Genomic DNA, 109313 nt, shown 5'->3' on the forward strand with positions numbered 1-109313 from the left:
ACGGCAAGGCTGACATCAACCACTTCCAGGCGGCGGGCGGCATGTCGTTCCTGATCCGCGAACTGCTCGAAGCCGGTCTGCTGCACGAAGACGTCAACACCGTGCTCGGCCACGGCTTGAGCCAGTACACCAAGGAGCCGTTCCTCGATAACGGCAAGCTGGTGTGGCGCGAAGGCCCGACCGACAGCCTCGACGAAAACATCCTGCGCCCGGTGGCCCGTGCATTCTCGGCAGAGGGCGGCTTGCGTGTGATGGAAGGCAACCTCGGTCGCGGCGTGATGAAGGTGTCTGCCGTGGCGCTGGAAAACCAGATCGTCGAAGCACCGGCCATGGTGTTCCAGGATCAGCAGGATCTGGCCGACGCTTTCAAGGCCGGTCTGCTGGAGAAGGATTTCGTCGCGGTGATGCGCTTCCAGGGCCCGCGCTCCAACGGCATGCCGGAGCTGCACAAAATGACGCCGTTCCTCGGTGTGCTGCAGGATCGCGGCTTCAAGGTGGCGTTGGTGACGGACGGACGTATGTCCGGCGCATCCGGGAAAATTCCGGCGGCGATTCACGTCAGCCCCGAGGCTTATGTCGGCGGCGCTTTGGCGCGCGTGCAAGAGGGCGATATCATCCGCGTCGATGGCGTCAAAGGCACTTTGGAACTCAAGGTGGACGCCGCCGAATTCGCAGCGCGCGAACCCGCCAAAGGCCTGTTGGGCAACAACATCGGCAGCGGTCGCGAACTGTTTGGCTTCATGCGTTTGGCCTTCAGCTCGGCGGAGCAGGGCGCCAGCGCCTTCACTTCTGCCCTGGAGACGCTTAATTGAAACTGGCTTTGGTCGGTGACATCGGAGGCACCAACGCGCGGTTTGCGTTGTGGAAAGATCAGCAGCTCGAATCGGTTCAGGTGCTGGCCACGGCCGACCATGCCAGCCCGGAAGAGGCGATCGGCCTATACCTGAGCGGGCTCGGTCTGGCGCCGGGCGCCATCGGTTCGGTTTGCCTGTCGGTGGCGGGGCCGGTGAGCGGCGATGAATTCAAATTCACCAACAACCACTGGCGCCTGAGCCGCAAGGCGTTCTGCCAGACCTTGCAGGTCGAGCAGCTGTTGCTGATCAACGACTTCTCGGCGATGGCGCTGGGCATGACCCGTTTGCAGCCCGGCGAATTCCGCGTGGTCTGCGAAGGCACGCCGGAACCATTGCGCCCGGCAGTGGTGATCGGCCCGGGCACTGGCCTGGGCGTCGGCACCTTGCTCGATCTGGGGGAAGGTCGGTTTGCCGCGTTGCCGGGAGAGGGCGGTCACGTCGATCTGCCGCTGAGCAGCCCGCGTGAAACCCAGCTCTGGCAACACATCCACAACGAGATCGGCCACGTCAGCGCGGAAACCGCATTGAGCGGCGGCGGCTTGCCTCGGGTGTACCGGGCGATCTGCGCGGTGGATGGTCATGAACCGAAACTCGACACACCTGAGGCAATTACTGCGGCAGGTCTTGCAGGCGACCCGATTGCCCTGGAAGTGCTGGAGCAGTTCTGTTGCTGGCTCGGTCGCGTGGCCGGCAACAACGTGTTGACCACCGGCGGCCGTGGCGGGGTGTACATCGTGGGCGGCGTGATTCCGCGCTTTGCCGATTTCTTCCTCGAAAGCGGTTTCGCCCGCAGCTTCGCCGACAAGGGCTGCATGAGCGATTACTTCAAGGGAATTCCGGTGTGGTTGGTGACGGCGCCGTACTCGGGGCTCGTCGGTGCAGGAGTGGCGCTCGAACAATCCGGTAAATGATCATTCCCACGCCGAGCGTGGGAACAATCAACACATCAGGCATAATCCGCCCAATTCCAACAACAAGGATGCCTTCGAAGTGAGCTCAGTCAACAAGTCGATTTTGTTGGTCGATGACGACCAGGAGATACGCGAGTTGCTGGAAACCTACCTGACCCGCGCGGGTTTTCAGGTACGGGCCACGGCGGATGGCGCCGGTTTCCGTCAGGCGCTGAACGACGCGCCGAGCGATCTGGTGATCCTCGATGTGATGCTGCCCGATGAAGACGGCTTCAGCCTGTGCCGCTGGGTGCGCCAGCATCCGCGTCAGGCCCAGGTGCCGATCATCATGCTCACCGCCAGTTCCGACGAAGCCGACCGGGTCATCGGCCTGGAGCTCGGCGCCGACGATTACCTCGGCAAGCCTTTCAGCCCCCGCGAACTGCAAGCCCGAATCAAGGCCCTGCTGCGTCGCGCCCAATTCGGCCAGGAACGTGGCGGCAGTGAAGTGCTGGCGTTCGATGAATGGCGGCTGGACATGGTCAGCCATCGGCTGTTTCACGCCGACGGCGAGGAGGTGATTCTGTCCGGCGCCGACTTCGCCCTGTTGAAACTGTTTCTTGATCATCCCCAGGAAATCCTCGACCGCGACACCATCGGCAACGCCACCCGTGGCCGCGACCTGATGCCCCTCGACCGCATCGTCGACATGGCCGTCAGCCGTCTGCGCCAGCGTCTGCGCGACACCGAAAAACCGCCGCGCCTGATCCGTACCGTGCGCGGCAGCGGCTACCAACTGGCAGCCAATGTGGTTGCCGGCAATGGTCATTGAGTTCCTGCGCACCACCGCGCGCAAAGTGCCGATGCCGCGTTCGCTGCTTGGGCGAATGCTACTGCTGACGCTGCTCGCGGTGTTGTTCGCCCAGACCCTGTCCAGCGTGATCTGGGTGTCCCAATTGCGTGCGACCCAGCTCGAAGGGCTGGTCACCAGCGCCCGCAGCCTCGCCCATTCGATGACCGCCAGCGTCAGTTATTTCCGCTCGTTGCCGGTGGCCTATCGGCCTCTGGTGCTCGACCAATTGCGCAGCATGGGCGGCACGCGTTTTGTGGTGACGCTCAATGACAAACCGCTGGGCATGGAAGTGCTGCCGGTGACGCCGCGCAAGGCCGCGGTGTTGAAAGCGGTGGATGAAGTGCTGCGTCAGTCGCTGGGCCAGGACACCGACATTCTGGTGACCTTCGTCAGCCCCGATGACCTACGGATCTTCAACGCCGGGTTGAAGCTCGATGAGTTGCCGCGTTCCTGGGCGCATTACGCGCTTACGCTTGAGCCGGTGAATCCGCCGGTGCTGGTGACTCAGATTCAGTTGGCGCCGGGTGAGTGGCTGTACATCGCCTCGCTGTTGCCCGAGCCCTACACCAGTCTCGAAGAGCAAGGCCTGCCGACCCAGCAGGTGTGGTTCATCGTCTTCACAAGCGGTTTTCTGTTGCTGTTCATCGGCCTGCTGGTGCACTGGCAGAGCCGGCCGCTCAAGCGTCTGGCACGGGCCGCGCGGGATTTGTCGCTGGGCGCCGATGTCGAGCCGGTGGCCGAGGGCGGCGGCAGCGAAGTGGTCGAAGTGGGCCGCGCCTTCAACACCATGCGCGAGCGGATCAGCCGTTACCTGACCGAGCGCAGCCAGTTGTTCAGCGCGATTTCCCATGACCTGCGTACACCGATTACGCGACTGCGCCTGCGGGTCGAACTGCTGGAAGACGAGAAGCTGCAAACCAAGTTCGGCCGCGATCTGGACGAACTGGAGCTGCTGGTCAAAGGCGCGCTGCAATGCGTGAAGGACACCGACATCCACGAAAACATCGAGCCGGTGGACCTGAACCATGTGCTCGACTGCCTGGTGGAACCCTATCTGGCGCCGGCCGGCAATGGTCGCGTGACGCAGCAGGGGCGGGCGTTGGCGGCGTATCCGGGCAAGCCGCTGGCGCTCAAGCGTTGCATCGGCAACCTGATCGACAACGCGTTGAAGTACGGGCAGAACGCCCACCTGCACATCGATGACGATGATCGTGCGTTTGTGCTGCATGTCGACGATGAAGGGCCGGGCGTGCCGGAGCAGCGGCTGGAGCAGGTGTTCGAGCCGCACTTCCGCTTGGCGGGACAGCAGCAGGGTTACGGTCTCGGTTTGGGGATCGCCCGCAACATTGCCCATAGCCATGGCGGTGAAGTGACGCTGCAGAACCTGCGTGAAGGCGGCTTACGTGTGACCCTGCAATTGCCGCGTTCGGCGGATTAAGTCAAAAGCTTGCCCTCACCCTAACCCTCTCCCGGAGGGAGAGGGGACCGACCGAGGTGTCTGGCGTCATACATCGACCTGAAAGACCTTATCGATTATGGATTCAAAGCGAATCGTTCAGGTCGGCGTACCTCTGCAATATCCCTCGGTCGGCCCCCTCTCCCTCCGGGAGAGGGCTGGGGTGAGGGCTGGCTCTTTGTCACGACTCGGTGACAAAACCCGCCCCCTTCGTTACAAGCCCCTCCCGGCCCGTTGTTTAGACTGCCCGCAGTCATAACAACAAAAAAGGCCACCCATGGATCATTTCAATCCGGGCTTCAGCAGTTGGCTGAACGCCCCTGCCCACCAGCAATGGCTCGCCGATGAAGGCCTGCGCCTGCTGGCATTTGCCAAGGCTTCACGGCTGCCCGAAGGGTTTGGCAATCTCGATGAGCGCGGCCAGCTCCAGGCCGGCGCGCAAGCCGAAACCATGAACACCGCACGCATGACCCACAGCTTCGCCATGGCCCACATTCAGGGTCTGCCGGGGTTCGCCGAGCTGGTCGATCACGGCATTACAGCCCTGCGCGGTCCGTTGCGCGATGCGCTGCACGGCGGCTGGTTCGCCGTCGCCGAACACCGTGACGGCAACACCGGCAAGAACGCTTATCTGCATGCTTTCGTCGCTCTGGCGGCGAGTTCCGCAGTGGTCGCACAACGTCCGGGCGCGCAGGCGTTGCTGGATGACGCCATCGACATCATCGACACGTATTTCTGGAGCGAGGAAGAGGGCGCCATGCGCGAGTTCTTCAACCGCGACTGGCGCGAAGAAGAGGCCTATCGCGGCGCCAACAGCAACATGCACGCCACCGAAGCCTTCCTTGCCTTGGCCGATGTCACCGAAGACCCGCGCTGGCTGGTGCGTGCGCAACGCATCGTCGAGCGGGTGATTCACGGGCACGCCGCCGCCAACGATTACCTGGTGATCGAGCATTTCGACCGCAACTGGCAACCGCTGCGCGACTACAACCATGACAATCCCGCCGACGGTTTCCGTCCCTACGGGACCACGCCGGGCCATGGTTTCGAGTGGGCGCGGCTGTTGCTGCACCTCGAAGCCGCGCGGGTTCAGGCCGGCATGCTCACGCCCGGCTGGCTGGCCACCGATGCGCAAAAGCTGTTCGAACAAAACTGCCGCCATGGCTGGGATGTCGATGGTGCGCCGGGCATCGTCTATACCCTCGACTGGAACAACAAAGCGGTGGTGCGTCATCGCCTGCACTGGACCCACGCCGAGGCCAGCGCTGCCGCCAGTGCCTTGCTCAAACGCACCGGCGATGCGCAGTACGAAACCTGGTATCGCCTGTTCTGGGAATTTTGCGAAACGTATTTCATCGACCGCTGCGACGGCAGCTGGCATCACGAACTCGACCCGCAAAACCGTCCAAGTGCCGATATCTGGGCGGGCAAACCGGATCTGTACCACGCCTGGCAGGCTGTTCTGATTCCGCGTCTGCCGCTGGCACCGAGCATGGCCAGTGCTCTGGCACACCTGTCTCGAAGCGTTCCTGTGTAACCATGTGGTGACATTCGCGCGTCCCTTCGTTACCTGCGGGGGGAAACGCTCTGTTTAAACTCGTGTGCAGCGCAAGCACCAGACTTGCATGCATAACAACAAGAAAGGTACATCTCAGATGAATGCGATTTCTCGCCTCGCTACTGTCATTTCTGTCGCCTCCCTGTTCCCGCTCGCTGTGCTGCCCCTGAGTGTTTCCGCTGCCGAATCCAAAGGTTCGGTGGAAGTCGTGCATTGGTGGACGTCCGGTGGCGAAAAAGCTGCCGTCGATGTGCTCAAGGCACAAGTCGAGAAAGACGGTTTCACCTGGAAAGACGGCGCTGTCGCCGGCGGTGGCGGTGCAACTGCCATGACCGTGCTGAAAAGCCGCGCAGTAGCCGGCAACCCGCCAGGCGTTGCCCAGATCAAGGGCCCGGACATCCAGGAATGGGCGTCGACCGGTCTGCTCGACACTGACGTGCTGAAGGACGTTTCCAAGTCCGAGAAGTGGGACAGCCTGCTCGACAAAAAAGTCTCCGACACGGTGAAGTTCGAAGGTGATTACGTGGCCGTACCGGTGAACATTCACCGCGTGAACTGGCTGTGGATCAACCCGGAAGTCTTCAAGAAAGCCGGTATCGAAAAAGCCCCGACCACCCTCGAAGAATTCTACGCCGCCGGCGACAAGCTGAAAGCGGCGGGCTTCATCCCGCTGGCTCACGGCGGTCAGCCTTGGCAGGACAGCACCGTGTTCGAAGCGGTCGTGCTGTCGGTGATGGGCGTTGATGGTTACAAGAAAGCCTTGGTCGACCTGGACAACGCTGCCCTGACCGGCCCGGAAATGGTCAAGGCCCTGACCGAGCTGAAGAAAGTCGCGACCTACATGGACCAGGACGGCAAAGGCCAGGACTGGAACCTGGAAGCGGCCAAGGTCATCAACGGCAAGGCCGGCATGCAGATCATGGGTGACTGGGCCAAGTCCGAATGGACCGCCGCCAAGAAAGTCGCCGGCAAGGACTACGAGTGCGTAGCGTTCCCGGGCACCGACAATGCGTTCACCTACAACATCGACTCACTGGCCGTGTTCAAGCAGAAGGACGCGGGCACCGCGGCCGGTCAGCAGGACATCGCCAAAGTCGTGCTGGGTGAAAACTTCCAGAAAGTCTTCAGCATCAACAAGGGCTCGATCCCGGTGCGTAACGACATGCTCGCCGACATGGGCAAGTACGGTTTCGACTCCTGCGCCCAGACCGCTGCCAAGGACTTCCTGGCAGACGCCAAGAACGGCGGCCTGCAACCGAGCATGGCGCACAACATGGCGACCACGCTGGCCGTGCAGGGTGCGTTCTTTGATGTCGTGACCAACTACATCAACGACCCGAAAGCCGACCCGGCCGACGCTGCCAAGAAACTCGGCACTGCCATCAAGGCTGCCAAGTAATGCTTGGCCTGTAGGAGCGAGCCTGCTCGCGATAGCGGACCGTCAGCCACCGAAAGTGTGAACTGACACAACGCAATCGCCAGCAGGCTGGCTCCCACAGGGATCGCATCCGTAATTCTTAATCCTTCTACTGGATCTTCCCATGAGTTCTGTTGCTGTGTTCAGCAAGGCCTCGCCGTTCGACGCATTGCAGCGCTGGCTACCGAAACTGGTGCTGGCGCCGAGCATGTTCATCGTTCTGGTGGGCTTCTATGGCTATATCCTCTGGACGTTTGTCCTGTCGTTCACCACGTCGACCTTCCTGCCTAACTACAAGTGGGCAGGGCTGGCGCAATACGAGCGCCTGTTCGACAACGACCGCTGGTGGGTGGCGAGCAAGAACCTGGCCGTGTTCGGCGGCATGTTCATCGGCATCACCCTCGTAATCGGCGTGACACTGGCGATTTTCCTCGACCAGAAAATCCGTCGCGAAGGCTTTATCCGCACCATTTACCTGTACCCGATGGCGCTCTCGATGATCGTGACCGGTACTGCGTGGAAATGGCTGCTCAACCCGGGCATGGGCCTGGACAAATTGCTGCGGGACTGGGGCTGGGAAGGCTTCCGTCTCGACTGGCTGATCGACCCGGATCGCGTGGTGTATTGCCTGGTGATCGCGGCGGTCTGGCAAGCCTCGGGCTTCATCATGGCGATGTTCCTCGCCGGTCTGCGTGGCGTCGATCAATCGATCATCCGTGCCGCCCAGATCGACGGCGCGAGCATGCCGCGCATCTACTGGAAAGTGGTGCTGCCCAGCCTGCGTCCGGTGTTCTTCAGTGCAGTGATGATTCTGGCGCACATCGCGATCAAGAGCTTCGACCTGGTGGCGGCCATGACGGCCGGCGGCCCGGGTTATTCCTCCGATTTGCCGGCGATGTTCATGTACTCGTTCACGTTCAGCCGTGGACAGATGGGCATGGGCTCGGCCAGTGCAATCCTGATGCTCGGTGCGATCCTCGCGATCATCGTGCCTTACCTGTACTCCGAGCTGAGGACCAAGCGTCATGACTAGTCTCGCCTCCAAACCGGCCATCAGCCTGAGTCGCATCGCGATCTACGCGGTGCTGATCCTCGCGGTCCTGCTGTATCTGGTACCGCTGGTGGTCATGCTGCTGACCAGCTTCAAGACCCCGGAAGACATCTCCACCGGCAACCTGCTGAGCTGGCCGACCGTGGTCAGCGGCATCGGCTGGGTGAAAGCCTGGGCCACCGTTGACGGCTACTTCTGGAACTCGATCAAGATCACCGTTCCGGCCGTGATCATCTCCACCGCCATCGGTGCGTTGAACGGTTATGTGCTGTCGTTCTGGCGCTTTCGCGGTTCGCAGCTGTTCTTCGGCCTGTTGCTGTTCGGCTGCTTCCTGCCGTTCCAGACCGTGCTGCTGCCGGCCTCGTTCACCCTCGGCAAAATGGGCCTGGCGAGTACCACCACCGGCCTGGTGTTCATCCATGTGGTCTACGGTCTGGCGTTCACCACGCTGTTTTTCCGTAACTACTACGTGAGCATTCCGGATGCGCTGATCAAAGCGGCGCGCCTCGATGGCGCGGGCTTCTTCACGATCTTCCGCCAGATCATCCTGCCGATGTCGACGCCGATCATCATGGTCTGCCTGATCTGGCAGTTCACCCAGATCTGGAACGACTTCCTGTTCGGCGTGGTGTTCTCCAGTGGTGATTCGCAACCGATCACGGTGGCGCTGAACAACCTGGTCAACACCAGCACCGGGGCCAAGGAATACAACGTGGACATGGCGGCGGCGATGATCGCCGGGCTGCCGACCCTGCTGGTCTATGTGGTCGCAGGCAAGTATTTCGTGCGCGGGCTGACGGCCGGCGCAGTCAAGGGGTAATCATGGCTACGCTCGAACTTCGCAATGTAAACAAGACCTACGGTGCCGGCCTGCCGGACACCCTGAAGAACATCGAACTGTCGATCAAGGACGGTGAGTTTCTGATCCTCGTCGGGCCTTCAGGCTGCGGCAAGTCGACCCTGATGAACTGCATCGCCGGCCTGGAAACCATCACCGGCGGCGCAATCATGATCGGTGACCAGGACGTCAGCGGCATGAGCCCGAAAGATCGCGACATCGCCATGGTATTCCAGTCCTACGCGCTGTACCCGACCATGAGCGTGCGCGAGAACATCGAGTTCGGTCTGAAGATCCGCAAGATGAGCCAGTCGGCGATCGACGAAGAAGTCGCCCGCGTGGCCAAGCTGTTGCAGATCGAGCACCTGCTCAATCGCAAGCCGGGCCAGCTCTCCGGCGGTCAGCAACAGCGCGTGGCGATGGGCCGTGCCTTGGCGCGTCGACCGAAGATCTACCTGTTCGACGAACCGCTGTCCAACCTCGACGCTAAGCTGCGCGTCGAGATGCGTACCGAAATGAAACTGATGCACCAGCGCCTGAAAACCACCACGGTCTACGTGACCCACGACCAGATCGAAGCGATGACCCTGGGCGACAAAGTGGCGGTGATGAAGGACGGCATCATCCAGCAGTTCGGTACGCCGAAAGAGATCTACAACGACCCGGCCAACCTGTTCGTGGCGAGCTTCATCGGTTCGCCGCCGATGAACTTCATTCCACTGCGCCTGCAACGCAAGGACGGCCGTCTGGTGGCGCTGCTCGACAGCGGCCAGGCCCGTTGCGAATTGCCGATGGCGATGCAGGACGCCGGTCTCGAAGACCGCGAAGTGATCCTCGGCCTGCGCCCGGAGCAGATCGCGCTGGCGAACGGCGAGGGCAATGGCCTGCCGAGCATCAAGGCTGAAGTGCAGGTCACCGAGCCGACCGGCCCGGACACCCTGGTGTTCGTCAACCTCAACGACACCAAGGTCTGCTGCCGTCTGGCGCCGGATGTGGCACCGCAGGTGGGCGAAACCCTGACCCTGCAGTTCGATCCGTCGAAAGTGCTGCTGTTCGACGCCCAGTCCGGCGAACGCCTGGGGATTGCGGGCCTGCCGAAAGCCGAACCGCACAGCGCTAACGTGGCCCAGTTCAAGGGTCGCTGATGAACACAGGCGGGAGCGGGCAGGCCCGTTCCCGCAGGGAGCACGCGGTGCGTGGCCTGTCGCGCGCCGCATCAGATGTAAACCGCGTTAAATAAGAAGAACAGTTAATAACAATAAAACGAGGATGTAGGGATGAAGAAGAACAACAACGCTCAGCGAATCGGCCAGTTGTCAGCAGTTGCGGCAATGATGCTGGCCGGCAGCGTCCACGCGGCTGACGCGTTCAGCTCCGATTCGGAGTGGATGACCGGGGACTGGGGTGGCGAGCGGACCAAGCTGATCGAGCAGGGCATCGACATCAAGATGGACTACGTCGGTGAGGTGGGCGGCAACCTTCACGGCGGCTACAACAACGACAAGACGGCGCGTTACTCCGACCAGTTCGGTCTGGGCGTGGCGCTGGACCTGCAAAAACTGTGGGGCTGGGACAACACCCAGGCCAAGATCCAGCTGACCAACCGTAATGGCGAAAACATTTCCAACGATCGTGTTGGCGATCCGCGTGCCGGCACACTCAGCTCCTCGCAGGAAGTCTACGGTCGTGGCCACATGGTGCGTCTGACCCAGTTGTGGATCAAACACCAGTTCTTCGACAACAAACTCGACGTCAAGGCCGGTTACTTCGGTGAAGGCGAAGACTTCAACACCTTCCCGTGCGAGTTCCAGAACCTGGCGTTCTGCGGTTCGCAAGTGGGTAACTGGGCGACCAACATCTGGTACAACTGGCCGGTCAGCCAGGCGGCCATTCGCGTCAAATACAACATCAACGACGAGCTCTACGCGCAGATCGGTGCGTACAACCAGAACCCGTCGCAGCTGGAACATGGCAACGGCTTCAAGTTGAGCGGCAGCGGCACCAAAGGCACCGTATTGCCAGTGGAACTGGTCTGGTTGCCTAACCCGAACAGCCTGCCGGGCGAATACCGTGTCGGTTACTACAAGAGCACGGCCGATGCCGACGACGTTCGCGAGGACGTCAACGGTTTCGACGCGGCGACCACCGGTGATGCCTACCGCACTCACAGCAGCAAGCACGGTTACTGGTTTGTTGCGCAACAGCAACTCACCAGCCACAACGGTGACAAGAGCCGTGGTCTGAGCATCGCTGCCAACGCCACGTTCCACGACAAGGACACCAACTTCATCGACAACTATCAGTCCGTGATGTTTGTGTACAAAGGTCTGTTCGATGCGCGTCCGAAGGATGACTTCGGTATCGGTGCTGCGCGTATTCACGTCAACGATGACGTGAAGAAAAACGCCGAACTGCTTAACGTCTCCAACGGTGTTTCGGATTACGACAATCCGGTGTTCTCGCCGATTCGTGAAACCGAATACAACTACGAGATCAACTACGGCTTCCACGTGACCAACTGGCTGACCGTGCGCCCGAACCTGCAATACATCACTCATCCGGGCGGTGTGGATGAAGTGGATAACGCTTTGGTCGCTGGCCTGAAAATTCAGTCTACGTTCTGACGCGTCTGCGATAAGCTCCTCTCTATGTGCGCATATTTGCGGACAGGGGTGTCGCAGCCCATGAAAGTTGAATCTGGAACCGTGGCCCATGCATGAGCATCCGCTGCAACGCTTCTTCAAATCCTTGCGTGAACGACCGGTGTTCGCCTGGGAGCGCTATCAGATGCGCGATGTGCTGGTGATCGATCATCCGCTGTGTCAGGCGGTGTTCAGTCGCCAGGGTGCGCAATTGCTGCACTTTCAACCGCGCGGGCAGAAACCTTGGCTGTGGTGCGCGGCGAAGTGGCCGCATGTCGGCGCGATTCGCGGTGGCGTGCCGGTGTGCTGGCCGTGGTATGGCCGTCACCCGAGCGAAAACGCGTGGCCGTCCCATGGCTGGGCGCGATTGCTGGACTGGAAACTGCTCGACAGCAGCAGCGCCGAGGACGGCGTGCGCCTGCATTGGCAATTGCAGCTGTGCGACTGGCAGGTGGACCTGCACGCACACCTGGGCGAACGCATGGAATTGCGCCTGAGTACCGAGCATCAGGACGATATGCCGTGCCAGTTGAGCCAGGCTTTGCACGCTTACTGGCGTATTGGTGACGTGAGTGAGATAGCGCTGTCTGGGCTCGAAGGGGCGCAGGGTTATGACCAGTTGAACCGTGAGGCTTGCCAGCAGGAAGGCGAGTTGCGGGTTGATGGCGGCTGTCAGCGAGTGTTCCAGCACGACGGTGAATTACAGCTCAAGGATCACGCCTGGCAGCGCGAATTGTGTATCGACACTGGCGACAGCGCGGACACGGTGGTGTGGCATCCGGGGGCGCGGCCGTTGCTGGGCGTAACCTGGGATGAGATCTCGGAGTTTGTCTGTGTTGAAGCGGCGGCGGGTGGCACCGACAGCCTGCATCTGGCGCCGGGGGAGAAGGCGCATTTGAGTTTGCAGGCGTGGGCGGGGGCTTGAGTGTGTCAGTTCGACCGCTGCCCCTCACCCTAACCCTCTCCCGGGGGGAGAGGGGACTGACCGAGTTGGATTGGCTATTTACACCGACTTGCGACTACAGCGGTGATCTTGGCTTGGCCAAGCCAGAGGAAACGTTGATCGTTCAGGTCGATGTAACTTTTGAGGGCAACACCGTCGGCCCCCTCTCCCTCCCGGAGAGGGCTGGGCGGGCGGCGTTCCGATGAGGGTTGGCTTTTAAGCTTTTAACGCCTTAGTTGAACTCATCTCCAACCGGATACCGGCTCGCATTCAAGCTCTCTTTGATCTTGCGCAGATGCGGCTGGAAATCCACCCCGCGACGCAAGGTCATCCCCGTCGCCAGTACATCCAGCACGGTCAACTGAATGATCCGCGAAGTCATCGGCATATAGATGTCGGTGTCTTCCGGCAGCGGAATGTTCAGGCTCAGCGTACTGGCCTTGGCCAGCGGTGAGTTCTCGGCCGTCAGGCCCAGCACCGAAGCGCCGTTCTCCCGTGCGATGCGCGCCACTTCCACCAGTTCGCGGGTGCGGCCGGTGTAGGAAATGATCACGAACAGCTCGCCGGTGTGCGCCACCGAGGCAATCATCCGTTGCATCAGCACATCGGCGTGGGCGGTGACCGCCAGATTGAAGCGGAAGAACTTGTGCTGTGCATCCAAAGCCACTGGAGCCGAAGCACCCAGGCCGAAGAAGTGGATCTGCCGGGCCTGGATCAACAGGTCGACGGCGCGGCTGATAAGGTTCGGGTCCAGTGCCTGGCACGCGCTGTCCAGCGAGGCGATCGCACTGCCGAAAATCTTCTGCGTATAGGCCTCGGGATTGTCGTCAGCTTCCACTGCGCGGCTGACATAGGCCGCGCCGCTGGCCAGGCTCTGCGCCAGTTGCAACTTGAGTTCGGGGTAGCCGCTGACGCCGAACGAACGGCAGAAACGGTTGACCGTCGGTTCACTGACCGACGCCGCTTGGGCGAGGGCGGCGATGCTGAAGCGGGTGGCCTGCTGTGGGTTGAGCAGGATCACTTCAGCGACTTTGCGTTCGGCCTTGTTCAGCTCTTCAAGGCGACTCTGGATCTGTTCCAGTAAATTTCGCACGCGGTCCATAAGAATTCCTAGATTCACCGGCGCCGATAAGCGCGCGGCTATGCAAATTGGGCCTTTGATGTGGCCCGTGACGGTGGCCTATCCTACTGATGGCTCCGACCGACCACCACTCGGAATCTGTATTTTGCGAAAATGTTGTGGTTATTACTACATTTTCCCTTGAGTGATGCCTTGAAAAAAGGTATTTGTAGCTTAACTTGATAAAAGAACAAACATCATGCCTTCGATTACGGTTGAACCGTGCACCTTCGCCTTGTTCGGCGCCTTGGGCGATCTGGCCCTGCGCAAGCTGTTTCCTGCCCTTTATCACCTTGATGGCGCCGGCCTGCTGCACGAGGACACGCGCATTATTGCACTGGCCCGTGAGGCGGGCACCGAGCAGCAGCACCTGGCGTTCATCGCCGCCGAGCTGCGCCGTTACGTGGGCAAGGAGCTGGACGAGGCCGTGGCCGAGCGCTTTCTGGCACGCCTGACCTACCTGCACGTCGACTTCCTCAAGGCTGAAGATTATGTGGCGCTGGCCGAACTGGCCGGCAGCACGCAACGCATGATTGCCTACTTCGCCACCCCGGCGGCGGTGTACGGCGCGATCTGCGAGAACCTGGCGAAAGTGGGTCTGGCGGAAAACACCCGCGTAGTGCTGGAAAAACCGATCGGCTCCGACCTGGAATCCTCACGCAAGGTCAACGACGCCGTGGCGCAGTTCTTCCCGGAGAACCGCACCTACCGCATCGACCACTACCTGGGCAAAGAAACCGTTCAGAACCTGATCGCCCTGCGTTTCGCCAACAGCCTGTTCGAAACCCAGTGGAACCAGAACTACATCTCCCACGTGGAAATCACCGTTGCCGAAAAGGTCGGCATCGAAGGCCGTTGGGGTTACTTCGACAAGGCCGGCCAGCTGCGGGACATGATCCAGAACCACCTGCTGCAACTGCTCTGCCTGATCGCCATGGACCCGCCGGCCGACCTGTCCGCCGATAGCATCCGCGACGAGAAGGTCAAGGTGCTCAAGGCCCTGGCGCCGATCAGTCCGGAAGGCCTGACCACGCAGGTGGTGCGCGGCCAGTACATCGCCGGGCACAGTGAAGGCAAGTCCGTGCCGGGCTACCTCGAAGAGCCGAATTCCAACGCCCAGAGCGACACCGAAACCTTTGTCGCGCTGCGTGCCGACATCCGCAACTGGCGCTGGGCCGGCGTGCCGTTCTACCTGCGCACCGGCAAGCGCATGCCGCAGAAACTGTCGCAGATCGTCATCCACTTCAAGGAACCGTCGCACTACATCTTCGCCCCCGAACAGCGCCTGCAGATCAGCAACAAACTGATCATCCGCCTGCAACCGGACGAAGGCATTTCCTTGCGGGTGATGACCAAGGAGCAAGGCCTGGACAAAGGCATGCAACTGCGCAGCGGCCCGCTGCAACTGAATTTTTCCGACACCTGGCGCAGCGCTCGGATCCCCGATGCCTACGAGCGGTTGTTGCTGGAAGTGATGAACGGCAATCAGAACCTGTTTGTCCGTAAAGATGAAATCGAAGCCGCGTGGAAATGGTGTGACCAGCTGATCGCCGGGTGGAAAAAATCCGGTGACGCGCCCAAGCCGTATGCGGCCGGGTCGTGGGGGCCGATGAGCTCCATTGCATTGATCACGCGGGACGGGAGGTCGTGGTATGGCGATATCTGATGTGAAACTGCCCGAGGGCGTGAATGCCCGCGAATTCAAGAGCCCGGTGCTGCTCGCCGAAGGCCTGGCGCTGAATGTCGCCAAGCAGTTGAGCGAAGCGCTGGCGGCACGTGGCAACGCCGTGCTGGTGGTGTCCGGCGGCCGTAGCCCGGTGGCGTTTTTTCAGCACCTGGCCAAGCAGGAACTGGACTGGTCGAAGGTCGTCGTGACCCTGGCCGACGAACGCTGGGTACCGGTCGAACATGCCGACAGCAACGCCGGTCTGCTCAAGCAATATCTGCTCAAGGGCCCGGCGGCCAAGGCGCAGTTCCTCAGCCTCTACAGCGCGGCGGCCAACGTCGAGCAGGCTGCGGAGCAGGCTGATCGTTTGCTCGCCGAATTGCCGCCCATTGACGTGCTGGTGCTGGGCATGGGTGATGACGGTCACACCGCGTCGCTGTTCCCGGACAGCCCGAACCTGGCCGAAGCCCTGCAAGCCGACGGCACCCGTCGTTGCTGGCCGATGCTCGCACCAAGCGTGCCACGCCAGCGCCTGACCATGAGCCGGGCGCTGCTGGCCTCGGCGCGGTACAAGATTCTGTCGATTTCCGGTCAGTCGAAACTGACCACCCTGAATGCCGCACTGGCATCCAACGACGTCGCCGCCATGCCGGTTCGCGCGTTTCTGCAACCTACGTTAGAGATTTACTGGTGCCCATGAGCCAAGGAACAGCCGCTATGACAATTCCATCCCCGACCGTTTCCATGGCGGACAAAGTTGCCCTGATCGACAGCCTCTGCGCCAAGGCGCGGATCCTGCCGGTGATCACCATCGCCCGCGAACAGGACGTGCTGCCATTGGCCGACGCCTTGGCCGCCGGTGGTCTGACCGCGCTGGAAGTGACCCTGCGTTCGCAGTTCGGCCTCAAGGCGATCCAGATCCTGCGCGAACAGCGCCCGGAACTGGTGACCGGTGCCGGCACCGTGCTCGACCGCAACATGCTGGCCGCGGCCGAAGCCGCCGGTTCGCAATTCATCGTCACCCCGGGCATCACCCGTGACCTGCTGGAAGCCAGTGTCGAAAGCTCGATCCCGCTGCTGCCGGGCATCAGCAATGCCTCCGGCATCATGGAAGGTTATGGCCTGGGTTATCGCCGCTTCAAGCTGTTCCCGGCTGAAGTCAGCGGTGGCGTAGCGGCAATCAAGGCCCTCGGCGGCCCGTTTGGCGAAGTGAAATTCTGCCCGACCGGCGGCGTCGGCCCGGCCAACATCAAGAGCTACATGGCGCTGAAAAACGTCATGTGCGTGGGCGGTAGCTGGATGCTCGATCCGGAGTGGATCAAGAACGGCGACTGGGCCCGCATTCAGGAATGCACTGCCGAGGCGTTGGCGCTGCTGGACTGATACTTTTCAATTAGTTGCAACCCTACACTTCGTTGTGTGTTCTACGGCTTTAACGGTGCGCTTGGTCGGTGCGCCGTTTTTTTTTGCCCGAAAAATCCTTCGTTATCTCGAGATACATAGTTACCGCACCCGGCCTCGCGTGTGGCGCTAACCTGCGTTCATCTTATGGAAGAGAGAATGCGTCATGGACAACCAGTCTTCAGCTCCATCGGTTTATCAACTGGCCCCCGAGCAAGTCGCGGGGCCTTATTTTCGCAATCCCAAACTGCTGCGCCGCAACATCAGCGAAGGCGCCGAGGGCCTGCCGTTGCTGCTGCGCCTGACCATTGTCGATGCCATGACCGCCGAGCCGGTCAGTGGTGCGCTGGTGGATATCTGGCACTGCAACGCACGCGGCGCGTATTCCGGCTGGAGTCGGGTCAACCCGGATCTGGAAGTCGACGTCGAGGATATCGGCTCGATCCCGCGAACCGACGATGACACCTACCTGCGCGGCGGTCAGTTCAGCGACCACAAGGGCAGGGTGCGCTTCACCACGATCTATCCGGGTTTCTACGCCGGGCGAGCCCTGCACATTCACGTGGCGGTGCGCATCGTTGCCGGCAATGAATATCTGGAGGAGCGCAATGTAGCCTGGGTCGGCCAACTGTATTTCCCGGAGGTGGTCTCCCGCGGCGTGCTCAACAACAAGGCCTATCGCGGGCGAGGCTCGGCGCCGGTGTGTAACGCCGACGATGCCTACTACACCACTATGGGCGGAGAAGCATCGACCCTGACCGTCTGGCCGATCGGCCGCGACTCGCACGAGGACGGCTACTTTGGCCACCTCACGATCGGCATCGACACCTTTGCGGTGTCGTCGCAGATCAAGCCCGAGGACTTCGACAAGTACACGGTTTAACGCAGTTCGTTCAGCGCCTGAACCAGCAGCTGGATTTCCGTCGCCGTGGTGGTCAGCGACGGCGTGATACGGATGCATGGCCCACAGGCCGCGCCGTTGCGCACCACGGTGAACAGGTTGTAGTCGTTGAGCAGGCGTTCGACCATCGCCTGCTGGTCGGCATGACGGGTAAAGCGTAGCGAGGTGATGCCGCAATACAGACGCGGATCGTCCGGGGTCGTGACTTCGATGCCCGGCAGATTGCGCACGGCGCTCACCCACAGGTTGCGCAAGTAATTCATCCGCGCGCCTTTGGCGGCCGCGCCACCCAGTGCGCGGTGTTCCTCGAACACCAGTGGCAAGGTCATCAACGCCGGAATGTTCGGCGTGCTGTAAGGCGTGCGCGAACGGATGTCGTCAGCCGAAAAATGCATCTCGCCCATGTCCGGGTCGATGTCGGCCAGGCGCTGCGGTGCAATGTAGATAAAGCCGAGGGTCAGCGGCGAGCCGATCCACTTGTGCAGGTTGTACCCGGCGAAGGCGATGCCCAGCGCTTCGAGGTCGAACTCGATCTGCCCGAGAGCATGGGCGCCATCAAGGATGATATCGACGCCATGCTCCTTGGCCAGCGAGGCAATGGCCTGCACCGGCATTACCAGCCCGGTGCGGTGGGTGACGTGAGTCAAAGCCATCAATTTGAGCTTCGGATAGCGGGTAAAGGCTTCGCGGTAAGTCGCCAGCAGGCTGTCGAAGCTGGCCGGGTGGGCGTGCTCGATCTCGATCACTTCGACCCCGCGATGCTGCGCCAGCCAGCGCATGGCGCCCTTGACCGTGTCGTACTCCAGATCGCAGATCAGCACCTGGTCGCCTGGCTGCAGGCGGTTGTAGTTGCGGATCAGCGATTGCAGGCCGGCAGTGGCGTTGTGGGTAAACGCCACGCTTTGCGCGCGGACGCCGATCAGCTCGGCCAGTTGCGCGCGTATGTCGAGGAGGTCGTGCTGTTCGAAACGTTGGCGCACGTAGATCGAGTTGCTGTTGTTGATCAGCTCGACGTTGCGCTGATACTCCTCGATCACGGTGCGCGACATCCGTCCGAAGTAGCCGTTCTCCAGGTTCACGGGGCCGGGGTGGCGATCGTAACGGTCGGCGAAGGTTTGCCAGAAGGCTTCGTCTCGGGCGCGGCGGGTGTTATCGGGCATGGTCGACTCGACTCGGATCAGGATGACGCCTCAGTGGCGCGGGGCAGGCTTGCCATGTTTGGCGCGCAGCGGTTCGAGCAGTTCCGACAGGCCGTTGTGATCGATTTCCTGCATCAATGCCAGCAGCCCGCCCAGTTCTCCATGGGGAAAACCTTCCCGGGCGAACCAGTTCAGGTACGGGCCCGGCAGGTCGGCAATGATCCGGCCCTTGTACTTGCCGAAGGGCATTTCGCGGGTGATCAGCAGTTCGAGCTTTTCAGGGTTCATCGTTGGAATCGTCTGGGTTTGAAAACACGTTGGAAAATACAGGCATTCTGCATGCAGGCCAAATGACAGATCATGCAAATAACAGGCATACAGATTTTCGTTTTATTTTTAAGTTATTGAAAATTAACGATTAATTTCTTTTCGAGAAGCTGGCACGACCACTGCAACACTCCTTGCATCTTTCACCACGCAAGGAATTGAAAAATGACTGACATGAATAAAGAAGCCATCTCCGTCCTCAACGACCTGATCGAAACCAGCAAGGACGGTCAGGAAGGCTTCAAGACCTGCGCTGAAGACATCAAGCACCCAGAACTGAAAGCCCTGTTCACCCAGCGCTCTGCCGATTGCGCCACGGCGGCGGCCGAGTTGCAGGCGGCCGTGCGTTCGATGGGCGGCGATCCGGAAACCTCGACCAGCGTCAGCGGTGATCTGCACCGTCGCTGGGTCGACGTCAAAGCGATGTTCACCGGCAAGGACGAAGAGGCTGTGCTCAACGAAGCCGAGCGCGGTGAGGACCACGCCCTGAAGGCTTACCGTGAAGCGATCGAGAAGATCAACAAGCACAACCTGGTCGGTATCCGTGACCTGGTGGAGCGCCAGTACCACGGCGTGCAACGCAATCACGATCAGGTGAAGGCGCTGCGTAACCAGGCTCGGGCACGCTCGTAAGCGTTCGAAGCCCACAAAAAACGCCAGCTGGTCTGGCGTTTTTTTGTGTCCGGATTTAACCGGGGGACCATCAGCCGATGCTGATGGCCGGCAAGGTCGGCAGGGTAACGGTTTGCTGTTTACGCGGGGCCAGGATCTCGGCTTCGCCATCCACAACCAGCTCATCGCGCTGGTTGAATACGCGCGTGGCAATACGCACGCGGAATTTCGGCAGTTTCTCCAGAATCTCCAGACGTACTGTCAGGGTGTCGCCGATCTTCACCGGCTTCTGGAAGCTCATCTGCTGGCCAATATAAATGGTGCCCGGTCCAGGCAGCTCGCAAGCCACGGCTGCACTGATCAGCGCACCGCTGAACATGCCGTGGGCGATGCGTTCCTTGAACATGCTGGCGGCGGCGAACTCGGCGTCCAGGTGCACCGGGTTGTGGTCACCGGACATCGCGGCGAACAGCTGAATGTCGCGTTCCTCGACAGTCTTGCTGTAGCTCGCGGTCTGGCCCACTTCGAGGGCTTCGTAAGGGATGTTGGTAACCTGGGTCATGGGTCTGAATTCCTGTGACGGATGAAATGAATCCACAAAAAATTATTCGCTGCGGTGCGGCCGGCGATGGCTCAGGGCCTGGTCGATCCAGGCCAGCACATCGGCGGTCACTTCGTCGCGGTTGCTCTCGTTGAACAATTCGTGCCGCGCCTGCGGGTAGATCGTGAGTTGCAGGTTCTGGCTGCCGGCCGCGCGCAAGGCGTTGGCCAGATCAGTCAGACGCTTGCCTTCGCTCACCGGATCACATTCGCCGCCGATCACCAGCAGCGGCAGGCCCGGATCAATCTGGGCGAGATTGGACGCTTTGCTGATTTGCTGCAACCCGCCGAGCAAGTCGATCCACAACTGATTGGTGCAGCGAAAGCCGCACAGCGGGTCGGTGGCGTACTTGTCGACCTCGACCGGGTCGCGACTCAGCCAGTCAAATGCGGTGCGCGCCGGTTTGAATTTATTGTTGAACGAGCCGAACGACAGCCATTCGATCAGCGCGCTGCGACCCTTGGCGCCCTGGCGCAGCTTTTCAAACCGGGCGATCTGCCGGGCCGCGCGGTACAGCGCAACCGGCTGGAAATTCGAGCCGCTGAGAATCGCGCCATGCAGGCTGGCGCTGTGATGCAGCAGATAAGCCTGGGCAATGTAACTGCCCATGCTGTGCCCGAGCAGCACGATCGGCACGCCCGAATGACGTTGGCCGAGGAACTGGTTGAGGCTCGCGAGATCTCCAACCACCTTGCACCAGCCGTCGTCGTCAGCGAAGTGCCCGAGCGTCCCATGATCGGCCGTTTTGCCATGGCCGCGCTGATCGGGTGCGTACACACCGTAGCCTTCGGCGCAGAACGCCTCTGCCAGCCGAGCGTAGCGGGCGCTGTGTTCCGCCATGCCGTGGGCCAGCAGAATCACCGCTTTCAGCGGCGCGTTCGGCAGCCACAGGTTGACGAAGAGGCGGCTGCGGTCACTCGCGTCCAGCCAGAAGGTGTCGTGGATCATGGCGATTCCTTTTGCGGCCTGTTTTTGCTCAAGCGTCTTGCAGAGCTTGCATTGTATAGCGCGTCCGATCAGCTCACGCCACGGCAGGAAGATTCACACGATCAATGACGACCTTGCCCATATTTGCCTGATTGACCATAGCTGCTAGTGTCCGTGAAGCCCCGCTTTTTGCTCTCGGCTTTTTCAGGGACCGAAAGAAATGACAGCGAAGCGGCCCCGGATCGGCTCAGGTAAAGAGGACAAGAACAATGCAACCTGATTTCTGGAATGACAAACGCCCGGCGGGCGTACCCCTGGACATCGACGCGGGTGAATTCAAGTCGGTGATCGAGGTGTTCGAGCGTTCCTGCAAGAAATTCGCTGATCGCCCGGCGTTCAGCAACATGGGCGTGACCCTGACCTACGCCGAGCTGGAGCGCCAGAGCGCCGCGTTCGCCGGTTATCTGCAAGCCCACACCGATCTGGCGCCGGGAGATCGCATCGCGGTGCAGATGCCCAACGTCCTGCATTATCCGATTGCCGTGTTCGGCGCGTTGCGCGCCGGGCTGATCGTGGTCAACACCAACCCGCTGTACACCGCGCGGGAGATGCGTCACCAGTTCAAGGACTCCGGCGCCCGGGCGCTGGTGTACCTGAACATGTTCGGCCAGAAGGTCCAGGAAGTGCTGCCGGACACCGACATCCAGTATCTGATCGAAGCGAAGATGGGCGACCTGATGCCCACCGCCAAGGGCTGGCTGGTCAACACTGTGGTCAGCAAAGTGAAGAAGATGGTGCCGGCGTATTCGCTGCCCCAGGCGATTTCCTTCAAGAGCGCGTTGCGCATGGGTCGGGGCCTGGGCATCAAGCCGTTGAAGGTCGGCCTGGATGACATCGCCGTCCTGCAATACACCGGCGGCACCACCGGCCTGGCCAAGGGCGCGATGCTCACCCACGGCAATCTGGTGGCGAACATGCAGCAGGTGCGCGCCTGCCTTGGTCAGTTCGGCAGCGACGGCCAGCCGCTGTTGCGCGAAGGGCAGGAGGTGATGATTGCGCCGCTGCCGCTTTACCACATCTATGCGTTCACCGCGAATTGCATGTGCATGATGGTGTCGGGCAACCACAACGTACTGATCACCAACCCGCGTGACATCGGCGGCTTCATCAAGGAGCTGAAGAACTGGAAGTTCTCGGCGCTGCTGGGGCTCAACACGCTGTTTGTCGCGCTGATGGATCATCCGGACTTCAAGACTCTGAATTTCTCCACCCTCAAGCTCACCAACTCCGGCGGCACCGCGCTGGTCAAGGCCACCGCCGAGCGTTGGGAGCAGATCACCGGTTGCCGGATTACCGAAGGTTACGGCCTGACCGAAACCTCGCCGGTGGCCTGCACCAACCCGTACGGCGAGCTGTCGCGGATCGGCACGGTCGGTCTGCCGGTGCCGGGCACTTTGTTGAAAGTCATCAACGACGACGGCGTCGAGCAGCCGCTGGGCGAGCGCGGCGAGTTGTGCATCAAGGGCCCGCAGATCATGAAGGGCTACTGGAACAAGCCCGAGGCCACCGCCGAAGTGCTGGATGCCGAGGGCTGGTTCAAGTCCGGCGACATTGCAGTCATCGACCCGGACGGTTTCGTGCGCATCGTCGACCGCAAGAAAGACATGATCATCGTCTCCGGTTTCAACGTGTACCCGAACGAAATCGAAGACGTGGTGATGGCCCACCCGAAAGTTGCCAACTGCGCAGTGATCGGCGTGCCGGACGAGCGTTCCGGCGAGGCGGTGAAGCTGTTTGTGGTGGCGCGGGAAACCGGAGTCAGCCTGGAAGAGCTGAAGGCCTACTGCAAAGAAAATTTCACCGCTTACAAGGTGCCAAAACACATCGTGCTGCGTGAGTCGTTGCCGATGACGCCTGTCGGGAAAATTCTGCGCAGAGAGTTACGCGATATCGCATAAAAGAATTGCGCTTCACTCTATCGCGAGCGGGCTCGCTCCCACAGGATCATCAGTGAACCTGTGGAAGCGAGCCCGCTCGCGATTTTTTTGTTTCAAGCCCCCGAAAACCGGGACTTTCAAGGTTTTATAGGATTTTTGCTCTAAAATGACTGCAAATAGTTCTTGAGTCATGAAAATGACTGTGGGGGCCGCTTTTGGCTCTAGTCGACCCTTGGCAAAGCTGCTACTCTCGGCGCGCTTTGTGACTTCTCGGCCTTGTAAAAAGCCAGACTCACCAATAAACAAACACCAATAATAATCGCATCAAATGCGGTGCTGAATTCGCGTTGCTGAGGAGTGGGCTTCCATGATCGAAGACTTTTGGAAGGATAAGTACCCCGCTGGAATTGCTGCCGACATCAATCCAGACGAGTACCCGAATATTCAGGCAGTGTTGAAGCAATCCTGCCAACGCTTCGCCGACAAACCGGCGTTCAGCAACCTGGGCAAGACCATCACCTACGGTGAACTGTACGAATTGTCCGGTGCGTTTGCCGCTTATCTGCAACAGCATACCGATTTGCAGCCCGGTGATCGAATCGCCGTGCAACTGCCCAACGTGTTGCAGTACCCGGTCGCCGTCTTCGGTGCCATCCGTGCCGGGCTGATCGTGGTCAACACCAACCCGCTGTACACCGCGCGGGAAATGGAACACCAATTCAACGACTCCGGTGCCAAGGCGCTGGTGTGCCTGGCGAACATGGCGCACCTGGCCGAAGCCGTGGTGCCGAAAACCGGCGTCAAACACGTCATCGTCACCGAAGTCGCCGACCTGCTGCCGCCGATCAAGCGCCTGCTGATCAACAGCGTCATCAAGTACGTGAAGAAAATGGTTCCAGCCTATCACCTGCCAAAAGTCGTCAAGTTCAACGACGTGCTGAGCAAGGGCCAGGGCCAGCCGGTGGCAGAAGCCAACCCGGACAGCGGCGACGTCGCGGTGCTGCAATACACCGGCGGCACCACCGGCGTGGCCAAGGGCGCGATGCTCACTCATCGCAACCTCGTCGCCAACATGCTGCAGTGCAAGGCGCTGATGGGCTCCAACCTCAATGAAGGTTGCGAGATCCTGATCACGCCACTGCCGCTGTACCACATCTATGCGTTCACCTTTCATTGCATGGCGATGATGCTGATCGGCAACCACAACATCCTGATCAGCAACCCGCGCGACCTGCCGGCGATGGTCAAGGAACTCTCGAAGTGGAAGTTCAGCGGCTTCGTCGGCCTCAACACGCTGTTCGTGGCCCTGTGCAACAACGAAGGTTTCCGCAAGCTGGATTTCTCGGCGCTGAAAGTCACCCTGTCCGGCGGCATGGCCCTGCAACTGGCCGCAGCCGAGCGCTGGAAAGCGGTCACCGGTTGCCCGATCTGCGAAGGTTACGGCATGACCGAAACCAGCCCGGTGGCCACGGTCAACCCGATCCAGAACATCCAGATCGGCACCATCGGCATTCCGGTGCCGTCGACCCTGTGCAAAGTCATCGACGATGCAGGTGTCGAGCAGCCGCTGGGCGAAATCGGCGAGCTGTGCGTCAAGGGCCCGCAAGTGATGAAGGGCTACTGGCAGCGCCAGGAAGCCACCGATGAAATGCTCGACAGCGAAGGCTGGCTGAAGACCGGTGACATCGCGCTGATCCAGCCGGACGGCTATATGCGCATCGTCGATCGCAAGAAAGACATGATTCTGGTGTCCGGTTTCAACGTGTATCCGAACGAACTGGAAGACGTGCTGGCGGCCCTGCCGGGCGTGTTGCAGTGCGCAGCCATCGGCGTTCCGGACGAAAAATCCGGCGAGGCGATCAAGATCTTCATCGTCGCCAAACCGGGTGTCACCCTGACCAAGGAACAGGTGATGGAGCACATGCGCGCCAACGTCACCGGCTACAAGGTGCCGCGTTCCGTGGAGTTCCGCGATGCGTTGCCGACCACCAACGTCGGCAAAATCCTGCGTCGCGAGTTGCGCGACGAAGAGCTGAAGAAGATCAAGGCGAAGAGCGCCGCATAAAACAGAAAGCCCCGCAGATGCGGGGCTTTCTGTTGGTGCAGAGCAGGGCCTGGATTATGCGGTGAACCTGCCCCTCACCCCAGCCCTCTCCCGAGGGAGAGGGAGCCGATCGGGGGGGCTGTTCAAAACCCGAGTTCGGCTCGATATCTCAGGTCGACGTACCTTGTCCAATCACCTCGGTCGGTCCCCTCTCCCTCTGGGAGAGGGCTAGGATGAGGGGGGAGGGGCCCCCGAAATCTTACTGGCGGAACGGCGCAAAGTTCACGTTGGTTCCCGCCGGGCGCATGTCCTGCAGGTACGAGTCCTTGTCGGCACTCAGTTCCAGGCTCAGGGCTGCCTTGCGCTTGCCTTCATTGCGGACCACCAGGCCTTCGAGTTTCTCGCGCAGGAACACGGTCGGCACTTTCAGGTGCAGCAGTTCGTCGGTGGCCGGGGTGTGCATCAACAGGTGGATCCACTCGTACTGACCGATCGCCAGGCGCGACACCGGCAGGTCGAACCACCAGATGTTGCGGTTACGGTTCAGTTCGGCGAAGTGGCAGTTGTTGGTGCCGAGCACGGCACCGCCCAATTCCTGGTTGCGACGGGCGATGGCCTGCTTTTTATCGAGTTTCATAACATTCCTGCGGGGTCGGTTCTGTGGCGCCTGGCGCCCTTTTGATGGGCATTCTCGGGGGTACGCTCGTAAACATAAAGCCCAACCTGCACACCGCGACGAAATGAAGCCCTGAAAATAAATGAAACTTGGCGCAAACCGGGTCAGTCAATCATTACGTACTGACTTTCCCCGTTAATGTTCCAAGGAGAATCACCATGGGTAGCACGAGCGATAAAGTGAAAGGCATGGCCAACGAAGCGGTCGGCAACGTCAAGCAAGGTGTCGGTAAAGCCACCGATAACACCAAACTGCAGGCCGAAGGCAAAGAGCAAGAGAAGAAAGGCGAGGCCCAGCAAGCGGTGGGCAAAGCCAAGGATGCGGTCAAGAAAGGCGTCGACAAGGCCTGATCAGGCCTTGAACGAAACAGCGAAGCGGCCATCCAAGGATGGCCGTTTTCGTATCCCGCTCACATGCGGTCAAGGAACACAGTGTTTCAAAGTCGCCAAGTAAGCTACTTTGATGAGAGAAAAACGGCCCCTGAGTCGCCACGACTTCAACCTGTTTTGCGGCGAAAGGAGACGCGAATGATTTTCCCCGACATGAAAGGTCTGCCCCTGCACCGGGTGATGGTGCGCACGGTCACCGAATTCGTCGACGACGAGATGTCGACCTATGCCTCGGCACTGGCCTACCAGATGCTGTTCTCGCTGTTCCCGTTCATTCTGTTTCTGATTGCCCTGATCGGTTTCCTGCACCTGCCGGACTTCTTCTCCTGGCTGCGCCTGCAATCGGAGCTGGTGTTGCCGCCCCAGGCGCTGGAGCAGGTCAACCCGGTGATCGATCAACTGCAGCAATCCAAGGGTGGCCTGCTTTCGGTGGGTATCGTCATCGCCCTGTACACCGCGTCTGCCGGCGTGCGCCTGATGATGAGTGCGATGAACGCCGCCTACGACGTGGTCGAGGGCCGGCCCCTGTGGAAGCGGTTTCCGCTGTCGATCATCTACACCGTCGGCATTGCCGGCATGTTGCTGGTGGCCGCAGCGCTGATGGTGCTCGGCCCGCAGGTGATGGGCTGGATCGCCGCGCAGGTCGGGCTCGAAGAAGTCATCGTTACTCTGTGGACCATTGCCCGCTGGCCGGTGATCGTGATCCTGATGATGGTGGCCGTGGCGCTGATCTACTACGTGATGCCCGACGTCAAACAGGAATTCCGTTTCATCACCCCCGGCTCGGTGCTGGCGGTGGTGGTGTGGATCATCGCGTCCCTGGGCTTCGCGTTCTACGTCAAGACATTCGCCAACTACAACGCCATGTATGGCAGCATCGGTGCGATCATCGTGCTGTTGCTGTATTTCTACATTTCCGCCGCCGTGTTGTTGCTCGGTGCGGAGATGAATGCGGTGATCGAACACATGTCCAGCGAGGGCAAGGATTCGGGCGAGAAAGTCCCCGGCGAACTCGATGAACATCCCAAACAACACGTTTCCGGCCTCGGGCGCGATCACTCGCTCAAGCCGAACACTGACGAAGCCTGATCATGATCCGTGAAATCCTGAAGATGGGCGACGAACGCCTGCTGCGCATCGCGCCGCCGGTGCCCGCCGAAATGCTCGACAGTCCCGAGCTGTGGCAATTGATCGACGACATGTTCCAGACCATGGAAAGCGTCGGCGGCGTCGGTCTCGCCGCGCCGCAGATCGGTGTCGATCTGCAACTGGTGATCTTCGGTTTCGAGCACAGCGAGCGTTATCCGGACGCCGAAGCAGTGCCGCAGACGATCCTGATCAACCCGCTGATCACGCCGCTCAGTCCGCTGATGGAAGAGGGCTTCGAAGGCTGCCTGTCGGTGCCGGGCCTGCGGGGCGCGGTGGATCGATACCAGCGGATCCGTTACGAAGGCGTCGACCCCAAGGGTGAGCCGATCTCGCGGGTGGCCTCAGGGTTCCATGCGCGGGTGGTACAGCATGAATGCGATCACCTGATCGGGCGCCTGTACCCGTCGCGCATTACCGATTTCAGCAAGTTCGGTTTTACCGAAGTGATGTTTCCGGATCTCGATCCCAACGCTGACGACTGACTAGCCCGCGCGCGGTGCCAGTTCCATGGCAATCATCGGCTTGCTCCGCGCATAACGACTCAAGCGCTCGGCCATGGCCTGGGGCAGGGCAGGATCGAAAGTGAAGCCGCGCCGCTCGTAGAATCCGCGCAAGTCCGGGTGGCAGAACAGCCACACCGGCCCCTCGACGTCCTTCACCGCTTCGGCAATCAGCTGCGCGGCAATGCCTTGCTCACGGCAGGCCGGATCAACAAACAGTCCGGTCAGCCAATGCCCGCCGAACACCGGCCGCAGGCACAGCGCCGCCACGATTTCCTCCCGCCGCGCCACCCACAATTGCGCCTCGCGCACGGCTTTCATCGACGATTGATGCTGGCGGTAGAACTTGTTCATCAGGGGCCAGGACAGGTCATCGAGCTGGCTGTAACGGATGTCGGTCATGAATCGGACTGCCGGTGCAAAAGCCGCGGATTATAAAACAACGTGCCCGCCGGGATAGGTGTATACCTGATCTCACATCCCCTCTGAGTGGAGTACGCATCATGTCCAAAGGTATGGATTCGAAAAAAGCCGCGAAGAAGAAACCGGCCAAGACCGCCATCGAAAAACGCCACGAGAAGAGGGCGAAAAAAGTCGACATCTTTGGCCATTGATCACGCCGTTCGGGAGCCCGGATCCGGGCTCCTGTCTTGCCCTTGAAAACAGCCCGCAAAAATAATCTGCAAGATTTCCCGTTGGTGTTGCACAGAACGATCAGACCCTCGTTCCGAGCCACGCCATGCCCCACTATTTCGACGATGCCCATCGCCTACAGATCGAAACCCTGCGCCAGCGCTTCACCGCCCGCACCGAGTGGCCGACCTGGCTGCTGCTGATTGGCGTATATGGTGGCTGGTTCGCGATTGTGCTGGGCAGCGAATGGCTCGGCGTCTGGTGGAGCACGCTGCTGCTGATTCCGTTGCTGGTGCTGTGGCTGTCGGTGCAGCACGAATTGCTTCACGGTCATCCGACGCGCTGGACCTTCGTCAACAAAATCCTCGGCTATGCGCCGTTTGCGGTGTGGTATCCCTACACGCTCTATCGCGACAGTCATTTGCAGCACCATCGCGATGAAGACCTGACGATTCCCGGCGTCGATCCCGAAAGCCGTTACTTGAGTGCCGAGCGCTGGCAGGGCCGTTCGTTGTTCGAACGCAGCCTGCACTGGCTGAACAAAACCGTATTGGGCCGATTCATTCTTGGCGCACCGCTGGCGTTGCTGGCGCTGGCCGGTGAAGAACTGCAACGTCTGAAAAGCGGCGAGCGCCAGGCCTGGCTGATGTGGTTGACCCACGGCGCCCTGACCGTGCTGATGCTTTTTTTCATCGCCCGCTACAGCGTGTTGCCGGTGTGGCATTACCTGTTTTTGATCAGCGTCCCGGCGCTGTCGATCGCGATGGTTCGCTCCTACTATGAACACCGACCGCACACGCAACCGGAGCAGCGCACGGTGCTCAACGAAGCCGGATGGCCGTGGCGCTGGCTGTTCCTGAACCTGAATTTCCATCTGGTACACCACGATTTGCCGAAGCTTTCGTGGTACGACTTGCCCAAGGCCTACCGCATGCGCCGGGAACAGTGGGTGGCGCGCAGCGGCGGGTTTCTGGTGCAAGGTTATGGGCAACTGTGGCGCCGGCACGGCATCAAGCCGATCGACAGCCCACAGCATCCTTTTATTTGAGGCCAGCATGACGTCAGGTTACGCAGAACTGTTGATGTACATCGCACCCGAGCCGATTCGCGCGGCGAACGAGCAGTGGCTGGCGCGGATTCTCGAACACCTGGGCCGTTCGCGGCTCGATGCCGAAGGCCTGTCGCTGCTTGAACTCTGGCGCTCGCCTGAGTTGCTATTGACCCAGACCTGCGGCTATCCGCTGATGACCGCGCTGCGTGGGCAGGTCAGGATTGTCGGTCGTCCGCGTTACGAATTGCCTGACGCCACTGCCGGCAATCATTGCAGCCTGATCCTCACCCGTGCCGATGATCCGCGCCGCAATCTGGCGGAGTTCTTCGACAGTCGCGGGGTGATCAACAGCGATGACTCCAACAGCGGCATGAACCTGTTGCGTCAGCGTTTGGCGCCGCTGCATCGGGACGGTCAGTTTTTCGCCTCTGTGGGCATCAGTGGCGGGCATCGCGAAAGCCTGCGCTGGTTGCGCGAAGACCGCGCCGATCTGGCGGCCATCGACAGCGTGACCTTTGCGTATCTGGCGCAATACGCCGCCGCAGAGGTCAGCGGCTTGCGGGTGGTAGCGCGCAGCGCGTTCAGCCCGACCTTGCCCTTCATCACCGCTGCCAGCACGACGGACGAGCAGATCGAACACCTGCGCCGGGCCATGAACCGCAGTCTTCAGGACTTGCCCGACGTAGCCCGCATCCTCGGTTTGCCCGAGGTCCTGCCCGCCAGCGAAAGCGATTACCTCGTCCTGCTGGATTATCAGCGCGAGGTCGAAGAACTGGGTTATGGCCGATTGCATTAGCGTTCTCGGTTAATTCGATAATGGAATATAAAAATTCTTTTTAAGTATTTTTAACGCATAAGGCACCTTGCTAGGATCGCGCCACCGGACGACCGGACATTCAGCGACCCTTGACCAAGGAGCCCCCATGTCCGGCGCCGACTCATCCCATCGCAATCATGTGCACACGTTGTTTGGCGACCATTACCAGTGGTTGTGCACACGTCTGCGTCGGCAATCGAATGATGCGGCCACCGCCGAAGACATCGCCGCCGAAACCTTCGCGCAACTGCTCGAAGCGCCGGGCCTGACCGCCATCCGTGAACCCCGCGCCTTGCTCACCACCATCGCCCAACGCCTGCTGTACGAGCGCTGGCGGCGGCGTGATCTGGAGCGTCGGCATTTGCACCAGCTTCATCAGGGTGACTTCGATCACCCGCCGTCTCCCGAAGAACTCGCCGACCTGTCGCAGAGCCTCAAGCACCTGGACCGGACGCTCCAGCGCCTGCCGGGCAAGGTGCGTTCGACCTTCCTGCTGGCGCGAATCGACGGCCTGACCTACCCGCAAATCGCCGCCGAACTGGGTATCTCCCAACGTTCGGTGAGCCTGTACATGACCCGCTCCCAGGCCTTGTGCAACCGCCACAGCGCCAACCAAACCCTGATTTCCTCCCAGAACAAGAGGTCCGCATGAGATCGCTCAAAACCCTGCTTGGCAGTTCGCTGCTGGCCCTGACCCTGACCGCCGGCCACGCCGTGGCAGCGGAAAAAACCGCGCCGATCCACTTCGGTGACATCACCTGGGAAAGCGGCAGTTTCATCACCGAAGTGCTGCGCCTGATCGTCGAGAAAGGCTACGGCTACCCGACCGACACCCTGCCGGGCAGCACCGTCAGCCTGGAGGCGGCGCTGGCGAAAAACGACATTCAGGTGATCGGCGAAGAGTGGGCAGGGCGTAGTCCCGCGTGGGTCAAGGCTGCCGCCGAGGGCAAGGTGTTTGGCCTCGGCGACACGGTGAAGGGCGCCACCGAAGGCTGGTGGGTGCCGGAATACGTGATCAAGGGTGACCCCGAGCGCGGGATCAAACCGCTGGCGCCGGAACTGAAATCCGTGGCCGATCTGCCGCGCTACAAGGATGTGTTCAAGGACCCGGAAGACCCGAGCCGCGGGCGCTTCCTCAACAGCCCGACCGGCTGGACCTCTGAAATCGTCAACAGCCAGAAACTCAAGGCGTATGCGTTGAACGACAGTTACGTCAACTTCCGCACCGGCTCCGGCGCGGCGCTGGATGCCGAGGTGGCGTCGTCGATCAAGCGGGGCAAACCGGTGCTGTTCTACTACTGGTCGCCGACGCCGCTGCTCGGTCGCTTCAAACTGGTGAAGCTGGAAGAGCCACCGTTCGACGCCGAAGCCTGGAAAACCCTGGCCGATGCCAACAACCCCAATCCGAGAGGCACCCGTTCGATGCCGGCGAGCCTGGCGATTGGCGTGTCGGCGCCGTTCAAGGCGCAGTATCCGGAGCTGGTGACGTTCTTTGAAAAGGTCGACTTGCCGATTGATCTGCTGAACCAGACTCTGGCCGGGATGAGCGAAAAGCGCCAGCAGCCACGGCAGGTGGCCGAGGCGTTCCTGCGCGATCAACCGCAAGTGTGGAAGCCTTGGGTGCCGGGTGATGTGGCGAACAAGGTGAGTGGGAGTCTGTAGTTCTTTTCTGATATTTCTGTAGTGCTGCACCGACGCCATCGCGGGCAAGCCCGCTCCCACAGGGTTGTGCGCAATGTTAAAGCCAGCGTGGTACCTGTGGGAGCGCGGCTTGCCCGCGATGGCGTCCGACCGGCAAAAACGTTTTTGCGCTGAACCGTTTCTCGTCCGCTTCCTGTCCGAACTCCCGCATTACTGGCCGACTAGTGGCCTTGCGCAAGGCCTTGCGCTGTCTATGCTCATTCATAACTAACTATGTCGACCGCCATTCAAAGCGCTCCGACGGCAATCGGTTAGCCATGAACAAAGCTGCCAGAGTGCGCAATCCAAGGCACCGACACTTGACCGACAAGGAGCTGTTTTTTAAATGGAAGTTCTTCTGCATGTTAGGAATGGCCCGCCTGCGGGCTATCAAGAAAAGGATGTCTTGATTAGAGCGTCGCTGCATGGACTCTTTGATTAATCATCGTTTATCACCTGACAACTTCCTCCCGTGGAGGAAGGCGTGTGCCTGTTCTGTGGAACGTAGTGGTGGATTCTGAAAGACCTGAACTTTCATCAAATCAAAAGAACGCGCGGAAGGTGATAGAGACATGTTCAACCTACATCACAAGGCTGATCTGCAGGAAATCGAACGTTTCAGCTGTGCCCTGACCGAAGCCAACGCCAAGCTGGCGGCGATCAGCCGTTCGATGGCAATGATCGAATTCACCCCCGAGGGCATCGTTCTGGATGCCAATGACAACTTCTGCAAGACCATGGGCTACAGCGCCGAGGAAGTGTGCGGCAAACACCACCGGATCTTTTGTGAAGAAGCGTTCTATCGCAGCGAGGAATACGCCAGGTTGTGGCGTGACCTGGCCCGTGGCGAACCCATCAGCGGCACTTTCCTGCGCTTGAACAAGAGTGGGCGGGAGATCTGGCTCGAAGCCAGTTACATGCCGGTGTATGGCCCGGACAAACAAGTCCGCAGTGTGATCAAAGTGGCGGCGGATATCACCGCGCGAGTGAACAAGGAGAAGGAAGAGGAGAGCATGCTGGCCGCCATCGGTCGCTCTATGGCGGTGATCGAGTTCACCCCGGAAGGCAATGTGATCACGGCCAACGACAACTTCCTCAAGACCATGCAGTACTCGCTCAACGAAATCGTCGGCCATCACCACAGCCTGTTCTGTCACCGGGTCGAAGCCGAATCCGCGCAATACAAGGCGTTCTGGGCTTCGCTCAATCGCGGCGAATATCACTCGCACCGCTTCGAGCGCAAGAACAAGTCCGGGCAGACCGTTTACCTCGAAGCTTCTTACAACCCGCTGTTCGACGCCAAGGGCCGGTTGTACAAAGTGGTGAAGTTCGCCAGCGACATCACCCACCAGATGACTACCTTACAGACTGCTGCGGAATCGGCTCACAGCACCTCGGTACAAAACGACGCCTGCGCGCAAAAAGGCTCACAGGTCGTGCAGCAAACGGTGCAGATCATTCAGGACATTTCCCGCGACCTCAACGAAGCGGCGCTGAGCATCGATGCGGTCAGCAAACAGTCGGACATCATCGGCACCATCGTTCAGACCATTCGCGGCATTGCCGATCAGACCAACCTGCTGGCGCTCAACGCCGCCATTGAAGCGGCGCGGGCGGGTGAACACGGGCGGGGTTTTGCCGTGGTGGCGGACGAGGTGCGCAGCCTCGCGGCGCGGACCAGTCAGGCGACCCTGGAGATCGTCGATGTGGTGCGCAAAAACCATGAGCTGTCGTTAAGCGCGGTGTCGAGTATGCAGTCGAGCCTGAGCCGCACCGGGCTCGGGGTGGAACTGGCGAACGAGGCGGGGGATGCGATTCGGGAGATTCAGCAGGGCTCGCGGCATGTGGTGGATGCGATCAGTCAGTTCAATGAGACGTTGCAGTTGAACTGACTGATCGCAACATCCGAAAAACCTGTGGGAGCGGGCAAGCCCGCTCCCACAGGTGTCAGTGTTTAATCCGATTCAACCGGCAGCAGTCAGAGCGAAGCGAGGAGCTTGTCAGCCGACTCGTCGCTGATCTTCGCCGAGTTGGCGTCTTGCTTGTTCTGCTTCTCGGCTTCGGCCAGCTTCATCTTGTCCTGCAGTCGCTCGGCGATTTCTTTGCCGATGGCCAGTTGTTTCTCCGGCGGCATGGCTTTGATGTCGTCCTCGGTCAGGCCCATTTCCTGGAGGATACTGTCGCGCAGACGCTGTTCCGGCGTTTTGCTCATGTAGTCCTTGAACTCATCCATAGCCGATGAGCCCGTGGATTTGGTCTGCGAAGAATCGGAGGTTTGCAGAGCGACACGGGTCTTGGCGAACGCCTCGTCGACGTTGTCGCTGATGCGCGTGGCTTCGCTGACTTGCTGGGTCGCCAGTTGCGTGGCCGATTCCTGCACCTTGGCGGTGGCTTCGGCGGTTTGCGCCTGGGCCTGGTTTTGCAGGGTTTGCAGCATCGCGCCGTGCAGGCCGCCTTGCAGTCCGGCTGCGGCGGTGGCGGTTGCATCGTCATTCAGCTGCTTGGGTAGATGAATGATTTGTTGTTGTTTTGCACTGACCAACATGATGAATGAACCTGTAGGTAATGACTGTCAGCCCTAGGCAGCAATTACCGTGCCTGTTGAATAAATTCATATTTATCAATGGCTTGTGGTTTTTCGTGAACAGGCAAAGCGGTCATCCCTTGCCGGTGGGCGGCAGGGGATGACCGTTGTCCGTCAGCGATGGGCAATGTTTTCCAGCGCCAGGTTTCGGGTGCGGGGGCCGAAATAGCCGATGGTCAGCATCACGATCAACATGCTGGCGACGATGAACGCCAACACGCCCGGTGTGCCGAAGTGGTCGAGGAACAGACCGATCAACAGGCTGCTGAACACCGTCGACAAGCGACTGAACGAGTAACAGAAGCCCACCGCCCGGGCGCGGATGTTGGTGGGGAACAGCTCGCTCTGATAGGAGTGATAACTGAAGCTCAGCCAGGCGTTGCAGAAGGTGATCATCACACCGCAGAAGATCAGGCCAAAGGCGCTGGTCTGCAGGGCGAACAAGGTGCCGAAGGTCATGGCGCCGAGGGCCGAGCCGACGATCTGCCACTTGTTCTCGAAACGGTTGGCGAATTTGACGAACAGCAGCGGGCCGAGGGGGTAGGCGAGGGTGATGATGAACGCGTACATCAGGCTGTGAGTGACGCTGACGCCCTGACCGGAAAGCAACGCCGGCAGCCAGTTGCCGAAGCCGAAGAAACCGATGGCCTGGAAAATGTGAAAGACGATCAGCATCAACGCGCGGCGGCGATAGGGCGGTTGCCAGATATCGGCGAAACGGCCCTTGCCTTCGACATCGACGGCTACCGCTTCCGGTGCGTCCAGTGGCTTGCGGTGATCCTTCTCGCAGCGCGCCTCGATGTTATCGAGAATCCGGTTCGCCTCATCGAAGCGGCCATGCTGCGCCAGCCAGCGCGGCGACTCCGGCAGACGTTTGCGCAGCCACCAGATGAACAGTGCAAACACCGCGCTCGCCAACACCACCCAACGCCAGCCGGACACCCCGAACGGCGCTTGCGGCACCAGCCACCAGGACATCAACGCCACTGCCGGCACCGACAGGAACTGCACGAAAAATGCGAAGGCAAATGCCGAACTGCGCATGCGCTTGGGCACCAGTTCCGAGAGGTAGGCGTCGATGGTCACCAGTTCGATGCCGAGGCCGATGCCCACCAGAAAACGCATGCAGATGATCCCCAACGCCGAACTCTGCACGCCCATCAGTACCGTGGCCACGGTGTACCAGACCAGCGCGAAGGTGAAGATCGCTCGCCGACCGAACCGATCGGCCATCGGGCTCAGCAGACTGGCGCCGAGAAACAAACCGAGGAACGTCGCTGAGGCGAACGCAGCCTGATCGGAGAAACCGAACACGCCCTGATTGCCGGTGGCGAAGATGCCATCGCGGATCAGGCCGGGGCTGATGTAGGCGGTCTGGAACAGGTCGTAGAGTTCGAAAAAACCACCGATCGACAGCAGCGCCACCAGCCGCCAGAGGGTGGCGACTGCCGGGAGGCGGTCGATGCGGGCGGAGATCTCGGCGGCGCGTATCGGGTCGATGCCGTCGCATTGCGCGGCGGGGGCGTTTGCAGTCATGGGCTGATCCATTTTTTATTGATGGAAAAGCTTAGCCTGCTATCGGAAATCAAGGATTGTTTATATCGGCGGTTGGCACGGGAAAACCGCCGATTTCTTGCAATATTCGCTTACCAATTAACGATTTATGTCGCGGGCTGCGGATCCGGCAATGCCGAGGCCGGAAGGCCGAACACCTTATCGAACAGCCAGTTGAACGCGAAGGTGTAGCAAGGGATGAACACGATCAGCGCCAGATCCAGCAAAAAGGCCTGCACCAGACTGATGTTCATCCACCAGGCGATCAGCGGAATCAGGAACACGATCAGCGTCAGCTGGAAGCCGACGGCGTGGGCGATGCGCCGTTTCACCGTGCGGGTGCGCGACACCTGACGGCTTTCCCAGCGCTCGAACAGCGAGGTGTAGATGAAGTTCCAGGTCACGGCGATGGTGGTGATGATCACCGCCAGCGGGCCGGTACTGCCGGGCGAAGTGCCGGACAACAAGGCCAGACCGAGGGCCGAGAAGGTCATGCCGATCACTTCATAGAGCGACACGTAGACCAGTTTGCGTTTGACGCCTTGCATGGGGAATTGCCTCTTTCTTGCGACTTGTGGCCAGTGGGACTGGCGAAGGCGACGAAAGATAGCTTCAATAGAGGTGACAGAAAAAGTCAGTAGCTTTCAGTTTTATTGACAGGTGTGAGACGTGAATTTCAACAGTGAAAGCATCGAGCTGTTTCTTGCCGTGATCGAGCGCGGCTCGTTTTCCGCCGCGGCCAGGGCATTGGGCAAAGTCCCGTCGGCGGTGAGCATGGCCATCGGCAATCTGGAGGCCGAACTCGGTTACTCGCTGTTTGATCGCAGCCATCGCGAACCGCAACCCACGGCAATGGCGCTGTCGCTGGTGCCCCATGCGCGGCTGATCGCCGATCAGCTCAAGCAATTGCAGGTGCATGCGGTGCAGTTGTCGCTGGGGCTGGAGAGCAAATTGTCGATCGGCGTGGCGGCGGATATCGACCGCCGACGGTTGCTGATGGCGATCAAGGACCTCAGCGAGCGTCATCCGCTGCTCGACATCGAAGTACTGACCGCGCCGCAGGACGATGTGCTGGCAATGCTTCACAGTGGCCGGGTCAGCGTGTGTCTGGCGTTCGCCGGGTTGAGCGTGAATGTGCTGGAACGGTTTCAGTTTGTCGGCAGCGAACGAATGATCGCCACGCTGGCGGCGGATAGCCCGCTGTTGCAGGGACAGGATCTGTTTCTCGAGGATCTGGTGCATGTGCGGCAGATCGTCGTCGGCAGTCGTGATTTGCCGATCAGCGAAACCCGGCCGCTGGTGGCCGAGTCCCACTGGCGCACCGATAACCTGGAGACGGCACTGGAGATGGTCGAGGCAGGGTTGGGCTGGGGCAATTTTCCGCTGTCGGTGGTGCAGCCCTGGCTCGATAGCGGACGGCTGAAACGCCTGAATTTCCGCAACATCGAAAACGGCCTGGTGCTGCCGGTGCACGCGGTGTGGCTCAAGAGCCAGCCGCTGCAGAAGGGTGCGCTGGCTCTGGTGAAGTTGCTGGGCGGTTGAGTCAGGTGCTCTCGCGAATCTTCAGCTCGAAGCCCATGTCCTCGACCGGACGCGCCACGCTGTTGCCGGCCATCAGCGTCAGCATCTGCTCCGCCGCACGTTTGCCGATCGCTTCGCGGGGCGTGTTGATGCTGCTCAGGCGCGGCACCATGTGTTCCGACATCGGCAGGTCGTTGAAGCCGAGGATCGCCACTTGTTCGGGGATCCTGATCCCGTTGCGCAGCGCTTCGAGCAGGGCGCCCTGAGCCAGGTCGTCATTGCCGAAGAAGATCGCATCGACATCCGGATGCGCCGCCAGCAATTGCAGGAACAACTCGCCGCCCAGGCCCACGGACGATGAACGCGGGGTCAGCACTTCCAGATCCGGGTCGTAGCGACCGGCCTTCTGCAACGCCTTGCGAAAGCCTTCACCGCGCAGCAGGGTGCGCTGATCGAGCTGCGCACCGATGTACGCCAGGCGCTTGCGGCCACGGGACAGCAAATGTTCGGCAGCCGTTTCGCCGGCGCTGAGCTGCGAGAAGCCGACGCAGTTCACCCCGGCGGCGCTGTCCAGTTCCATCATGTACACGCAGGGAATGTTGCTGGCCTCGATCATCCGCCGCGAACTTTCGGTACGGTCGAAGCCGGTCAGCAGCAAACCGCGTGGCTGATAGGCCATGTAGTTGCGCAGCAGGTTTTCTTCTTCATCGCGCGAATAGTGGAAGTTGCCGATCAGCACTTCGAAGCCTTTGGGCGTCAGTACCCGATGAATGGCTTCCAGGGTGTCGATGAATAAAAGGTTGGACAGCGAAGGCACCAGAACCACCACCGAATGGCTCTGGGCCGAGGCCAGGGCGCGGGCGGCGGGGTTGACCACATAGTTGAGTTCCAGCGCGGCTTTCTGGACTTTTTCCACCAGTTCGGTGGCAACCGTGCTGACCCCACGCAGGGCGCGGGAGGCGGTAATCGGGCTGACGCCGGCCAGACGGGCGACTTCATTAAGGGTGGGACGGCCGGTGGTGCGGGTGTTTTTATCGTTTTTAGGGGTGGTCATCGGGCAGCTTGCCAAACAAAAATCAAGGCACTAAGGTAGCGCTGTCCTTATGCAGCTGCAAATGCGTAAGCGAGGTCCTGCCTGATCTTCGCTTTTTGGCGTACGGACAAAACCTGCTGCAACCCAAAAAAACGACAAGAAGGCGTCGGCAACTTCTGCCTGTGCACTAGAGTCATAGCTAGCAAAGGTAGCGCTGTCTGCGCGCTGAGGTGTTACATGAATCATCCCATCACCGCCCTGGTCATCATGGGCGTTGCCGGTTGCGGCAAGACGTGCGTCAGCGAGGCCCTGTGCCAATTGAGCGGCGCCACTGCCATTGAAGGCGATACTTTCCATCCGGCCGCGAACATCGAAAAGATGAGCGCGGGGATCCCCCTGAACGACGAAGACCGTGCCGGCTGGCTCGACAGCCTGTGCGATGAGCTCCGTCGCGTCGATGCCTTGGGCGAACGCCCGGTGCTGACTTGCTCGGCCCTCAAACACAGTTATCGCGAAGTGCTGCGCAGCGCCTTGCCGGGCCTGGGTTTCGTGTTCCTCGAATTGACGCCTGAAGTCGCCGCCGAACGTGTGTCCCACCGTCCGGGCCACTTCATGCCGGCCACCTTGATCGAAAGCCAGTTCGCCACCCTCGAATCGCCCAAGGGCGAGCCGTTGACCCTGGCCCTGAATGCTTCGATCCACAGCGTTGAAGAGCTCGCATCGCAAGCCCACGTCTGGTGGCAGGCCCATGGCCTGAAACAGGCGGTATGAGTGTGATTGCGAAGATAGCGCTGTCCATGCGACTTCTGATTAACCCGCTTTAATAACAACAACAAACCAGGAGACACCCCCTCATGTTTGGCATGTCCCATGACGCCTACCTGCTGCTCGATGCAGTGGTTACGGTGATCGGACTCATCGTCCTGATCACCAAATTCAAGATTCACCCCTTCATTGCCCTGACCATCGCCGCCGCGTTCCTCGGCCTGACCTCCGGCATGCCGATCGGCACCATCATCAAGGCGTTCCAGGACGGCTTTGGTGGCGTGCTCGGTTTCGTCGGCATCATCCTCGCGCTGGGTACGATGCTCGGCAAGATGATGGCCGAATCCGGCGGTGCCGATCAGATCGCCCAGACCCTGATCCGCGCCTTCGGCAAGGACAAGGTTCAGTGGGCGATGATGTTCGCCGCGTTCCTGGTGGGCATTCCGCTGTTCTTCGAAATCGGCTTCGTGCTGCTGATTCCGCTGGTGTTCATCGTGGCTCGCCGCACCGGTGTGTCGATCATCAAGATCGGTATCCCGCTGCTCGCCGGCCTGTCCGCCGTGCACGGTCTGGTGCCGCCGCACCCGGGCCCGCTGCTGGCCATCGGCGTGTTCGGTGCCGACATCGGCAAGACCATTCTTTACGGTCTGATCGTCGCACTGCCGACCGCCATCATCGCCGGTCCGATCTTCGGTACGTTCATCGCCAAGCACATTCCGGGTCATCCGAACCAGGAACTGGTCGATCAACTGGCCCGTGAAAACGATTCGGCCAATCTGCCGAGCTTCAGCATCACCCTGGTCACCGTGCTGCTGCCGGTGTTCCTGATGCTGCTGAAAACCTTCGCTGACGTGGCGCTGCCGGACGGTCATTTCTTCCGCACCTGGATGGACATGATCGGTCACCCGATCTCGGCGCTGCTGCTGGCATTGCTGCTGTCGCTGTACACCTTCGGTCACAAGCAGGGCATCGGTTCTCAGCAGATGCTCAAATGGCTCGACGCGAGCCTGGCGCCGACCGCCGCGATCATCCTGATCATCGGTGCCGGCGGCGGATTCAAGCAGATGCTGGTGACCAGCGGCGTGGGCGACGTGATCGGCCACATGGCGGTCAGCGCGCAGATCTCGCCGATCCTGCTGGCATGGCTGGTGGCCGCGGTGATCCGCATCGCGACCGGTTCGGCCACCGTGGCGACCATCACGGGCGCGGGCATTGTGGTGCCGGTGGTGGGGATGATTCCGGGCGTGAACCGTGAGTTGCTGGTGCTGGCCACCGGTGCCGGTTCGCTGATCCTGTCCCACGTCAACGACGCCGGTTTCTGGCTGGTGAAGCAGTACTTCAACATGACCGTCGCCGAGACCTTCAAGACCTGGACGGCGATGGAAACCATCCTGTCGGTGGTGGGTTTGGGCTTTATTCTGTTGCTGTCGCTGTTCGTCTAAGGGCGAATCGCAGGCACAAAAAAACCGCAGCGATGCGGTTTTTTTGTGTCCGGATTGATCGTTCCCACGCGGACGGTTCGACGCCTCGACGTGGGAACGACCAGGTCGCGGGGAGCGGGGGAGTTACTTGGTGACCAAGCCATCCGCCCGGAACATCCCGCGAATCCCGCGTACCGCCTGGCGAATCCGGTCCTGGTTTTCGATCAATGCGAAGCGCACGTGATCGTCGCCGTACTCACCAAAACCGACACCCGGCGAGACGCAGACCTTGGCCTCGGCCAGCAGCTTCTTGGCGAACTCCAGCGAACCGAGGTGCGCGTAGGCTTCGGGAATCTTCGCCCAGACGTACATCGAAGCTTTCGGGTTCTCGACCATCCAGCCCAGTTCATGCAGGCCTTTGACCAGCACATTGCGGCGCTGGCGATATTGCTCGGCGATATCGCGCACGCATTGCTGATCGCCTTCCAGCGCAGCAATCGCGGCCACCTGCAGCGGGGTGAAGGTGCCGTAGTCGTGGTAGCTCTTGATCCGCGCCAGGGCGCTGACCAGTTCCGGGTTGCCGACCATGAAACCGATGCGCCAGCCCGCCATGTTGTAGCTCTTGGACAGGGTGAAAAACTCCACCGCAATGTCCTTGGCGCCCGGCACCTGCATGATCGACGGGGCTTTCCAGCCGTCGTAGACGATGTCGGCGTAGGCCAGGTCGTGCACCACCAGCACGTCGTACTGTTTGGCGAGGGCGATCACCCGTTCGAAGAAGTCCAGCTCCACGCACTGCGCGGTCGGGTTCGACGGGAAGCCGAGGATCATCATCTTCGGTTTCGGGATCGAGCCGCGAATCGCCCGCTCCAGCTCGGCGAAGAAGTCCACGCCCGGCACCAGCGGCACCGACCGCACCTGGGCGCCGGCAATCACGGCACCGTAGATGTGAATCGGGTAGCTCGGATTTGGCACCAGCACGGTGTCGCCCTGGTCGAGGGTCGCCAGCATCAGGTGCGCCAGGCCTTCCTTGGAACCGATGGTGACGATGGCTTCGCTTTCCGGGTCGATCTCGACCGCGTAGCGCTCCTTGTACCAGTTGGAAATCGCCCGGCGCAGGCGCGGAATGCCCTTGGACGTGGAGTAACCGTGGGTGTCTTCGCGTTGCGCAACCTGCACCAGTTTTTCAACGATGTGCGGCGGCGTGGCGCCGTCGGGGTTGCCCATGCTCAAGTCGATGATGTCTTCGCCACGACGTCGGGCGGCCATCTTCAGCTCGGCGGTGATGTTGAAAACGTAAGGGGGGAGTCGATCAATGCGCGCAAAGCGGCGCGGCGAACCTTGTTCAGCCATTGTTGCCTCGGATAACGTAAGCGCCCGGAACCGTCCGAGCGACGCTGGTCACTGCGGTGACCTGTGGCGGACGATAAGGTCAGCGATGGCATACTGTCCAGAGCCTTTGTAAACAAATTTTTCTCAAGGAAAACCGGTTGATGGAATTTACCAGCGGCTTCTTGCTGAGCCTTTCGCTGTGCCTGGATATCGGCGTGGCCAACATCGCGATGATCACGCTGGCGATGCAGCGCGGCTATTTTCAAGGCTTCGCACTGGGCCTCGGCACCTGCGTCGGTGACCTGGTCTACGCGGTGCTGGCGCTGGCCGGAATGACCGTTCTGCTGCAATACGAAACCGTGCGCTGGGTGCTGTGGATCGGTGGTTCGGCGCTCTTGATCTACTTCGCGGCGAAGATGATCTATTCGGCGATCCACCACGAGGCGCAATTGGCGGCGACCGCCGAGGTCGGCCAGAACTCCCATAGCAAGGAGTTCTTCCGTGGGATTTTTCTGGCCATGTCGTCGCCGAGCGCCATCCTCTGGTTTGCGGCGGTGGGCGGTACGTTGATCGCCCGTTCCGGTGGCGGCGGTCCACTCAGCTCTGCGCTGTTTCTCGGTGGTTTCCTGTGCGCCGGGCTGCTGTGGTCGGCGGGACTGTGTTTCGCCGCGAGCCATGGCGGCAAGTTGCTGGGCGACAAACTGCTGCGCTATTCGTACATGGCATCTGCCGCGATCTTCTGCTATTTCGCGGTCTACGTGATCGTATCCGGTTATAACGAGTTTGTCGGCTCCGGGGCCGCCGAGGCCCTGCATACGCTGTAAATGTGCGAATCGGGTTTGGCTTCTATACTCCCAGCCGAACCCACTTTTTTCGTTCAAGGAGTCGAGTCATGGATGAGCAAAAACGCGTCGAAGTGGCTGAACCTCGCTTCGAACATGGACACTTCCTGCTGATTGCAGGTTTTCGCGATCGATTTACCAAAGAGACCGTTCAGGACATCCCTGCGCTGTGGGAAAAATTGATCCCGCACATCGGACATATTCCGGGGCAGAAGGGCGAAGTGACCTACGGTGTCTGCAGCAATTTCGACGGCAACGGCGGTTTTGACTACATGGCCGGGGTCGAGATCAGCAAGCTCGATGAGTTTCCACAGGAAAAGTATCCGTGGATCGAAGTCCTGCCGCGCCAGTACGCGGTGTTCGAACACAAGGGTTCGCTGGATCAGCTGCCGCAGACCATTGATTACATCTACAACACCTGGCTGCCGGCGTCCGAGTACAAAGGGCTCAACGCCCCGGAGCTGGAACGCTACAGCGCCGATTTCAATCCCAAACTCAATACCGGCAAGCTGGAAATCTGCGTCCCGGTGGAAAAGAAAACCTGATTGCTGACCGGCAGCGCGAACCCGCTTCGCGCTGCCGGTCGAGCCCTATTTGCCCTTGATCCGTCGTGCCCGCAACAGGTCGATGCCCAGGGTAATGAAGCCGAAGAAGCTGATGCCCAACACCATCAACAAACCGATTTCCACGCTGCTCATAAACGGTTCCCCCCTTGGGTGATCAGAGACAAGCGTCAGAAATAGACCGTCTCGATTCCGAAGAAAAGTGCTTATACGCAGGCTTTACGCCCCCTGCGCGGATCGATATGAACACCTTATTCCTTTATCCTTGGCGGCCTTGTTTCCACTGATTTCGAGCTGCCATGAACACCGTCATCCGCCACGTCACCGCCGCCGACCTGGATCGCTGCTACGCCATCGAAACCCTCGCCTACGAGGGCGACGAAGCCGCGACCCGCGAGAAGATCGCCACGCGCATCGCCACCTGGCCGGACGGTTTCATCGTCGCCGAGGTGGACGGGCAGGTTGCCGGCTTCATCAACTCCGGTGCGGCATTTGACGTGCAGATGTCCGACGAGGCGTTCAAGGAACTGATCGGCCACGACCCGGCCGGTCCGAACGTGGTGATCATGTCCGTGGTGGTGCACCCGGATTATCAGGGCCTGGGCCTGGCCAAGCGTCTGCTGGGTGAATTCATCGAGCGCATGCGCGAGCAGGGCAAGGCGACGATTCACCTGATGTGCAAGGAATGGCACATCCCGCTGTACGCCGGGTTCGGTTTTGCCTACATCAAACCGTCCGAATCCGACCACGGTGGAATGGCGTGGCACGAGATGATCCTGACTCTCTGAAGAACACTGCAAATCCCCTGTGGGAGCGGGCTTGCTCGCGAAGGCGTCGTGTCAGTCGATATTTAGTTTGACTGACCCACCGCCTTCGCGAGCAAGCCCGCTCCCACAAGGGAAAATGGTGTTTGCAAGTTTTGGTCAGTACAGCGTGTCGAGCACTCGCTTCGGGGCCTCGCGGTCGTAAGCCTCGGCATCAAACTGCCCATCATTCAGACGCTTGTGAAACGCGCCCGCCGTCGGCAGCGCCGAGCGCGGCAAGTGGGTTTCAGGGTTCCACGCATCCGAACGCACGAATGCCTTGGAGCAATGAAAAAACGCCGCTTCCACCCTCACCAGCAACACCGTACGCGCCGGTTTGCCGTTCACCGCGAAGCTATCCAGCAACTGCGGATCAGCGCTGATGGTCGCCGTACCGTTGACCCGCAACGTTTCGCCAATCCCCGGAATGATGAACAGCAGCGACACCCGTGGATCTTGCAACACGTTGCGCAAGGTATCGATGCGGTTGTTGCCCGGACGATCCGGCAAAGCCAGAGTGCGCTCGTCAATGATCCGCACAAACCCCGGCGCATCGCCGCGCGGGGAGCCGTCGATGCCGTCGGCACCCACCGAGCTGACAATCACCAACGGCGAAACCCGGACCATCGCCTGATAGTCCTCGTTGAGAAAACCGATCTGCTTGCGCAGCGCCCGTTCGTGGGGCAAGCCGTAGATGGCTTCCAGCGCTTCGATTGAATCGATCATCGTTGCTCCCCCGACGATTAGAAAAACAGGCCCATGCGCCGCTCGTAACCGATGCGGCCCTTGTACGCTTCGCCGCTGTCAACGAAACCGTACTTGGCGTACAGCGCAATCGCAGCGTCGTTGTCGGCGTCCACTGACAGCTCCAGCCCTTTGATTTCCGGCCAGGCCTGACGTGCAACCTCCGGCAACGCCAGCAGGCAAGCCTTGCCATAGCCCTTGCCCTGTGCGCGGTGATCGACCTGCAACGCATGCAGGGTGGCGCTGTGTTCATCGGCCCATTCCGGCAGAACCGGCGGGCGCTTGAGCAGCAGGAACGCCACTGGCTTATCTTCTGCCAGCAGGGCAAAACCCTTCACGCCAGGGCCGGGTTTCGACAGCAGCGTGTGCAGGGCGCCGTGGATGTCGCCGGAGAACTTGATCTGCTCGGCGTGGATTTCAATCGCTTCGACCTGCTGGCGCTGCAAGGCGTTAAGGCTCTCGTACGGCACGAGTTTGGCTGACAAGGGAATTTCCTTTTTCCTACAAAGATGAGCCTCGGATTCTAGCGACTTTGCGTTCGCTGGAATTTTTTTGTTTCAGCTGTCGATCCGGCAAATCGCCGAACGACTAAGGGTGTCTTCACAACAAAAACCACGGAGAACACCATGAGCGCACAAAGCGATATCCAGACCCTGATCAACACCTACCGCGAAGCCGTCATGACCAAGGACGTCGAGAAAGTCATGGCGCTGTACGCCGACGACATCCTCTCGTTCGATGCGATCAAGGCCCTGCAATTCAAGGGCAAACCGGCCTACCGCGCGCACTGGGTGGATTGCATGGAAATGTGCCCCGGCCCGCACATCTTCGAGTTCCACGAAATCGCGATCGAAACAGGCGACAACATCGCCTTCGCCCACTGGGTTGCCAACTGCGGCGGCACCAATGAACAGGGCGAAACCCAGAGTTGCTGGATGCGCGCCACCGCCTGTTATCGGCTGGTCGGCGGGGCCTGGAAAATTGCCCACGAACACTGGTCGGCACCGTTCGATCCGATGACCGGCGCGACCCTGTTCGATGCGAAACCCTGATCTTCAGCCATAGTTGATTCGTCCGATTCAGGAGAACGCCATGAAGTATTTATGCCTGGTCTACAGCGATGAGCGCCTGCTGCATTCGTCGCCCGACAGCCCGGAAGATGCCGAATGCTGGGCCTACGCCGAGTCGATCCAGGGCAGCGGCCGAATGGTCGCCGCCGAAGCGCTGGAGTCGGTGCAGACCGCCACCACGGTGCGCATGCGTAACGGCAAGCTGTCGATCACCGACGGGCCGTTCGCCGAGACCAAGGAGCAGTTGGCCGGCTTCTACCTGATCGACGCGCGTGACCTCAACGAAGCGATTCAGGTCGCCGGCAACATTCCGGCGGCCCGGGTCGGCAGCGTCGAAGTGCGTCCCGTGCGCCAGTTGAATGTCTGAAGTCAGGGCGCGGGTCGAGCAGGTCTATCGCGAAGACTCGCGGCGGATCCTCGCGACCCTGATCCGCCTGCTCGGCGATTTCGACCTCGCCGAAGAAGCCTTGCACGAGGCGTTCTTCGTCGCGGTCGAACGCTGGCAGCGCGACGGCGTTCCGGACAATCCGCGGACCTGGCTGGTATCCACCGGGCGCTTCAAGGCCATCGACGTGTTGCGCCGGCGCGCACGGTTCAAGGCCTCGCAGCCGTTGTTGCTGGCGCAACTGGAAGAACTGGAACAGTCCGAATGGGACGCTGAAGACGTGGAAGACGATCGCCTGCGCCTGATCTTCACCTGCTGCCACCCGGCGCTGGCGGCGGACGCGCAGGTGCCGCTGACCCTGCGTGAAGTCTGCGACCTCACCACCGAGGAAATCGCCCGGGCATTCCTCTCGGCCCCGGCGGCGATTGCCCAGCGCATCGTGCGGGCCAAGGCGAAGATTCGCGACGCGAAAATCCCTTATCAAGTACCGAGCCTGAGTGAATTGCCCGAACGCCTCGACAGCGTGTTGCGGGTGATTTATCTGGTGTTCAACGAAGGCTACTCGGCATCCGGTGGCGCCCAGGTGACCCGCGAAGACCTGACCCGTGAGGCGATCCGCCTCGGGCGGTTGCTGCTGGAGTTGTTGCCGGACCCGGAAGTCATGGGACTGCTGGCGTTGATGCTGCTGCATGAATCGCGGCGCTCGGCGCGGTCGACGCCGGATGGAGAACTGATTCTGCTGGATGATCAGGATCGCGGATTGTGGAATGCCGAGCTGATCGCCGAAGGCTGTGATCTGGTGGAAAAGGCGCTGACCACGGGACGCTTCGGGCCGTACTGCCTGCAGGCAGCGATTGCGGCGGTGCATGCCGAGGCGCCGACGGCGGGGGAGACCGACTGGGAACAGATCGTCGGGCTGTATGACGTGTTGCTGAGGGCGGTGCCGTCGCCGGTGATCGAGTTGAACCGGGCGGTGGCGGTGGCCAAGCGTGATGGGGCGCTGGCGGGGTTGACGCTGATTGAAGGGATTCTGGGGCGTGGGGAGTTGCAGGATTACCACTTGGCGCATTCGGCGCGGGCGGAGTTTTGCCGGCAGTTGGGGCGGGTTGAAGAGGCGCGGGCGGCTTACCGGCGAGCCTTGGAATTGACTCGGCAAGAGCCGGAGCGGCGGTTTATCGAGGGGCGGCTTTCGGCTTTGGATCGCTTGCCCTCACCCTAGCCCTCTCCCAGAGGTAGAGGGGACCGATCCGGGGATATTGGGGATATACGCCGACCTGAACGGTTCGCTGTGAATCCATAATCGACCAGATCTTTCAGGTCTGACTCTCACGTAAGTCACCTCGACGCCGACGTGAACTAATTCGCCGTGAATCCATAATCGACTCGATTTTTCAGGTCGATGTATTACGTCAGACGCCTCGGTCGGCTCCCTCTCCCTCCGGGAGAGGGCTGGGGTGAGGGCGCTTTTGATTTTGCCTTTCGCCTTTCGCTTTTAGGCCTGCTGCCGAGTCGCAGCCATCACAATCTCGCGAATACAAACCCCCTGCGGCTGCCCATACGCATAAGCAATCGCCGTCGCCACATCCTCGGCGCTCAGCACCGTGCCGCCCATGTCCTGTTTCCACGCCTGATACCCGGTCTTGATCGCCTCATCCGTGGTGTGGCTCAGCAACTCGGTCTCTACCGCACCCGGCGCAATCGTGGTCACCCGCACATTATGCGGCGACAACTCTTCACGCAGGTTTTCCGACAATCCATGCACCGCAAACTTGGTGCCGACATAGGCCACATGGTTGGGGAAGGTCTTGCGCCCGGCCACCGAGCTGACGTTGATGATGGTGCCATGCTTGCGCTCGATCATCCCGGCCACCACCGCGTGCACGCCGTTGAGCAGACCCTTCACGTTGAGGTCGAGCATCTGGTCCCACTGCGCCGGATCCTGCTTGCTCATCTCGCCCAGCAGCATCACCCCGGCGTTGTTGATCAGCGCATCGGCCGGGCCAAATTGCGCTTCTGCCTCGGCAACGGCGGCCAGCAAAGCGCCGCGGTCGGTGATGTCGACGCGGCGGCTGAGGGTGTTCGGCAGTGCCAGAGCTTCAAGGCGTTCGATGCGCCGCGCCAGCAACAACAGTGGATGGCCGGCCGCGCTCAAGCGGCGGGCGGTGGCTTCGCCGATGCCCGAGCTGGCGCCGGTGATGATGATCAAGGGCTTGCTCATGGTTGAACTCCTGAGATAAGAAAAACAAATAACCAGATTCGGGACGCAGTATATTTAGCCCGCTGGAGGCTGAAAAATGCCTTATTCCTCTGTCTGCTATCGGAATCTCCTATGGATCTCCGCCATCTCAAAGCCTTCCTCGCGGTGTTCGAAGAACGCAACATCACCGCTGCCGCGCAACGGCTGTTCATCAGTCAGCCCACGTTGTCGGTGACCATCAAACAGCTGGAAGAAGAACTCGGCGCGACGCTGTTCGTGCGTCAGCCCCGTGGTGTGGACGTCAGCGACGAAGCGCGACTGCTGTACCCGCAGGCACGCCGGATGGTGGCCGAATCCGAGGCGCTGAGCCGGATGTTTCGCGGCCGCGAAAATCGCGTACCGCTGACCCTCGGCATCGAGGGCGACATCGCCGCCAGTCACGTCGAAGCCTTTGTGCGCATGGCCCATCAGGCGTTGCCCAATCTGCTGCTGACCCTGGAAGAGGGCTGTCACGGCGATGGTCGATTGGCGGTCGAGGACATGTGCTGCGAGGACGAACTGTTCCTGCCGCTGTGGGAAGAGTCGTATGTGATGGCGCTGCCTCTCGACCATCCGATGGCCAACGCGCAGGCAGGCTGGGCGCCGATCGAAGACTGGATCACCTGTCCGCAACATCCTTCGCATCAACGGTTGATGGCGCTGTACGGACGCTCGCCGGAAGCGGTGGCGGGGCATGCCGGTTCACTGCAACAGGCGTTGCACATGGTGGCGGCGGGCGTCGGCGTGGCGATGTTGCCGCAGTCGCTGGTCAGCGGGCACGAGCGCATCGTCGTGCGAGCGCTGCACCTGCCGGCGCCGACCCGGCGGGTGGGATTGTGCTACGCGGCGCAGGCGCTGGAGTTGCCGACGATGCGCGGGTTGCACGAGTACTTTCAGGTGAACCGCCCGGCAGCGATCGAGGCGGCCTGAGCTATTCCAGCATCTTGCTCAGCAACCAGCTCCCCGCCGGCCCCGGCGGGTACAGCCGCGACCACAGGGCATCGACGAACACCGGTTTCGGCCAGCCACGCACCTTCAGTTCCACCAGCAAGTCATTGCCGAAACGCTCCACCAGCCAGCGCGGCAGCGGGGCCCAGCCGAAGCCTTTCTCGGCCATTTCCAGCAACATCAGATAACTCGGCGCCGACCACACCCGACCTTTGCTGCGACTGTCATAGGGATTGACGATGGTGGCCAGGCGCAGCTCGCGATGCTGTTCAAGGACCGTTTGATCGATGGATTCCTGTGTCGCCAACGGATGACCACGCCCCACGAACAAAGCGATTTCCGTACGCTCGGCGACGGTCGCGCTCGCCAGATCCGGTGGGTAGTTGTCCTGCATTTCGGCGAACGCCAGATGCGCTCGACCGCGCTGCACCAGTTCGACCAGGTCATCGCACTCGGCGATCAGGCATTCCAGCTCCAGATCCGGATAACGCTGCTCGAACCCCACCAGTGCCGCTTCGAAACGGTCGGACTGATAAGTGTCGGAAATCGCCACCGTCAGTTTCGGCTCGACGCCCTGAGCCAATTGCCGGGCGGTCATTTCCAGGCGGCTGGTGGCCGCCAGAATCGCCTCGGCCCGTTGCAGCATCACGTGCCCGGCCGGGGTCAGCGTCGGCTTGCGGCTGCTGCGGTCGAACAGGATCAAATCCAGATCAATCTCAAGACTGGCCACCGCCGCACTCACCGTCGACTGACTGCGCCCGAGTTTGCGCGCTGCCGCCGAAAAAGAGCCTTGAGTCGCCGCCTGGACAAACGCGAGCAACACTTCCTGAGACGCCATGAACTATCGCCTTGATCGATGGTTATTGGTTATGAAGTATCGGTGTGGTGCTGGATCATGGCAACCATCTTCACAGAGGACTTCGGCCATGACTGCCAACAAATCCATCACTGAGCGTATCTTCCAGGCCATCGGTTTCGAACTGTTGGCGATCCTGATCTGTACCCCGTTGCTGGCGTGGATCATGGGTAAACCGCTGGTCGAAATGGGCGCCGTCACCATCGCAATCGCGTTGCTGGCCCTGGGCTGGAACGTGGTGTTCAACGGCTTCTTCGACCGCATGCTCAAGCGCTGGAACATCGCCCACAATGCCTGGGTGCGAGTGGCGCACGCGCTGCTGTTCGAGGGCGGGTTGATCGTGATGGGCGTGCCGCTGATTGCCTGGTGGCTGTCGGTCAGCCTGTGGCAGGCGTTCCTGCTCGACATCGGCGTGCTGCTGTTCTTCCTGCCGTACACCTACATCTACCACTGGGGTTATGACGTGGTGCGCGAGCGACTGGTGATGCGGAGCGTCTGCCAGAGCTGAAAACAAAAAATCGCAGCCTGTGAGGGCTGCGATTTTTTTGTCCGGACTTTGTACAGGTTTAGAGAAACATCCCGCCCGACGCTTCAATCCGCTGACCGTTGATCCACTGCGCCCCCGGCGACAGCAACAGCGCCAGCGCACCGCCGATGTCATCCGGCTGCCCGGCACGGCCCAGGGCGGTGTTGCTGGCGACCATCGCATTCAAAGCCGAATTGTCGCGCACCGCGCCGCCGCCGAAGTCGGTTTCGATGGCGCCCGGTGCCAGGATATTCACGGCGATCTGCCGCGCCCCCAGCTCCTTGGCCTGATAACGGGTCAACACTTCCATCGCGCCTTTCATCGCCGCGTAAGCCGCGTAACCCGGCAGGGTGAAACGCGCCAGACCGCTGGAGATGTTGATGATCCGCCCGCCATCGTTGATCAGCGGCAGCAATTGCTGAGTCAGGAAGAACGGCCCTTTCAACTGCACGTTCATCAGCAGGTCGAACTGCTCCGGCGTGGTGTCGGCGAAGGAGGCATGCACGCCAATTCCGGCGTTGTTGATCAGGAAATCGAAGCGCGGACGCTCGAGCTGTTGCAGCGCCTGCTCGACTCGCACAGCGAAATCGGCAAAGCCTTCGCTGCGGCCGACATCCAGTTGCAGCATCACGGCTTTGGCGCCGAGTGTTTGCAGTTCCTGCACCAGCGCCTGGGCTTCATCGGCGCGGCTGTTGTAGGTGCCGATGATGTCCACGCCTTGCGCGGCGAGGTGCAGGGCGGCGTTCTTGCCGAGGCCACGGCTGGCACCGGTGATCAATGCGATTTTGCGGTTCATGGGTCTTCCTCGATGGCGGTGACGGTTGATGGGGGCAAAGTTTATTTATCCGCCATGAGGTGATAAACAGACTGAAACCGGAATCACTGGTCGAACTGTCCGAACAATCAATGGGTGGCCCATGAACAAACTGGAACTGCTGCGCACCTTCGTCCGGGTCAGCGAATTGTCGAGTTTCACGATGGCGGGGGAGAGTCTCGGGCTGCCGCGCTCGACGGTGTCCGAGCAGGTGCAGGCGCTGGAAACCCTGCTCGGCACGCGCCTGCTGCAACGCACCACGCGCAAGGTCCAGGCGACTCAGGACGGCCTTGCGCTGTACGAGCGAAGCAAGGATCTGCTGTCGCACATGGACGAAATCGAGAACCTGTTCCGCCAGGACGAAGCGTCGCTGACCGGGCGGATCCGGGTCGATATGCCGAACATTCTGGCGCGGCGGCTGATCATGCCGAAGTTGCCGGAATTCATGGCCCGTCATCCGAACCTGGAACTGGAAATCAGCAGCACCGATCGCCGGGTCGACCTGCTCGCCGAAGGTTTCGATTGCGTGCTGCGCATCGGCGCGCAGCCCGATCAATCGGTGGTGGCGCGGCACCTGGGGGATTTCAGCATGATCAACTGCGCCAGCCCCGCGTACCTGGAGCGCTACGGCGTGCCGCAGACCCTTGAGGATCTGGCGCAGCATCGGTTGGTGCACTACGTCGGTGTGCTGGGTTCGCGTTCCGAAGGGTTTGTTTACGAGCAGGACGGGCAAGTGCACCGCGTACCGATGGCCGGCAGCGTGACGGTCAACAGCACCGATGCCTACGAGTCGGCATGCCTTGGCGGGTTTGGTCTGATTCAGGTGCCGCGTACCGGGATGAATACCTATCTGGACAGTGGCGATATCGTCACCGTGTTGCCGCAATACACCGCGCCGGCGATGGGCATTTCACTGTTGTACGCGAGGCAGCGGCAGCTGCCGTTGCGGGTGCGGGTGTTCATGGACTGGCTGGGGGATTTGATTCGCTCGACGCTTTGATTCATGCCGCAAATCCCTGTGGGAGCAACGGCTCTCACAGGGATTCGGCTGGATCAGAAAATCTGGGTAAACAGCCAATACAGGCTGCCCGACAACAGAATCGCCGCCGGCAAGGTCAGCACCCACGCCATCAGCAGATTGCGGATGGTCTTCATCTGCAAACCGCCACCGTTGGCGACCATGGTCCCGGCCACGCCCGAGGACAGCACATGAGTGGTCGACACCGGCAGACCAAACATGTCGGCGGCGCCGATGGTCAGCATCGCCACGGTTTCCGCCGAGGCACCCTGGGCGTAGGTCAGGTGGGTCTTGCCGATCTTCTCGCCGACCGTGACCACGATCCGCTTCCAGCCGACCATGGTGCCCAGCCCCAACGCAATCGCCACCGCGATCTTCACCCACAGCGGAATGAACCGGGTGGCGTTGTCGATCTGTTGCTTGAACAGTTGCAGCTTGCCGCTGGTGTCGGCGTCGAAGGTGCCGACCTTGTTCTTGTCCATCAGGCGAATGGTTTCGCTGGCCAGGTACATGTCGTTACGCACGTTGCCCATGGCCTCGGCCGGGACTTTCGCCAGCGAGCCGTAGCCTTTGACTTCTTCACCGATGTGCCCGGTCAGGACGGCGAGGGCCGGGATCAGTTGTGGCGTGGCTTCCTTGCTGCGCACGTAGTCGGAGAGCACGGCGCGCGGATCGGCCGGTGCCGGCAGTGGTGCACTTTTCGCCAGCGCTTGCTGGGTCACTTGGGCGACGGCGGCGAATTGCAGCGACTGTTCTTCCGGCATGGTGCGGTTCAGTGCATAAGCCATCGGCAGGGTGCCGACCAGAATCAGCATGATCAGGCCCATGCCTTTCTGACCGTCGTTGGAACCGTGAGCGAACGACACGCCGGTGCAGGTCAAAATCAGCAAGCCACGAATCCACCACGGCGGCGGGGTATTGCCTTCCGGCGCCTTGTACAGCGAACGGTTTTTCACGAACGCGCGCAACGCCAGCAGCAACAGCGCTGCACAACCGAAACCCACCAGCGGCGACAGCAGCAGCGCGTAGCCGATCTTGGTTGCCTGGGCCCAGTCCACACCGCTGGTGCCGTCGCGGCCATGCATCAGCGCGTTGGCCACGCCGACGCCGATGATCGAACCGATCAACGTGTGCGATGACGAGGCCGGCAGGCCCAGCCACCAGGTGCCGAGGTTCCACAGGATCGCCGCGATCAGCAGGGCGAAGATCATCGCGAAACCGGCGGACGAGCCGACTTGCAGAATTAACTCTACTGGCAGCAGCGCAATGATGCCGAACGCGACTGCACCGCTGGACAGCAGCACGCCGAGGAAGTTGAAGAATCCCGACCACACCACGGCCACATTCGGCGGCAGAGAGTGGGTGTAGATCACCGTGGCCACGGCGTTGGCGGTGTCGTGGAAGCCGTTGACGAACTCGAAGCCCAGCGCAATCAATAGGGCTACGCCGAGCAGCAGGAACGGGGTCCAGGTGGTGACCACCGTGCCGAGTTCGTGCATGTCGTGCATCAGGCTGTAGGCGGTGAACAGCATTCCCATGGCCAGCACGGCGAAGAACACCACGTAAGTGAAGGGGCCGGTTTTTTTGTCGAGGGCCGGCCTGCCGCTGGCAGCGGAGGCCGGGCTGACGGTCAGGGAGGGAGTAGCCATGGGCGGACAATCCTGAGCGGGGGAAGGAGTGTCGCCCATGATCGTTGCTAAATATTACAGAGAGACTGCGACAGATCAGTGTTTGGCGGATTGGCCGCGCCGCCGGTCTTAATAATCCCGGCGTTTGCGAAACGCCCAGCGCCCGGCGATCACGGTAAACGTTGCCACCAGCGCCACCAGAATCCAGAACCCTTCCGGATCGGTGGCCAGCGGCACGCCGCCAACGTTCATGCCGAAGAAACCGGCGATGATGTTGATCGGCAGCGCCAGCACCGTGACCACGGTCAGAGTGAACAGCGTGCGGTTGCTCTGTTCGTTGAGGTTGGCGGCGATCTCTTCCTGCAACAGCTTGATTCGCTCGCCCAGAGCCGTGAGGTCGTTGATGATCAGCGCGAACTCCTCGGTGGACTTGCGCAGCTCCTTCACGTCTTCCTTCTGCAACCACGGCGGCGGTCGGTTGAGCAGGCGCAGCAGCGAACCCGGTTCCAGCGCCAGCAGCCGTTGCAGGCGCACCAGCACCCGCCGGTTGGCGCCGAGTTCGGCGCGGTTGGTCGACAGCCGCGAGGAGAGCAATTCGTCCTCGACCTGATCGACGCTCATGCTGGTCTTGCGCACGATCTGCGTCAGCACTTCGCCCTGATCGCGCAGCAGGTGCACCAGCAGTTCCAGCGGCGAACGAAAGCACTCGCCGGACTTCACCGACGAACGCAGCTTGTCCACCGAGTGCAGCGGTTGCAGACGCGCACTGACGATCAGTTTGCTGCGCACGCAGACCCACAACGTCGACACGTCCGACGACACCATGCTGCTGAGGTTGAACACCACATCGTTGACCACCGCCAGCAGTGCCGAATCGACATGCTCGATGCGGGTCGAACGCGAACCTTCGTGCAGCGCTTCGAAAAATTCTTCGGGCAATTGCAGATGGCTTTTCATCCAGCGCTCGCACGCAGCGTGGGCCAGGTTCAGGTGCAGCCAGAGAAATTCATCGCTGTCGCTATCGTCTTGCAGGCAGCGCAGGGCGGTGGCCGAATCCACCTCGCGCCCGCGTTCGCCGGGGCGAAAGCGAAAGCCGTAAAGCAGGCCGAACAGGTCAGGATCACGATGACTGATATCGAGGCTGTGGTTCATGAAGGCTCGCTGCGAGGAGGCGTCTGTCGCGGGATTTGCAGATTCACCTGAGCCGCATCATCGCAATGTCACATGACGCTTGTGTGACAGCAAAATGACGTCAAATCAACGCGTTACCGGCCGTCGGAAATGACTCAAGAAGGCCTCTGGCACGCCGATCACGCATGAGTTAGGTTGCGCGCCTTCGGCCAAGAGCCAAGGTCCGCCGACACGGATGTCCGGCTAAAAAATCACGTCTTACCGGACGTGCCTCATCCCTGTCCCGAGTACCTGCAATGCTGCAAAAATCCCTGAGAGCGCAAATTCTCGCCCTGCTGAGCGGCAGCCTGCTGGCGATGCTGTTGATCGCGCTGGCCTGCTTTCACTTCCTGTCCAACGGCGTGCAGAGTTACAGCCAGTTGATCGCCGGCCCCTTGCACACTTCGCAACTGATCGACGAAGCCAATCTGCAATTCAAGGTGCAGGTCCAGGAGTGGAAAAACGTCCTGCTGCGCGGCAAGCAACCGGCGGACCTGGCCAAGTACTGGGGCCAGTTCGAAGACCGTCAGCGCGATGTGCAGGGCATCCTCGGTGAGCTGGCCAACCAGAAAGGCCTCGAGCCTGCGCTGAAAACCCGCATCGAACGCCTGCGCGAAGAACATCGTCTGCTCGGCGCTGCGTACCAGAAGGGTCGTGATGCCTACGTCGCCGCCGGTGCCGATCCGACTGCTGGCGATGCCGCCGTCAAAGGCGTTGACCGTGCCGCCAGCGATCAGATGAGCGAACTGGTCGCCGAGTTGCGCAAGCAGGGCACCGAGCAATCGGCGCAGATCAGCGCCAGTGCTGATCGCACTGTGTGGCTGGGGCTGCTGGTGATGCTCGCGTCGGGTTTGCTGATTGGTTTGCTGAGCCTGTGGCTGGTCAACCGCAACCTGGTCGAGCCGATCCGCAAGCTCATCGACTACGTCACCCAGTTGAGCAGGGGCCGTCTGGTCGAGCGCGTGGTCAGCGACCGTCAGGACGAACTGGGCAACCTGGCGGCTGCCGCCAACACCCTGCGCGATTTTCTCGCCGAAACCTTCAATCATCTGCAGCGCAGCGCCAAGGATCTGGACAGTGCCAGCGGCGAGTTGAACGCCATCGCCACCGTCATGGCCGGCGGCACCAATGAGCAGTTCAGCCGCACCGATCAGGTGGCCACGGCGATGAACGAAATGTCCGCCACTGCCCAGGAAGTCGCCCGTCATGCGGCCGACGCCGCTCGTGCTGCCGACGATGCCGATCAGTCCGCGCAACAGGGCGAGAAGGTCATGCAGAGCACCATCCACAGCATCACCCAGATGCGCGGCGAAATCGCCAACACCGCCACGGTGATCCGTCGTCTGGAAGCCGACAGCGGCCGCATCGGCAAGGTGCTGGAAGTGATTCGCGGGATCGCTGAGCAGACCAACCTGCTGGCGCTCAACGCTGCCATCGAAGCGGCCCGGGCCGGTGAAGCCGGGCGTGGTTTTGCGGTGGTCGCCGACGAGGTTCGCAACCTCGCGCAGCGTACGGCGGAGTCGATCATCGAGATCAACCAGATCATCCACAGCGTGCAGACCGGCGCGGTGGATGCGGCCCACGCCATCGACAGCGGCCAGACCCGCAGCGATGAAAGCGTCGAGCAAGTGACCCAGGCCGGTGCCATGCTCGAGCGCATCACCCACGCGGTGGAAGCAATCCGCGACATGAACCGCCAGATCGCCACGGCAGCCGAAGAGCAGACCTCGGTCGCCGAAGACATCTCGCGCAACCTGACTGAGATCACCTCGATTGCCAGCACCAACCTCGACAACGTGCAGCGCACCGAAAGCGCCAGCCAGAACCTGCATGGCCTGTCCGGCCAACTGAACGACGTCACCGCTCGCCTGAGCGTCTGACCGGCCAGTGACTGTGTACCGGTTCGGATACCGAGTCGGTACACAGTCGATCTCAATTCGTGCAGACCGCCGCCGATGCCCGGTTATCTATCACCGGCATTGGAGATTTCCCATGGTCAGCATCACGTCTGTTTCGATCAATCAGACCGTCACTACGTCTACCAGCAAAACCTCGATTGCCGACACGGGCGACGACACCTCGACCACTGCGGCGGCCAGCACTGGCGTGAAGGCAGACACCAGCAAAGTCGCAGCAGGCGGCGGTGCGGCGCCGGCGGGGGACAGCAGTTCCAGCAGCGATGAATCGGATACCGTGAAAGAACTGCGCAAGCAGATTGCCGAGCTGCAGAAGCAGTTGCAGGAAGAGCAGCAGGCGTTGCAAGCGGCTCAGGCCAAGCAGGAAAGTCAGGACGCCAAGGCTGCGGATGTGGCGGCTGCACAATCGCAGATCGCGACGACATCGGCTTCGTTGCAGACGGCGACGGCGGCGTTGTTGGCGGCATTGCAGGATTCGGACAACAGCACTTCCGGCTCGTTGGTCAGTACGACCGCGTGAAGCCTTTCCCCCTCACCCTAGCCCTCTCCCAAAGGGAGAGGGGACTGACGGAGTTGAATGTTCGAGTTACGCCGACCTGACAGTTCTGAGTCGAACTCAGGTTTGAACAGCATGAAGATCGGCTCCCTTCCCCCTCGCCCCCTTGGGGGCGGTCCGACGTTTCGGGAGGGCTGGGGTGAGGGGATGGTTCTCACAGGCGAAACCGGAGTTTCGTCAAACGCCAGACACAAAAAAGCCGCACAACCCAAAAGTCGTGCGGCTTTGTTTTATCAGCCAATCAAGTGTCTTGCTTGTTACTCAGCACCTTGCCGGTGGTCGCATCGAAGTCCACATCGAACTCCTTGCCATCAGCAGCACGCAGTTCAACTTCATACTCATAACCATTGAAGTGGTTATCCAGATCCGTGTCGGTAATGGTCGCACCCGGATGCAGTTTCAGCGCTTCTGCGTTCATCGACTCCAGCGACTTGATCTTGCCTTCCTTGACCAGTTGCGGGATCTGGTCAACGCGAACGTCAGCCTGGGCCAGGCCAGCGGTGAGGGTCAGGGCGGCAGCGGTAAACAGGGCAGTCAAAGTTTTCATCGGTTATTCCTTTGGGTGATTCGTTTAAGTGAGTTCAGGTTAATCACCGCAACTTAATTCACCCTTAAAACGCAGCGAGCAGGCCGGACTCCCCGAGGGAGCGAGCCTGCTCGCGATACTGACGCCCGAATTTGCAGATCAGAAGCCGTTGTTCTTCAACACCTGATCCACACTGGCGGCGGCCGGGCGTTTGTAGAATTTCAGCAGTTCGCTGGCGCGGTTGGTGAAGATGCCGTCAACGCCGGCGGCCATGACTTTCTCGAAGTCCACCGGCTCATCCACGGTGTAGACGTGCACCAGCAGGCCCTGATCGTGGGTGTACTGGTTCATCCAGGGCTGCACCAGATCCGAATAGCTCTGATCGCCGCCGTGGGTCAGCTTCGCCGAAGGGCCGGTGCCGATCGCGCCCTGAGCCTTGGCGTAGTCGATCCACTGCTTGAACTCGGCTTCGGATTTCGGCTCCTGCTTACCGTAGAAAGCGTTCTTGTCCTTCTCGCCGGATTCGGCAAAGGTCACTTTGGATTTCGGCTCGATGCTGCCTTCGCCCACCCACAGCAACAGGATTTTCGGCACCTGTGGCATTTCCTTCTGCAGCATTTCCAGGCTGCTCTTCTCGAACGTTTGCAGGATCACCTTGCCTTTGCCCTGACCGACACCGAGGGCGCTTTTCGCCAGTTTCGAACCGGCCGGGCTCAACCAGCCGCGATCCTGGAGTTTTTCCTTCAGGTCATGCTCGATCCCCGGGAACAGCTTCGGCTCCTTGGTTTCGATGTACAGGCCGGGTTTGTGCTTTGGGTTGGCCTGGGTGATGTCGATGATTTCGTCGAGGGTCAGAATCTTCAGACCGACGTAGGACGGGCGGGCGCGATCCGGGTACTTGGCGTTGTACCAGCTGCCGGCGTCGAGGGTTTTCAGTTCGGCCATGGTGAAGGCATTGGCCGGGCTGTCCTTGCGCTCCGGGAATTTGGTGGCGACATCGGTGGTGCGTTGCAGGTTGTCGTCGTGCAGGGCGAACAGCACGCCGTCCTTGCTGCGCTGCAAATCCATTTCCAGGTAATCGGCGCCCAGGTCGCGGGCCAGTTTGTAGGACGCAGCGGTGGATTCCGGGGCATCGAAGGAGGCGCCACGGTGGGCGATCACCGCCGGGTGCGGAATGCCTTGAGTGGCGGCCAGTGCGACGGGGCTCGACTGGTTGGCGGCGTGGGCCTGACCGAGGCCGAGCATCAGGCTCAGCAGCAGTGCGCTTTTGGTGAAAGTGGCGGGCATTATCGAGTTCCTTTCGCAGGCATTTTCAAAGATGTACCTTTTAGCAACTCAAACGAAAACCTGCTATCGCGAGACCGACATAAACGTACTGAAAGCGAAAATTTGCGCACTTTTGTGCGTTCGTTTGCAGTACGCTTGGCCACGGCAACCGCCCCGGCAGAGGGCGCGCCACCCATTGCCCTGCGTGTAAACCTTCGATCACTTTTGTGAGGTTTACCATGCGCATCACATCGCAACTCATCTGCCAGGCCGCCGACGACCTCAAGGGCTTTGTCGGCCTCAACCGCAAGACCGGCCAGTACATCGTGCGCTTCAGTGAGGACTCGTTCGGCATGGACGTGGCCGATGACGGCATCATTCCGTGCAGCGAATTCGTCTGGGCACCGGCCACCGAACAGACCATGACCCTCAAGCGCGAACTGATCCAGTTGCTGCTGGACCAGAACATCGATGACCGGATCAACATCACCGAGCCGTTGCGCGTTTACATGAACAAGCGCGAGGTGCCGGAGATTGAGGCGGTGCGTAGTCTGGTGAAGGGCTGAGATTCTGCTGCGACTGTTCTGGCCCCTTCGTCGGAACGCCGCCCGGAGCAAGCCCGCTCCCACAGGTACAGTGTGATCTTGAGAGCAGCGCACTACCTGTGGGAGCGGGCTTGCCCGCGAAAGGGCCAGTGAGTACACCTTAATACTCACCTCCCGAACCGATACTCCCGCTCCACCCGACACACCCGCGTATGAAACGCCGAATACCACTCGGCCCGTCCACGCGCCTGAATCACCCGGTGCTCCGGATGCTCGCGCCACGCCAGAATTGCCGCCTCACTCTCCCAGTACGAAACCGTAATCCCCACCCCGTCCGCGCCCCGGATCGAATCGATGCCGAGAAAACCCGGTTGCTCGGCAACCAATTGCATCATGCGCTCGGAGGCCTCGGCATAGCCGTTATCGCCCTCGGTGCGGGTCGAAGTGAAGATCACGGCGAAACACGCAGTGTTCGGATTCATCGACAGTGCTCCGAGCAGGCTTCGACAAACGCCCGCACCAGCGGTGGCAAGTTCCCCTTGAGCGCTGCGCGTTCCGGCTGGAACAGTGTGGCGACAAAGAACACATGGTTTTGCAGTTCGATGGCACGCAGATCGCCTGCCGAATCGTGACCCACGGCGTGTAGTTCATGGGTCAGCAACTCCCGTTCGAACTGCGGATTCACACCGTAGCGGCAGCGATAGCCTTCGCGGATTTCCGACGTTTCGTACGCCCTGGCGATCAACGAACCGGGCACCAGATGAATACTGTCCACTGCTTCCACCAACGAACACGTCAGCGGCGAGAGCACTGAGCGGCTGGCGTCGGGCGAAGTTTCGCCATGCTCGGCGTCGGCCCAGCCCAGCACGTTGCGGGAAAACTCCAGCACCGCATGCTGAAAACCGCCGCAGGTGCCTAGGAAAGGGCGCTGCTGCTCGCGGGCAAAGCGGATGGCCCGCAGGGCGCCGTCTTCACTTTTATAGGGGCTGGCCGGCACACACCAGAAGCCGTCGAAATGTTCCAGCGGTGTCTCGGGCAGGATTCGGTCGGTGGCCAACCATTCGAAATCGATCGGACGGCGATGGTGTTCCGCCGCCAGTCCAAGGGCGACCGGGATGGCTTGGTGGGCGGTGACTTGCGGGTCGAAATCACCGATCAGGGCGATGCGCAGGGCTCTGGATTCCATGAGGACTCGCTGTGCTTGTTGAGGGACGAAGCTCACTATAGATTGGCGTTCACGCACTCGAAATTGGCGTTTGCCCAAGTGATCAATGCAGCCACGCAATACCAACTGGATTTCCCGGATCTGGCCCTGATTCTCGCCTTAGTGCGCGGCGGCTCTCTGGCCCGGGCCGCGCAGTTGTTGAAGGTCGATGTGTCGACGGTGTTTCGCGCCGTGCGCCGACTGGAAACGTCCCTCGGCCAGCAACTGTTCGAAAAAAGCCGCGCCGGTTATCTGCCCACCAGCCTCGCGCAGACCTTGGCCGAGCAGGCCGAACGTGCCGAGCAAGCACTGGAAGCGGCGCGTATCGGTGTGGAGCAGGGCGGCGAAGTGGTCAGCGGTACGGTGCGCCTGACCTGTACCGATTCGGTGTTGCAAGGTCTGCTGCTGCCGGCGCTGGCGCAGTTCATGCCGAACTATCCGGCGCTGACCATCGAGCTGAGCACCTCCAACGATTTCGCCAACCTCAGCCGCCGCGATGCCGACATCGCCCTGCGCCTGACGCGTACACCGCCGGAGCATCTGGTCGGACGAGAGCTGGTGAAGATTTCCTACCGGGTCTGCGCCAGTCAGCGTTATCTACAAAAGGTTGAAGCGACCGATCTGGCGGCACTGACCTGGATCGCCCCGGACGACTTTCTGCCCGATCACCCGACCGTCGCCTGGCGCCGCCAGCAGTTGCCGGGTGTGACGCCAAGCTATCGCTGCAACAGCATGTTGTCCGTGACGGAACTGGTCCGCGCCGGACTGGGCGTAGCGGCGTTGCCGGACTTTCTCATCAATGAAGGGCTGCAAGCCCTGAGCGAACCCTTGCACGGTTACGACACCGCGCTGTGGTTGCTGACCCGCCCGGACTGCCGCGCGTTGCGCTCGGTGGTCACGCTGTTCGACGAACTGGGGCGGGCGCTGCGTTTGCCGTGATCGCGTTTAACCCGGCGCCCGGTCATTGGCGAACATGCTCACCGCTTCCACCGCTTCGCTGGCGCCGTCCCGGATCTGCAGAATCACCGTGCCGGCCTGATCCGCCAGCTCAACACCCTGTGCCGCGCGACCACGGGTGCCGTCCATGCTCTTGATCGCCTGACGGGTTTCGGTCTGGATCAGGCCGATCATGTTGGAAATCTCCGCCGTAGAACCGCTGGTGCGTGCCGCCAGTTGCCGAACTTCATCGGCTACAACGGCAAAGCCGCGACCCTGCTCGCCGGCACGCGCAGCTTCGATGGCGGCGTTCAGAGCCAAAAGGTTGGTCTGATCGGCAATCGCGCGGATGGTGTTGACGATGGCGGTGATCTGCTCGGAGCGCTCGCCGAGTTGTGCGATCAGGGTTGAGGATTCGGCGATGTCGTCGGCAATTTCGCGCATTTCACTGGCCGCTTGCTGAATCACTTGCGTACCTTGCTCGGCGACTTTTCGGGTGGCCACCGAGATGTGATAGGCGGCGCTGGCACTGCGCGCATCCTGCTCGTGCTGCTCGACCCGGGCGGTCACGTCCGAGGCGAACTTCACCACTTTGCACAAGCGGCCGGCGGCGTCGTAGACCGGGTTGTAGTTGGCTTCCAGCCACACGGTCTGCCCGCGTTTGTCGACGCGTTCGAACTGGCCCTGAAACAGTTCGCCCTGATTCAGCCGGCGCCAGAAATCCTGGTAGGCGCTGCTGTTGACCAGCTGCGCGGGGCAGAACAAACGGTGATGTTTGCCTTTGAGTTCGGCGAGGGTGTAGCCCATGCGCGTCAGAAAATTCTGATTGGCGGTGAGGATATTGCCGTCGAGATCGAATTCGATCACCGCCATGGCGCGGTCGATCGCCTGCAATTTCGCATTGGCTTCGCTTTCCTGCTGCACTTTGGCGGTGACATCCATGGCGTACTTGACCACTTTCACCACGCGACCCGAGTCATCCTTGATCGGGTTATAGCTGGCTTCGAGCCAGATCGGTCGGCCCTGGCTGTCGATGCGTTCAAAGGTGCCGGACTGGAATTGGCCGCTTTTCAATCGCGACCACAACTCGCTGTACTGATTGCCACGGGCAAACTCGGGAGAACAGAAATGGCGATGGGGCTGGCCGACTACCTGTTCACGGGTATAACCCATGGTTTTCAGGAAGTTGTCGTTGGCGCGCAGAACCACACCGTCGACATCGAATTCGATCACTGCCATGGAGCGGTTGATCGCCTCCAGCAGGCCGGCTTGTTGGTTGATGGTGTTTTGGAGATCGACGAGGGCAGTCTTGTGGCGGTTGAAAATCATGTTCATGGCACTCTGGAAATAGGACTGAAGGTGGGGTCCCTGTTTCCGCGTCAGCCAGCCAGATATATCGATGGCTGGAAGCAGTGTGCCAGCATCCCGGCTGGCGGATTAACTTATACAAAACTTTATAAACTTGTACAAGAAATCGATTTTTCTCAATTTTGTACAAGTTTTTTCAGGCGGGTGATCAGCTCAACGCTACGCTGATTGTGTTACGTCCCGTGTGCTTGGCCGTGTACAGCGCCTTGTCGGAATCTTCGAACCACTCAAGGGCATCGGCGTACGAGGTTTGATAGCGAGCAAGCCCGATACTCAGGCTGACTCGCAGCTCGGGGACGTCGGGATGGCGGTAACGATCTATTCCCTGACGCAGTTGCTTCATCAGCGCTTCGGCCTTGCTCAGGGGCAGGTTAGGCAGGATCACGCAGAATTCGTCGCCGCCGTATCGTCCGGCCAGCTCGCTTCCGTCGAGCACGAACTTCAGCTCGTGACTCAATTGCCGCAGCACCGCATCGCCGACGATGTGTCCGTAACTGTCGTTGATCGACTTGAAATGATCGATGTCGATCAGCGCCAGAATCGCTTGGGAATCGTGCTGTCGGCACTGCTGGAACTTGAGATGCAGCAGGTCTTTCCAGGCGCCGTGGTTGAGCAGGCCGGTCAGGCTGTCGGTGCGGCTCAGGGCGCTTAGAGTGCGTTTGTGTTCGGCGAGTTTGATCGCCAACCGGTAGCAAACCATTCCCAAAGCCAGCGGATAAAGCGTCAGCATCGGCAGGCAGGCCCAGACTTGAGTCTGCGTGGCCGTCAGAGTGAACTTGACCCCGAACATTGACCAGCCCAGCAGCACGCCGATCACCTGGGCGAGCGCGCCGAGCCAGAACAGGCGCACGCCACCGGCGGCGACGTTGTTCATGGTCATCATCGACAGAATGGTCACGGTGGTCAGTGGGTTGAACTGGAAACACGCGGTCCAGAAACCGCCGAACACCGAGTCATAGAGCAGGTTGCGGCGTTCGGCGCGATAGGGAAAGGCCGAGCGGGTCGACCATTGATAAGCCACGTGCGGCCAGAGAAAACCGTTAAACAGCAACAAGGCCCAGACCCAGCCCGGCATGTTCAACGGATACATCGCGGCGCCCACGCTGAAGAAGCCGATGCCCAGCCCGATGGCTCGCGGCAGGTAAATGCGTCTGGCGAATGACAAGCCTTTGCCGCGTTGGTTTTCCATGGTGTTCTGCGCCAGATTCATTCTGAAACACTTTGCAGTGTAATTCTTCAGCGTGACCGTTCATCGGCCAATGGCAGGCATTGTCATTTATTCCAGCGGGAAAATTCAGTGTCCTTGTGAGCCATTTACTGTGGCGCAGGCCTGATCTAGAGCTGATAGCAGGCCAGGAACATGTCGATTGCAGAATCGACCACGGCATTTTGCGTTGCGTTGTCGAGCGCGGGCTGCCCCATGGAAATCTGCGGCCAGAAGGCGAAGGATTTGAGCAGCCCCTGTACCTGATGCGCGGCGAACTCTGGATCGACCGGTTTCAATCGACCATCCGCCTGGGCAGCACGAATCCACACGGTCACGCTTTCCTCACGTTCGCCCATGCGCGCCACCATGTTCTGCGCGCGTTCCGGCGAGTGGATCGCAGCCGCGATGGCGACACGGGCCAGATTCATGAAGTTGTCGTCCGCCATCATTTGCAACTTGGCCAACAGCATCGTTCGCAACTGATCCCGCAAGGGCTGATCGGGCTGATACGACACGGCCTGCTCGGTGCTGATCCGTGCCCACAACTGGTTGAGAATTTCGGCGAAAAGCTCTTCCTTGCTGGGGAAATGGTTGTACACCGTGCGCTTCGACACCCCGGCGCTCGCCGCGATTTTGTCCATGCTGGTGACCTCGAAACCGTTGGCCCGGAACTCGGCAATGGCCGCGAGGATGATGGCTTCGCGTTTGCGGTCGGTGAGGCGCGTTGGAGCTGTCATAAATTGGATTCGGCAGGAAAAAGGAGAGAATTACACTCGGCAGTTTACTTGGCATCCGGTTTGATGCAACCTAGAAACTACACCGATCAGTGTAATGTTGCCTTAATCGGTGCAACCTAAAACCAGATGTCCGGCTGATGCGTGCGTGCCTTGGCCATTTATCGTCCCACCGTGGAAAGCCGTGAATTGCGCGGTTTACCTGGAGTCTTTCAGTCATGGCCAAATCAATTTCTTCCGCGGTTAGTCCAGCACCTGAAGCTTCGCGCCAGGCCGAAGGGACTTTCCGTAACCACGCGCCGGTGCAGCGCGAAGGTTTGCGCAAGATGCTGCGGATCATGTGGAACATGATCTTCCACAAACCACGCAACACCCGGCCGACGGCAGCCATCCCGGTGCAGCCACTAACCCGCGCGGACCTGATCGCGGCGCCCAATCACAGCGTCTATCGCCTCGGTCACTCGACCTTGCTGCTGAAGCTTCAGGACAAATTCTGGATCACCGACCCGGTGTTCGCCGAACGTGCCTCGCCTGTTCAATGGGCCGGACCGAAACGCTTTCACCAGCCCCCGATCAGCATCGACGAATTGCCGCCGATCGAAGCCGTGATCCTGTCGCACAACCATTACGACCACCTCGACTACGAGGCCGTATTGAAACTGGCGGACAAGGTCAACGTGTTCCTGACCCCGCTGGGCGTCGGCGACACCCTGATCAAATGGGGCATCGATGCCGGCAAGGTTCGCCAGTTCGACTGGTGGCAAGGCACCGAAGTCGCCGGCATCCGCTTCATTGCCACTCCGTCGCAGCACTTCTCCGGACGTGGTCTGTTCGATGGCAACCAGACCCTGTGGGCTTCGTGGGTGATCATCGATGGCGATACGCGGATTTTCTTCAGTGGTGACAGCGGTTATTTCGACGGCTTTAAACGCATCGGCGAACAGTACGGCCCGTTCGACCTGACCCTGATGGAAACCGGTGCCTACAACGTCGAATGGCCCCACGTGCACATGCAGCCGGAAGAAACCCTGCAAGCCCACATCGATCTCAAGGGCCGCTGGCTGTTCCCGATCCACAACGGCACGTTCGACCTGGCGATGCATGCCTGGCATGAGCCGTTCGACCGCATTCTGGCGCTGGCCTGGGAACGCAGTGTGTCCATCACCACGCCGAAAATGGGCGAGGTGTTTAACCTGGCACAACCGCAACGAGGTAATGCATGGTGGTTGGCGGTTGAAGGGGAGAATGAGGCAGTGGTTCAAAGGGCGTAGTGGAGCTTCGCGTTATGCGAACACCACTTCAATTCGGCCCTCTTTGCGAGAGCGGGGGGCCGGTTTGACCACAATCTGCACATCTCGGCCGAGGTGGGAAAGGCATTCCATCATCTTGGCCTCACTGATGCCGCGGAATTTTCCTCTCAGCATTTCGGATAGCTTGGGTTGTGATAACCCCAAGATTTCAGAAGCTTGAGATTGAGTGAGATGACGCGCTTTGATGATTTCACCGATCTTTGCGGCGAGTTGAGACTTGACCTGCATTTCACTGGCGTCGGGCAAGCCGAGGTCTTGATAGACGTTGCCGCTGCCTTCTTCGATTTCAATCATTTCTAAGTTCCTTTCGCGTGGTCCTGAGCGGCTTGAAGTCTCTTTCGGATCAGATCGACATCGCACTGCGCGGTTTTTATACCGGTGGTCGACTTTTTCTGAAAACAATGCAGGACGTAAATTGCATTGCCAAAACGGACCGTGTAAACGGCGCGGTAGGTATTCGTATCAAAGTCCTCAATCAACTCGAGGACACCCGCGCCTCCAAACCCCTTCAGAGGTTTTGCATCTGGATGTCTGAGACCGCTTTGGGCCAAATCCAGTGCGTAACCAAAAACATCCTGTACATCAGTGGGCATCTGCTTGAGATCTTTCTTGCTACTGCTAACCCACAGGAGTGGCTTCCTTGTACTCATGCGAAAAATATACCTATGTTGGGATAATCTCAATCAATTGGTTCAGTCAGCCATCGCATAATCTCCATGACTCGCTGATTCCGGCATCGCACTTCTGACATTTCCCCCACGCCCCGGCGCAAACCCCGGAAAGAACACCAACCCCTGCGCCTCGAACCGATAGGTCAACGCCAGCCGCACCTCATCCGCCACGTCCTGTTGCGCTTCGAACCGCTGAATGTCGTCTACTGAAACCTTGGCCTCTCGCGACAACTGTTCAATGCTCCAGCCCAACATCCCTCGGGCCTGGGCGCAATGGGTCGGGGTGAACTGGAAAAGGGCGATACGTTCGAGGATGAGGTTCATCGCTGAAGAGGCCATGGTGTGCTCCGGGCTCGAGAGTGCTGATGGAAAATGTACTGTGTTTTTGTACAGTTGTTTTCGGCCGGGATCAAACGCATTTTTTGATTTGCCCTAGTTCGCCGCCTCCAACCAGACGGACGGTGCCTGACCGAGGATCCGGCGGAACATCGTCGAGAACGCCGCCGGGCTGTCATAACCGAAATCCAGGGCAATCCGCGTCACTGCTTCACCCGCCGCCAGCCGTGCCAGCGCCAGTACCACGCAGGCGCGCTGGCGCCATTGACTGAAACTCAGGCCGGTCTGCTGACGAAGCAACCTGTTGAAGGTGCGTAAGCTTACGTGCAGCTGATCGGCCCAATGCTGGGGGGATTGGTGGGCATTCGGCTGATGCAGAAAGGTCTGACACAGCTCGAGCAGTCGTCCGTCAGACGGCAGCGGGATATGCAACGGTAACGGTGCACTGCGCACCAATTCATGCAGCAACAAGTCAATGAGCACGCCGTCACGCCCGCTCAGGTCATACGTCAGCGGCAGCTCCACGGCTTCCATCAGCAAGTGCCGCATCAACGGCGACACACTGATCACCTGACAACGCTCACCCAGATCCACCGCCCCCGGCTCGATATACAAACTGCGCGTGCTGACCCCGAGCATCAACACCTCATGCGCCACCCCCGGCGGAATCCACACCGCCCGCTGCGGCGGCACCACCCAGTTGCCGTCATGCGTGCTGACCTGCATCACCCCGGTCGCGCCGTACAACAATTGCGCCCGCCGATGCGTATGACGTGGCAACAGATAGCCGTGGGAATAATCCGTACCGATCGCCACCACCGAGCGCGGCGTGTCATCCAGCAGATTGATCGAAACATTGCGCATCGAGCGGCACCCAGCAGTTGGCGTAAACGCAAACATTATTGGCTGACTTGCTGAAGCAGGCCAAGCGCCGCCGCACTATCGTCGACCGCTCCCCAACAACGGACGACGCGCCATGTTCTACCTCCTGCTGACACTCTCCGGCTGCCTGACCGGCGTCACCGCCGTGCTATTCGGCTTCGGCGGCGGCTTCGTCGTCGTGCCGTTGCTATACCGCATGCTCACCGCCAGCCACGGCGCCGACGACCCGATCAGCCAATCCGCCATGCACATCGCTGTCGCCACCTCGACCTGCGTGATGATCGTCAACGCCCTGGTCGCCACCGGCAAACATCGCCGCGCCGGCAACCTCATCCGTGATTACCTGTGGCCCTTGGGCGGGTTCATCGGATTGGGCGCAGTCGTCGGCGCAATCGCCGCGGTGTGGGTCAGCGGCGAAATCATTCGTTATGCCTTCATCGCCTACCTCGGCGTGACGATTGTCGATTGCCTGCTGCGACGCGGATTTCTTACGCAGTCCGAAGGCGCCATCCCACGGCGATTGGGAACGCTGGAAACGTCCGGCGGCGGTGTAGGCATTGGCGCCATCGCAACCTTTCTCGGTGTAGGAGGAAGCGTCATGACCGTGCCGTTATTGCGGCGTTGCGGGTTGAGCATGTCGCAGGCGACTTCGATGGCCAATCCGTTGAGCGTGCCGGTGGCGTTGGCGGGAACCCTGACGTACATGGCGATGGCGGGACTCAGCGAGACAAAATTTGGGCCATGGTTTATCGGGTATGTAGATCTGCTGGCGTTCGCAGTGCTGACGTTGGGCTCGATGCTGGGGATTCGACTGGCCACACGGTGGATCGGGCGGATACCGGATCGGGTGCATGCGTGGGTGTATATCGCGCTACTCATCATCGTGATGCTGGGCATGACACTGAAGTAGCACCTCGATTCCTGCGCGCATCCTCTGCATACTCCGCAGCCTTATTCACTCAGGGATCGATCCATGCTCAAGGGACTGTTGCGCCTGGCGCCATACACCGCCGTGCTGTTTTCACTGCTTTCCACCGCTCAGGCTGACGATGGCAGACGTGTGTTTACCGGCACGCTGGGCAAGACGCCGATTGTGGTTGAGCTCAATACACAGCAGCAGGACGAAGTGACCGGCCGTTACTTCTACGAGAAGTACCACCGCGATCTGCCCCTCAGCGGTGCGTTGCAGGACAGTACGCTGACGTTGGTCGAGGGCAACAATCGCTACGGTGACGACAAGCCGCTGCCGACCCTCAGGCTCGAGGAAACCGCAGACGGCTGGCAGGGCGAATGGCAAATCCCTCAGGGCAAAAAACTTGCGGTACAACTCTCCGAGGCCAAAATCGCTGCGCCGACCGCCACCACGTTGCCCTTCATCGCCACGCTGCCCGCCAGCGAGCCGTACGAATATCTGCGGCTACAGGGGCTCAAGCTCAAGGCCACGAAAAAAGAAGATTTCATGGGCTACACCCTGCAATGGTGGACGGAGCCCGAGTCGAAGATCGCGTTGTTTACCGTGGAATCCGGCCTGCCGAAAGATGACCTGCAGCGGGTCAACCAACAGTTGCTCGGGCGCTTGTGGAGCGAAGTCATCAGCTATCACGGCTGCCAGTTGCAGGGCGGGGAAAACGTCGAGTTCATGCAGCAGGCACAACCGCAACTGATCTCGCCAGCCGTGGTCAGCCTGAACATCTCGACCAGCTATTACTGCGGCGGCGCGCATCCGGACTTCGGCGATTCGCCGCTGAACATCGACGTGAACACCGGCCATCCGTTGTCGCTGGAAGATGTGTTGTGGGTAGGCGAGGGCAAACCACTTCTGCACGCCGAGCGCGATAGTCTGGGCGATCAGCCGCTGAGCGAAAAAGAAAGTGCAGCGCGCTCGACTTACCAGCGCGAAGTGCTGGTGCCGTGGCTGATCAAACAACTCACCACGCTCTACCCGGATGAAATGAAGAAACCGGCGGAGGGCGATGAGGACAGTTGCGACTACACCGATGAAAGCATCTGGGGTTATCCGTCCTGGCACTTCACCCCGAAAGGTCTGTACCTGGGCGCCTACTTCGCCCGCGTCGCCCGCGCCTGCGATGCGCCGGACTGGTCAGTCCTGCCGTACTCCCTGATTAAACAACACCCCGGCGCCGTCCAACTGCAACTGCCCCAAAACTAACCATCACGCCAGCCCCGGCGCTTCACGAATGATGAAGTGATCCAGATTCTCGATATTGGCATTGAAGACCTCGAAAGGCTTTTCGGGGTTCTTCTTGCCCGGCACCTGCTTCAACTCCGGCGTCACGCCATAGAAGAAGCAGAACAACTCCTTATCACTGTCGATGGCGTGCTTGATCTCTTCCAGAAACGCCTTGCGCTTGCGGTAGTTGTCGATCAGCTTCTTGTTGAGATAGACACTGACCGGATAAGGCTTCTTCTTGCTGTCATCCGGCTTCTTGAACCAGACCTTGTCCTCGAAATCGATCCGGAAACTGGCGCTGTGAAAGTCCTCGATCTTCTTGATCCGACCCCAGTAAATCAGCCCCTTGTTGTCCATCAAGTACTCGATCTTCTTGAAGAACGAACTGTACGGCGCCGTATGCTCGCCAATCTTCAACGGCATGCGCTTGAGTAAATCCTTGTCCGCGAAGTTCGACACAAAACACTCCACGGGGTGAGCGAAAACACTGGTCTTGTCCGGCGCCGTTTCACGACTCGGCGATTCTTTTGAGGGAGAAGTCGCCACCCGCACCGGATCATCCCGCAACACATCCGCCGCCCCCGCTGGCGCGGCAGGTTTGCGCACATACTCACGGCGCGTCAGCAACAACTCCGACGGGAAATGCTCCTCCCGACCGTCATCCGTGTCCCCATCCGCCGCCTCAACCCCCGACGCGGAGGTCTTCACACTCACATACGGACAACCCGCCACATGCTGCGTACCGGGCAGATTCTTGAAGTGCGGCGTGCGTACGTAATTCACGTTCTTGGCGTTTAACGTGCCCAACTCGTTGGAGGCATCGAATGCCGAACGACAGGTGTCGTTGGGGCACTGGAAGTGTTCCTTCGCAGAATCGAACGCCACCGTCTCATCGAAATTCAGATCGCGAACGTCATAGATCGACAGTTTGTCGTCGAGGCTGAGGCAGTAGGCGAGGTCGAATTTCATGGTGGGGCTCGGGTCCTTGAGTGGGGGGAGGGGTATTAATAGCGGGTGGTGGGGTGGGTTGCACTGATTGTTTTCGGGGTGATGCAAAATCTGTATGAGTGAGCCTGCTCCCGCTGGGCTGAGAAGCAGCCCAGAAATCAGCAAACGCGATTAGTCAGATAAACCGCGATTATTCCCTTTCGAGTCTTCCAACGTTGTCATACAGCCAAGCAGTGAAAGCCTCTCTGTCATCCGAATGGTGGCAACGTTGGTGACAGTTGGGACACAGCGCCACGACATTCGAAGGCTGGTCCGATCCTTCTTGCGACATATGCTTTACGTGATGAACTTCAAGAAACGGTTTTCCATTTTTCTTAAATGGCGCTTCTTCGCCACAACCTTCGCACTTCCCATTGGCTTCCTGACGAACCCAGCCCCTCAATTCGGGATCACGAAAGTAAACCTTTCTGGTGGACGTCGTTTGAAGAGGTGTCTTTATACCTTTGGGGACGTAATCAAATTGCGTTCGCTCAAATTTGTCTGCGCGTTGTTCCAGTAACGCTTCGTCCGCAGTTGGATCAGAATCTTCAAGCGTCAGAACGGTGGAATCATCAAGTGCTTTACGGATGCTACGCGCTACATTCGCACCAACATTCTTGGCAGGTTTGTAGCCTTCAATTCGCTTTCGACCCATTTCTACCAACACGGTAGAAATGTTCTGCATCCGAAATTCGACAGAACCCTTCGTCCGGCCGGCGAGTGGGCCTTCACGCAGAATGCGATTTTCCTCAGTCTTGACGAATTTCTGGCCGCTCTGCTCACGCGTCAGCATCTTGAGGTAGGCATCGACCGCAGCCTGAATCTCTACGTCACTCCAATCGCTATTAGTTTTTTCCGTATCCATACAATCGCCGAGGGTTGAAAACCCTCGGACGATACTGAGTGGCCATTACAGCTGTCTACGAAAATTCCTACAGAAAATAACGACGGATCTCGCGAAGTCCTACAACCACCATCACTAGCCCATGGAATGCCTCGAAGACTGAAACACCTGCGCAACCTTTCTCCACCACGGCTTGCCCGATGTCTGTCGTTGCGTCTGATCGCTCAGCAGATAAGGCATATCCCGTAGCCGAATCCAGCCTTCATCCTGCCAATGCAGCAGGCTCAATGACATCTCCGGCCAATCCAACAAACTCAACTTCGGTCGTTCTGAATGTCCTTAGTGCTCTGCATCGCGCAAGGCCGGCACAACCTGCTGAGTCAACCACTCCCGCAACAACCGGTTCCCCGGAACATAGTGGTACACCAGCAGCGCATACACACCTGACTCGCTGAGCATCAATTGCTTTTCGGGTTGCCGAAAATACTCAATCCACAAAACGCGACGTTGATCCTTATCTAGCTTGTTGACCATGCGTTCGCACAGATGGAAACCCATCAAGCGGCCGACATCGCGGGCGCAGAACCACGTTTGGTTTTCGAGTAGAAGGGCGTGTAGTGCGAGGTTGTGACGCGAGAAGACTGTTACAGAAAAAGGATCGGGCATATCCATTACCTCTACGTTTAGATTCTTTGGAGGGCCTGACCCCAACGTAGAGTGGACTTAAGAAATTCCAACGAACAGAGCAGTTGCCACTGACGATATACGTCTGTGTCACTGACCAAGTTTTCCACGTTGGGTGTTTCTTAGGCACCTATTTTAAAGTGTAGATGAGTTTTTGAGGGCGACAATGCGGCAACAGCTACAGACGGCGTAGGAAATTTATTTCTATGGCGTAGGGGGGTAAAATAGCTCTTTATAGTAAAGAGCTATTTTTTTTGATTTGATGTCGTGACGCGTGTGTTGTTTTTTTGGGGGGATCGAGATTTTAATTTTTATTTAATACAATTTTTGTTTTGCTAGTCTCTGTTGCTGAGAAAAAAACGAGGGTGGCGTTTTCTGTGGATATGTAGGCGAAAAAAGAGATGCTTTCATTGCCTGATAATCCAAGTAAAGAAGATGGTTTTGCAGGGGTCATGTTTTTTGTGTAAGTAAATTTTGCGCTGCGATTCTGAAACGTGCCAGAAAGTTTGCATAGAAAATTCTGGGTTTGGCTAAAGCGAAGCTCGGTAATTGTCCATTCTGCTGAGATTTTTTCATTCTCAATAGTAAAAATTACTTGTTCGCCTTTTTCAGTGCTCCAGTTCCCGCTCCAGATGGCACTGGTGTGAGGCTCAAAGTAGGCTTCACCATACAGTCTTATATTTCTTTGGAAGTCTTCTGCTTCTTTGATGGTGGTTGCCCATGCTTCGTTGTCATGGGTTGTTTTGGTTTTGAGAGTAAATAGGGATGTTCCGATGTTTTCATGTGGATCGTCTGTTTTTCTCGCCTCGTCAAGAATTTGCTGTGCCTCATCGTACAGGCCATTCTCAATATAAATATTTGCGAGATTGGACATGGCTAGGGTAGAGCCACAGTCTCGTGAGCGCTTGAAAAACTCTATTTGTTTTCCTCGTATATTGAGAGCTCCGGCGCTGACTCCAATATTATTGAGTGCTACTGAATGCTGAGGATCTAAATTCAGTAACGTTGAATAGTTTTTTATAGCGAGACCGTTGAGGTCGTTATTGCTTTGTACGTACGCAGCATCGAACAAACGCTCTCTATTGCCGGGAGCATATTCGACAGACTTTTCTAATGCAATTGCTTGGGCGCTAAAATTGCCCTGCTCTTTTAGTAAGCTGGCGATCGATTCATATATTGATGACTTCTGTTCGTCTGAGTGAACTACTAACAGTCTGTCTTCAAGAATTTTTAGGCCTGTATTGATGTTGCCAAGATTTTTATGCGCAAGCGAAAGTTTTAGAGTGAGCTCTGTTATTGCGGATTCACTTTTAATACGGCTGATGGCATTTTCAAGGAGTTCTTTGTCTCTTTTTGGGTCGTTCGTTTCGTTGTATATCAATGAGAGCCATAATGAAATGTTCTTTATTGCAGTGTCTGAAGTGCTGAGATTGTAGAGCTTTTCAAGTTTTTCTAACGCTTGTTGATCTTTCCCTTTGATGAAGCATACATACAGGTAAAGAGCTTCGTTGTCATGTTGTTTTTCTTCATCAGCTTCGTTGTGCTGATTGTCTTCGAATATTTGCTTGGCTAGTTTTTGGTCGTTGGCCTCAAACGCGTCGAATAGCCTAGCTACCCAAAAATCTGCTTCTTCTTTAGGTTTATCTTGTGGCGGTTGTTCTTGAGGGCGCTCTATCGTTTCTTTAGTATCAGTATGAGGTTGGCGAGGTTCCTCAATTATTATTACAGGTGATGCAGCTTCCATTGCTCCTGTGGCACCGGCAAATGAGAAATTTAATTTAATCAACCGTTCAAGAGCGCTTGCCAGGCTTTTTCTTGTAATTATGACAATGACTAATATGATCAGAGGCCAGATATTCTTGTCTGCGAAAGAGAGTGCTAATTCGAAGTATCCGGGTGTGTTGCTTTCCATATTGCATTTTCTCCCTTTCATTCGAGAAAAGCCCCGCGATTGCGGGGCTTTCTAATGACTACTGTTCGAGCATATCGGAAAAAATTTAGTCCCAGCTCAACGCCCCACCAGTCTGATACTCAATAACCCGAGTCTCAAAGAAATTCTTCTCTTTCTTCAAGTCCATGATCTCGCTCATCCAAGGGAACGGGTTAGTCGTCCCTGGGTACTCTTCCTTCAAACCGATCTGCGACAGACGACGGTTAGCGATGAACTTCAGGTAGTCCTCCATCATCGCAGCATTCATACCCAACACACCGCGAGGCATGGTGTCGCGGGCGTATTCGATTTCCAGTTGAGTGCCCTGCAGGATCATCTGCGAGGCTTCTTCCTTCATTTCGGCATCCCACAGGTGTGGGTTTTCGATTTTGATCTGGTTGATCACGTCGATGCCGAAGTTCAGGTGCATGGATTCGTCGCGCAGGATGTACTGGAACTGCTCGGCGACGCCGGTCATTTTGTTGCGGCGGCCCATGGAGAGGATCTGGGTGAAGCCGCAGTAGAAGAAGATGCCTTCCAGAACGCAGTAGTAGGCGATCAGGTTGCGCAGCAGCTCTTTGTCGGTCTCGACGGTGCCGGTGTTGAATTCCGGGTCGGAGATGGCGCGGGTGTATTTCAGGCCCCAGGCGGCTTTTTTCGCGACCGACGGGATCTCGTGGTACATGTTGAAGATCTCGCCTTCATCCATGCCCAGCGATTCGATGCAGTACTGGTAGGCGTGGGTGTGGATCGCCTCTTCGAAGGCCTGGCGCAGGATGTACTGGCGGCATTCCGGGTTGGTGATCAGGCGGTACACGGCCAGGGCCAAGTTGTTGGCCACCAGGGAGTCGGCGGTGGAGAAGAAGCCGAGGTTGCGCATCACGATGCGGCGCTCGTCGTCGGTCAGGCCTTCCGGGTTTTTCCAGAGGGCGATGTCGGCGGTCATGTTGACTTCTTGCGGCATCCAGTGGTTTGCGCAGCCGTCCAGGTATTTCTGCCAGGCCCAGTCGTACTTGAATGGCACGAGCTGGTTGAGGTCGGCGCGGCAGTTGATCATGCGCTTTTCGTCAACGGCGACACGGGCGGCGGAGCCTTCGAGTTCGGCGAGGCCTTCGGCGACGTCGAGGGAATCCAGTGCAGCCTTGGCGCGGGCCACGGCGGCCGAGTCTTCGGCGGTCACGGCGCGGGCTTCGAGGGCGGCGGCACCGCCGGCGCTGTCGAGGCGGTCCATGTTGGCTTCGCTAGCGTGGCCGGCGTTGGCGCCTTTCACTGCTGCTACTTCACTGTCTTCTTTGTCGAATTCGTCCCAGCTCAGCATGACGTGTCGTCTCCTGCGTGAGGGCCTGTGCCCGTGTGAAAACTGATTGTTGGTTTTTCACACGGCCGTACAGGCCGCGTTGGATGTCGTTTTTTGCAGCGGTGCTACGCAGGCAATAAACAGAAAATTTTTTCGGGTTTCCGAGAGCCTCTGACGGGCGCAGGTCAGCGTTGTCGCTGCTGCGGGGCTTCAGAATGGCTTTGATCCCTGTAAGGGAATATTGCTGACCCGATTAGGGCGGCATTATAGGGAAAAAAACACGGGCGTGGGGGAGGGCGAAACAGCGCAGGGCGGTCGAGCGCGCGGGTGATTTCGATCGGAGCGAGGGTTTACAGGGCTTTCGCCGGGATTGGCCCCGGAGAAAATTTTTTCATTAATTTTTTGGCGTGTGATTGATTGCTCAAAAAACGAGCAAAAAATCGCGTTTTTCACTATATCTTGTGTTTTGCAACCCTTTTGCGCCGCTTCAAACACAACTGAGCCCGACCGAAGCCGGGCTGGAATCGACTCTCGATGTTGCGCTGAGTGATCCGATTCGGTGCAGTCTCAACGCATCAATTGGTGCAGCCGTTGCCCATGATGCTGTAACGCAGGATGTGACGCTGACCCTTGGAGTCGTCGTACTCCATTTTTGCCGGAACAACTTCGCAGACATTCGGAACTTCGCTCATGGAAACAACTTTGGCGATGTCCAGGTGAGTGGAGTAAGTGTATTCCTCGATAGCCGGTTGTTGCTGGGCGACATCAGTCGGAACCTCGTCTGCCATGGCGGTTGCGCACAGACTGCTGAGGGCCAGAACCAATAAAGCTTTCATTTGAAATTTACCTTCTTGAGGTCGAATGGGGTCACGCAACCTTTTTGGGGTTGCGTGTGGAACTTCATCGTTTTGCTTTGTTACTTCAGAACTGGATTAACGGCCTTCGTGGGGGCTGTAACCTTGTTAATCGCTTTGCCTTGTCGGCGAGGTGAATTTTAGGGAGGCGGGGCAGGGGTAAACAGACCCGGTTTTGATAAACACCTTTGGCAGATTTGGTAACAATCCTTGGAGAGGGTGTTACCAGCGCTGCGGCTTTCTCGGGAAACCGGGTCGTCTGAATCGCTGGCAGGCCAGCTCCCACAAGGGTTGCGGGGTTTGCTTCAGGGGTGTCTGTGGCATTTCTGGATGTTTTGTAGGGGCTTGTTACTACCATCGTCGAATGGTTCTATACGGGCGCCCCGGCTACAACAGGGTCATACAAAAACAACTATTACACCGAGGTAGGAAAGATGAGTGCGGCTTCCCTGTATCCCGTTCGTCCCGAGGTTCTGGCCAATACGCTGACCGACGAGGCGACCTACAAAGCCATGTACCAACAGTCGGTCGTCAACCCTGACGGCTTCTGGCGTGAACAAGCCAAGCGCCTCGACTGGATCAAGCCTTTCACCACGGTGAAACAGACTTCGTTCGACGATCACCACGTCGACATCAAGTGGTTTGCCGACGGCACCCTGAACGTTTCCTACAACTGCCTCGACCGTCATCTGGCCGAGCGCGGCGATCAGGTCGCCATCATCTGGGAAGGCGACGATCCTTCCGAAAGCCGCAACATCACCTACCGCGAACTGCACGAACAAGTGTGCAAACTCGCCAACGCCCTGCGTGGCCAGGACGTGCACCGCGGCGACGTGGTGACCATTTATATGCCGATGATCCCCGAAGCCGTGGTCGCCATGCTGGCCTGTACCCGGATCGGCGCGATTCACTCGGTGGTGTTCGGCGGTTTCTCGCCGGAAGCCCTGGCCGGCCGCATCATCGACTGCCGCTCGAAAGTGGTGATCACCGCTGACGAAGGCATCCGTGCCGGCAAGAAGATTTCCCTCAAGGCCAACGTCGACGACGCCCTGACCAACCCGGAAACCAGCAGCATCCAGAAAGTCATCGTGTGCAAGCGCACCGGCGGCGACATCAAGTGGAACCAGCATCGCGACATCTGGTACGAAGACCTTATGAAAGTGGCGGGAACCGTTTGCGCGCCGAAAGAGATGGGTGCCGAAGAAGCGCTGTTCATCCTTTATACCTCCGGCTCCACCGGCAAGCCGAAGGGCGTGCAACACACCACCGGCGGTTACCTGTTGTACGCGGCGATGACTCACGAGCGCGTGTTCGACTACCGTCCGGGCGAAATTTACTGGTGCACCGCTGACGTGGGCTGGGTCACCGGTCACTCCTACATCGTCTACGGCCCGCTGGCTAACGGTGCGACCACGCTGCTGTTCGAAGGCGTGCCGAACTACCCGGACATCACCCGGGTGGCGAAGATCGTCGACAAGCACAAGGTCAACATCCTCTACACCGCGCCGACCGCGATCCGCGCGATGATGGCCTCCGGCACCGCTGCTGTTGAAGGTGCGGACGGCAGCAGCCTGCGCCTGCTGGGTTCGGTGGGCGAGCCGATCAACCCGGAAGCCTGGGACTGGTACTACAAGAATGTCGGCAAGTCCCGTTGCCCGATCGTCGATACCTGGTGGCAGACCGAAACTGGCGGCAACATGATGAGCCCGTTGCCGGGCGCCCATGCGCTGAAGCCGGGTTCGGCCGCACGTCCGTTCTTCGGTGTGGTGCCGGCGCTGGTGGACAACCTTGGCAACATCATCGAGGGCGAGGCCGAAGGCAATCTGGTGATTCTCGATTCGTGGCCAGGCCAGGCACGCACGCTGTACGGCGACCATGACCGTTTCGTCGACACCTACTTCAAGACCTTCCGTGGCATGTACTTCACCGGTGACGGCGCGCGCCGCGATGCCGACGGTTACTACTGGATCACCGGTCGCGTGGACGACGTGCTCAACGTGTCCGGCCACCGCATGGGCACTGCCGAGATCGAAAGCGCGATGGTTGCTCACCCGAAAGTCGCCGAAGCGGCGGTGGTCGGTGTACCGCACGACATCAAGGGGCAGGGCATTTATGTCTACGTCACCCTGAAAAATGGCGAAGAGCCGAGCGAGCAACTGCGCCTGGAGCTGAAGAACTGGGTGCGCAAGGAGATCGGCCCGATTGCTTCGCCGGATGTGATCCAGTGGGCGCCGGGGCTGCCGAAGACCCGTTCGGGCAAGATCATGCGCCGCATCCTGCGCAAGATCGCTACGGCTGAATACGAAGGGTTGGGCGACATCTCCACCCTGGCCGATCCGGGTGTGGTGCAGCATCTGATCGACACGCACAAGACCATGAACGTCGCGTAAGCGGCGGGTCTGAACCACTGAAAAGCCCCGTCCGGCATCGCGCCGGACGGGGCTTTTTATTGTCTGGAGTTTATGGGTTGTTAGTGCTGGCCCCTTTGCTGGCAAGTCGAATCGTCGCACCGCAGCTCCCACAGGTTTTGTGGTGTGTTGGAGGTTGCGCGAGCAGCGTAGATCCTTGTGGGAGCTGGCTTGCCAGCGAAAGCGGTTTGTCATGCAAAGGTGCAATTCTTTGATGTAACACAAAACCCGCAGCCAATAATTATCGAATTGTTCCGTCAGCCCATTCCCACTGTTACCTGTCAGTCTTCAAGTAACCGAATGTGTAACCGCCCGCCCCGCAACGGGGCAATGAGAAACGCATCGCCCCGTTTTAGAGCCTCAAAACCGCCGGTGAAAAATAAGACATAACCCCGCGCTTGCCGGATTAGAAGGGTTTGCGAATAATAGGCCCGCAATTTGCAGCATAGATCGGTTCACTGTCTTTCGCTCTTGCATGAAATTGCGGGGCTGTCAATGTGCTCAAGCGGGTTTCTCGGTGCATCTGTAATTAGTTGTCGCATTGAAGAAATATCGGCTTCGGGCCTGTCGTTAGAATGCCGATCACTCGCTCGTCGTGGCTTGCGTTGAAGCCGTTGCGGTTTTGACTGGAACTGTCCCACGCACGCAGCAACCGATTTCGTTACACCCATTCGCATATTGGGCTGTCGCTCACTCTGCCGTTTTTGCCCTTTACCGATGGAGTCCCAAGATGAAGAAACTTGTGCTGCTTGGCGCCCTGGCACTGTCCGTGCTGTCCCTGCCGACGTTCGCCGATGAAAAGCCTCTGAAAATCGGTATCGAAGCGGCTTACCCTCCATTCGCATCCAAAGCCCCGGACGGCAGCATCGTCGGTTTCGACTACGACATCGGCAACGCGCTGTGCGAAGAAATGAAGGTCAAGTGCCAGTGGGTCGAGCAAGAGTTCGACGGTCTGATCCCGGCACTGAAAGTGCGCAAGATCGACGCGATCCTGTCGTCCATGTCGATCACTGACGACCGCAAGAAGTCCGTGGACTTCACCAACAAGTACTACAACACCCCGGCCCGTCTGGTCATGAAAGAAGGCACCGCTGTCAGCGAAGGCCTGACCGAGCTGAAAGGCAAGAACATCGGCGTACAACGGGGTTCGATCCACGAGCGTTTCGCCCGCGAAGTCCTGGCCCCTCTGGGTGCCGAGATCAAGCCGTACGGCTCGCAGAACGAAATCTACCTCGACGTGGCCGCCGGCCGCCTCGACGGCACCGTGGCGGACGCTACGCTGTTGAATGACGGCTTCCTGAAAACCGACGCCGGCAAAGGCTTCGCGTTCGTCGGCCCGGCGTTCACCGACGTCAAATACTTCGGCGACGGCGTAGGCATCGCGGTACGCAAGGGCGACGCCCTGAAAGACAAGATCAACACCGCCATCGCGGCCATCCGCGAGAACGGCAAGTACAAGGCAATCCAGGACAAGTACTTCGACTTCGACATTTACGGCAAGTAAAGACGTCGCTCGACCCGTCCGAAATGGCGCAAGCAACAGGATCTCTGCGGTTTGCGCCATTTTTTCATCCCAACTTTCGAGGACCTGAATCATGTTGAAAGGCTACGGGGCTGTCATCCTCGATGGCGCTTGGCTGACGCTTCAGCTCGCCTTGTCGTCCATGGCCCTGGCCATCGTTCTCGGGCTGATCGGCGTCGCGTTGCGCCTGTCGCCGGTGCGCTGGCTGGCGTGGCTGGGCGATCTGTATTCCACGGTGATTCGCGGGATTCCTGACCTGGTGCTGATCCTGCTGATCTTCTACGGCGGTCAGGACCTGCTCAACCGCGTTGCGCCTATGCTCGGCTATGACGACTACATCGACCTGAATCCGCTGGCCGCCGGTATCGGCACCCTCGGTTTCATCTTCGGTGCGTACCTGTCGGAAACCTTCCGCGGCGCGTTCATGGCGATCCCCAAAGGTCAGGCCGAAGCGGGCATGGCGTACGGCATGAGCAGCTTCCAGGTGTTCTTCCGGGTGCTGGTGCCACAGATGATCCGTCTGGCGATTCCGGGCTTCACCAACAACTGGCTGGTATTGACCAAGGCCACCGCGCTGATTTCCGTGGTCGGTCTGCAGGACATGATGTTCAAGGCCAAGCAGGCGGCCGACGCCACCCGCGAGCCTTTCACCTTCTTCCTCGCAGTGGCGGCGATGTACCTGGTGATCACCAGTGTCTCGTTGCTGGCGCTGCGTCACCTTGAGAAGCGCTACTCGGTAGGCGTAAGGGCGGCTGATCTATGATCTTCGACTACAACGTCATTTGGGAGGCCCTGCCGCTGTACTTCGGCGGTCTGGTCACGACCCTCAAGTTGCTCGCGCTGTCGCTGTTCTTCGGCCTGCTCGCGGCCCTGCCGCTGGGCCTGATGCGTGTGTCCAAGAACGCCGTGGTCAATGGCGCGGCCTGGCTGTACACCTACGTGATTCGCGGCACGCCGATGCTGGTGCAACTGTTCCTGATCTACTACGGTCTGGCTCAGTTCGAAGCCGTGCGTGAAAGCTTCTTGTGGCCGTGGCTGTCCAGCGCAACGTTCTGTGCCTGCCTGGCGTTCGCGATCAACACCAGCGCCTACACCGCCGAAATCATCGCCGGCAGCCTCAAGGCCACGCCGAACGGCGAGATCGAAGCGGCCAAGGCCATGGGCATGTCGCGCTTCAAGATGTACAAACGCATCCTGCTGCCATCGGCCCTGCGCCGGGCGCTGCCGCAGTACAGCAACGAAGTGATCATGATGCTGCAGACCACCAGTCTGGCGTCCATCGTGACCCTGATCGACATCACCGGCGCGGCCCGTACCGTCAACGCGCAGTTCTACCTGCCGTTCGAGGCGTACATCACCGCCGGCGTGTTCTACCTGTGCCTGACCTTCATTCTGGTGCGCCTGTTCAAGCTGGCCGAACGTCGCTGGCTGAGCTACCTGGCCCCGAGGAAGCACTGATATGGAACGTATCGACCACGTTCTGCCGTGGAGCCACCTGGGCAGCGAGCGCCGGATTTCGGTTTTTCGCTTCGGCAGCGGCGAGCGCAAGGCCTACATCCAGGCCAGCCTCCACGCTGACGAACTGCCCGGCATGCGCACCGCCTGGGAATTGAAAAAACGCCTCGGCGAACTCGAAGCCAAGGGCCTGCTCAACGGCGTCATCGAGCTGGTGCCGGTGGCCAACCCGCTGGGTCTCGGCCAGTTGTTGCAAGGCAACCATCAGGGCCGCTTCGAGGCCGGCAGCGGCAAGAATTTCAACCGTGATTTCGTCGAGCTCAGCGCCCCCGTGGCCGCCAGGCTGGAAGGACAACTCGGTGATGATCCGCACGCCAACATCCGTCTGATCCGTCAGGCAATGGCCGATCACCTGGCCGCATTGCCCGAGGCCAGCAGCCAGTTGCAAGGCATGCAGCGCATCCTGCTGCAACATGCCGCCACCGCCGATGTGGTGCTGGACCTGCATTGCGACTGCGAAGCCGCGCTGCACATGTACGCCTTGCCGCAACACTGGCCGCAGTGGCGTTCGCTCGCCGCGCACCTGGACGTGAAGGTCGGTTTGCTGGCGGAAGATTCCGGCGGCAGCTCGTTCGACGAGGCCTGTTCGCTGCCGTGGCTGCGCCTGTCGCGGCTGTTCCCGGATGCGCAGATTCCACTGGCGTGCCTGGCGACCACCGTCGAACTCGGCGGTCAGGCTGACACCACGCCGACGCAGGCCGAAGCCTGGGCCGAAGGCATTCTGGCGTTCCTCGCCGAGCAGGGCCTGATCCGTGGCGAGTGGCCGAACGCGGCGCACGAACCATGCGAAGGCATGCCGTTCGAAGGCACCGAAATGCTCCTGCCGCCGCATCCCGGTGTGGTGAGTTTTCTGCGCAAGCCCGGCGAGTGGGTTGAAGCCGGTGACAAGATTTTCGAAGTGATCGATCCGCTGTCGGATCGGGTCAGCACGGTGTGTGCTGGTACGTCCGGGGTGCTGTTTGCCATTGAGCGGCTGCGTTACGCCCAACCCGGTTTCTGGCTGGCCAAAGTGGCAGGGCGCGATGCGCTGCGCGACGGCCCTTTGCTCAACGACTGACTGTTTTTGTGAGAACCGACCGCATGTACAAACTTGAAGTCCAAGACCTGCATAAACGCTATGGCAGTCACGAAGTGCTCAAGGGCGTTTCCCTGAAAGCGGCCGCCGGCGATGTGATCAGCATCATCGGCTCCAGTGGCTCCGGCAAAAGTACTTTCCTGCGTTGCATCAACCTGCTCGAGCAGCCGCACGCGGGCAAGATCCTGCTCAACAACGAAGAGCTGAAACTGGTGGCGAACAAGGACGGCGCGCTGAAAGCCGCTGATCCGAAACAGCTGCAACGCATGCGTTCGCGTCTGTCGATGGTGTTCCAGCACTTCAACCTGTGGTCGCACATGACCGCGCTGGAAAACATCATGGAGGCGCCGGTTCACGTGCTGGGTGTGTCCAAGGCCGAAGCCCGCGAGAAAGCCGAGCACTACCTGAACAAGGTCGGCGTGGCTCACCGTAAGGATGCGTTCCCGGGGCATATGTCCGGTGGCGAGCAGCAGCGTGTGGCAATCGCCCGTGCGCTGGCGATGGAACCGGAAGTGATGCTGTTCGACGAGCCGACTTCGGCCCTCGACCCGGAACTGGTCGGCGACGTGCTGAAAGTCATGCAGGCCCTCGCTCAGGAAGGCCGCACCATGGTGGTGGTGACCCACGAAATGGGCTTCGCCCGTGAAGTGTCGAACCAGTTGGTGTTCCTGCACAAAGGCGTCGTCGAAGAAAGCGGCAACCCGCGTGAAGTGCTGGTCAATCCGCAATCGGAACGTTTGCAACAATTCCTCTCGGGCAGCCTCAAGTAATCGCTCCCGTTATGCACCAGATTAGGTCATGCTGCGCAGCGCGCCAGATGGTCTAATTTGGTTGCAGCCGATTTCGGTTTTTCCCTCTGTTTACGTTTCGGATCGCCCGCCATGACTGCCCATCGAATTGGTTTCCTGATTTGGCCCAGCACTAAAGCTCTGACTTTGGCGCTGGCGGAGGAGGCCTTGCGTGTTGCCCAGCGTGTGCATCCGGACGTGGTTTACGAGCTGTCGTTCCTGCAGGCCGAAGCACCGACCGAAGGTGAGTGGCAACTGCCCGGCGAACCCTGGGCCGGCAAACTCGAAAACTTCCAGAAACTGTTCCTGCTCGCCGATGAGCCACCGACAGCTTTGGCGCCGGCACTCAGCAGCGCGCTCAAGCAACTGGTGCGCGCCGGTTGTGTGATCGGTGGTTTGTCGGCTGGTGTGTATCCGCTGGCGCACCTCGGTCTGCTCGACGGCTATCGCGCAGCGGTGCACTGGCGCTGGCAGGACGATTTCGCCGAGCGCTTCCCGAAAGTCATCGCCACCAGCCATCTGTTCGACTGGGATCGCGATCGGCTGACGGCGTGCGGCGGCATGTCGGTACTCGATTTGTTGTTGGCGGTACTGGCCCGTGACCACGGCGCGGAACTGGCCGGTGCGGTTTCCGAAGAGCTGGTGGTCGAGCGCATCCGTGAAGGTGGTGAGCGTCAGCGCATTCCGTTGCAGAACCGTCTCGGCTCCAGCCATCCGAAGCTCACCCAAGCGGTGTTGCTGATGGAAGCCAACATCGAAGAGCCGCTGACCACCGACGAAATCGCCCAGCATGTGTGCGTGTCCCGTCGCCAGCTGGAGCGGATCTTCAAGCAATACCTCAACCGCGTGCCGAGCCAGTATTACCTGGAACTGCGCCTGAACAAGGCCCGGCAGATGTTGATGCAGACCAGCAAGTCGATCATCCAGATCGGCCTGTCGTGCGGTTTCTCCTCGGGGCCGCATTTCTCCAGCGCCTATCGCAACTTCTTCGGCGCCACGCCGCGGGAAGACCGCAACCAGCGGCGCAGCAGCAGCCCGTTCGAGCTGTCCTCGGTGCCGCCCGAGCGCGGTTGATTCCGGGTATCAGCGCCTCGAGGGCGCTGATACTCCAGGTCTTGCTCAGTCTTCGATATTGACGACGGGCCGTATGACCTGGGGCGGATGATCGAGAATGCCGTCGACGTTCAGGGTGTTGCCCGTCTCCTGGAAATAGGCTCGGATGCGGTTCATCGCACGCATGGAAAAGGGGTTGCCACGTAAATCGTAGCGATCACCGACATAGGCCGGTACCTCCATCAGTTCGTCCGGCATTTCGCTGATTTCATTACCTGACAGATCGATTTCCATCCAGTTGAAGTTGCCAAGCGCACCCCTGGGAATTTCGCGGATGCCGGTCGTGCTCAAGTCCAGATCGGTCAGTGCCTGCAGGTTGCTCAGGTCGGGAGCCAGTCCAAGCGGGTTGTCCTGCAGGTGCAAGAGCTCGAGAGTGTGCAGCCCCGCCAGGCCGTTCACATCTTTTGGCGTCAGGGTGATGTTGCATTCCGGCAGGCTCAGCGACGTCAGACGCCCCATCCTGAAGATGGCTTCGGGGACGGTTCTCAGGTCGTAGCCTCGGATATCGAGGCTATCAAGACTGGGGAACGCCTCCAGGAAACGGCCGATGCGCGGCGAGTGATCGCTGACACTGAGCAGGTACAGATCCGATACGTGGCCGAATTGCGCCGTCAGTGTCGGCAGTTCACCTCGTAGCGGCAGGCTCGACGCGAAGCGGTGATCTTCGATATCCGCGCCTTCCAGCGGTGTCTTGCGCCAGCAGGTCAGCAATTCCTCCTTGAAACGCGCACGGTTTTGCTCTTCTTTCAGGCGCTCCGCGGCGTCGAGTGGCTGGCCGCTGATGTCATTGACCGGCAGGTCGGCCTCCCATGCCGCAAGATCACCCAGCAATGTTGCCAGTTCGGTTTCAAGACGTGTCAGTTCGCTCCGCCCATCCGCCAGCGAGCCGTTCAGTCGGTAGACGAAGGCGCTCGCCTGTTCGTCGTCGAGGGCGGGGTACAGGGTCTGGACTCGGATCAGGTCTGTCATTTCGGCCATGACCCCAAGGTCTTCGCCGTTACGGCGATAGTAAATCTTGATCCGGTCACGGGTGGCGGCATTCAAGGGATTGTCGCCGAAGTCATAGCCATTGCCGACGGCTGCCGGCAAGGCGAAGACATCTTCGGGAAGCTCGGTGATGCGGTTGTTGTTGAGTACAACCGTTTCAAGCGCGGGGTGGTTCAACAGCCCCGCAGGAAGTTCGGTTATGGCCGTCGCCGACAGGTCGAGGTACTCCAGTGCTCGCAGGTTGCGCAAGTCAGGCACCATGCCCAGTGGATTGCGATACAGATCCAGGCTTTTGAGTCGGGTCAGCATTCCAAGAACGGTGTGGCCTTCGCTGTCCAGCACCACGTCGCAGTCGCTCAATGCCAGCTCCTCGAGTGCAGGCATGCGGGTGATCGATTGTGGAATGCGTCCGAGCGCCAGTTCGCGCAGCTCCAGGGTTTCGAGGCCGGGAAAACAGTGCAGAAAGTTGTCATTGATCCGCAGTTGTGAATTGCCATGAAGCGACAGCGCCGTGACGTGGCTGAAGTCAGTGCTCAAGGTGGGCATGTCGCCGATGAACGCAAGATTGAGGCTCAGCGTCACAGCTCGTGTTTCCGGATTCTCCTCCAGTCGCTCGCGCCAGAACGCCTCGAGTTCCAGGCGAAAGGCCTCGCGTTCGGCACGCTCGGTATCGCGTTCGATTTGACTGAGTACTTCATCGGTAGCGGGGAAACGCTCGGGAATATCGCCCACCCAGCGGTGCAGGGCTTCGACCAGTTGCTGCAATTCCGATTCCCAGCGGGCAATCTGCGCACGCCCTTGCTCGATGGTTCCAGGCAGCAGGTACAAGACGCGTTCGGCATCCTCGCGATCCACTGACGGGAACAGTTCTATGAGCCGGTCCAGGTCTTCGTTGGGCATGGAGACGCCGAAGTTTTGCCGGTGCTCCTGGAAGCAGACTTTGACCCGATCGCGAGTGGCCGGGGTCAGCGGGTTGTCGGCGAAGGTGAATTGTCGGGGGGTGTTCACCGGAATATCGAACAGGTCTTCGGGCAGTTCGCTGATCCGGTTGCGATCGAGGATTGCGACAGTCAGGCGCGGGTGTGTGAGCAGGCCGTCCGGCACGCTGGTCAGTTGGGTATCGACCAGACGCAAATGAATCAGTGCCGGCAGGCTGTCGAGAGGCGGAGGCGTACCCAGCGGGTTGCGACTCAGATTCAGATACTGCAGGGCATTCAAAGAGGAAAGGATGGTCTGGCCAGGCGAAGTCAGTGACAACCTGCAGTTTTCCAGGATCAGGCGTTGCAGCGAAGGCATTCGTGCGCAGGCTCGCGGGATCTCTGCGAGGTTGAAATCATGCAGTTCCAGATGATGTAAGCCGGTGAAAGACCCCAGAAAGGCGTCGGTGGCGCTCAGGGTCGTACTTCCATGCACTGACAACTCTGCAATATGGCTGAAGTCCGCCGACAACCGAGGCAGCTCGCCGATGAACGTAAGCGTCGTTATCAGGGTGTCGTGCCGCTGCCTGGGGTTGTCCGAAGACCGCATGTGCCACAACCGCTCCAGTTGGTCGGCAAAGGCTGTTCTCCTGGTGTGCTCGACGAACATCTCTGCCGGGCTCAACGGTTGACCGCTGACCGGATGTGAGGCGGGAATCGCGGTCTTCCATTGTTCGAGGTCCGCGACCAGTTGTTCGATTTCCGCCTTCCAGTGCCTGAGCAGGATGCGGCCCTGTTCCAGGTCGCCGGGCAAGCCATAGAAGACGTCGCTGGCTTCCTCGGTGTCCAGGGCGGGGAACAGGGCTTTGGTGGCTGCGATATCTGCTTCATCGGCAGGTACGCCGAAATCCGGACCGATTTCCCGAGAGTAGGTCTTGATGCGTTCCCGGGTCTCAGCGCTCAGCGGGTTGCCGGAAAAATCAAATCCTTCGCTGACGGTGGCCGGCAGTTGAAAAAAATCCTCGGGAAATTCGCTGATCCGATTGTCACTGACGATGGCCGTTTTGAGGTTCGGATGGCGAGTCATGCCGACTGGCGCTTCGTTGATTCCCGTGCTGGAAAGATCGAGGTAGTTGAGTTGGCTCAAGGCGCCGACATCGGGTGAATCGCCCAATGGGTTGCCGGGCAACTCAAGGGAGTCCAGCGCGGGCATGGCGGCCAGTGCCGCTTGCGCTTCGGCACTGAAGGTCACGCCGCAATTTTTCAGGACCAGCGCTTCGAGAGCTGGAAGGCGGGCGAGCGTTTGCGCAGTCCGGTCAAGGGTGAAATCGCGCAGAACCAGCGTAGTCAACCGCGGGAAACCGGCGAGGAATGAAGATGTGGAGGTGATCGATTTGTTGCCACTCAAGGACAACGTGCGGATGTGGCTGAAGTCCGCGCTCAGCACGGGCATGTCGCCCATGAAGGTTGCCTGCGCATTCAAGGTTTCGGCCCGTACCAGCGGCTGAGTCGTGGAACGGTGGCGCCATAGCCGTTCGAGGCGCCCGGCGAACGTTTCCCTGGCAAAGAGTTCTTCGAGTCGTTCATTGAGGGTCAGTGTCTCGCCACTGAGTGGATTGCGGTCTGGAATGTCCCGGACCCATCTGGCCAGATCTGCGGTCAGACGGGTTATTTCGGCTTCCCATCGTTCCAGCTGAAGCCGGCCTTGGGCGAGAGAGCCTGGAAGTCGGTAAATCAGCTCGCTGGCCTGGCGATCGTTGAGGTCGGTGAACAGCATTTTGGTCCGGTCGATCTCGGGTTGCTCTGGCCGCACGCCCATGTAATTGCCGGTGCGGTTGAAATAGACTTTCACCTGTTCACGCGTAGCACTGGAAAGTGGATTGCCGGCGAAATCGAATGTCGCCCCGGTGCTGGGCGACAGCTCGAACAGCACACCGGGCAGCGAAGTGATCTGATTGCCGGCCAGCCAGGCGCTTCTGATGCGCGGATGATCCAGCAGCCCGCTAGGCAGTGCGGAAATGCCGGTATCCATGAGGTTGAGATAGGTCAGCGCAGAAAGGCCGTTGACGTCCATCGTGATACCCAAGGGGTTACCCTGCAGATCGAGCGCCGTCAGTTCGTTGAGTGACGACAGCAGCAGCTGGTTTTGTGGGGTGAGAACGACGCCACATTGGCGCAGTCTCAGTTGTCGCAGCGAGCGCATCGTCTGGAGACTTTGCGGCAGGTCGTCCAGGTCGAAATGGTTCAGGGCCAGGCGTTGCAAGTTTGGAAAACGCTGGAGAAATGCGTCGACGCCGCCGGGATTGTCTGTGCCGGTCAGTTCCAGGTTGGTGATGTGATCGAAACTGGCGCTCAGGACGGGCAAGTCTCCCGGCAGTGGCTCTGAAAACAACAGACGGAAACCGGTCGCTTCCGGGGTTTCTCTGCGCCAGCATTTACGCAGAAGATGGGCGAACAGTTGGCGGTCGCGCAGGCTGGCCATCTGCCGGGCGAGGGACGCAGAGCCCCCTGTCTCCGGATTGTTGGGAACAGCGGCGTGCATCCACTGATTCAGGTCGCTGTCGAGCTGGGCGTATTCGAGGCTGAGCCGCGACAGTTCTGCATTCGCCCCGTGAGGGTGGGCTTGCAGTCGCGCGACCATGTCCTGCAAGTCGCCCTGCAACAGGCTCGGGTACACCTGCCTGATGCGGTTTTCCAGAGTGCGCGGGGTGCGCGGCGTTTCTCGGGCGTAACCTTGTGCCCCGGTCAGGCGCAGAGTCTCGATGGCCGGCGGGGAAGGGGGTTCGTTGACAATCGTCAGGCGCAGATCATTGCGTGGCAGCGGATTGTCACGCAGGGCCTGCCTGAGCTTTTCACCTTCACCGATGTGCAGGTTCAATGCCTGGCGCTGGGCGTCCGGCAAGGCTTGCAGAACACAGGTGTAGAAATCGGCGGTCCCCTGCAACTCCAGACCGTGCTGGTCATACGGCTTCCATCGACCGTTGGCGTCGAGTACCAGTACCCTCCTGATGGCGGCCGATTCGGGACCCGTGCTGTCGAGCAGTAGTCCTTGCGGGGATCCGGAGCGTACCTCCAGACGCACGTCGCCAGACCAGCCCGGTAATCGCTGGAGGCTGTGCAGCGCCAGGGTGTCGGAGTCGGGGTTGCTCACCGAATCCAGCTCCAGCCCTTCGTAGGCGCGAGTCACCCGCAGTTCATGCCGGGCCTCTTGCGCCAGTTCCTGTTGCCGAGCGGGCCAGTTTCCGGCTTCGATCTCCAACAGTTCCGAACCCGTGGCGGTATTGAGCAGCGCTTCGCTGATTTTTGCGGGCAGGCGGGGTTCGTGCAGGGCCACGGTTCTTGCCAGCGGTTCATCGCGGTGTTGAAGCGTCTGATAGCGCGTCTCGAACAAGGCCGTGCGTTCAGTTGTCGCGATCTGCGTCAGGCGGGCACGCAGGTTTCGGGTGCGTACTTCGAGGGCGATCACCTGGCCGAATTCCTCTTCAAGCAGCGTATTGATTTCGTGGTTGTCGAGTGTCTGCAGCAGAGTCTTGAGCAAGTCGCCGTCGGTCAGTCTGTTCTCATGGATGTCCGTCAGCGGCAACTGTTGATCGGTGGAGGATTGCCAGACGACGTCGCCCTGTTCGCTGAACAGGCGTAGTCGTCTGCCGGAGGGCCACAGGTGCTGATCCTTGAGAAGCTGGAGTTGAATCAGCGGATCGGCGGTGAGGTAATCCTCGGCCTTGCTGCTGCCGATCCGGTCGATGAAATCCTGCAAGTCCCGATCAATCAGAAAACGCTGGAGACTGTCGGCCAGCAAGGGCGGCATGGGCTCGCGGTTCATGTGCATCCTGCGCAGGACGTCTTCGTCGCAACCGCTGACCTGGAGCAGGCGTTCGCGTCGCGCCGGGGGCAACGATTCAACACTTGGACCCAGGCGCTGCAATACCGTCGCTCTGTCCCATTCCATTGGGCGCTCGAGTTCGGTATGGAAGGCGCCTTCACCGTTATGGAAAACGGTCGGGCGATACGCGTCCGGTCGGCTCGGATGTTCGATGTATAACTTGTCCGGCTGTCCCGAATGGCTGACGGCGTAGTGCCCCTGTTCGGCCGGCAGCCATTTGCGGCCTTGATACTCATGCAGGCCGGACGGGTCCGGCACGCTGCGGTCGGGCGGCAGGGCCTGCTGTTCGTAGGGCTTCAGGTCCGGCTTCCAATACAGCGTTTTGCCGTTGCGCAACTTGACGGGCCGGAAACGATCGATGAAGGCCACGACGGGGGCCGGCAGAACCCTGGGAAGTTCGGCCAGGGCGATACTGCCGCCAATGCCGAAAGCGCCGAGTTGCACCAGGGATTCCAGCGCGGCGAAGAGCTGCTCGCCGGCCTCGCTGGCCAATCCTTGAGCCCAATCGACAATGCCCTCGAATACCTCGTCGAGAAATTGATAGGCCATGTAGACCATCATCATTTCACCCAGGAACGGTATGAAGGGCAGCACGACAAACGCGGCAATCTGGAGAATCGATGTCGCCACGCTGACAAAGGAATCCCATCGTGCCCAGCGGGCATTGCGGTCGACGGCCGCGGTCGGGACGGCAAGGGTGGCGGCGTCGTTGAGTATCTTGTTCAGCTTGCGTTGATAAAGGTGTTCCGACAGGTCGCCAGCGATGGCGCTGATCGCCAGCTGCAACTTGGGGTGCTCAATGGGGGTATCGCGCCAGGTGGGCTGAGGGTTGCCGGGTTCGGGGGCGTGCCATTTCACTTGGCTCAGGCGCCGGTTCAGCTCGGAGAAGAATTGCCCCCGCTGGGCATGGGCGACGAATCCGCTGAAAAATTGCTGGTACTGCGGGGAGCGTAACTGACGGGTGAGTTCCTTCTCCAGTTCGGCGGTCGAGGCATAGTATTTGACCGGGTGCTCAGGGTCGCCTGGCACGTAGGCCGCCACGCCTGACGGTGTGCCTGCCTGTTCCAGGTCTGGCGCAAAAATCACGATACCTGCCAGCTCCGCCGACATCATCGTCAGATCGTGACAGCGCAGGGTCTGGCCGTTCACCCGCATGCCCTGCAAACCGTCGCTCAGGCCACCGATCAGGCGATACCAGCGTTCGTCGATATCCCGGTTGAGGCGCGCCAGCTCAAGCGCGGCTTTGAGACCTGCGATCTGGGTCGCTTTGACCTTCGGGGTCAATTCAGCGGCCACGACCGGATCGGAGATGCCGAGGCTGGTTTCAAGGTAGCGCTTGTAGCCGGCACCGATATCCAGCTCCCGGCACAGGCCCGTGAAAGCAGGTATGCCGATTTGTGCGCCGAGCGCCGGCCGTGTCTCGAACTGTCCTGTGGCCGACGGTTTGCTGATGAAGCAGGAGTCGCTGTCGTAGGCGTCGGCTCGTGTTTCATGTTCTTCGAAGTTGTGCAGCGCCGCGTCCAGCAAGGAAACCGTCCAGACCCGTACGCCGGTGCGGATGGAAAGGCCGGGCGGCGTGATCGGAATATAGAGGCGCAGGAAAGTTGCCCTCACGTCCAGCTCAAGTCCGTAGCGTGATTTCAACCCGGTTTTCAACAAGGGTTCGGCAAAAGTGTGGGCGTCCTGCACGCCTTCCAGCAACTGATCGACACTGTTTTGCACCTGCATGTGATCTGCGATGGCGGCGCGTAGCGCGAGGTGTTGTGCCCGTGGTGCCAACTTGAATGTGTCGGGAATTGTTCTGCGCGCATTTTTCAGTGCGTCGCGCCTGGTCTGCGAAGACTTGCCCAGCCATTCAGGGATGCCATTGAGAAGGGGTTGATAGTGTGGCGGCGAATGAAGCGGGGCGTACTCGGAAGCCAGAGGAGGCACGGGTGGTTTTTCGGTCGGTGATTGCATGGTGATTGCGCCTTGGCGTCTGGAAAAGTGCCAAGCGAATCAAAATGCGCACGATGAAGTGCGGTACATAGTTATCGCAGCGACAAGCTGTGGAATTGATATCCTCGCAGGCCTGCTGCAATTGTCGTCGACGGTTTAAACTGCGCCTTTGCGACGGTATATGTCGCATTGCCGTAAACCCGGGAAAATCCGGGGTTTGCGCTATAAGAAGTTGTCGCTTGGCGGCAAGGCCGGGCTGAAAACTGTCCTTACAATCCCCCCATCGCTCGCCAGTTTCAGGCGGGTGGCCCTCATCAGGAGACTCCGATGTCCGTTGAGCACGCTGCGGTACAACGCGCCGATTTCGACCAGGTTATGGTTCCCAACTACGCGCCTGCCGCTTTCATTCCGGTGCGTGGCGCCGGTTCCCGCGTCTGGGATCAGGCCGGCCGCGAGCTGATCGACTTCGCCGGCGGTATCGCCGTCAACGTATTGGGTCACGCGCATCCGGCGCTGGTCGGTGCCTTGACCGAGCAAGCGAACAAGCTGTGGCACGTGTCCAACGTGTTCACCAACGAGCCGGCCCTGCGTCTGGCGCACAAGCTGATCGACGCCACCTTTGCCGAGCGCGTGTTCTTCTGCAACTCCGGCGCCGAAGCCAACGAGGCCGCCTTCAAGCTGGCCCGTCGCGTTGCGTTCGACCGTTTCGGCACCGAAAAGTACGAAATCATCGCCGCGCTCAACAGCTTCCACGGCCGTACTTTGTTCACCGTGAACGTCGGTGGCCAGTCGAAGTACTCCGACGGTTTCGGCCCGAAAATCACCGGCATCACCCACGTGCCGTACAACGATCTGGCAGCGCTGAAAGCCGCTGTTTCGGACAAGACCTGCGCGGTCGTTCTGGAGCCGATCCAGGGTGAAGGCGGCGTGCTGCCGGCCGAGCTGGCTTACCTGCAAGGCGCCCGTGAACTGTGCGACGCGAACAACGCGCTGCTGGTGTTCGACGAAGTGCAGACCGGCATGGGCCGCACCGGCAACCTGTTCGCCTACCAGCATTTCGGTGTGGTACCGGACATTCTGACCAGCGCCAAGAGCTTGGGCGGCGGTTTCCCGATCGCCGCGATGCTGACCACCGAAGCGCTGGCCAAGCATCTGGTCGTCGGCACTCACGGCACCACTTACGGCGGCAACCCGCTGGCGTGCGCCGTGGCTGAGGCAGTGATTGACGTGATCAACACCCCTGAGGTGCTGAACGGCGTCAACGCCAAGCACGACAAGTTCAAGACCCGCCTGCAGCAGATCGGCGAGAAGTACGGCCTGTTCACCCAGGTGCGCGGTCTCGGTCTGCTGATCGGTTGCGTGCTGAGCGATGCCTGGAAAGGCAAGGCCAAGGACATCTTCAACGCCGCCGAACAAGAGGGCCTGATGATTCTGCAGGCCGGCCCGGACGTGATCCGTTTCGCCCCGAGCCTGGTGGTTGAAGACGCGGACATCGACGCCGGTCTGGATCGCTTCGAACGCGCTGCCGCGAAACTGACGCAAGCCTGATAGCCCCTTCGGCGCCTGACTTGATCAGGCGCCGAACCCAATTTTGATGCCGGGCAAAATCAAATGTGGGAGCAGGCTTGCTCGCGAAAGCGGTGGTCAGACAGCGAAAATGTTGACTGACAATCCGCTTTCGCGAGCAAGCCCGCTCCCACACTGATCTCTGTGTATGCAGTAGCTGCCCGGTTATTTTTCTGTGAATTGATAAGAGAAAGGAGTGACACCATGCTGGTGATGCGCCCCGCGCAAATGGCTGATCTGGGCGAGGTACAGCGTCTGGCTGCGGATAGCCCGATTGGTGTCACTTCCTTGCCGGATGACGTTGAGCGCCTGAGCGACAAGATCGCTGCGAGCGAAGCCTCGTTTGCCGCCGAAGTGAGCTTCAACGGCGAAGAGAGTTACTTCTTCGTCCTCGAAGACACTGCCACCGGCAAACTGGTGGGCTGCTCGGCAATCGTCGCGTCGGCCGGTTACTCCGAGCCGTTCTACAGCTTTCGCAACGAGACCTTCGTGCATGCTTCCCGCGAGCTGAAGATCCACAACAAGATCCACGTCCTCTCGCAATGCCACGATCTGACCGGTAACAGCTTGCTGACCAGTTTCTACGTGCAGCGCGAGCTGGTGGGTTCGCCTTGGGCCGAGCTCAACTCCCGTGGCCGTCTGCTGTTCGTCGCCAGCCACCCTGAGCGGTTCGCCGATTCGGTGGTGACCGAGATCGTCGGTTACAGCGACGAGAACGGCGACTCGCCATTCTGGGATGCCATCGGTCGCAACTTCTTCGACCTGAACTACGCCGAGGCCGAGCGCCTGTGTGGCCTGAAAAGCCGTACGTTCCTCGCCGAGCTGATGCCGCATTACCCGATCTACGTGCCGCTGCTGCCGGACTCCGCTCAGGAAGCGATGGGCCAGGTACACCCGCGCGCGCAGATCACCTTCGACATTCTGATGCGCGAAGGCTTCGAGACCGATCACTACATCGACATCTTTGACGGTGGCCCGACCCTGCATGCGCGTGTTTCGGGGATCCGTTCGATCGCCCAGAGCCGTGTGGTGCCGGTGAAGCTCGGCGAGCCGGTCAAAGGTGCCGGTCGCCAGTATCTGGTGGCCAATGCCCAGTTGCAGGATTACCGCGCGGTATTGCTCGAGCTGGATTACGCGCCGGGCAAACCGGTGACCCTGGATCTGGAAGCGGCCGAAGCCCTGGGCGTCGGTGAAGGTGCCAGCGTGCGCCTGGTGGCGGTTTAACGCCTTAGCGAGTTTCACGGGTGGCCACGGCGGCCCGTTTGAGGAGATAGCATGATTGTTCGTCCCGTACGCAGCAGCGATTTGTCCGCTCTGATCGACCTGGCCCGCAGCACCGGCACCGGCCTGACCACCTTGCCGGCCAACGAAGAGCGCCTGACCCACCGGGTCGGCTGGGCCGAGAAGACCTTTCGCGGTGAAGCCGGCCGTGGCGACGCGGACTACCTGTTCGTGCTCGAAGACGACAACGGTCGCGTGGTGGGGATTTCCGCCATCGCCGGCGCTGTCGGTCTGCGTGAGCCTTGGTACAACTTCCGCGTCGGCCTGACCGTCAGCGCCTCGCAGGAGCTGAACATCTATCGCGAGATCCCGACGCTGTTCCTGGCCAACGACCTGACCGGCAACTCCGAGCTGTGCTCGCTGTTCCTGCACGCCGATTACCGCACCGGCCTCAACGGCCGCATGTTGTCCAAGGCGCGGATGCTGTTCATCGCCGAATTCCCGCAACTGTTCGGCAACAAGATAATCGCCGAGATGCGCGGCGTGTCGGATGACGCCGGCCGTTCGCCGTTCTGGGAAAGCCTGGGCCGGCACTTCTTCAAGATGGAATTCAGTCAGGCCGATTACCTGACCGGCGTCGGCAACAAGGCGTTCATCGCCGAACTGATGCCGAAATTCCCGCTGTACACCTGCTTCCTGTCGCCGGACGCGCGCAACGTCATCGGCCAGGTGCACCCGGACACTGAGCCTGCGCTGGCGATGCTCAAGAGCGAAGGCTTCAGCTATCAGGGTTACGTCGACATCTTCGACGCCGGCCCGGCCATCGAGTGCGAGACCAGCAAGATCCGCGCGGTGCGTGACAGCGAAGCGCTGGTGCTGGCCATCGGCACGCCGGGCGACGACGCCACGCCGTTCATCATCCATAACCGCAAACGCGAAGATTGCCGCATCACGGCTGCGCCGGCCCGTCTGGCCGCCGGCACCCTGGTGGTCGATCCGCTGACCGCCAAACGTCTTCAACTCAACGCTGGCGATCAGGTGCGCGCCGTGGCGTTGTCCGCTGCCCGGGAGTCGAAATAATGAATTCGCTATACATCGCAGGTGAGTGGCTGGCCGGTCAGGGCGAGGCCTTTCAATCGTTGAACCCGGTGACCCAGCAAGTGCTGTGGTCGGGGGAGGGCGCCACCGCCGCTCAGGTCGAGTCGGCCGTGCAGGCTGCGCGTCAGGCATTCCCAAGCTGGGCCCGTCGTACCCTGGAAGATCGCATCAGCGTGCTCGAAGCGTTCGCCGCTGCACTGAAAAATCACGCCGACGAACTGGCCCGCACCATCGGTGAGGAAACCGGCAAACCGCTGTGGGAAGCCGCGACCGAAGTCACCAGCATGGTCAACAAGATCGCGATCTCGGTGCAGAGCTACCGCGAACGTACCGGCGAGAAGAGCGGCCCGTTGGGCGACGCCACCGCCGTGTTGCGCCACAAGCCCCACGGCGTGGTCGCGGTGTTCGGCCCTTACAACTTCCCTGGTCATTTGCCGAACGGCCACATCGTGCCGGCGCTGCTGGCCGGTAACAGCGTGCTGTTCAAGCCAAGCGAGCTGACCCCGAAAGTCGCCGAGCTGACGGTCAAGTGCTGGATCGAAGCCGGTCTGCCGGCCGGTGTCCTGAACCTGCTGCAAGGCGCCCGCGAAACCGGTATCGCACTGGCGGCGAACCCGGGTATCGACGGTCTGTTCTTCACCGGTTCCAGCCGTACCGGCAATCACCTGCATCAGCAATTCGCCGGTCGTCCGGACAAGATTCTTGCGCTGGAAATGGGCGGCAACAACCCGTTGGTGGTCGATCAGGTCGCTGATCTTGATGCGGCGGTTTACACGATCATTCAGTCGGCGTTCATTTCCGCCGGTCAGCGTTGCACTTGCGCCCGGCGTCTGCTGGTGCCGCAAGGCGCGTGGGGCGACAGCCTGCTCAAGCGTCTGGTGGAAGTCAGCTCGACCATCGAGGTCGGCGCGTTCGACCAGCAGCCGGCGCCGTTCATGGGCTCGGTGGTTTCCCTTGGCGCGGCGAAAGCGTTGATGGATGCCCAGGCGCATCTGCTGGCCAATGGCGCAGTGTCGCTGCTGGCGATGACTCAACCGCAGGCGCAGTCGGCGCTGCTGACTCCGGGCATCGTTGATGTGACGGCGGTTGCCGATCGTTCCGACGAAGAACTGTTCGGTCCGCTGCTGCAAGTAATTCGCTACAGCGATTTCGAAGCCGCGATTGCCGAAGCCAACAACACCGCATTCGGTCTGGCCGCTGGCCTGCTGTCGGATTCCGAAGAGCGCTATCAGCAGTTCTGGCTGGAAAGCCGTGCCGGGATCGTCAACTGGAACAAGCAACTGACGGGGGCTGCGAGCAGCGCACCGTTCGGCGGTGTCGGCGCTTCGGGCAACCATCGCGCCAGCGCCTACTACGCGGCGGATTACTGCGCGTACCCGGTGGCCTCGCTGGAAACCCCGAGCCTGGTGTTGCCGGCGGCCCTGACGCCTGGCGTGAAGATGGCGTGATGCTAATCGCTGGCAAGCCAGCTCCCACAAGGGCGATGAGATCCCTGTGGGAACTGGCTTGCCAGCGATGGCCGCGCCGCGGTCTCAAAGAATAGTTACTGAAGCCTATAACAACAGATTCTCGTGGAGCCTCGCTGATGAAATCCTATGAAGTCAATTTTGACGGTCTAGTGGGGCCGACCCATAACTACGGTGGTCTGTCCTACGGCAACGTTGCGTCTCAGAGCAACAGCCAGCAATCCTCGAACCCCAAGGAAGCGGCGCTGCAAGGCCTGGCGAAAATGAAAGCGCTGATGGAAATGGGCTTTCAGCAAGGCGTGCTCGCGCCGCAGGAGCGTCCGGACGTGGCTGCCTTGCGCCGTTTGGGTTTCAGCGGTACCGACGCTCAGGTGATCGAGCGCGCCGCCAAAGAAGCGATGCCGTTGCTGGTCGCCAGTTGCTCGGCGTCGAGCATGTGGGTAGCCAACGCCGCCACGGTCAGCCCGAGTGCCGACACTGCTGACGGTCGCGTGCATTTCACCGCCGCCAACCTGAACTGCAAATACCACCGCAGCATCGAACACCCGACCACCAGTCGCGTGCTGGGCGCAATGTTCGCCAACCAGCAACACTTCGCTCACCACGCCGCATTGCCGGCGGTGGCGCAGTTCGGCGACGAAGGCGCAGCGAACCACACCCGTTTCTGCCGTGAGTACGGCGAGGCTGGTGTCGAGTTCTTCGTGTTCGGTCGCAGTGCGTTCGACACTCGCTACCCGGCACCGCAGAAATACCCGGCGCGCCAGACCCTCGAAGCGTCGCAGGCGGTTGCCCGTCTGCACGGCCTGCGTGATGACGGCGTGGTCTACGCGCAGCAGAATCCGGCCGTTATCGACCAGGGCGTGTTCCACAACGACGTGATCGCGGTGGGCAACGGCGAGGTGCTGTTCTATCACGAGGACGCGTTCCTCGACACCGATCAGATGCTGGCCGAACTGCAAGCCAAACTGGCCAAGGTCGGCGGCAAGTTCCAGTCGGTCTGTGTGCCGCGTTCGGCGGTCACCGTGGACGACGCCGTGCGTTCCTACCTGTTCAACAGCCAGCTGCTGTCGCGCCCTGATGGTTCGATGCTGCTGATCGTGCCGGAAGAATGCCGTGGCAACGAGCGCGTGTGGAATTACCTTCAAGGCCTGACCAGCTCCGGCGGCCTGATCCGTGAAGTGAAAGTCTTCGACCTCAAGCAAAGCATGCAGAACGGCGGTGGCCCGGCGTGCCTGCGACTGCGCGTCGCGCTCAACGAAACCGAGCTAGCGGCCGTCAACCCAGGGGTTATCATGACCGCCCCGTTGTACGGTTCGTTGACCGCATGGGTTGAAAAGCACTACCGCGACCGCCTGACCGAAAGCGATCTGGCGGATCCGCAGTTGCTGCTTGAATGCCGGACGGCACTGGATGAACTGACGCAAATCCTTAAACTGGGCGCGGTTTATCCATTCCAGATCAATTGATGGCCGGCGCGCCGCCTGAACGCGGCGCGCGGCTTTTCTCCCCCAACAGAGCGTAAAAAAGACATGAGCGATTCCCTGCGGCTGATCCTTGAAGACACCGACGGCAAGCAACTGGAAACTTCCTGCACCCGCGTCGCGGTCATGTGGCAAGGCAAAGAGCTGTGGATCCAGCAGGACGGCCGTGGCCAACTGCTGATCGGCGTGGACGTCGAAGAGGGCGACGAAGAGTACGCCAACCTGCTGTTGCGCCCATTGGCGACTAATCTGGTAAGTCTGCAACTGGAGATGGAACCGGCTGACCTCGGCGACGACGACGGCCACGTGCACGGCCCGGATTGCAACCACGACCACTAAGGAAACCGCTCTATGCTCGCCCTCGGCAAACTGCTTGAACTGACCCTCGCCGGCCGCGAACCGGCGGAGAAGACTCAACTGACTGTCGAAGGCGTGCGCATGCGCTGGTTGAGCGAGGGTGCGCTGGAAGTCCGGCCACCCGAAGCGCGCGATAACGGCTTGGACCTGCTGCTGTCGGCAGGCATCCACGGTAATGAAACGGCACCGATCGAATTGCTCGACCGGCTGCTGCATGACATCGCTCGCGGCGACCTGAAGCCGCGTGCACGTATTCTGTTTCTGTTCGGCAACCCGGAAGCGATTCGCAAGGGCGAGCGTTTCGTCGAGCAGGACGTCAATCGGCTGTTCAATGGCCGTCACGAACAAAGCAGCGGTTCCGAAGCCCTGCGTGCCTGCGAACTGGAACGGCTGGCGGCGAGTTTCTTCAGCCTTCCTGACCGTCAGCGCCTGCACTACGACCTGCACACGGCGATTCGCGGTTCGAAGATCGAGCAGTTCGCTTTGTATCCGTGGAAGGAAGGTCGCCAGCATTCCCGTCTTGAACTGGCCCGTCTGCGCGCCGCCGGCATGGAAGCGGTGCTGTTGCAGAACAAGCCGTCGATCGTGTTCAGCTCCTACACCTACGACAAGCTGGGGGCCGAGTCCTTCACGCTGGAACTGGGCAAGGCGCGGCCATTCGGGCAGAACGCCGGGGTCAATGTGTCGCTGCTGGAAACCCGTCTGAAGCAGATCATCGAAGGCACCGAGCCGGAGATGGCCGAGCAGGGCCTGGACGGTCTGCAACTGTTCAGCGTGGCCCGGGAAATCATCAAGCACAGCGATGCGTTCCGCCTGAACTTGCCAGCGGACATCGAAAACTTTTCGGAACTGGATGTGGGTTATGTGCTGGCCGAAGACCTGGCCAATACCCGCTGGATCATCGAAGAGCAGGGCGCGCGGATTATCTTCCCCAATCCCAAGGTCAAGAACGGCCTGCGAGCGGGCATTCTGATCGTGCCGACCACTGACGAAAATCTTGCCTGAAACTGAATCTCCCCCGCGCAGCGCGCGGGGGAGATCGTTATTTCATCAGACCGCTACAGCACGCGGCTCGGTGCGGCGCAACGCACGCACTTTCTGCAACGTATCGGCGCAGGTCTTCGCCGCTTCCTGACCCTTGTGCACGAAATGCTCGAAGAAGAACTTCTGGTGTTCTTCGCCGGCATGGAAGTGGTGCGGGGTCAGCGACACCGAAAACACCGGTACTTCGGTTTCCAGCTGCACCTGCATCAGGCCGCTGACCACCGACTGGGCGACGAACTCGTGACGGTAGATCCCGCCGTCCACCACCAGCGCCGCCGCGACGATACCGGCATAACGACCGGTCTTGGCCAGCAGCTTGGCGTGCAGAGGCATTTCAAAGGCGCCGCCGACTTCGAAGAAATCGATGTCCGATTCCTGATAACCCTGAGCGATCATTTCGGCGAGGAAGCCTTTACGGCTCTGGTCGACGATTTCCTTGTGCCAGCAGGCCTGGATGAACGCGACGCGCTCGCCGTGGGTGTGTTTGCTTTTGCTGTCGATAGCGGTGGGTTGCATGTTCTGACTCCTGTTTGTGTGAAAAACAGGGCGTTATGAATCGAAAGGGATTCAAGGGTACGCACGCTCGCGCATACACGGCGGACGGCCCTTTGGCGTCAATCCCGTTCTCTCTTCATCCGGACTGTGACCGTCGGCCCCGGAATCACACCGGGTCTGCTGACCTTGCCGGCGCTCACGGCTTTTGCCGTGCTCGTCACCAAGCGCTCGCGGGCTATGCGCATTGCGCGCAATTACCGCCGGTGGGGAATTGCACCCCGCCCTGAGAACGTTTCGCCGCCCTTTATCGGGCGGCGCAGCGTTTTTAACACAGATTGCCAGGCCGCGCATTGCGCCTTTGTGATGATTGCCATCGGATTATTCGAAGCGTGAAAACGACTTTTCCTTGCGCAAGGGTTGATTAATCCGCGCCATGCCCGCAGTAATTCGTCTTCGAAAAGGGATTTTCCCTGCTGACTTGAGGCCAGGTTCATGAGCGTTATCGATCTTCGCAGCGACACCGTCACTCAACCGACCCCCGCCATGCTCGACGCGATGACCCGCGCCGACACCGGAGATGACGTGTATGGCGAAGATCCGACGGTCAATCGTCTGGAAGCCGAATTGGCAAAACGGCTGGGTTTTGCTGCGGCGCTGTTTGTCCCGACCGGCACCATGAGCAATTTGCTGGGCTTGATGGCGCACTGCGAGCGTGGTGACGAGTACATCGTCGGCCAGCAGGCGCACACCTATAAGTACGAGGGTGGCGGCGCAGCGGTGCTCGGCTCGATCCAGCCACAGCCGCTGGAAGTGCAGGCCGATGGCTCGCTGGACCTGGACCAGGTGGCAGCGGCGATCAAGCCTGATGACTTCCACTTCGCCCGCACCCGCCTGCTGGCGCTGGAAAACACCATGCAGGGCAAAGTGCTGCCGCTGGACTATCTGGCCCGGGCCCGCCAGTTCACTCAGGACAATGGCCTTCAGCTGCATCTGGACGGCGCGCGGCTGTATAACGCGGCGGTCAAGCTCGGAGTCGATGCACGGGAAATCACCCAGTATTTCGATTCGGTCTCGGTGTGCCTGTCCAAAGGCCTTGGCGCGCCGGTCGGGTCGGTGCTGTGCGGTTCGTCGGCGTTGATTGCAAAGGCCCGGCGCCTGCGCAAAATGGTCGGTGGCGGCATGCGTCAGGCTGGATTGCTGGCGGCGGCGGGGCTGTATGCGCTGGATCACAATGTCGAACGTCTGGCCGATGACCATGCCAACGCACAGTTGCTGGCTGAAGGCTTGCGCGAGGCCGGTTTCAGTGTCGAGCCGGTGCAGACCAACATGGTTTACGTGCAGATGGGCGACCGTGCCGAGGCGATCAAGGCATTTGCCGCCGAGCGCGGGATCAAGTTGAGCGCTGCCGCCCGTCTGCGGATGGTCACGCACATGGACGTCAATCGCTCGCAAATCGAGCAAGTGATCGCGACATTCGTCGAGTTTTCGCGCAAGTGACAGCGTTAGCGGCCCAATTGACCGTTTCTATCGTATAAACACGCTGTACCCCGCGCGCAGGGCCGATATAATGCGGCCCTTTGCCGTCGTTTCGTCTGTTGACGTTTCGTACAGGCCTTTGGCCGCAGCCTCCGTGGAAGAACCTAATGAAAAGCGCAGAAATCCGTGAAGCCTTCCTTCGCTTCTTCGAAGAGCAAGGCCACACCCGTGTAGCCTCCAGCTCTTTGATTCCGGGCAACGACCCCACCCTGCTGTTCACCAACGCGGGGATGAACCAGTTCAAGGACTGCTTCCTGGGCCAGGAAAAGCGCGCGTACACCCGCGCCGTCTCCAGCCAGAAATGCGTGCGCGCCGGCGGCAAGCACAACGACCTGGAAAACGTCGGTTACACCGCCCGTCACCACACCTTCTTCGAAATGCTGGGTAACTTCAGCTTCGGCGATTACTTCAAGCGTGATGCCATCACCTACGCCTGGAACTTCCTGACCTCCGAAAAGTGGCTGAACCTGCCGAAGGAAAAGCTGTGGGTCACCGTCTACGCCAGCGATGACGAGGCTTACGACATCTGGACCAAGGAAGTCGGTGTGCCGGCCGAGCGCATGGTGCGCATCGGCGACAACAAAGGCGCGCCTTACGCGTCCGACAACTTCTGGACCATGGGCGATACCGGCCCGTGCGGTCCTTGCACCGAGATTTTCTACGATCACGGCGCCGACATCTGGGGCGGCCCACCGGGCTCGCCGGAAGAAGACGGCGACCGTTACATCGAAATCTGGAACAACGTGTTCATGCAGTTCAACCGCACCGCCGATGGCGTGTTGCACCCGCTGCCAGCCCCGTCGGTGGACACCGGCATGGGTCTTGAGCGGATCAGTGCCGTGCTGCAGCACGTTCACTCGAACTATGAAATCGACCTGTTCCAGAGCCTGCTGGCCGCATCGGCCAAGGCTATCGGTTGCAGCAACGACAATCAGGCGTCGCTGAAAGTCGTGGCGGACCACATCCGTTCCTGCGGCTTCCTGATTGCCGATGGGGTGCTGCCGTCCAACGAAGGTCGCGGTTACGTGCTGCGCCGGATCATCCGTCGCGCCTGCCGTCACGGCAACAAGCTGGGCGCCAAGGGCAGCTTCTTCTACCAGATCGTTGCCGCACTCGTGGCCGAGATGGGCGAAGCGTTCCCGGAGCTGAAATCCCAGCAGGCGCATATCGAGCGCGTACTGAAGGCCGAAGAAGAGCAGTTCGCCAAGACCCTGGAGCAGGGCCTGAAAATCCTCGAGCAGGATCTGGCCGAGCTCAAAGGCGACGTGGTGCCGGGCGACGTGGTGTTCAAACTCTACGACACCTACGGTTTCCCGATGGACCTGACTGCGGACATCGCCCGCGAGCGCAGCCTGACCATCGACGAAGCCGGTTTCGAGCGTGAAATGGAAGCCCAGCGCGTCCGTGCACGTTCCGCCAGCTCGTTCGGTCTGGACTACAACAGCCTGGTCAAGGTAGACGTCGACACCGAATTCACCGGTTACCACGCCACCAGCGGTTCGGCGAAAGTCGTTGCTCTCTATAAAGATGGCCAGTCAGTGGACGTCTTGAGTGAAGGGCAGGAAGGCGTTGTGGTTCTGAACCAGACCCCTTTCTACGCCGAATCCGGCGGCCAGGTCGGCGATTGCGGTTACCTGCAGGCCGGCAACAGCCGTTTCGACGTGCGCGACACCACCAAGACCGGCGGCGCGTTCCTGCACCACGGTGTACTGGCGTCGGGCAGCCTGATCGTTGGCGCACCGGTGGAAACCCACGTCGAAGCCGACGTGCGTCACGCCACTTCGCTGAACCACTCGGCCACTCACTTGCTGCACGCTGCGCTGCGCAAAGTGCTGGGCGACCACGTTCAACAGAAGGGCTCGCTGGTCGACAGTCAGCGCCTGCGTTTCGACTTCAGTCACTTCGAAGCGATCAAGCCTGAGCAGATCAAGGCGCTGGAAGACATCGTCAACGCCGAGATCCGCAAGAACTCCGCCGTTGAAACCGAAGAAACCGACATCGAAACCGCCAAGCAGAAAGGCGCGATGGCGCTGTTCGGCGAGAAGTATGGCGACAACGTGCGCGTGCTGAGCATGGGCGGTGATTTCTCCGTCGAACTGTGCGGCGGTATCCACGCCAACCGTACCGGCGACATCGGCCTGCTGAAAATCATCAGCGAAGGCGGTGTGGCATCGGGCGTGCGTCGTATCGAAGCGGTCACTGGCGCTGCGGCGCTGGCTTACTTGAACGCTGCTGAAGAACAACTCAAGGAAGCGGCCAGCCTGGTCAAGGGCAGCCGCGACAACCTGATCGACAAGCTGTCGGCGGTGCTGGAGCGCAACCGTGCGCTTGAAAAGCAGCTCGAGCAGTTGCAGGCCAAGGCTGCCGCCGCTGCGGGCGATGATCTGTCGGCCTCGGCTGTGGACGTCAAGGGCGTGAAAGTGCTGGCCGTGCGTCTGGATGGTCAGGACGGCAAGGCGCTGCTGGCGCTGGTCGATCAGCTGAAAAACAAACTCGGCCGCGCAGTGATCCTGCTCGGCAGTGTCCATGAGGAAAAGGTCGTACTGGTCGCAGGCGTGACCAAGGACCTGACTGGCCAACTCAAAGCCGGTGATTTGATGAAACAGGCTGCTGCGGCAGTGGGCGGGAAGGGCGGTGGTCGTCCGGACATGGCGCAGGGCGGCGGTGTCGACGCCGGCGCACTGGATAGCGCACTGGCGCTGACCGTTCCATTCGTCGAGCAGGGTTTATAAGACGGCCCGTCGGGCCCGCAGTCTAGTGGCGGGCCCGGCGGCTGTTCGAGTGATTATTGGGCGCCCTTCATGGGCAGAGGCGGCTTTGAAATGGCTTTGATCGTACAGAAATTTGGAGGCACCTCGGTCGGCACTGTCGAGAGAATCGAGCAGGTCGCCGACAAGGTTAAGAAATTCCGCGATGCCGGCGATGACCTGGTGGTTGTGCTGTCTGCAATGAGCGGCGAGACCAACCGTCTGATCGATCTGGCCAAGCAAATCAGTGGCGAAGATCAACCGGTTCCGCGCGAACTGGATGTGATCGTTTCCACAGGTGAGCAGGTGACGATCGCCCTGTTGGCCATGGCGCTGATCAAGCGCGGTGTGCCGGCGGTGTCGTACACCGGCAACCAGGTGCGGATCCTGACGGACAGTGCGCACAATAAAGCGCGTATCTTGCAGATCGATGACCAGAAGATTCGCGGTGACCTGAAAGCAGGTCGTGTGGTGGTGGTCGCCGGTTTCCAGGGCGTCGACGAGCACGGCAACATCACGACCCTGGGTCGTGGCGGTTCCGACACCACCGGCGTGGCGCTGGCCGCTGCGCTGAAGGCTGATGAGTGCCAGATCTACACCGACGTCGATGGTGTCTATACCACTGACCCGCGCGTGGTATCGGTTGCTCAGCGTCTGGACAAGATCACCTTCGAAGAGATGCTGGAAATGGCCAGCCTCGGTTCCAAGGTGTTGCAGATCCGCGCGGTGGAGTTCGCCGGCAAGTACAACGTTCCGCTGCGCGTACTGCACAGCTTCAAGGAGGGTCCGGGCACCCTCATTACTATTGATGAAGAGGAAACCATGGAACAGCCGATCATTTCCGGCATCGCTTTCAATCGCGATGAAGCCAAGCTGACCATCCGTGGCGTGCCAGACACCCCGGGCGTGGCGTTCAAGATTCTCGGCCCGATCAGTGCCGCGAACATCGAAGTCGACATGATCGTGCAGAACGTCGCGCACGATAACACTACCGACTTCACCTTCACCGTGCACCGCAACGACTACCAGTCCGCGCAAACCGTGCTGGAAAACACCGCTCGCGAGATCGGTGCCCGTGAAGTGGTTGGCGACACCAAGATTGCCAAGGTCTCGATCGTCGGCGTCGGCATGCGTTCCCACGCAGGCGTGGCCAGCCGCATGTTTGAATCCCTGGCAAAGGAAAGCATCAACATCCAGATGATCTCGACCTCGGAAATCAAGGTTTCCGTGGTGATCGAAGAGAAGTACCTGGAACTGGCTGTGCGCGCCCTGCACACGGCTTTCGAGCTCGACGCTCCGGCCCGTCAGGGCGAGTGATGCGTTGTCTGAAGGGCGCGGTCTGACCGCGCCCTTTATTTTTTGAATGGCGCGAGCCCCCGAACTGTTCTTTTGCTCGCGCTGGTCAATACTCAGGCATGTAGGGCTACGATCGCTCCGGTTGTAGGTCGGGTGCCTTTTTTTTGCAGACTGTTGTCCCTGAAATGATTCGCGTGAGGAGAAAGGTATGCTGATTCTGACTCGTCGGTGCGCAGAAAGCCTGATTATCGGTGATGGCGAAATCACCGTGACCGTGCTCGGCGTTAAAGGAAATCAAGTGCGTATCGGCGTCAACGCCCCGAAAGAGGTGGCCGTGCACCGTGAAGAAATCTATCTGCGTATAAAGAAAGAGAAGGACGAAGAACCAAGCCATTAATTTTTATCGATTTTTATGTTTGCAAACGGGGAAGAAGGTGGTTAATATACGCCCCGTGTTGCGGAGAGCTGGCCGAGTGGCCGAAGGCGCTCCCCTGCTAAGGGAGTACACCTCAAAAGGGTGTCGGGGGTTCGAATCCCCCGTTCTCCGCCATTATTTGCTTAGTACGTTGTAATCTGGCTTTTTCTGTAAGTTGTTGAATTTATTAGAAAAAGTGGTTGGAATAGAGATTAGACGGGCTATAATGCGGCGCAACAAATGCACTCGTAGCTCAGCTGGATAGAGTACTCGGCTACGAACCGAGCGGTCACAGGTTCGAATCCTGTCGAGTGCA

99 protein-coding genes, 2 tRNA genes, 4 pseudogenes and 1 riboswitch (1 of these 106 only partly in view) are annotated in these 109313 nt (G+C 60.0%); of the genes and pseudogenes, 66 read left to right on the forward strand and 39 right to left on the reverse strand.

Going from position 1 to position 109313, the window contains the following annotated elements; all coding sequences use genetic code 11:
* The 11 genes from edd to ACKUG4_RS13665 all read left to right on the forward strand — a co-directional run.
* Positions 1–812, forward strand: the end of a protein-coding gene (gene edd, locus ACKUG4_RS13615; protein WP_064598951.1) for a phosphogluconate dehydratase. The gene continues 1015 nt to the left of window position 1, outside the view; only the last 812 of its 1827 coding nucleotides appear in the window; its start codon lies beyond the left edge, outside the window; its stop codon occupies positions 810–812.
* A complete protein-coding gene (locus ACKUG4_RS13620; RefSeq protein WP_236190931.1) occupies positions 809–1765 on the forward strand; it encodes a glucokinase in 957 nt (318 codons plus the stop codon). Before edd ends, ACKUG4_RS13620 begins: the two co-directional genes overlap by 4 nt.
* A 79-nt stretch (positions 1766–1844) precedes the next feature.
* Complete coding sequence (locus ACKUG4_RS13625) at positions 1845–2576, forward strand: response regulator (RefSeq protein WP_064598947.1); 732 nt, start codon at positions 1845–1847, stop codon at positions 2574–2576.
* A 31-nt stretch (positions 2577–2607) separates the two neighbouring features.
* A complete protein-coding gene (locus ACKUG4_RS13630; RefSeq protein WP_170928295.1) occupies positions 2608–4035 on the forward strand; it encodes an ATP-binding protein in 1428 nt (475 codons plus the stop codon).
* Between the two features lie 295 nt (positions 4036–4330).
* Entirely contained in the window at positions 4331–5590 is a 1260-nt protein-coding gene (locus ACKUG4_RS13635) for a D-mannose isomerase (protein WP_085647317.1), read from the forward strand.
* Positions 5591–5708: 118 nt separating this feature from the next.
* Positions 5709–7010, forward strand: coding sequence for an ABC transporter substrate-binding protein (locus ACKUG4_RS13640; RefSeq protein ID WP_445434195.1), 1302 nt, complete (start codon positions 5709–5711; stop codon positions 7008–7010).
* Between the two features lie 142 nt (positions 7011–7152).
* On the forward strand, positions 7153–8061 hold the full coding sequence (locus tag ACKUG4_RS13645; RefSeq protein WP_007951166.1) for a carbohydrate ABC transporter permease: 909 nt from the start codon (positions 7153–7155) through the stop codon (positions 8059–8061).
* Positions 8054–8899: a carbohydrate ABC transporter permease gene (locus tag ACKUG4_RS13650; RefSeq protein WP_007951164.1), complete on the forward strand. Its 846-nt coding sequence runs from the start codon at positions 8054–8056 to the stop codon at positions 8897–8899. The genes ACKUG4_RS13645 and ACKUG4_RS13650 overlap by 8 nt, the downstream gene beginning before the upstream one ends.
* Before the next feature lie 2 nt (positions 8900–8901).
* Positions 8902–10062 carry an ABC transporter ATP-binding protein gene (locus ACKUG4_RS13655; protein ID WP_085610787.1) on the forward strand — a complete coding sequence of 387 codons (1161 nt, stop codon included), beginning with the start codon at positions 8902–8904 and terminating at the stop codon, positions 10060–10062.
* Between the two features lie 132 nt (positions 10063–10194).
* On the forward strand, positions 10195–11541 hold the full coding sequence (locus tag ACKUG4_RS13660; protein ID WP_039766091.1) for a carbohydrate porin: 1347 nt from the start codon (positions 10195–10197) through the stop codon (positions 11539–11541).
* A gap of 88 nt (positions 11542–11629) precedes the next feature.
* On the forward strand, positions 11630–12484 hold the full coding sequence (locus ACKUG4_RS13665) for a D-hexose-6-phosphate mutarotase (protein ID WP_445434196.1): 855 nt from the start codon (positions 11630–11632) through the stop codon (positions 12482–12484).
* 250 nt (positions 12485–12734) lie between these two features.
* On the opposite strand, the gene ACKUG4_RS13670 is transcribed toward ACKUG4_RS13665, so the two are convergent.
* Positions 12735–13595 carry a MurR/RpiR family transcriptional regulator gene (locus tag ACKUG4_RS13670; RefSeq protein ID WP_169842436.1) on the reverse strand — a complete coding sequence of 287 codons (861 nt, stop codon included), beginning with the start codon at positions 13593–13595 and terminating at the stop codon, positions 12735–12737.
* Positions 13596–13821: 226 nt separating this feature from the next.
* Here ACKUG4_RS13670 and zwf point away from each other — a divergent pair, with 226 nt between their 5' ends.
* From zwf to ACKUG4_RS13690, 4 genes are all read left to right on the forward strand, one after another.
* Positions 13822–15288: a glucose-6-phosphate dehydrogenase gene (zwf, locus tag ACKUG4_RS13675; protein WP_007951158.1), complete on the forward strand. Its 1467-nt coding sequence runs from the start codon at positions 13822–13824 to the stop codon at positions 15286–15288.
* Positions 15275–15988, forward strand: coding sequence for a 6-phosphogluconolactonase (gene pgl / locus ACKUG4_RS13680; protein WP_085647318.1), 714 nt, complete (start codon positions 15275–15277; stop codon positions 15986–15988). The genes zwf and pgl overlap by 14 nt, the downstream gene beginning before the upstream one ends.
* Before the next feature lie 17 nt (positions 15989–16005).
* The gene (locus tag ACKUG4_RS13685) at positions 16006–16671 is read left to right on the forward strand and encodes a bifunctional 4-hydroxy-2-oxoglutarate aldolase/2-dehydro-3-deoxy-phosphogluconate aldolase (protein ID WP_221397980.1); all 666 of its coding nucleotides are present in this window, start codon (positions 16006–16008) and stop codon (positions 16669–16671) included.
* A gap of 184 nt (positions 16672–16855) precedes the next feature.
* Positions 16856–17572, forward strand: a complete 717-nt coding sequence (locus tag ACKUG4_RS13690) for an intradiol ring-cleavage dioxygenase (RefSeq protein WP_221397979.1) — start codon at positions 16856–16858, stop codon at positions 17570–17572.
* Here ACKUG4_RS13690 and ACKUG4_RS13695 read toward each other — a convergent pair.
* Entirely contained in the window at positions 17569–18750 is a 1182-nt protein-coding gene (locus ACKUG4_RS13695) for an aminotransferase class V-fold PLP-dependent enzyme (protein ID WP_085610781.1), read from the reverse strand. The two genes, ACKUG4_RS13690 and ACKUG4_RS13695, sit on opposite strands and share 4 nt — an antisense overlap.
* Before the next feature lie 30 nt (positions 18751–18780).
* Complete coding sequence (locus ACKUG4_RS13700) at positions 18781–19017, reverse strand: DUF3820 family protein (RefSeq protein ID WP_003213031.1); 237 nt, start codon at positions 19015–19017, stop codon at positions 18781–18783.
* Between the two features lie 204 nt (positions 19018–19221).
* Between ACKUG4_RS13700 and ACKUG4_RS13705 the strand changes: the two genes are divergently transcribed.
* Entirely contained in the window at positions 19222–19689 is a 468-nt protein-coding gene (locus ACKUG4_RS13705; protein WP_064598919.1) for a ferritin-like domain-containing protein, read from the forward strand.
* Positions 19690–19759: 70 nt separating this feature from the next.
* On the opposite strand, the gene ACKUG4_RS13710 is transcribed toward ACKUG4_RS13705, so the two are convergent.
* Entirely contained in the window at positions 19760–20230 is a 471-nt protein-coding gene (locus ACKUG4_RS13710) for a MaoC family dehydratase (protein WP_003227420.1), read from the reverse strand.
* Between the two features lie 42 nt (positions 20231–20272).
* Positions 20273–21217, reverse strand: a complete 945-nt coding sequence (locus tag ACKUG4_RS13715; RefSeq protein ID WP_236190926.1) for an alpha/beta hydrolase — start codon at positions 21215–21217, stop codon at positions 20273–20275.
* 248 nt (positions 21218–21465) lie between these two features.
* On the opposite strand from ACKUG4_RS13715, the gene fadD2 reads away from it, so the two are divergent.
* Both fadD2 and fadD1 read left to right on the forward strand, forming a co-directional pair.
* A complete protein-coding gene (gene fadD2, locus ACKUG4_RS13720; RefSeq protein WP_445434197.1) occupies positions 21466–23154 on the forward strand; it encodes a long-chain-fatty-acid--CoA ligase FadD2 in 1689 nt (562 codons plus the stop codon).
* A gap of 346 nt (positions 23155–23500) precedes the next feature.
* Entirely contained in the window at positions 23501–25198 is a 1698-nt protein-coding gene (fadD1, locus tag ACKUG4_RS13725; RefSeq protein ID WP_445434198.1) for a long-chain-fatty-acid--CoA ligase FadD1, read from the forward strand.
* Positions 25199–25436: 238 nt separating this feature from the next.
* Here fadD1 and ACKUG4_RS13730 read toward each other — a convergent pair whose 3' ends face one another.
* Positions 25437–25814 (reverse strand): hypothetical protein, encoded by a 378-nt coding sequence (locus tag ACKUG4_RS13730; RefSeq protein ID WP_445434199.1) that lies wholly within the window; start codon positions 25812–25814, stop codon positions 25437–25439.
* A 197-nt stretch (positions 25815–26011) separates the two neighbouring features.
* On the opposite strand from ACKUG4_RS13730, the gene ACKUG4_RS13735 reads away from it, so the two are divergent.
* The 3 genes from ACKUG4_RS13735 (at position 26012) to def (ending at position 27873) form a co-directional block, all read left to right on the forward strand.
* Positions 26012–26203: a CsbD family protein gene (locus tag ACKUG4_RS13735; RefSeq protein ID WP_445434200.1), complete on the forward strand. Its 192-nt coding sequence runs from the start codon at positions 26012–26014 to the stop codon at positions 26201–26203.
* Positions 26204–26380: 177 nt separating this feature from the next.
* Positions 26381–27331, forward strand: coding sequence for a YihY/virulence factor BrkB family protein (locus ACKUG4_RS13740; protein ID WP_039766115.1), 951 nt, complete (start codon positions 26381–26383; stop codon positions 27329–27331).
* Positions 27332–27333: 2 nt separating this feature from the next.
* Positions 27334–27873 (forward strand): peptide deformylase, encoded by a 540-nt coding sequence (gene def / locus ACKUG4_RS13745; RefSeq protein ID WP_064598909.1) that lies wholly within the window; start codon positions 27334–27336, stop codon positions 27871–27873.
* Here the strand turns inward: def and ACKUG4_RS13750 are convergent, their stop codons facing one another.
* Positions 27874–28293: a GNAT family N-acetyltransferase gene (locus ACKUG4_RS13750; RefSeq protein WP_064598907.1), complete on the reverse strand. Its 420-nt coding sequence runs from the start codon at positions 28291–28293 to the stop codon at positions 27874–27876. It abuts the gene before it with no gap.
* Positions 28294–28630: 337 nt separating this feature from the next.
* Here ACKUG4_RS13750 and ACKUG4_RS13755 point away from each other — a divergent pair, with 337 nt between their 5' ends.
* The 6 genes and pseudogenes from ACKUG4_RS13755 to ACKUG4_RS13780 form a co-directional block, all read left to right on the forward strand.
* Entirely contained in the window at positions 28631–29572 is a 942-nt protein-coding gene (locus ACKUG4_RS13755) for a fatty acid desaturase (protein WP_445434201.1), read from the forward strand.
* Positions 29573–29579: 7 nt separating this feature from the next.
* Positions 29580–30371, forward strand: coding sequence for a phosphate/phosphite/phosphonate ABC transporter substrate-binding protein (locus ACKUG4_RS13760; protein WP_445434202.1), 792 nt, complete (start codon positions 29580–29582; stop codon positions 30369–30371).
* Positions 30372–30498: 127 nt separating this feature from the next.
* The gene (locus tag ACKUG4_RS13765; RefSeq protein WP_085610775.1) at positions 30499–31044 is read left to right on the forward strand and encodes a sigma-70 family RNA polymerase sigma factor; all 546 of its coding nucleotides are present in this window, start codon (positions 30499–30501) and stop codon (positions 31042–31044) included.
* Positions 31041–32054: an ABC transporter substrate-binding protein gene (locus tag ACKUG4_RS13770; protein WP_064598898.1), complete on the forward strand. Its 1014-nt coding sequence runs from the start codon at positions 31041–31043 to the stop codon at positions 32052–32054. The genes ACKUG4_RS13765 and ACKUG4_RS13770 overlap by 4 nt, the downstream gene beginning before the upstream one ends.
* A gap of 590 nt (positions 32055–32644) precedes the next feature.
* Positions 32645–33415, forward strand: a pseudogene (locus ACKUG4_RS13775) (PAS domain-containing protein); the annotation flags it as partial.
* Between the two features lie 120 nt (positions 33416–33535).
* A pseudogene (locus tag ACKUG4_RS13780) lies at positions 33536–33964 on the forward strand (methyl-accepting chemotaxis protein); the annotation flags it as partial.
* A gap of 86 nt (positions 33965–34050) precedes the next feature.
* Here the strand turns inward: ACKUG4_RS13780 and ACKUG4_RS13785 are convergent.
* The 3 genes from ACKUG4_RS13785 to ACKUG4_RS13795 all read right to left on the reverse strand — a co-directional run bounded on the left by ACKUG4_RS13785 (position 34051) and on the right by ACKUG4_RS13795 (position 36758).
* Positions 34051–34617 carry a hypothetical protein gene (locus tag ACKUG4_RS13785; RefSeq protein ID WP_445434203.1) on the reverse strand — a complete coding sequence of 189 codons (567 nt, stop codon included), beginning with the start codon at positions 34615–34617 and terminating at the stop codon, positions 34051–34053.
* Between the two features lie 153 nt (positions 34618–34770).
* Positions 34771–36192: an MFS transporter gene (locus ACKUG4_RS13790; protein WP_064598892.1), complete on the reverse strand. Its 1422-nt coding sequence runs from the start codon at positions 36190–36192 to the stop codon at positions 34771–34773.
* Positions 36193–36317: 125 nt separating this feature from the next.
* On the reverse strand, positions 36318–36758 hold the full coding sequence (locus ACKUG4_RS13795) for a PACE efflux transporter (protein WP_064598890.1): 441 nt from the start codon (positions 36756–36758) through the stop codon (positions 36318–36320).
* Between the two features lie 121 nt (positions 36759–36879).
* Between ACKUG4_RS13795 and ACKUG4_RS13800 the strand changes: the two genes are divergently transcribed.
* A complete protein-coding gene (locus tag ACKUG4_RS13800; RefSeq protein WP_445434204.1) occupies positions 36880–37752 on the forward strand; it encodes a LysR family transcriptional regulator in 873 nt (290 codons plus the stop codon).
* A gap of 1 nt (position 37753) precedes the next feature.
* Here ACKUG4_RS13800 and gntR read toward each other — a convergent pair whose 3' ends face one another.
* Positions 37754–38785, reverse strand: a complete 1032-nt coding sequence (gene gntR / locus ACKUG4_RS13805; RefSeq protein ID WP_039766142.1) for an HTH-type transcriptional regulator GntR — start codon at positions 38783–38785, stop codon at positions 37754–37756.
* 216 nt (positions 38786–39001) lie between these two features.
* Here gntR and ACKUG4_RS13810 point away from each other — a divergent pair, with 216 nt between their 5' ends.
* Together ACKUG4_RS13810 and ACKUG4_RS13815 are read left to right on the forward strand one after the other, a co-directional pair.
* Positions 39002–39535 carry a gluconokinase gene (locus ACKUG4_RS13810; RefSeq protein WP_064598881.1) on the forward strand — a complete coding sequence of 178 codons (534 nt, stop codon included), beginning with the start codon at positions 39002–39004 and terminating at the stop codon, positions 39533–39535.
* Positions 39536–39618: 83 nt separating this feature from the next.
* Complete coding sequence (locus ACKUG4_RS13815; RefSeq protein WP_085610768.1) at positions 39619–40971, forward strand: GntP family permease; 1353 nt, start codon at positions 39619–39621, stop codon at positions 40969–40971.
* A 123-nt stretch (positions 40972–41094) separates the two neighbouring features.
* Here the strand turns inward: ACKUG4_RS13815 and alaC are convergent, their stop codons facing one another.
* Positions 41095–42303 carry an alanine transaminase gene (gene alaC / locus ACKUG4_RS13820; RefSeq protein ID WP_445434205.1) on the reverse strand — a complete coding sequence of 403 codons (1209 nt, stop codon included), beginning with the start codon at positions 42301–42303 and terminating at the stop codon, positions 41095–41097.
* A gap of 140 nt (positions 42304–42443) precedes the next feature.
* Here alaC and ACKUG4_RS13825 point away from each other — a divergent pair, with 140 nt between their 5' ends.
* The 3 genes from ACKUG4_RS13825 (at position 42444) to ACKUG4_RS13835 (ending at position 44475) form a co-directional block, all read left to right on the forward strand.
* Positions 42444–43106, forward strand: coding sequence for a LysE family translocator (locus ACKUG4_RS13825; protein ID WP_445434206.1), 663 nt, complete (start codon positions 42444–42446; stop codon positions 43104–43106).
* A gap of 68 nt (positions 43107–43174) precedes the next feature.
* Positions 43175–43669 (forward strand): GyrI-like domain-containing protein, encoded by a 495-nt coding sequence (locus tag ACKUG4_RS13830; protein ID WP_445434207.1) that lies wholly within the window; start codon positions 43175–43177, stop codon positions 43667–43669.
* A 317-nt stretch (positions 43670–43986) separates the two neighbouring features.
* Positions 43987–44475, forward strand: coding sequence for a GNAT family N-acetyltransferase (locus ACKUG4_RS13835; protein ID WP_445434208.1), 489 nt, complete (start codon positions 43987–43989; stop codon positions 44473–44475).
* A 135-nt stretch (positions 44476–44610) separates the two neighbouring features.
* Here ACKUG4_RS13835 and ACKUG4_RS13840 read toward each other — a convergent pair whose 3' ends face one another.
* Together ACKUG4_RS13840 and ACKUG4_RS13845 are read right to left on the reverse strand one after the other, a co-directional pair.
* Entirely contained in the window at positions 44611–45216 is a 606-nt protein-coding gene (locus ACKUG4_RS13840; protein ID WP_445434209.1) for a pyridoxamine 5'-phosphate oxidase family protein, read from the reverse strand.
* Between the two features lie 17 nt (positions 45217–45233).
* A complete protein-coding gene (locus tag ACKUG4_RS13845; protein ID WP_064598870.1) occupies positions 45234–45719 on the reverse strand; it encodes a GNAT family N-acetyltransferase in 486 nt (161 codons plus the stop codon).
* A 141-nt stretch (positions 45720–45860) separates the two neighbouring features.
* Here ACKUG4_RS13845 and ACKUG4_RS13850 point away from each other — a divergent pair, with 141 nt between their 5' ends.
* From ACKUG4_RS13850 to ACKUG4_RS13860, 3 genes are read left to right on the forward strand one after another with little or no spacing between them, the layout of a single operon-like run.
* Complete coding sequence (locus ACKUG4_RS13850) at positions 45861–46286, forward strand: YybH family protein (protein ID WP_445434210.1); 426 nt, start codon at positions 45861–45863, stop codon at positions 46284–46286.
* 40 nt (positions 46287–46326) lie between these two features.
* On the forward strand, positions 46327–46671 hold the full coding sequence (locus tag ACKUG4_RS13855; protein ID WP_007951101.1) for a YciI family protein: 345 nt from the start codon (positions 46327–46329) through the stop codon (positions 46669–46671).
* A complete protein-coding gene (locus ACKUG4_RS13860) occupies positions 46664–47908 on the forward strand; it encodes an RNA polymerase sigma factor (RefSeq protein ID WP_236190911.1) in 1245 nt (414 codons plus the stop codon). Before ACKUG4_RS13855 ends, ACKUG4_RS13860 begins: the two co-directional genes overlap by 8 nt.
* 273 nt (positions 47909–48181) lie before the next feature.
* On the opposite strand, the gene ACKUG4_RS13865 is transcribed toward ACKUG4_RS13860, so the two are convergent.
* Positions 48182–48907, reverse strand: coding sequence for an SDR family oxidoreductase (locus tag ACKUG4_RS13865; RefSeq protein WP_445434211.1), 726 nt, complete (start codon positions 48905–48907; stop codon positions 48182–48184).
* Positions 48908–49018: 111 nt separating this feature from the next.
* On the opposite strand from ACKUG4_RS13865, the gene ACKUG4_RS13870 reads away from it, so the two are divergent.
* Positions 49019–49855 carry a LysR family transcriptional regulator gene (locus ACKUG4_RS13870; RefSeq protein ID WP_445434212.1) on the forward strand — a complete coding sequence of 279 codons (837 nt, stop codon included), beginning with the start codon at positions 49019–49021 and terminating at the stop codon, positions 49853–49855.
* A gap of 1 nt (position 49856) precedes the next feature.
* Here the strand turns inward: ACKUG4_RS13870 and ACKUG4_RS13875 are convergent, their stop codons facing one another.
* A complete protein-coding gene (locus ACKUG4_RS13875; RefSeq protein WP_445434213.1) occupies positions 49857–50711 on the reverse strand; it encodes a LysR family transcriptional regulator in 855 nt (284 codons plus the stop codon).
* Positions 50712–50799: 88 nt separating this feature from the next.
* Between ACKUG4_RS13875 and ACKUG4_RS13880 the strand changes: the two genes are divergently transcribed.
* Entirely contained in the window at positions 50800–51237 is a 438-nt protein-coding gene (locus ACKUG4_RS13880; RefSeq protein ID WP_445434214.1) for a multidrug/biocide efflux PACE transporter, read from the forward strand.
* 58 nt (positions 51238–51295) lie between these two features.
* Here the strand turns inward: ACKUG4_RS13880 and ACKUG4_RS13885 are convergent, their stop codons facing one another.
* Positions 51296–52051 (reverse strand): SDR family NAD(P)-dependent oxidoreductase, encoded by a 756-nt coding sequence (locus ACKUG4_RS13885; RefSeq protein ID WP_064598857.1) that lies wholly within the window; start codon positions 52049–52051, stop codon positions 51296–51298.
* Between the two features lie 121 nt (positions 52052–52172).
* Here ACKUG4_RS13885 and ACKUG4_RS13890 point away from each other — a divergent pair, with 121 nt between their 5' ends.
* Complete coding sequence (locus ACKUG4_RS13890; RefSeq protein ID WP_445434215.1) at positions 52173–53069, forward strand: LysR family transcriptional regulator; 897 nt, start codon at positions 52173–52175, stop codon at positions 53067–53069.
* Between the two features lie 53 nt (positions 53070–53122).
* On the opposite strand, the gene ACKUG4_RS13895 is transcribed toward ACKUG4_RS13890, so the two are convergent.
* Both ACKUG4_RS13895 and ACKUG4_RS13900 read right to left on the reverse strand, forming a co-directional pair.
* A complete protein-coding gene (locus ACKUG4_RS13895; RefSeq protein WP_445434216.1) occupies positions 53123–54736 on the reverse strand; it encodes an inorganic phosphate transporter in 1614 nt (537 codons plus the stop codon).
* Between the two features lie 108 nt (positions 54737–54844).
* Positions 54845–55867 (reverse strand): transporter, encoded by a 1023-nt coding sequence (locus ACKUG4_RS13900; RefSeq protein ID WP_064598851.1) that lies wholly within the window; start codon positions 55865–55867, stop codon positions 54845–54847.
* Positions 55868–57156: 1289 nt separating this feature from the next.
* On the opposite strand from ACKUG4_RS13900, the gene ACKUG4_RS13905 reads away from it, so the two are divergent.
* Complete coding sequence (locus ACKUG4_RS13905) at positions 57157–57765, forward strand: methyl-accepting chemotaxis protein (RefSeq protein ID WP_371857930.1); 609 nt, start codon at positions 57157–57159, stop codon at positions 57763–57765.
* 112 nt (positions 57766–57877) lie between these two features.
* Positions 57878–58321: a hypothetical protein gene (locus ACKUG4_RS13910; protein ID WP_445434217.1), complete on the forward strand. Its 444-nt coding sequence runs from the start codon at positions 57878–57880 to the stop codon at positions 58319–58321.
* Positions 58322–58598: 277 nt separating this feature from the next.
* Here the strand turns inward: ACKUG4_RS13910 and ACKUG4_RS13915 are convergent, their stop codons facing one another.
* Positions 58599–58904 carry a PepSY domain-containing protein gene (locus ACKUG4_RS13915; protein WP_103386044.1) on the reverse strand — a complete coding sequence of 102 codons (306 nt, stop codon included), beginning with the start codon at positions 58902–58904 and terminating at the stop codon, positions 58599–58601.
* A gap of 138 nt (positions 58905–59042) precedes the next feature.
* The gene (locus ACKUG4_RS13920) at positions 59043–60170 is read right to left on the reverse strand and encodes a glycerophosphodiester phosphodiesterase (RefSeq protein WP_445434218.1); all 1128 of its coding nucleotides are present in this window, start codon (positions 60168–60170) and stop codon (positions 59043–59045) included.
* A gap of 218 nt (positions 60171–60388) precedes the next feature.
* Between ACKUG4_RS13920 and ACKUG4_RS13925 the strand changes: the two genes are divergently transcribed.
* Positions 60389–60715 (forward strand): DUF2025 family protein, encoded by a 327-nt coding sequence (locus ACKUG4_RS13925; protein ID WP_064598843.1) that lies wholly within the window; start codon positions 60389–60391, stop codon positions 60713–60715.
* 146 nt (positions 60716–60861) lie between these two features.
* Here ACKUG4_RS13925 and ACKUG4_RS13930 read toward each other — a convergent pair whose 3' ends face one another.
* Together ACKUG4_RS13930 and ACKUG4_RS13935 are read right to left on the reverse strand one after the other, a co-directional pair.
* The gene (locus ACKUG4_RS13930; RefSeq protein ID WP_445434219.1) at positions 60862–61176 is read right to left on the reverse strand and encodes an antibiotic biosynthesis monooxygenase family protein; all 315 of its coding nucleotides are present in this window, start codon (positions 61174–61176) and stop codon (positions 60862–60864) included.
* Complete coding sequence (locus tag ACKUG4_RS13935) at positions 61173–61880, reverse strand: CTP synthase C-terminal region-related (seleno)protein (RefSeq protein ID WP_445434220.1); 708 nt, start codon at positions 61878–61880, stop codon at positions 61173–61175. The genes ACKUG4_RS13930 and ACKUG4_RS13935 overlap by 4 nt, the downstream gene beginning before the upstream one ends.
* Before the next feature lie 15 nt (positions 61881–61895).
* On the opposite strand from ACKUG4_RS13935, the gene ACKUG4_RS13940 reads away from it, so the two are divergent.
* Positions 61896–62837: a LysR family transcriptional regulator gene (locus ACKUG4_RS13940; RefSeq protein ID WP_445434221.1), complete on the forward strand. Its 942-nt coding sequence runs from the start codon at positions 61896–61898 to the stop codon at positions 62835–62837.
* A 6-nt stretch (positions 62838–62843) separates the two neighbouring features.
* Here ACKUG4_RS13940 and ACKUG4_RS13945 read toward each other — a convergent pair whose 3' ends face one another.
* From ACKUG4_RS13945 to ACKUG4_RS13960, 4 genes and pseudogenes are all read right to left on the reverse strand, one after another.
* Positions 62844–63404, reverse strand: a complete 561-nt coding sequence (locus ACKUG4_RS13945) for a methyl-accepting chemotaxis protein (RefSeq protein ID WP_371857932.1) — start codon at positions 63402–63404, stop codon at positions 62844–62846.
* A pseudogene (locus ACKUG4_RS13950) lies at positions 63390–64169 on the reverse strand (PAS domain-containing protein); the annotation flags it as partial. The gene ACKUG4_RS13945 and the pseudogene ACKUG4_RS13950, both read right to left, overlap by 15 nt.
* 181 nt (positions 64170–64350) lie before the next feature.
* Positions 64351–65391: a diguanylate cyclase gene (locus ACKUG4_RS13955; protein WP_445434257.1), complete on the reverse strand. Its 1041-nt coding sequence runs from the start codon at positions 65389–65391 to the stop codon at positions 64351–64353.
* Positions 65392–65537: 146 nt separating this feature from the next.
* Positions 65538–66146, reverse strand: a complete 609-nt coding sequence (locus ACKUG4_RS13960) for a TetR/AcrR family transcriptional regulator (protein ID WP_445434222.1) — start codon at positions 66144–66146, stop codon at positions 65538–65540.
* A 215-nt stretch (positions 66147–66361) separates the two neighbouring features.
* Here ACKUG4_RS13960 and ACKUG4_RS13965 point away from each other — a divergent pair, with 215 nt between their 5' ends.
* On the forward strand, positions 66362–67414 hold the full coding sequence (locus ACKUG4_RS13965; RefSeq protein WP_445434223.1) for an MBL fold metallo-hydrolase: 1053 nt from the start codon (positions 66362–66364) through the stop codon (positions 67412–67414).
* A 12-nt stretch (positions 67415–67426) separates the two neighbouring features.
* Here the strand turns inward: ACKUG4_RS13965 and ACKUG4_RS13970 are convergent, their stop codons facing one another.
* The 4 genes from ACKUG4_RS13970 to ACKUG4_RS13985 all read right to left on the reverse strand — a co-directional run bounded on the left by ACKUG4_RS13970 (position 67427) and on the right by ACKUG4_RS13985 (position 69324).
* A complete protein-coding gene (locus ACKUG4_RS13970; RefSeq protein ID WP_039773303.1) occupies positions 67427–67747 on the reverse strand; it encodes a helix-turn-helix domain-containing protein in 321 nt (106 codons plus the stop codon).
* 2 nt (positions 67748–67749) lie between these two features.
* Entirely contained in the window at positions 67750–68103 is a 354-nt protein-coding gene (locus ACKUG4_RS13975) for a type II toxin-antitoxin system RelE/ParE family toxin (protein WP_103386049.1), read from the reverse strand.
* 42 nt (positions 68104–68145) lie between these two features.
* On the reverse strand, positions 68146–68463 hold the full coding sequence (locus ACKUG4_RS13980) for a helix-turn-helix domain-containing protein (RefSeq protein ID WP_445434224.1): 318 nt from the start codon (positions 68461–68463) through the stop codon (positions 68146–68148).
* A 93-nt stretch (positions 68464–68556) separates the two neighbouring features.
* Positions 68557–69324 (reverse strand): AraC family transcriptional regulator, encoded by a 768-nt coding sequence (locus tag ACKUG4_RS13985; RefSeq protein WP_445434225.1) that lies wholly within the window; start codon positions 69322–69324, stop codon positions 68557–68559.
* Between the two features lie 112 nt (positions 69325–69436).
* Between ACKUG4_RS13985 and ACKUG4_RS13990 the strand changes: the two genes are divergently transcribed.
* Together ACKUG4_RS13990 and ACKUG4_RS13995 are read left to right on the forward strand one after the other, a co-directional pair.
* Complete coding sequence (locus tag ACKUG4_RS13990; protein ID WP_445434226.1) at positions 69437–70252, forward strand: sulfite exporter TauE/SafE family protein; 816 nt, start codon at positions 69437–69439, stop codon at positions 70250–70252.
* Positions 70253–70315: 63 nt separating this feature from the next.
* Positions 70316–71512 (forward strand): hypothetical protein, encoded by a 1197-nt coding sequence (locus ACKUG4_RS13995; protein ID WP_445434227.1) that lies wholly within the window; start codon positions 70316–70318, stop codon positions 71510–71512.
* A 3-nt stretch (positions 71513–71515) separates the two neighbouring features.
* On the opposite strand, the gene ACKUG4_RS14000 is transcribed toward ACKUG4_RS13995, so the two are convergent.
* The 6 genes and pseudogenes from ACKUG4_RS14000 to ACKUG4_RS14025 all read right to left on the reverse strand — a co-directional run bounded on the left by ACKUG4_RS14000 (position 71516) and on the right by ACKUG4_RS14025 (position 78111).
* A complete protein-coding gene (locus tag ACKUG4_RS14000) occupies positions 71516–72502 on the reverse strand; it encodes a hypothetical protein (protein ID WP_445434228.1) in 987 nt (328 codons plus the stop codon).
* A 169-nt stretch (positions 72503–72671) separates the two neighbouring features.
* Complete coding sequence (locus ACKUG4_RS14005) at positions 72672–73385, reverse strand: HNH endonuclease (protein WP_445434229.1); 714 nt, start codon at positions 73383–73385, stop codon at positions 72672–72674.
* Between the two features lie 114 nt (positions 73386–73499).
* Positions 73500–74030 (reverse strand): annotated as a pseudogene (locus ACKUG4_RS14010) (BRO-N domain-containing protein).
* Between the two features lie 322 nt (positions 74031–74352).
* Complete coding sequence (locus tag ACKUG4_RS14015) at positions 74353–75960, reverse strand: tetratricopeptide repeat protein (RefSeq protein WP_445434230.1); 1608 nt, start codon at positions 75958–75960, stop codon at positions 74353–74355.
* 85 nt (positions 75961–76045) lie between these two features.
* Positions 76046–77296: a ribonucleotide-diphosphate reductase subunit beta gene (locus ACKUG4_RS14020; protein WP_007951068.1), complete on the reverse strand. Its 1251-nt coding sequence runs from the start codon at positions 77294–77296 to the stop codon at positions 76046–76048.
* 554 nt (positions 77297–77850) lie between these two features.
* Positions 77851–78111 (reverse strand): DUF2790 domain-containing protein, encoded by a 261-nt coding sequence (locus ACKUG4_RS14025; protein ID WP_011335542.1) that lies wholly within the window; start codon positions 78109–78111, stop codon positions 77851–77853.
* A gap of 452 nt (positions 78112–78563) precedes the next feature.
* Between ACKUG4_RS14025 and acs the strand changes: the two genes are divergently transcribed.
* From acs to argR, 7 genes are all read left to right on the forward strand, one after another.
* On the forward strand, positions 78564–80519 hold the full coding sequence (gene acs, locus ACKUG4_RS14030; protein WP_007951065.1) for an acetate--CoA ligase: 1956 nt from the start codon (positions 78564–78566) through the stop codon (positions 80517–80519).
* A 748-nt stretch (positions 80520–81267) separates the two neighbouring features.
* Complete coding sequence (gene aotJ, locus ACKUG4_RS14035) at positions 81268–82041, forward strand: L-arginine-binding protein AotJ (protein ID WP_007951064.1); 774 nt, start codon at positions 81268–81270, stop codon at positions 82039–82041.
* A gap of 91 nt (positions 82042–82132) precedes the next feature.
* Positions 82133–82822, forward strand: coding sequence for an ABC transporter permease (locus ACKUG4_RS14040; protein ID WP_007951063.1), 690 nt, complete (start codon positions 82133–82135; stop codon positions 82820–82822).
* Entirely contained in the window at positions 82819–83517 is a 699-nt protein-coding gene (locus ACKUG4_RS14045; protein WP_039772064.1) for an ABC transporter permease, read from the forward strand. Before ACKUG4_RS14040 ends, ACKUG4_RS14045 begins: the two co-directional genes overlap by 4 nt.
* A 1-nt stretch (position 83518) precedes the next feature.
* Entirely contained in the window at positions 83519–84631 is a 1113-nt protein-coding gene (locus tag ACKUG4_RS14050) for a succinylglutamate desuccinylase/aspartoacylase family protein (RefSeq protein ID WP_445434231.1), read from the forward strand.
* A 23-nt stretch (positions 84632–84654) separates the two neighbouring features.
* Positions 84655–85419 (forward strand): ABC transporter ATP-binding protein, encoded by a 765-nt coding sequence (locus ACKUG4_RS14055; protein WP_003227281.1) that lies wholly within the window; start codon positions 84655–84657, stop codon positions 85417–85419.
* Between the two features lie 111 nt (positions 85420–85530).
* A complete protein-coding gene (gene argR, locus ACKUG4_RS14060) occupies positions 85531–86511 on the forward strand; it encodes a transcriptional regulator ArgR (protein ID WP_085647357.1) in 981 nt (326 codons plus the stop codon).
* A gap of 45 nt (positions 86512–86556) precedes the next feature.
* Here the strand turns inward: argR and ACKUG4_RS14065 are convergent, their stop codons facing one another.
* Positions 86557–94065 (reverse strand): dermonecrotic toxin domain-containing protein, encoded by a 7509-nt coding sequence (locus ACKUG4_RS14065; RefSeq protein ID WP_445434232.1) that lies wholly within the window; start codon positions 94063–94065, stop codon positions 86557–86559.
* 537 nt (positions 94066–94602) lie between these two features.
* Between ACKUG4_RS14065 and ACKUG4_RS14070 the strand changes: the two genes are divergently transcribed.
* The 7 genes from ACKUG4_RS14070 to astE all read left to right on the forward strand — a co-directional run bounded on the left by ACKUG4_RS14070 (position 94603) and on the right by astE (position 102469).
* A complete protein-coding gene (locus ACKUG4_RS14070) occupies positions 94603–95823 on the forward strand; it encodes an aspartate aminotransferase family protein (protein ID WP_064598809.1) in 1221 nt (406 codons plus the stop codon).
* Between the two features lie 222 nt (positions 95824–96045).
* Positions 96046–97065: an arginine/ornithine succinyltransferase subunit alpha gene (aruF, locus tag ACKUG4_RS14075; RefSeq protein WP_064598807.1), complete on the forward strand. Its 1020-nt coding sequence runs from the start codon at positions 96046–96048 to the stop codon at positions 97063–97065.
* A gap of 51 nt (positions 97066–97116) precedes the next feature.
* Positions 97117–98142, forward strand: coding sequence for an arginine N-succinyltransferase subunit beta (gene aruG, locus ACKUG4_RS14080; RefSeq protein ID WP_064598805.1), 1026 nt, complete (start codon positions 97117–97119; stop codon positions 98140–98142).
* Complete coding sequence (gene astD / locus ACKUG4_RS14085) at positions 98139–99608, forward strand: succinylglutamate-semialdehyde dehydrogenase (RefSeq protein WP_445434258.1); 1470 nt, start codon at positions 98139–98141, stop codon at positions 99606–99608. The genes aruG and astD overlap by 4 nt, the downstream gene beginning before the upstream one ends.
* A 137-nt stretch (positions 99609–99745) precedes the next feature.
* The gene (gene astB, locus ACKUG4_RS14090; RefSeq protein WP_064598800.1) at positions 99746–101092 is read left to right on the forward strand and encodes an N-succinylarginine dihydrolase; all 1347 of its coding nucleotides are present in this window, start codon (positions 99746–99748) and stop codon (positions 101090–101092) included.
* Positions 101093–101155: 63 nt separating this feature from the next.
* Positions 101156–101446 carry a hypothetical protein gene (locus tag ACKUG4_RS14095; protein WP_064598799.1) on the forward strand — a complete coding sequence of 97 codons (291 nt, stop codon included), beginning with the start codon at positions 101156–101158 and terminating at the stop codon, positions 101444–101446.
* A 12-nt stretch (positions 101447–101458) separates the two neighbouring features.
* Positions 101459–102469 (forward strand): succinylglutamate desuccinylase, encoded by a 1011-nt coding sequence (gene astE, locus ACKUG4_RS14100; protein ID WP_007951052.1) that lies wholly within the window; start codon positions 101459–101461, stop codon positions 102467–102469.
* Positions 102470–102514: 45 nt separating this feature from the next.
* Here astE and ACKUG4_RS14105 read toward each other — a convergent pair whose 3' ends face one another.
* Complete coding sequence (locus tag ACKUG4_RS14105) at positions 102515–103024, reverse strand: 6,7-dimethyl-8-ribityllumazine synthase (RefSeq protein WP_011335530.1); 510 nt, start codon at positions 103022–103024, stop codon at positions 102515–102517.
* A 102-nt stretch (positions 103025–103126) separates the two neighbouring features.
* Positions 103127–103298: riboswitch (FMN riboswitch) on the reverse strand.
* A gap of 197 nt (positions 103299–103495) precedes the next feature.
* Between ACKUG4_RS14105 and ltaE the strand changes: the two genes are divergently transcribed.
* From ltaE to ACKUG4_RS14135, 6 genes are all read left to right on the forward strand, one after another.
* Positions 103496–104500: a low-specificity L-threonine aldolase gene (gene ltaE / locus ACKUG4_RS14110; RefSeq protein ID WP_085610730.1), complete on the forward strand. Its 1005-nt coding sequence runs from the start codon at positions 103496–103498 to the stop codon at positions 104498–104500.
* A 146-nt stretch (positions 104501–104646) separates the two neighbouring features.
* The gene (gene alaS, locus ACKUG4_RS14115) at positions 104647–107271 is read left to right on the forward strand and encodes an alanine--tRNA ligase (protein WP_169431530.1); all 2625 of its coding nucleotides are present in this window, start codon (positions 104647–104649) and stop codon (positions 107269–107271) included.
* Positions 107272–107361: 90 nt separating this feature from the next.
* Positions 107362–108603 carry an aspartate kinase gene (locus ACKUG4_RS14120; RefSeq protein ID WP_007951048.1) on the forward strand — a complete coding sequence of 414 codons (1242 nt, stop codon included), beginning with the start codon at positions 107362–107364 and terminating at the stop codon, positions 108601–108603.
* A 187-nt stretch (positions 108604–108790) separates the two neighbouring features.
* Complete coding sequence (csrA, locus tag ACKUG4_RS14125; protein ID WP_002554426.1) at positions 108791–108979, forward strand: carbon storage regulator CsrA; 189 nt, start codon at positions 108791–108793, stop codon at positions 108977–108979.
* Positions 108980–109041: 62 nt separating this feature from the next.
* Positions 109042–109132: transfer RNA gene (locus ACKUG4_RS14130), tRNA-Ser, on the forward strand.
* Between the two features lie 107 nt (positions 109133–109239).
* Positions 109240–109313: transfer RNA gene (locus ACKUG4_RS14135), tRNA-Arg, on the forward strand.

It is taken from the genome of Candidatus Pseudomonas auctus, assembly GCF_048654275.1.
In the GTDB taxonomy this organism is placed as follows: Bacteria; Pseudomonadota; Gammaproteobacteria; order Pseudomonadales; family Pseudomonadaceae; genus Aquipseudomonas; species Aquipseudomonas pharyngis.

Excerpts from the sequence above, each read along its gene's own strand:
- ACKUG4_RS14070 (WP_064598809.1), top strand. The coding sequence starts at position 94,603 with ATGTCCGTTGAGCACGCTGCGGTACAACGCGCCGATTTCGACCAGGTT.
- ACKUG4_RS13705 (WP_064598919.1), top strand. The coding sequence starts at position 19,222 with ATGACTGACATGAATAAAGAAGCCATCTCCGTCCTCAACGACCTGATC.
- ACKUG4_RS13785 (WP_445434203.1), bottom strand. The coding sequence starts at position 34,617 with ATGTTGGTCAGTGCAAAACAACAACAAATCATTCATCTACCCAAGCAG.
- ACKUG4_RS13640 (WP_445434195.1), top strand. The coding sequence starts at position 5,709 with ATGAATGCGATTTCTCGCCTCGCTACTGTCATTTCTGTCGCCTCCCTG.
- ACKUG4_RS14105 (WP_011335530.1), bottom strand. The coding sequence starts at position 103,024 with ATGCAACCCACCGCTATCGACAGCAAAAGCAAACACACCCACGGCGAG.
- ACKUG4_RS13905 (WP_371857930.1), top strand. The coding sequence starts at position 57,157 with ATGCAGAGCACCATCCACAGCATCACCCAGATGCGCGGCGAAATCGCC.
- ACKUG4_RS13755 (WP_445434201.1), top strand. The coding sequence starts at position 28,631 with ATGCCCCACTATTTCGACGATGCCCATCGCCTACAGATCGAAACCCTG.
- aotJ (WP_007951064.1), top strand. The coding sequence starts at position 81,268 with ATGAAGAAACTTGTGCTGCTTGGCGCCCTGGCACTGTCCGTGCTGTCC.
- ACKUG4_RS13995 (WP_445434227.1), top strand. The coding sequence starts at position 70,316 with ATGCTCAAGGGACTGTTGCGCCTGGCGCCATACACCGCCGTGCTGTTT.
- ACKUG4_RS13830 (WP_445434207.1), top strand. The coding sequence starts at position 43,175 with ATGGATGAGCAAAAACGCGTCGAAGTGGCTGAACCTCGCTTCGAACAT.
- acs (WP_007951065.1), top strand. The coding sequence starts at position 78,564 with ATGAGTGCGGCTTCCCTGTATCCCGTTCGTCCCGAGGTTCTGGCCAAT.
- aruG (WP_064598805.1), top strand. The coding sequence starts at position 97,117 with ATGATTGTTCGTCCCGTACGCAGCAGCGATTTGTCCGCTCTGATCGAC.
- ACKUG4_RS13645 (WP_007951166.1), top strand. The coding sequence starts at position 7,153 with ATGAGTTCTGTTGCTGTGTTCAGCAAGGCCTCGCCGTTCGACGCATTG.
- alaS (WP_169431530.1), top strand. The coding sequence starts at position 104,647 with ATGAAAAGCGCAGAAATCCGTGAAGCCTTCCTTCGCTTCTTCGAAGAG.
- ACKUG4_RS13910 (WP_445434217.1), top strand. The coding sequence starts at position 57,878 with ATGGTCAGCATCACGTCTGTTTCGATCAATCAGACCGTCACTACGTCT.
- ACKUG4_RS13770 (WP_064598898.1), top strand. The coding sequence starts at position 31,041 with ATGAGATCGCTCAAAACCCTGCTTGGCAGTTCGCTGCTGGCCCTGACC.
- ACKUG4_RS13895 (WP_445434216.1), bottom strand. The coding sequence starts at position 54,736 with ATGGCTACTCCCTCCCTGACCGTCAGCCCGGCCTCCGCTGCCAGCGGC.
- ACKUG4_RS13740 (WP_039766115.1), top strand. The coding sequence starts at position 26,381 with ATGATTTTCCCCGACATGAAAGGTCTGCCCCTGCACCGGGTGATGGTG.
- ACKUG4_RS14045 (WP_039772064.1), top strand. The coding sequence starts at position 82,819 with ATGATCTTCGACTACAACGTCATTTGGGAGGCCCTGCCGCTGTACTTC.
- ACKUG4_RS13760 (WP_445434202.1), top strand. The coding sequence starts at position 29,580 with ATGACGTCAGGTTACGCAGAACTGTTGATGTACATCGCACCCGAGCCG.
- ACKUG4_RS13985 (WP_445434225.1), bottom strand. The coding sequence starts at position 69,324 with ATGCGCAATGTTTCGATCAATCTGCTGGATGACACGCCGCGCTCGGTG.
- ACKUG4_RS13690 (WP_221397979.1), top strand. The coding sequence starts at position 16,856 with ATGGACAACCAGTCTTCAGCTCCATCGGTTTATCAACTGGCCCCCGAG.
- ACKUG4_RS13765 (WP_085610775.1), top strand. The coding sequence starts at position 30,499 with ATGTCCGGCGCCGACTCATCCCATCGCAATCATGTGCACACGTTGTTT.
- ACKUG4_RS13650 (WP_007951164.1), top strand. The coding sequence starts at position 8,054 with ATGACTAGTCTCGCCTCCAAACCGGCCATCAGCCTGAGTCGCATCGCG.
- ACKUG4_RS13840 (WP_445434209.1), bottom strand. The coding sequence starts at position 45,216 with ATGATCGATTCAATCGAAGCGCTGGAAGCCATCTACGGCTTGCCCCAC.
- ACKUG4_RS13735 (WP_445434200.1), top strand. The coding sequence starts at position 26,012 with ATGGGTAGCACGAGCGATAAAGTGAAAGGCATGGCCAACGAAGCGGTC.
- ACKUG4_RS13665 (WP_445434196.1), top strand. The coding sequence starts at position 11,630 with ATGCATGAGCATCCGCTGCAACGCTTCTTCAAATCCTTGCGTGAACGA.
- ACKUG4_RS13925 (WP_064598843.1), top strand. The coding sequence starts at position 60,389 with ATGCGCATCACATCGCAACTCATCTGCCAGGCCGCCGACGACCTCAAG.
- ACKUG4_RS14020 (WP_007951068.1), bottom strand. The coding sequence starts at position 77,296 with ATGCTGAGCTGGGACGAATTCGACAAAGAAGACAGTGAAGTAGCAGCA.
- ACKUG4_RS13715 (WP_236190926.1), bottom strand. The coding sequence starts at position 21,217 with ATGATCCACGACACCTTCTGGCTGGACGCGAGTGACCGCAGCCGCCTC.
- ACKUG4_RS13900 (WP_064598851.1), bottom strand. The coding sequence starts at position 55,867 with ATGAACCACAGCCTCGATATCAGTCATCGTGATCCTGACCTGTTCGGC.
- fadD1 (WP_445434198.1), top strand. The coding sequence starts at position 23,501 with ATGATCGAAGACTTTTGGAAGGATAAGTACCCCGCTGGAATTGCTGCC.
- ACKUG4_RS13990 (WP_445434226.1), top strand. The coding sequence starts at position 69,437 with ATGTTCTACCTCCTGCTGACACTCTCCGGCTGCCTGACCGGCGTCACC.
- ACKUG4_RS14055 (WP_003227281.1), top strand. The coding sequence starts at position 84,655 with ATGTACAAACTTGAAGTCCAAGACCTGCATAAACGCTATGGCAGTCAC.
- ltaE (WP_085610730.1), top strand. The coding sequence starts at position 103,496 with ATGAGCGTTATCGATCTTCGCAGCGACACCGTCACTCAACCGACCCCC.
- ACKUG4_RS13635 (WP_085647317.1), top strand. The coding sequence starts at position 4,331 with ATGGATCATTTCAATCCGGGCTTCAGCAGTTGGCTGAACGCCCCTGCC.
- ACKUG4_RS13955 (WP_445434257.1), bottom strand. The coding sequence starts at position 65,391 with ATGGAAAACCAACGCGGCAAAGGCTTGTCATTCGCCAGACGCATTTAC.
- alaC (WP_445434205.1), bottom strand. The coding sequence starts at position 42,303 with ATGGCTGAACAAGGTTCGCCGCGCCGCTTTGCGCGCATTGATCGACTC.
- ACKUG4_RS13855 (WP_007951101.1), top strand. The coding sequence starts at position 46,327 with ATGAAGTATTTATGCCTGGTCTACAGCGATGAGCGCCTGCTGCATTCG.
- ACKUG4_RS13960 (WP_445434222.1), bottom strand. The coding sequence starts at position 66,146 with ATGACAGCTCCAACGCGCCTCACCGACCGCAAACGCGAAGCCATCATC.
- ACKUG4_RS13630 (WP_170928295.1), top strand. The coding sequence starts at position 2,608 with ATGCCGCGTTCGCTGCTTGGGCGAATGCTACTGCTGACGCTGCTCGCG.
- ACKUG4_RS13980 (WP_445434224.1), bottom strand. The coding sequence starts at position 68,463 with ATGGCCTCTTCAGCGATGAACCTCATCCTCGAACGTATCGCCCTTTTC.
- ACKUG4_RS13875 (WP_445434213.1), bottom strand. The coding sequence starts at position 50,711 with ATGGCGTCTCAGGAAGTGTTGCTCGCGTTTGTCCAGGCGGCGACTCAA.
- ACKUG4_RS13865 (WP_445434211.1), bottom strand. The coding sequence starts at position 48,907 with ATGAGCAAGCCCTTGATCATCATCACCGGCGCCAGCTCGGGCATCGGC.
- ACKUG4_RS13880 (WP_445434214.1), top strand. The coding sequence starts at position 50,800 with ATGACTGCCAACAAATCCATCACTGAGCGTATCTTCCAGGCCATCGGT.
- ACKUG4_RS13795 (WP_064598890.1), bottom strand. The coding sequence starts at position 36,758 with ATGCAAGGCGTCAAACGCAAACTGGTCTACGTGTCGCTCTATGAAGTG.
- ACKUG4_RS13850 (WP_445434210.1), top strand. The coding sequence starts at position 45,861 with ATGAGCGCACAAAGCGATATCCAGACCCTGATCAACACCTACCGCGAA.
- astB (WP_064598800.1), top strand. The coding sequence starts at position 99,746 with ATGAAATCCTATGAAGTCAATTTTGACGGTCTAGTGGGGCCGACCCAT.
- gntR (WP_039766142.1), bottom strand. The coding sequence starts at position 38,785 with ATGACCACCCCTAAAAACGATAAAAACACCCGCACCACCGGCCGTCCC.
- ACKUG4_RS13700 (WP_003213031.1), bottom strand. The coding sequence starts at position 19,017 with ATGAACCCTGAAAAGCTCGAACTGCTGATCACCCGCGAAATGCCCTTC.
- ACKUG4_RS13825 (WP_445434206.1), top strand. The coding sequence starts at position 42,444 with ATGGAATTTACCAGCGGCTTCTTGCTGAGCCTTTCGCTGTGCCTGGAT.
- ACKUG4_RS13815 (WP_085610768.1), top strand. The coding sequence starts at position 39,619 with ATGTTTGGCATGTCCCATGACGCCTACCTGCTGCTCGATGCAGTGGTT.
- ACKUG4_RS13920 (WP_445434218.1), bottom strand. The coding sequence starts at position 60,170 with ATGCCCGCCACTTTCACCAAAAGCGCACTGCTGCTGAGCCTGATGCTC.
- ACKUG4_RS13835 (WP_445434208.1), top strand. The coding sequence starts at position 43,987 with ATGAACACCGTCATCCGCCACGTCACCGCCGCCGACCTGGATCGCTGC.
- ACKUG4_RS13730 (WP_445434199.1), bottom strand. The coding sequence starts at position 25,814 with ATGAAACTCGATAAAAAGCAGGCCATCGCCCGTCGCAACCAGGAATTG.
- ACKUG4_RS13810 (WP_064598881.1), top strand. The coding sequence starts at position 39,002 with ATGAATCATCCCATCACCGCCCTGGTCATCATGGGCGTTGCCGGTTGC.
- ACKUG4_RS14015 (WP_445434230.1), bottom strand. The coding sequence starts at position 75,960 with ATGGAAAGCAACACACCCGGATACTTCGAATTAGCACTCTCTTTCGCA.
- argR (WP_085647357.1), top strand. The coding sequence starts at position 85,531 with ATGACTGCCCATCGAATTGGTTTCCTGATTTGGCCCAGCACTAAAGCT.
- ACKUG4_RS14095 (WP_064598799.1), top strand. The coding sequence starts at position 101,156 with ATGAGCGATTCCCTGCGGCTGATCCTTGAAGACACCGACGGCAAGCAA.
- ACKUG4_RS13930 (WP_445434219.1), bottom strand. The coding sequence starts at position 61,176 with ATGAATCCGAACACTGCGTGTTTCGCCGTGATCTTCACTTCGACCCGC.
- ACKUG4_RS13655 (WP_085610787.1), top strand. The coding sequence starts at position 8,902 with ATGGCTACGCTCGAACTTCGCAATGTAAACAAGACCTACGGTGCCGGC.
- ACKUG4_RS13885 (WP_064598857.1), bottom strand. The coding sequence starts at position 52,051 with ATGAACCGCAAAATCGCATTGATCACCGGTGCCAGCCGTGGCCTCGGC.
- ACKUG4_RS13695 (WP_085610781.1), bottom strand. The coding sequence starts at position 18,750 with ATGCCCGATAACACCCGCCGCGCCCGAGACGAAGCCTTCTGGCAAACC.
- ACKUG4_RS13965 (WP_445434223.1), top strand. The coding sequence starts at position 66,362 with ATGGCCAAATCAATTTCTTCCGCGGTTAGTCCAGCACCTGAAGCTTCG.
- ACKUG4_RS14025 (WP_011335542.1), bottom strand. The coding sequence starts at position 78,111 with ATGAAAGCTTTATTGGTTCTGGCCCTCAGCAGTCTGTGCGCAACCGCC.
- ACKUG4_RS13860 (WP_236190911.1), top strand. The coding sequence starts at position 46,664 with ATGTCTGAAGTCAGGGCGCGGGTCGAGCAGGTCTATCGCGAAGACTCG.
- ACKUG4_RS13685 (WP_221397980.1), top strand. The coding sequence starts at position 16,006 with ATGACAATTCCATCCCCGACCGTTTCCATGGCGGACAAAGTTGCCCTG.
- ACKUG4_RS13870 (WP_445434212.1), top strand. The coding sequence starts at position 49,019 with ATGGATCTCCGCCATCTCAAAGCCTTCCTCGCGGTGTTCGAAGAACGC.
- ACKUG4_RS13935 (WP_445434220.1), bottom strand. The coding sequence starts at position 61,880 with ATGGAATCCAGAGCCCTGCGCATCGCCCTGATCGGTGATTTCGACCCG.
- ACKUG4_RS13750 (WP_064598907.1), bottom strand. The coding sequence starts at position 28,293 with ATGACCGACATCCGTTACAGCCAGCTCGATGACCTGTCCTGGCCCCTG.
- ACKUG4_RS14040 (WP_007951063.1), top strand. The coding sequence starts at position 82,133 with ATGTTGAAAGGCTACGGGGCTGTCATCCTCGATGGCGCTTGGCTGACG.
- ACKUG4_RS14005 (WP_445434229.1), bottom strand. The coding sequence starts at position 73,385 with ATGGATACGGAAAAAACTAATAGCGATTGGAGTGACGTAGAGATTCAG.
- ACKUG4_RS13890 (WP_445434215.1), top strand. The coding sequence starts at position 52,173 with ATGAACAAACTGGAACTGCTGCGCACCTTCGTCCGGGTCAGCGAATTG.
- ACKUG4_RS13660 (WP_039766091.1), top strand. The coding sequence starts at position 10,195 with ATGAAGAAGAACAACAACGCTCAGCGAATCGGCCAGTTGTCAGCAGTT.
- fadD2 (WP_445434197.1), top strand. The coding sequence starts at position 21,466 with ATGCAACCTGATTTCTGGAATGACAAACGCCCGGCGGGCGTACCCCTG.
- csrA (WP_002554426.1), top strand. The coding sequence starts at position 108,791 with ATGCTGATTCTGACTCGTCGGTGCGCAGAAAGCCTGATTATCGGTGAT.
- def (WP_064598909.1), top strand. The coding sequence starts at position 27,334 with ATGATCCGTGAAATCCTGAAGATGGGCGACGAACGCCTGCTGCGCATC.
- ACKUG4_RS13975 (WP_103386049.1), bottom strand. The coding sequence starts at position 68,103 with ATGAGTACAAGGAAGCCACTCCTGTGGGTTAGCAGTAGCAAGAAAGAT.
- pgl (WP_085647318.1), top strand. The coding sequence starts at position 15,275 with ATGGCGATATCTGATGTGAAACTGCCCGAGGGCGTGAATGCCCGCGAA.
- ACKUG4_RS14000 (WP_445434228.1), bottom strand. The coding sequence starts at position 72,502 with ATGAAATTCGACCTCGCCTACTGCCTCAGCCTCGACGACAAACTGTCG.
- ACKUG4_RS13970 (WP_039773303.1), bottom strand. The coding sequence starts at position 67,747 with ATGATTGAAATCGAAGAAGGCAGCGGCAACGTCTATCAAGACCTCGGC.
- ACKUG4_RS13915 (WP_103386044.1), bottom strand. The coding sequence starts at position 58,904 with ATGAAAACTTTGACTGCCCTGTTTACCGCTGCCGCCCTGACCCTCACC.
- ACKUG4_RS14065 (WP_445434232.1), bottom strand. The coding sequence starts at position 94,065 with ATGCAGGTGCAAAACAGTGTCGATCAGTTGCTGGAAGGCGTGCAGGAC.
- aruF (WP_064598807.1), top strand. The coding sequence starts at position 96,046 with ATGCTGGTGATGCGCCCCGCGCAAATGGCTGATCTGGGCGAGGTACAG.
- ACKUG4_RS14050 (WP_445434231.1), top strand. The coding sequence starts at position 83,519 with ATGGAACGTATCGACCACGTTCTGCCGTGGAGCCACCTGGGCAGCGAG.
- zwf (WP_007951158.1), top strand. The coding sequence starts at position 13,822 with ATGCCTTCGATTACGGTTGAACCGTGCACCTTCGCCTTGTTCGGCGCC.
- ACKUG4_RS14120 (WP_007951048.1), top strand. The coding sequence starts at position 107,362 with ATGGCTTTGATCGTACAGAAATTTGGAGGCACCTCGGTCGGCACTGTC.
- astE (WP_007951052.1), top strand. The coding sequence starts at position 101,459 with ATGCTCGCCCTCGGCAAACTGCTTGAACTGACCCTCGCCGGCCGCGAA.
- ACKUG4_RS13710 (WP_003227420.1), bottom strand. The coding sequence starts at position 20,230 with ATGACCCAGGTTACCAACATCCCTTACGAAGCCCTCGAAGTGGGCCAG.
- ACKUG4_RS13790 (WP_064598892.1), bottom strand. The coding sequence starts at position 36,192 with ATGACTGCAAACGCCCCCGCCGCGCAATGCGACGGCATCGACCCGATA.